The 107,883-nt window shown below is 61.3% G+C and carries 129 protein-coding genes (1 of these 129 only partly in view); 53 read left to right on the forward strand and 76 right to left on the reverse strand.

The features are described 5' to 3' along the window. The 8 genes from ACWJKU_RS18695 to ACWJKU_RS18730 form a co-directional block, all read left to right on the forward strand. Positions 1–1,227, forward strand: a 1,227-nt coding sequence (locus tag ACWJKU_RS18695; RefSeq protein ID WP_454148233.1) for a replication protein RepA, incomplete at its 5' end; no start/stop codon positions are given. A gap of 906 nt (positions 1,228–2,133) precedes the next feature. After that, positions 2,134–2,964 (forward strand): hypothetical protein, encoded by an 831-nt coding sequence (locus ACWJKU_RS18700; protein ID WP_101530090.1) that lies wholly within the window; start codon positions 2,134–2,136, stop codon positions 2,962–2,964. Then, positions 2,961–3,224 (forward strand): GIY-YIG nuclease family protein, encoded by a 264-nt coding sequence (locus ACWJKU_RS18705; RefSeq protein ID WP_454148235.1) that lies wholly within the window; start codon positions 2,961–2,963, stop codon positions 3,222–3,224. The genes ACWJKU_RS18700 and ACWJKU_RS18705 overlap by 4 nt, the downstream gene beginning before the upstream one ends. Next, positions 3,214–4,002 (forward strand): hypothetical protein, encoded by a 789-nt coding sequence (locus ACWJKU_RS18710; RefSeq protein WP_101530088.1) that lies wholly within the window; start codon positions 3,214–3,216, stop codon positions 4,000–4,002. Before ACWJKU_RS18705 ends, ACWJKU_RS18710 begins: the two co-directional genes overlap by 11 nt. Continuing rightward, positions 3,999–4,799 (forward strand): hypothetical protein, encoded by an 801-nt coding sequence (locus ACWJKU_RS18715; RefSeq protein WP_226331899.1) that lies wholly within the window; start codon positions 3,999–4,001, stop codon positions 4,797–4,799. Before ACWJKU_RS18710 ends, ACWJKU_RS18715 begins: the two co-directional genes overlap by 4 nt. A gap of 64 nt (positions 4,800–4,863) precedes the next feature. Beyond that, on the forward strand, positions 4,864–5,487 hold the full coding sequence (locus tag ACWJKU_RS18720) for a DNA-binding protein (protein WP_101530087.1): 624 nt from the start codon (positions 4,864–4,866) through the stop codon (positions 5,485–5,487). Between the two features lie 31 nt (positions 5,488–5,518). Then, the gene (locus ACWJKU_RS18725) at positions 5,519–5,731 is read left to right on the forward strand and encodes a hypothetical protein (protein WP_101530086.1); all 213 of its coding nucleotides are present in this window, start codon (positions 5,519–5,521) and stop codon (positions 5,729–5,731) included. 11 nt (positions 5,732–5,742) lie between these two features. Further along, entirely contained in the window at positions 5,743–6,126 is a 384-nt protein-coding gene (locus ACWJKU_RS18730) for a hypothetical protein (protein WP_101530085.1), read from the forward strand. Here the strand turns inward: ACWJKU_RS18730 and ACWJKU_RS18735 are convergent. The 25 genes from ACWJKU_RS18735 to ACWJKU_RS18855 all read right to left on the reverse strand — a co-directional run bounded on the left by ACWJKU_RS18735 (position 6,102) and on the right by ACWJKU_RS18855 (position 28,367). Beyond that, complete coding sequence (locus ACWJKU_RS18735; RefSeq protein WP_454148239.1) at positions 6,102–6,428, reverse strand: hypothetical protein; 327 nt, start codon at positions 6,426–6,428, stop codon at positions 6,102–6,104. The genes ACWJKU_RS18730 and ACWJKU_RS18735 overlap by 25 nt on opposite strands. A gap of 36 nt (positions 6,429–6,464) precedes the next feature. After that, positions 6,465–7,202, reverse strand: a complete 738-nt coding sequence (locus ACWJKU_RS18740; protein WP_454148241.1) for an EAL domain-containing protein — start codon at positions 7,200–7,202, stop codon at positions 6,465–6,467. A gap of 200 nt (positions 7,203–7,402) precedes the next feature. Next, the gene (locus ACWJKU_RS18745; RefSeq protein WP_101530083.1) at positions 7,403–8,293 is read right to left on the reverse strand and encodes a spermidine synthase; all 891 of its coding nucleotides are present in this window, start codon (positions 8,291–8,293) and stop codon (positions 7,403–7,405) included. Beyond that, entirely contained in the window at positions 8,293–8,928 is a 636-nt protein-coding gene (locus tag ACWJKU_RS18750; protein WP_101530082.1) for a fused MFS/spermidine synthase, read from the reverse strand. The genes ACWJKU_RS18745 and ACWJKU_RS18750 overlap by 1 nt, the downstream gene beginning before the upstream one ends. After that, complete coding sequence (locus ACWJKU_RS18755) at positions 8,925–9,443, reverse strand: DUF2726 domain-containing protein (protein WP_101530081.1); 519 nt, start codon at positions 9,441–9,443, stop codon at positions 8,925–8,927. The genes ACWJKU_RS18750 and ACWJKU_RS18755 overlap by 4 nt, the downstream gene beginning before the upstream one ends. Before the next feature lie 10 nt (positions 9,444–9,453). Beyond that, complete coding sequence (locus ACWJKU_RS18760) at positions 9,454–10,014, reverse strand: hypothetical protein (protein WP_454148244.1); 561 nt, start codon at positions 10,012–10,014, stop codon at positions 9,454–9,456. Next, positions 9,999–11,294, reverse strand: coding sequence for an FtsH/Yme1/Tma family ATP-dependent metallopeptidase (locus ACWJKU_RS18765; protein ID WP_101530079.1), 1,296 nt, complete (start codon positions 11,292–11,294; stop codon positions 9,999–10,001). Before ACWJKU_RS18765 ends, ACWJKU_RS18760 begins: the two co-directional genes overlap by 16 nt. 21 nt (positions 11,295–11,315) lie before the next feature. Continuing rightward, positions 11,316–11,615 (reverse strand): hypothetical protein, encoded by a 300-nt coding sequence (locus ACWJKU_RS18770; RefSeq protein ID WP_101530078.1) that lies wholly within the window; start codon positions 11,613–11,615, stop codon positions 11,316–11,318. Between the two features lie 77 nt (positions 11,616–11,692). After that, the gene (locus tag ACWJKU_RS18775) at positions 11,693–12,148 is read right to left on the reverse strand and encodes a single-stranded DNA-binding protein (RefSeq protein ID WP_101530077.1); all 456 of its coding nucleotides are present in this window, start codon (positions 12,146–12,148) and stop codon (positions 11,693–11,695) included. A gap of 16 nt (positions 12,149–12,164) precedes the next feature. After that, entirely contained in the window at positions 12,165–12,791 is a 627-nt protein-coding gene (locus tag ACWJKU_RS18780; RefSeq protein ID WP_454148247.1) for a transglycosylase SLT domain-containing protein, read from the reverse strand. Next, positions 12,713–13,330, reverse strand: a complete 618-nt coding sequence (locus ACWJKU_RS18785; RefSeq protein WP_101530075.1) for a hypothetical protein — start codon at positions 13,328–13,330, stop codon at positions 12,713–12,715. The genes ACWJKU_RS18780 and ACWJKU_RS18785 overlap by 79 nt, the downstream gene beginning before the upstream one ends. Positions 13,331–13,413: 83 nt before the next feature. Beyond that, entirely contained in the window at positions 13,414–15,975 is a 2,562-nt protein-coding gene (locus ACWJKU_RS18790) for an FtsK/SpoIIIE domain-containing protein (protein ID WP_454148249.1), read from the reverse strand. Between the two features lie 152 nt (positions 15,976–16,127). Beyond that, entirely contained in the window at positions 16,128–17,081 is a 954-nt protein-coding gene (locus ACWJKU_RS18795) for a hypothetical protein (RefSeq protein ID WP_454148251.1), read from the reverse strand. A gap of 244 nt (positions 17,082–17,325) precedes the next feature. After that, a complete protein-coding gene (locus ACWJKU_RS18800) occupies positions 17,326–19,179 on the reverse strand; it encodes a hypothetical protein (RefSeq protein WP_454148253.1) in 1,854 nt (617 codons plus the stop codon). Continuing rightward, positions 19,169–19,378 (reverse strand): hypothetical protein, encoded by a 210-nt coding sequence (locus ACWJKU_RS18805; RefSeq protein ID WP_101530072.1) that lies wholly within the window; start codon positions 19,376–19,378, stop codon positions 19,169–19,171. Before ACWJKU_RS18805 ends, ACWJKU_RS18800 begins: the two co-directional genes overlap by 11 nt. Then, positions 19,375–20,571 (reverse strand): hypothetical protein, encoded by a 1,197-nt coding sequence (locus ACWJKU_RS18810; RefSeq protein WP_101530071.1) that lies wholly within the window; start codon positions 20,569–20,571, stop codon positions 19,375–19,377. The genes ACWJKU_RS18805 and ACWJKU_RS18810 overlap by 4 nt, the downstream gene beginning before the upstream one ends. Positions 20,572–20,581: 10 nt before the next feature. Next, on the reverse strand, positions 20,582–21,319 hold the full coding sequence (icmJ, locus tag ACWJKU_RS18815) for a type IVB secretion system protein IcmJDotN (protein WP_454148255.1): 738 nt from the start codon (positions 21,317–21,319) through the stop codon (positions 20,582–20,584). 92 nt (positions 21,320–21,411) lie between these two features. After that, positions 21,412–21,795, reverse strand: a complete 384-nt coding sequence (locus tag ACWJKU_RS18820; RefSeq protein ID WP_101530069.1) for a hypothetical protein — start codon at positions 21,793–21,795, stop codon at positions 21,412–21,414. Between the two features lie 58 nt (positions 21,796–21,853). Further along, positions 21,854–22,453 carry a type IV secretion protein DotIE gene (locus ACWJKU_RS18825; protein WP_101530068.1) on the reverse strand — a complete coding sequence of 200 codons (600 nt, stop codon included), beginning with the start codon at positions 22,451–22,453 and terminating at the stop codon, positions 21,854–21,856. A 28-nt stretch (positions 22,454–22,481) separates the two neighbouring features. Then, the gene (locus ACWJKU_RS18830; protein ID WP_323004807.1) at positions 22,482–23,099 is read right to left on the reverse strand and encodes a hypothetical protein; all 618 of its coding nucleotides are present in this window, start codon (positions 23,097–23,099) and stop codon (positions 22,482–22,484) included. Positions 23,100–23,109: 10 nt separating this feature from the next. Then, on the reverse strand, positions 23,110–24,627 hold the full coding sequence (locus tag ACWJKU_RS18835; protein WP_454148258.1) for a DotG/IcmE/VirB10 family protein: 1,518 nt from the start codon (positions 24,625–24,627) through the stop codon (positions 23,110–23,112). Between the two features lie 11 nt (positions 24,628–24,638). Further along, a complete protein-coding gene (locus tag ACWJKU_RS18840; protein WP_454148260.1) occupies positions 24,639–25,580 on the reverse strand; it encodes a DotH/IcmK family type IV secretion protein in 942 nt (313 codons plus the stop codon). 6 nt (positions 25,581–25,586) lie between these two features. Further along, positions 25,587–26,351 carry a DotI/IcmL family type IV secretion protein gene (locus ACWJKU_RS18845; protein ID WP_101530064.1) on the reverse strand — a complete coding sequence of 255 codons (765 nt, stop codon included), beginning with the start codon at positions 26,349–26,351 and terminating at the stop codon, positions 25,587–25,589. Next, a complete protein-coding gene (locus ACWJKU_RS18850; RefSeq protein ID WP_101530063.1) occupies positions 26,341–26,604 on the reverse strand; it encodes a hypothetical protein in 264 nt (87 codons plus the stop codon). Before ACWJKU_RS18850 ends, ACWJKU_RS18845 begins: the two co-directional genes overlap by 11 nt. A 596-nt stretch (positions 26,605–27,200) precedes the next feature. Next, the gene (locus tag ACWJKU_RS18855) at positions 27,201–28,367 is read right to left on the reverse strand and encodes a hypothetical protein (protein WP_454148262.1); all 1,167 of its coding nucleotides are present in this window, start codon (positions 28,365–28,367) and stop codon (positions 27,201–27,203) included. Positions 28,368–29,390: 1,023 nt separating this feature from the next. On the opposite strand from ACWJKU_RS18855, the gene ACWJKU_RS18860 reads away from it, so the two are divergent. The 14 genes from ACWJKU_RS18860 (at position 29,391) to ACWJKU_RS18925 (ending at position 40,050) form a co-directional block, all read left to right on the forward strand. Next, positions 29,391–29,888 carry a DotD/TraH family lipoprotein gene (locus tag ACWJKU_RS18860; RefSeq protein WP_226331914.1) on the forward strand — a complete coding sequence of 166 codons (498 nt, stop codon included), beginning with the start codon at positions 29,391–29,393 and terminating at the stop codon, positions 29,886–29,888. Positions 29,889–29,913: 25 nt separating this feature from the next. Next, the gene (locus ACWJKU_RS18865) at positions 29,914–30,828 is read left to right on the forward strand and encodes a type IV secretory system conjugative DNA transfer family protein (RefSeq protein ID WP_454148264.1); all 915 of its coding nucleotides are present in this window, start codon (positions 29,914–29,916) and stop codon (positions 30,826–30,828) included. Next, entirely contained in the window at positions 30,829–32,025 is a 1,197-nt protein-coding gene (locus ACWJKU_RS18870) for an ATPase, T2SS/T4P/T4SS family (protein ID WP_101530060.1), read from the forward strand. 171 nt (positions 32,026–32,196) lie between these two features. Further along, the gene (gene icmT / locus ACWJKU_RS18875) at positions 32,197–32,463 is read left to right on the forward strand and encodes an IcmT/TraK family protein (RefSeq protein WP_101530059.1); all 267 of its coding nucleotides are present in this window, start codon (positions 32,197–32,199) and stop codon (positions 32,461–32,463) included. A gap of 22 nt (positions 32,464–32,485) precedes the next feature. Continuing rightward, entirely contained in the window at positions 32,486–33,496 is a 1,011-nt protein-coding gene (parM, locus tag ACWJKU_RS18880; RefSeq protein WP_454148267.1) for a plasmid segregation protein ParM domain-containing protein, read from the forward strand. A gap of 3 nt (positions 33,497–33,499) precedes the next feature. Further along, positions 33,500–33,745, forward strand: coding sequence for a hypothetical protein (locus tag ACWJKU_RS18885; RefSeq protein ID WP_101530057.1), 246 nt, complete (start codon positions 33,500–33,502; stop codon positions 33,743–33,745). After that, entirely contained in the window at positions 33,726–34,325 is a 600-nt protein-coding gene (locus tag ACWJKU_RS18890; RefSeq protein WP_454148269.1) for a hypothetical protein, read from the forward strand. Before ACWJKU_RS18885 ends, ACWJKU_RS18890 begins: the two co-directional genes overlap by 20 nt. Then, positions 34,322–35,611 carry a secretion/conjugation apparatus DotM-related subunit gene (locus ACWJKU_RS18895; protein WP_454148271.1) on the forward strand — a complete coding sequence of 430 codons (1,290 nt, stop codon included), beginning with the start codon at positions 34,322–34,324 and terminating at the stop codon, positions 35,609–35,611. Before ACWJKU_RS18890 ends, ACWJKU_RS18895 begins: the two co-directional genes overlap by 4 nt. A 91-nt stretch (positions 35,612–35,702) precedes the next feature. Then, a complete protein-coding gene (locus ACWJKU_RS18900) occupies positions 35,703–36,626 on the forward strand; it encodes a hypothetical protein (protein WP_454148273.1) in 924 nt (307 codons plus the stop codon). Positions 36,627–36,636: 10 nt separating this feature from the next. Beyond that, positions 36,637–37,422, forward strand: coding sequence for a hypothetical protein (locus ACWJKU_RS18905; RefSeq protein WP_226331840.1), 786 nt, complete (start codon positions 36,637–36,639; stop codon positions 37,420–37,422). 17 nt (positions 37,423–37,439) lie between these two features. Continuing rightward, positions 37,440–37,694: a hypothetical protein gene (locus ACWJKU_RS18910; RefSeq protein WP_121463617.1), complete on the forward strand. Its 255-nt coding sequence runs from the start codon at positions 37,440–37,442 to the stop codon at positions 37,692–37,694. Then, a complete protein-coding gene (locus tag ACWJKU_RS18915; RefSeq protein ID WP_454148275.1) occupies positions 37,678–38,742 on the forward strand; it encodes a hypothetical protein in 1,065 nt (354 codons plus the stop codon). Before ACWJKU_RS18910 ends, ACWJKU_RS18915 begins: the two co-directional genes overlap by 17 nt. A 1-nt stretch (position 38,743) precedes the next feature. Next, entirely contained in the window at positions 38,744–39,322 is a 579-nt protein-coding gene (locus ACWJKU_RS18920; RefSeq protein WP_226331842.1) for a hypothetical protein, read from the forward strand. Between the two features lie 53 nt (positions 39,323–39,375). After that, positions 39,376–40,050: a hypothetical protein gene (locus ACWJKU_RS18925; protein ID WP_454148277.1), complete on the forward strand. Its 675-nt coding sequence runs from the start codon at positions 39,376–39,378 to the stop codon at positions 40,048–40,050. A 63-nt stretch (positions 40,051–40,113) separates the two neighbouring features. Here the strand turns inward: ACWJKU_RS18925 and ACWJKU_RS18930 are convergent, their stop codons facing one another. The 4 genes from ACWJKU_RS18930 to ACWJKU_RS18945 are packed head-to-tail and all read right to left on the reverse strand — an operon-like array spanning position 40,114 to position 42,344. Beyond that, positions 40,114–40,464: a hypothetical protein gene (locus ACWJKU_RS18930; RefSeq protein WP_226331845.1), complete on the reverse strand. Its 351-nt coding sequence runs from the start codon at positions 40,462–40,464 to the stop codon at positions 40,114–40,116. A gap of 11 nt (positions 40,465–40,475) precedes the next feature. Continuing rightward, on the reverse strand, positions 40,476–41,057 hold the full coding sequence (locus ACWJKU_RS18935; RefSeq protein ID WP_226331846.1) for a hypothetical protein: 582 nt from the start codon (positions 41,055–41,057) through the stop codon (positions 40,476–40,478). 5 nt (positions 41,058–41,062) lie between these two features. After that, the gene (locus ACWJKU_RS18940; protein ID WP_454148279.1) at positions 41,063–41,902 is read right to left on the reverse strand and encodes a hypothetical protein; all 840 of its coding nucleotides are present in this window, start codon (positions 41,900–41,902) and stop codon (positions 41,063–41,065) included. A gap of 13 nt (positions 41,903–41,915) precedes the next feature. Beyond that, a complete protein-coding gene (locus ACWJKU_RS18945) occupies positions 41,916–42,344 on the reverse strand; it encodes a hypothetical protein (RefSeq protein ID WP_454148281.1) in 429 nt (142 codons plus the stop codon). An 82-nt stretch (positions 42,345–42,426) separates the two neighbouring features. Here ACWJKU_RS18945 and ACWJKU_RS18950 point away from each other — a divergent pair, with 82 nt between their 5' ends. Next, positions 42,427–45,678, forward strand: coding sequence for a DotA/TraY family protein (locus ACWJKU_RS18950; RefSeq protein WP_454148283.1), 3,252 nt, complete (start codon positions 42,427–42,429; stop codon positions 45,676–45,678). 54 nt (positions 45,679–45,732) lie between these two features. Here ACWJKU_RS18950 and ACWJKU_RS18955 read toward each other — a convergent pair whose 3' ends face one another. The 5 genes from ACWJKU_RS18955 to ACWJKU_RS18975 all read right to left on the reverse strand — a co-directional run bounded on the left by ACWJKU_RS18955 (position 45,733) and on the right by ACWJKU_RS18975 (position 50,041). Beyond that, positions 45,733–46,737 carry a nucleotidyl transferase AbiEii/AbiGii toxin family protein gene (locus tag ACWJKU_RS18955; RefSeq protein ID WP_454148285.1) on the reverse strand — a complete coding sequence of 335 codons (1,005 nt, stop codon included), beginning with the start codon at positions 46,735–46,737 and terminating at the stop codon, positions 45,733–45,735. Beyond that, positions 46,713–47,195, reverse strand: coding sequence for a hypothetical protein (locus ACWJKU_RS18960; RefSeq protein WP_323004819.1), 483 nt, complete (start codon positions 47,193–47,195; stop codon positions 46,713–46,715). The genes ACWJKU_RS18955 and ACWJKU_RS18960 overlap by 25 nt, the downstream gene beginning before the upstream one ends. Further along, positions 47,195–47,962, reverse strand: a complete 768-nt coding sequence (locus ACWJKU_RS18965) for a FliH/SctL family protein (protein ID WP_323004820.1) — start codon at positions 47,960–47,962, stop codon at positions 47,195–47,197. The genes ACWJKU_RS18960 and ACWJKU_RS18965 overlap by 1 nt, the downstream gene beginning before the upstream one ends. 140 nt (positions 47,963–48,102) lie before the next feature. Beyond that, positions 48,103–48,708 (reverse strand): hypothetical protein, encoded by a 606-nt coding sequence (locus tag ACWJKU_RS18970; RefSeq protein ID WP_454148288.1) that lies wholly within the window; start codon positions 48,706–48,708, stop codon positions 48,103–48,105. A gap of 7 nt (positions 48,709–48,715) precedes the next feature. Then, the gene (locus ACWJKU_RS18975) at positions 48,716–50,041 is read right to left on the reverse strand and encodes a hypothetical protein (protein ID WP_323004822.1); all 1,326 of its coding nucleotides are present in this window, start codon (positions 50,039–50,041) and stop codon (positions 48,716–48,718) included. 250 nt (positions 50,042–50,291) lie between these two features. Between ACWJKU_RS18975 and ACWJKU_RS18980 the strand changes: the two genes are divergently transcribed. Genes ACWJKU_RS18980 through ACWJKU_RS18990 form a run of 3 tightly spaced genes read left to right on the forward strand, consistent with a single transcriptional unit; the run spans position 50,292 to position 54,042 of the window. Continuing rightward, a complete protein-coding gene (locus ACWJKU_RS18980; RefSeq protein ID WP_454148290.1) occupies positions 50,292–51,857 on the forward strand; it encodes a hypothetical protein in 1,566 nt (521 codons plus the stop codon). An 11-nt stretch (positions 51,858–51,868) separates the two neighbouring features. Further along, entirely contained in the window at positions 51,869–53,692 is a 1,824-nt protein-coding gene (locus ACWJKU_RS18985; protein ID WP_454148292.1) for a PcfJ domain-containing protein, read from the forward strand. Continuing rightward, entirely contained in the window at positions 53,689–54,042 is a 354-nt protein-coding gene (locus ACWJKU_RS18990) for a hypothetical protein (RefSeq protein ID WP_323004758.1), read from the forward strand. Before ACWJKU_RS18985 ends, ACWJKU_RS18990 begins: the two co-directional genes overlap by 4 nt. Positions 54,043–54,116: 74 nt before the next feature. Here the strand turns inward: ACWJKU_RS18990 and ACWJKU_RS18995 are convergent, their stop codons facing one another. From ACWJKU_RS18995 to ACWJKU_RS19060, 14 genes are all read right to left on the reverse strand, one after another. Next, a complete protein-coding gene (locus ACWJKU_RS18995; RefSeq protein ID WP_101530144.1) occupies positions 54,117–54,347 on the reverse strand; it encodes a hypothetical protein in 231 nt (76 codons plus the stop codon). A gap of 54 nt (positions 54,348–54,401) precedes the next feature. Then, positions 54,402–55,022, reverse strand: coding sequence for an OmpA family protein (locus ACWJKU_RS19000; RefSeq protein WP_101530143.1), 621 nt, complete (start codon positions 55,020–55,022; stop codon positions 54,402–54,404). After that, complete coding sequence (locus tag ACWJKU_RS19005; protein ID WP_454148295.1) at positions 55,019–55,510, reverse strand: hypothetical protein; 492 nt, start codon at positions 55,508–55,510, stop codon at positions 55,019–55,021. Before ACWJKU_RS19005 ends, ACWJKU_RS19000 begins: the two co-directional genes overlap by 4 nt. Before the next feature lie 31 nt (positions 55,511–55,541). Next, positions 55,542–56,669 (reverse strand): tyrosine-type recombinase/integrase, encoded by a 1,128-nt coding sequence (locus tag ACWJKU_RS19010; RefSeq protein WP_101530141.1) that lies wholly within the window; start codon positions 56,667–56,669, stop codon positions 55,542–55,544. Further along, positions 56,669–57,094, reverse strand: a complete 426-nt coding sequence (locus ACWJKU_RS19015) for a hypothetical protein (RefSeq protein ID WP_226331856.1) — start codon at positions 57,092–57,094, stop codon at positions 56,669–56,671. The genes ACWJKU_RS19010 and ACWJKU_RS19015 overlap by 1 nt, the downstream gene beginning before the upstream one ends. Further along, entirely contained in the window at positions 57,094–57,555 is a 462-nt protein-coding gene (locus tag ACWJKU_RS19020) for a DUF7673 family protein (protein ID WP_101530140.1), read from the reverse strand. The genes ACWJKU_RS19015 and ACWJKU_RS19020 overlap by 1 nt, the downstream gene beginning before the upstream one ends. Next, positions 57,552–58,436 carry a 3'-5' exonuclease gene (locus tag ACWJKU_RS19025; RefSeq protein ID WP_101530139.1) on the reverse strand — a complete coding sequence of 295 codons (885 nt, stop codon included), beginning with the start codon at positions 58,434–58,436 and terminating at the stop codon, positions 57,552–57,554. Before ACWJKU_RS19025 ends, ACWJKU_RS19020 begins: the two co-directional genes overlap by 4 nt. 170 nt (positions 58,437–58,606) lie before the next feature. Further along, positions 58,607–59,005: a hypothetical protein gene (locus tag ACWJKU_RS19030; protein WP_101530138.1), complete on the reverse strand. Its 399-nt coding sequence runs from the start codon at positions 59,003–59,005 to the stop codon at positions 58,607–58,609. Between the two features lie 83 nt (positions 59,006–59,088). Next, positions 59,089–59,727 (reverse strand): hypothetical protein, encoded by a 639-nt coding sequence (locus ACWJKU_RS19035; protein WP_454148298.1) that lies wholly within the window; start codon positions 59,725–59,727, stop codon positions 59,089–59,091. Then, complete coding sequence (locus ACWJKU_RS19040) at positions 59,724–60,050, reverse strand: hypothetical protein (protein WP_101530137.1); 327 nt, start codon at positions 60,048–60,050, stop codon at positions 59,724–59,726. Before ACWJKU_RS19040 ends, ACWJKU_RS19035 begins: the two co-directional genes overlap by 4 nt. Continuing rightward, positions 60,047–60,229: a hypothetical protein gene (locus tag ACWJKU_RS19045; protein WP_101530136.1), complete on the reverse strand. Its 183-nt coding sequence runs from the start codon at positions 60,227–60,229 to the stop codon at positions 60,047–60,049. The genes ACWJKU_RS19040 and ACWJKU_RS19045 overlap by 4 nt, the downstream gene beginning before the upstream one ends. Next, positions 60,226–61,092 carry a hypothetical protein gene (locus tag ACWJKU_RS19050; protein ID WP_101530135.1) on the reverse strand — a complete coding sequence of 289 codons (867 nt, stop codon included), beginning with the start codon at positions 61,090–61,092 and terminating at the stop codon, positions 60,226–60,228. Before ACWJKU_RS19050 ends, ACWJKU_RS19045 begins: the two co-directional genes overlap by 4 nt. A 12-nt stretch (positions 61,093–61,104) precedes the next feature. Continuing rightward, positions 61,105–61,308: a hypothetical protein gene (locus tag ACWJKU_RS19055; protein ID WP_226331862.1), complete on the reverse strand. Its 204-nt coding sequence runs from the start codon at positions 61,306–61,308 to the stop codon at positions 61,105–61,107. Positions 61,309–61,320: 12 nt separating this feature from the next. Further along, positions 61,321–61,575, reverse strand: a complete 255-nt coding sequence (locus ACWJKU_RS19060; RefSeq protein WP_454148301.1) for a hypothetical protein — start codon at positions 61,573–61,575, stop codon at positions 61,321–61,323. A gap of 253 nt (positions 61,576–61,828) precedes the next feature. On the opposite strand from ACWJKU_RS19060, the gene ACWJKU_RS19065 reads away from it, so the two are divergent. From ACWJKU_RS19065 to ACWJKU_RS19135, 15 genes are all read left to right on the forward strand, one after another. Continuing rightward, positions 61,829–62,092 (forward strand): hypothetical protein, encoded by a 264-nt coding sequence (locus ACWJKU_RS19065; protein WP_454148303.1) that lies wholly within the window; start codon positions 61,829–61,831, stop codon positions 62,090–62,092. Then, positions 62,089–62,319 (forward strand): hypothetical protein, encoded by a 231-nt coding sequence (locus ACWJKU_RS19070; protein WP_454148305.1) that lies wholly within the window; start codon positions 62,089–62,091, stop codon positions 62,317–62,319. Before ACWJKU_RS19065 ends, ACWJKU_RS19070 begins: the two co-directional genes overlap by 4 nt. Further along, positions 62,316–62,720 carry a hypothetical protein gene (locus ACWJKU_RS19075; RefSeq protein WP_323004766.1) on the forward strand — a complete coding sequence of 135 codons (405 nt, stop codon included), beginning with the start codon at positions 62,316–62,318 and terminating at the stop codon, positions 62,718–62,720. Before ACWJKU_RS19070 ends, ACWJKU_RS19075 begins: the two co-directional genes overlap by 4 nt. Before the next feature lie 9 nt (positions 62,721–62,729). After that, positions 62,730–66,101 carry a hypothetical protein gene (locus tag ACWJKU_RS19080; RefSeq protein ID WP_454148307.1) on the forward strand — a complete coding sequence of 1,124 codons (3,372 nt, stop codon included), beginning with the start codon at positions 62,730–62,732 and terminating at the stop codon, positions 66,099–66,101. A 10-nt stretch (positions 66,102–66,111) separates the two neighbouring features. Continuing rightward, positions 66,112–67,092 (forward strand): DNA-binding protein, encoded by a 981-nt coding sequence (locus ACWJKU_RS19085; protein WP_454148309.1) that lies wholly within the window; start codon positions 66,112–66,114, stop codon positions 67,090–67,092. A gap of 72 nt (positions 67,093–67,164) precedes the next feature. After that, positions 67,165–67,551, forward strand: a complete 387-nt coding sequence (locus tag ACWJKU_RS19090) for a hypothetical protein (protein ID WP_226331868.1) — start codon at positions 67,165–67,167, stop codon at positions 67,549–67,551. Continuing rightward, positions 67,548–68,021 carry a hypothetical protein gene (locus ACWJKU_RS19095; RefSeq protein ID WP_101530129.1) on the forward strand — a complete coding sequence of 158 codons (474 nt, stop codon included), beginning with the start codon at positions 67,548–67,550 and terminating at the stop codon, positions 68,019–68,021. The genes ACWJKU_RS19090 and ACWJKU_RS19095 overlap by 4 nt, the downstream gene beginning before the upstream one ends. Positions 68,022–68,037: 16 nt before the next feature. After that, positions 68,038–68,577 carry a hypothetical protein gene (locus ACWJKU_RS19100; protein ID WP_454148311.1) on the forward strand — a complete coding sequence of 180 codons (540 nt, stop codon included), beginning with the start codon at positions 68,038–68,040 and terminating at the stop codon, positions 68,575–68,577. A gap of 6 nt (positions 68,578–68,583) precedes the next feature. Next, entirely contained in the window at positions 68,584–68,805 is a 222-nt protein-coding gene (locus ACWJKU_RS19105) for a hypothetical protein (RefSeq protein WP_101530127.1), read from the forward strand. Continuing rightward, positions 68,802–69,071: a hypothetical protein gene (locus tag ACWJKU_RS19110; RefSeq protein WP_101530126.1), complete on the forward strand. Its 270-nt coding sequence runs from the start codon at positions 68,802–68,804 to the stop codon at positions 69,069–69,071. Before ACWJKU_RS19105 ends, ACWJKU_RS19110 begins: the two co-directional genes overlap by 4 nt. 218 nt (positions 69,072–69,289) lie before the next feature. Then, positions 69,290–69,496 carry a hypothetical protein gene (locus tag ACWJKU_RS19115; protein WP_101530163.1) on the forward strand — a complete coding sequence of 69 codons (207 nt, stop codon included), beginning with the start codon at positions 69,290–69,292 and terminating at the stop codon, positions 69,494–69,496. Between the two features lie 12 nt (positions 69,497–69,508). After that, a complete protein-coding gene (locus ACWJKU_RS19120; RefSeq protein WP_454148314.1) occupies positions 69,509–71,287 on the forward strand; it encodes a phosphoribosyltransferase in 1,779 nt (592 codons plus the stop codon). A gap of 11 nt (positions 71,288–71,298) precedes the next feature. After that, the gene (locus ACWJKU_RS19125; RefSeq protein ID WP_454148316.1) at positions 71,299–71,982 is read left to right on the forward strand and encodes a hypothetical protein; all 684 of its coding nucleotides are present in this window, start codon (positions 71,299–71,301) and stop codon (positions 71,980–71,982) included. 28 nt (positions 71,983–72,010) lie between these two features. Then, the gene (locus ACWJKU_RS19130) at positions 72,011–72,931 is read left to right on the forward strand and encodes a DUF6685 family protein (RefSeq protein ID WP_454148318.1); all 921 of its coding nucleotides are present in this window, start codon (positions 72,011–72,013) and stop codon (positions 72,929–72,931) included. Between the two features lie 39 nt (positions 72,932–72,970). After that, positions 72,971–73,657 (forward strand): DUF5710 domain-containing protein, encoded by a 687-nt coding sequence (locus ACWJKU_RS19135; protein WP_454148320.1) that lies wholly within the window; start codon positions 72,971–72,973, stop codon positions 73,655–73,657. A gap of 10 nt (positions 73,658–73,667) precedes the next feature. On the opposite strand, the gene ACWJKU_RS19140 is transcribed toward ACWJKU_RS19135, so the two are convergent. The 17 genes from ACWJKU_RS19140 to ACWJKU_RS19220 form a co-directional block, all read right to left on the reverse strand. Further along, the gene (locus tag ACWJKU_RS19140; RefSeq protein ID WP_454148322.1) at positions 73,668–73,907 is read right to left on the reverse strand and encodes a hypothetical protein; all 240 of its coding nucleotides are present in this window, start codon (positions 73,905–73,907) and stop codon (positions 73,668–73,670) included. A gap of 2 nt (positions 73,908–73,909) precedes the next feature. After that, positions 73,910–74,527, reverse strand: a complete 618-nt coding sequence (locus tag ACWJKU_RS19145; RefSeq protein ID WP_454148324.1) for a hypothetical protein — start codon at positions 74,525–74,527, stop codon at positions 73,910–73,912. A 274-nt stretch (positions 74,528–74,801) separates the two neighbouring features. Then, complete coding sequence (locus tag ACWJKU_RS19150; protein ID WP_454148326.1) at positions 74,802–76,523, reverse strand: ArdC family protein; 1,722 nt, start codon at positions 76,521–76,523, stop codon at positions 74,802–74,804. 2 nt (positions 76,524–76,525) lie between these two features. Next, positions 76,526–76,663, reverse strand: coding sequence for a hypothetical protein (locus ACWJKU_RS19155; protein ID WP_454148328.1), 138 nt, complete (start codon positions 76,661–76,663; stop codon positions 76,526–76,528). 44 nt (positions 76,664–76,707) lie between these two features. Beyond that, positions 76,708–79,191 carry a DNA topoisomerase 3 gene (locus ACWJKU_RS19160; RefSeq protein ID WP_454148330.1) on the reverse strand — a complete coding sequence of 828 codons (2,484 nt, stop codon included), beginning with the start codon at positions 79,189–79,191 and terminating at the stop codon, positions 76,708–76,710. A 12-nt stretch (positions 79,192–79,203) separates the two neighbouring features. Further along, positions 79,204–79,641 carry a hypothetical protein gene (locus ACWJKU_RS19165; protein ID WP_226331880.1) on the reverse strand — a complete coding sequence of 146 codons (438 nt, stop codon included), beginning with the start codon at positions 79,639–79,641 and terminating at the stop codon, positions 79,204–79,206. Then, entirely contained in the window at positions 79,601–81,139 is a 1,539-nt protein-coding gene (locus ACWJKU_RS19170) for a toprim domain-containing protein (protein ID WP_454148332.1), read from the reverse strand. The genes ACWJKU_RS19165 and ACWJKU_RS19170 overlap by 41 nt, the downstream gene beginning before the upstream one ends. A gap of 13 nt (positions 81,140–81,152) precedes the next feature. Next, positions 81,153–82,136: a hypothetical protein gene (locus tag ACWJKU_RS19175; protein ID WP_454148334.1), complete on the reverse strand. Its 984-nt coding sequence runs from the start codon at positions 82,134–82,136 to the stop codon at positions 81,153–81,155. A gap of 10 nt (positions 82,137–82,146) precedes the next feature. Further along, complete coding sequence (locus ACWJKU_RS19180) at positions 82,147–84,753, reverse strand: hypothetical protein (protein WP_454148336.1); 2,607 nt, start codon at positions 84,751–84,753, stop codon at positions 82,147–82,149. Positions 84,754–84,767: 14 nt separating this feature from the next. Then, positions 84,768–85,172 carry a hypothetical protein gene (locus ACWJKU_RS19185; RefSeq protein WP_454148338.1) on the reverse strand — a complete coding sequence of 135 codons (405 nt, stop codon included), beginning with the start codon at positions 85,170–85,172 and terminating at the stop codon, positions 84,768–84,770. A 17-nt stretch (positions 85,173–85,189) separates the two neighbouring features. Further along, the gene (locus ACWJKU_RS19190; RefSeq protein WP_101530115.1) at positions 85,190–85,735 is read right to left on the reverse strand and encodes a hypothetical protein; all 546 of its coding nucleotides are present in this window, start codon (positions 85,733–85,735) and stop codon (positions 85,190–85,192) included. Positions 85,736–85,844: 109 nt separating this feature from the next. Further along, positions 85,845–86,600: a hypothetical protein gene (locus ACWJKU_RS19195; protein WP_101530114.1), complete on the reverse strand. Its 756-nt coding sequence runs from the start codon at positions 86,598–86,600 to the stop codon at positions 85,845–85,847. 6 nt (positions 86,601–86,606) lie between these two features. Continuing rightward, positions 86,607–87,071 (reverse strand): hypothetical protein, encoded by a 465-nt coding sequence (locus ACWJKU_RS19200; protein WP_101530113.1) that lies wholly within the window; start codon positions 87,069–87,071, stop codon positions 86,607–86,609. 16 nt (positions 87,072–87,087) lie between these two features. Further along, positions 87,088–87,996, reverse strand: coding sequence for a hypothetical protein (locus tag ACWJKU_RS19205; protein WP_454148341.1), 909 nt, complete (start codon positions 87,994–87,996; stop codon positions 87,088–87,090). After that, positions 87,993–88,169 carry a hypothetical protein gene (locus ACWJKU_RS19210; RefSeq protein ID WP_226331885.1) on the reverse strand — a complete coding sequence of 59 codons (177 nt, stop codon included), beginning with the start codon at positions 88,167–88,169 and terminating at the stop codon, positions 87,993–87,995. Before ACWJKU_RS19210 ends, ACWJKU_RS19205 begins: the two co-directional genes overlap by 4 nt. A gap of 291 nt (positions 88,170–88,460) precedes the next feature. Continuing rightward, a complete protein-coding gene (locus ACWJKU_RS19215) occupies positions 88,461–89,000 on the reverse strand; it encodes a YfbR-like 5'-deoxynucleotidase (protein WP_226331886.1) in 540 nt (179 codons plus the stop codon). After that, complete coding sequence (locus ACWJKU_RS19220) at positions 88,997–90,169, reverse strand: DNA translocase FtsK (RefSeq protein WP_454148343.1); 1,173 nt, start codon at positions 90,167–90,169, stop codon at positions 88,997–88,999. Before ACWJKU_RS19220 ends, ACWJKU_RS19215 begins: the two co-directional genes overlap by 4 nt. Before the next feature lie 189 nt (positions 90,170–90,358). Here ACWJKU_RS19220 and ACWJKU_RS19225 point away from each other — a divergent pair, with 189 nt between their 5' ends. The 12 genes from ACWJKU_RS19225 (at position 90,359) to ACWJKU_RS19280 (ending at position 95,299) form a co-directional block, all read left to right on the forward strand. After that, positions 90,359–90,574: a hypothetical protein gene (locus ACWJKU_RS19225; RefSeq protein WP_454148345.1), complete on the forward strand. Its 216-nt coding sequence runs from the start codon at positions 90,359–90,361 to the stop codon at positions 90,572–90,574. Further along, positions 90,571–90,780, forward strand: coding sequence for a helix-turn-helix domain-containing protein (locus tag ACWJKU_RS19230; RefSeq protein ID WP_101530110.1), 210 nt, complete (start codon positions 90,571–90,573; stop codon positions 90,778–90,780). The genes ACWJKU_RS19225 and ACWJKU_RS19230 overlap by 4 nt, the downstream gene beginning before the upstream one ends. A 139-nt stretch (positions 90,781–90,919) precedes the next feature. Continuing rightward, positions 90,920–92,401: a DUF5710 domain-containing protein gene (locus ACWJKU_RS19235; protein WP_101530109.1), complete on the forward strand. Its 1,482-nt coding sequence runs from the start codon at positions 90,920–90,922 to the stop codon at positions 92,399–92,401. Positions 92,402–92,409: 8 nt separating this feature from the next. Beyond that, positions 92,410–92,715: a nicotinamide mononucleotide transporter gene (locus ACWJKU_RS19240; protein WP_101530108.1), complete on the forward strand. Its 306-nt coding sequence runs from the start codon at positions 92,410–92,412 to the stop codon at positions 92,713–92,715. A gap of 2 nt (positions 92,716–92,717) precedes the next feature. Next, on the forward strand, positions 92,718–93,005 hold the full coding sequence (locus ACWJKU_RS19245; protein WP_101530107.1) for an HU family DNA-binding protein: 288 nt from the start codon (positions 92,718–92,720) through the stop codon (positions 93,003–93,005). A 72-nt stretch (positions 93,006–93,077) separates the two neighbouring features. Next, on the forward strand, positions 93,078–93,308 hold the full coding sequence (locus ACWJKU_RS19250) for a hypothetical protein (RefSeq protein WP_101530106.1): 231 nt from the start codon (positions 93,078–93,080) through the stop codon (positions 93,306–93,308). A 16-nt stretch (positions 93,309–93,324) separates the two neighbouring features. Then, complete coding sequence (locus tag ACWJKU_RS19255; protein WP_454148349.1) at positions 93,325–93,579, forward strand: hypothetical protein; 255 nt, start codon at positions 93,325–93,327, stop codon at positions 93,577–93,579. Positions 93,580–93,671: 92 nt separating this feature from the next. Next, positions 93,672–93,938 (forward strand): hypothetical protein, encoded by a 267-nt coding sequence (locus ACWJKU_RS19260; RefSeq protein ID WP_101530157.1) that lies wholly within the window; start codon positions 93,672–93,674, stop codon positions 93,936–93,938. Beyond that, a complete protein-coding gene (locus ACWJKU_RS19265; protein WP_454148351.1) occupies positions 93,935–94,225 on the forward strand; it encodes a DUF4326 domain-containing protein in 291 nt (96 codons plus the stop codon). Before ACWJKU_RS19260 ends, ACWJKU_RS19265 begins: the two co-directional genes overlap by 4 nt. Positions 94,226–94,236: 11 nt before the next feature. Then, positions 94,237–94,443 (forward strand): hypothetical protein, encoded by a 207-nt coding sequence (locus tag ACWJKU_RS19270; RefSeq protein ID WP_101530104.1) that lies wholly within the window; start codon positions 94,237–94,239, stop codon positions 94,441–94,443. Positions 94,444–94,458: 15 nt separating this feature from the next. Continuing rightward, entirely contained in the window at positions 94,459–94,809 is a 351-nt protein-coding gene (locus tag ACWJKU_RS19275; RefSeq protein WP_454148353.1) for a hypothetical protein, read from the forward strand. A gap of 19 nt (positions 94,810–94,828) precedes the next feature. Further along, entirely contained in the window at positions 94,829–95,299 is a 471-nt protein-coding gene (locus ACWJKU_RS19280; protein ID WP_454148355.1) for a thermonuclease family protein, read from the forward strand. A 409-nt stretch (positions 95,300–95,708) separates the two neighbouring features. On the opposite strand, the gene ACWJKU_RS19285 is transcribed toward ACWJKU_RS19280, so the two are convergent. From ACWJKU_RS19285 to ACWJKU_RS19335, 11 genes are all read right to left on the reverse strand, one after another. Next, positions 95,709–96,134: a hypothetical protein gene (locus ACWJKU_RS19285; RefSeq protein ID WP_101530101.1), complete on the reverse strand. Its 426-nt coding sequence runs from the start codon at positions 96,132–96,134 to the stop codon at positions 95,709–95,711. Positions 96,135–96,187: 53 nt separating this feature from the next. After that, positions 96,188–99,409, reverse strand: coding sequence for an LPD1 domain-containing protein (locus ACWJKU_RS19290; RefSeq protein WP_454148358.1), 3,222 nt, complete (start codon positions 99,407–99,409; stop codon positions 96,188–96,190). A gap of 11 nt (positions 99,410–99,420) precedes the next feature. Further along, entirely contained in the window at positions 99,421–99,825 is a 405-nt protein-coding gene (locus ACWJKU_RS19295) for a hypothetical protein (protein ID WP_291608299.1), read from the reverse strand. Further along, complete coding sequence (locus tag ACWJKU_RS19300) at positions 99,809–101,179, reverse strand: hypothetical protein (RefSeq protein ID WP_454148360.1); 1,371 nt, start codon at positions 101,177–101,179, stop codon at positions 99,809–99,811. Before ACWJKU_RS19300 ends, ACWJKU_RS19295 begins: the two co-directional genes overlap by 17 nt. Positions 101,180–101,205: 26 nt before the next feature. After that, positions 101,206–102,339, reverse strand: a complete 1,134-nt coding sequence (locus ACWJKU_RS19305) for a M23 family metallopeptidase (protein WP_226331892.1) — start codon at positions 102,337–102,339, stop codon at positions 101,206–101,208. A gap of 9 nt (positions 102,340–102,348) precedes the next feature. Next, positions 102,349–103,521: a hypothetical protein gene (locus tag ACWJKU_RS19310; RefSeq protein ID WP_101530096.1), complete on the reverse strand. Its 1,173-nt coding sequence runs from the start codon at positions 103,519–103,521 to the stop codon at positions 102,349–102,351. A gap of 11 nt (positions 103,522–103,532) precedes the next feature. After that, the gene (locus ACWJKU_RS19315; RefSeq protein WP_101530095.1) at positions 103,533–104,672 is read right to left on the reverse strand and encodes a hypothetical protein; all 1,140 of its coding nucleotides are present in this window, start codon (positions 104,670–104,672) and stop codon (positions 103,533–103,535) included. A gap of 1 nt (position 104,673) precedes the next feature. Then, the gene (locus ACWJKU_RS19320) at positions 104,674–105,429 is read right to left on the reverse strand and encodes a hypothetical protein (protein WP_101530156.1); all 756 of its coding nucleotides are present in this window, start codon (positions 105,427–105,429) and stop codon (positions 104,674–104,676) included. 17 nt (positions 105,430–105,446) lie between these two features. Next, entirely contained in the window at positions 105,447–106,496 is a 1,050-nt protein-coding gene (locus ACWJKU_RS19325; RefSeq protein WP_101530094.1) for a hypothetical protein, read from the reverse strand. Further along, the gene (locus tag ACWJKU_RS19330; RefSeq protein WP_101530093.1) at positions 106,489–107,028 is read right to left on the reverse strand and encodes a type IVB secretion system protein IcmW; all 540 of its coding nucleotides are present in this window, start codon (positions 107,026–107,028) and stop codon (positions 106,489–106,491) included. Before ACWJKU_RS19330 ends, ACWJKU_RS19325 begins: the two co-directional genes overlap by 8 nt. An 80-nt stretch (positions 107,029–107,108) precedes the next feature. After that, a protein-coding gene (locus ACWJKU_RS19335; RefSeq protein WP_454148364.1) for a strawberry notch C-terminal domain-containing protein crosses the window boundary here: on the reverse strand, positions 107,109–107,883 show its final stretch. 6,221 nt of this gene lie beyond the right edge of the window; 775 of the gene's 6,996 nt are visible here — the last part of the coding sequence; the start codon falls outside the window, past its right edge; its stop codon occupies positions 107,109–107,111.

Below are 107,883 nucleotides of genomic sequence, written 5' to 3' on the forward strand. Positions count from 1 at the left end.
ATGGGGCTTGGGCAGACAGCGCAATCAGGAATCGCAGACGAGGCAACATGGGTTGCCAAGTACGTCGCGATGGGCGGTAACGAGCGCGAAGGCCGGGGGATGTACCAGCGCATGAAACAGGCTCAAGAGAACTCCCCCTTCTCTGTTGCCTTGCCTCCAAGAGCCACCGATCAGTTGGATACCCACCTGCGTAATGCGCAGGAACCCCACGCCCCGTCCCCAAAAACCGCTTCCGTCGAAGCAGACCTCTTCGACGATCTTCCGACCCCGCCACAGCCGCCCCAGCAGGCAGCACTGCCTGCCCCGCAAGATGCCCCCCAGAAGAAGAAGCGCGGACGGCCTGCGGTCAACTGGTCGGATCGCCCCAAGCGTCAAGGTGAACTCGACCTGTTCCAGTTGTCCCTTGAGATCGAAGAGAAACCAGCCAAGGATCACAACCAACTCGGGGTCATCGCGACGGCGATGATCTACGCCTCGCTGCCACACAGCGAGATCGAAGGCGCTGTGTTCAAGCGCAGAAACGGCGACCTCTCTCTCACGATCCTGAACGACCCGGACATCGGCCTCCCCTACGGAAAGATGCCACGCCTTATCACGGCGTTCCTCTGCACCGAAGCCAAACGGACGAAGGAACCCGTGATCTCCTTGGGGCGCTCGAAAAACGAGTTCGCCAAGAAGCTCGGGCTGGGCACGGGCGGCGGCCCACGCGGCGACCTGACCCGTCTTACCGAGCAGGCCAAGCGACTGTTCACCTCCCACATCACCCTTATCGGCGCTCCCGACTCCCAGTTCCATTGGCGCAATGTCAACCTGACCGACAGTGGCATGTTGCTGTGGAACCCGCACGACCCGGACGCAAAGTCCCCGTGGGAAAGCCAACTGACGCTCTCGCAGAAGTTCTTTGATGAGTGCATCGCGCACAGCGTCCCCATCGACCTTCGAGTGCTGCACAAGCTGCGCTCACCGCTGGCCATCGACATCTACATCTGGATGACCTACCGCTACAACTCGATCTCTGCACCGACCCCGATCAGTTGGAAGCAACTCAAGTGGCAGTTTGGTGCCAACTACGCCGACGACGAGCAAGGACTCAAGAACTTCATCACCAGCTTCAAGACGTGCCTGCGGATGGTTTCCAGCGTCTATCGCGAGGCTAAGTTCCGAACCACCAAGGACACCCTCACCCTGCTACCGTCACCGCCACACGTCCTCCCAAGTCCAGACTGACTTGCCCTCACACCAACCCGGCTCAGGCCGGGTTTTTTGTGCCCGGACGCCTGCCGCCCGGTCGAACAAGTCTGTGGATTGCCGGAGTTATCCACGATGAAACGCAAACAATTCTGCAACCCGCATCAGCACTGGGTTTCGCCTCTCCAGAGAAAAGTTGTCCACGATGAAACACCAACTATTCCTGCGATGAAACACCAACAAATGCCACGATGAAACACCAACAAATAAACTGCGATGAAACACCAACAACCCCCGCCCAGTGGGGCTTTCAGGGAACCGCCTACCCGCGCCCAAGTAGCTCTTTTTTTCAAGTAGCTCTTCTTTCAAGTAGGTATCTATAACAAGTAGCTGCGCTGACGCGCCCCGTGGACAACCTGCCTGCCCACAGGCGCTTCGCACCTATGGACAGTCGCTCGCAAAGCTCGCGATCCGCAGGTTCCCCACCGGAAGACGCATCAGTCCGTGGACAACGCTTCGCGTTGCCCACCGCCTGCCGCGTGGCTACTCATTTCTACGAAATTTCTTTCTGAAAGGCGAAAAGCAAAACCCGGCACCCAGCCCATGACGCGGAACAGTCGCATAGCGGCCCGCAAATGGCCCCTGAGCCACGATCTCATGCTTGCCAATGGTCAGGGTGCGCCTGTCACGTTTCATCGCTCCAGCGCGTTTCCTGCTGGCTGCTATGGAGCCGGATCACAGGAAGCTGAGCAGATTATGGATTACCGTCCATGCAAAAAACGGTCTTCAAGGGTGTGATCGCATCGTCATCAGAGCGAGCAATGCGCCAGAAAACCACGATGAAACGCCAACTCCAACCATCGCGGAATCAGTTTTCTAACAGCCTTGACAAAAGATGGACTATAATCCATGATTAAGGCTAGACAGTCTCCCGGAGCGTTCCCGATGACCCAGAACACCACCCCGTCAGCAGAAAAACCTCAGTGGTTCTCCCGTGGCGGAGCGCCTGTTGCGGCTGAGCGCGTTCATTCGATTGATCTGCCAAAAGGCACCGCCCGATACAGCTTCACCCCTGTGTGTGGGCGCTGTGGTGGCCGTGGCGGTAGCGAGGCGTGGAGCCATACAGGTTGGACGTGCTACCAGTGCGGTGGCACCGGGAAGGGCGAACCCCGCACGGAACCTGTCTACACCGAGGAACGGCTGGCAAAGCTGGTCGCGGCTCAGGAGAAGCGCCGTGCCACTGCCAAGGCCAAAGCAGAGGCGGCAGAGGCCGAGCGTCGGGCTGCCGAGCACGCCGTCTGGCAGACGTGGTGTGCCGAGCAGTCCGAGGTGATCGCCGAGATGCGGGCACTCGCTGCGGGCAGTGAATTTCTGGCCGACCTTGTGTCGCGCATCGACGCCGTTCACATCCTTACCGAGCGCCAGATCGAGGCGGCTCGCGGTGTCATCGAGAAGGCACACGCCCGTGCCGAGGCGCGGGTGCGCGAACTGCGCTCCGAATGGATTGGCGAGATCGGCCAGCGGCGTGAATTCACCATCACGGTGAAGCGGATCATCGACCTCAGCGAGCCGGATGTCTTCCCGCCGATCTGGAAGTACCTCCACATCTGCGAGGATGACTGCGGCAATCGCATCATCTACATCGGTGCTGGCAGTGCCGTTCCGGGAGAGGGCCAGTCCGCAACGGTCAAGGCCACCGTCAAAAAACACACGGTTCGGGATGATGTAAAGCAAACCGTCATCGCCCGCCCCACTCCCGTGAGGGCCAAGGCATGAGCCAGCCTTGGCACCTCTACCTGATCGAGTGCCGCAACGGGGCTTTCTATGCCGGAATCACCACCGACATAGCGGCCCGCTTCACCGCCCATGCAACCGGGAAAGGTGCCCGCTTCACGCGGGCGAACCCACCCGTTCGCGTACTCGCATCCGCCGAATTCCCGGATCGCTCCAGCGCGTCCCGCGCTGAGTGGTTCATCAAGCAACTGCCGCGAGCGAAAAAGCTCGCCTACTTGAAAGGAATCCATCATGACCAGTGAGCGCAATCCTCTGGCCTTCATGGGGACAGTGCAGTCCTTCGAGGACTGGTACACCACGCTGGAAATGCTCGCCAGCGACCACGGCGTCAGCGTTGCCGATGCCGATGCGTGGCGAGAGTCCTATGAGCAAGGCGCTGACCCGTGGTCGGCCCTGCTCGACGAGTATCCAGACCTTGAGGCTGATGAATCCGATGACGCCTCCCGTTGGGATGTCCAAGCCGTCGCGGCTGCCATCGAGATGCCAATCACAGAATGGCCGGGCAACTGCTACGCAGTCGCCTGCAAGGTGCTGGCAGCGGGTTTGCTGGTCGGTCGGGCCGTGTACGGGCACTATCTCGGCCCGATACGCCCCGGCACCATGTTCCACGGGAAGCCAATCGTTCATCACGGATGGATCGAAACCCCGGACGGTCGAATCGTCGATCCAACCCGCTGGGTTTTCATGGGGGCCGCGCCGTACATCCATGAGGCCGCGTCACCCTGCCCCGACTACGACGAAGGCGGCAACGTGTGGCTGCTGTCGCGGCAACGACCCGCACCTGAACACGATCCCGGCAGCGACTCGGTTGAGATGCCGACAGCGTTCCGTCCGCTTGCTTCCAGCCTCTTGTCGCGGCAGCAGGTGCAGAGTCGTCTCACGACGATGGAGGCACACTGGCTCGCAACCCTCTCGCTGATCGCTCTGGGCGACCGCGCCAAGCCGCTTTACGAGGCTCTGGTGGCATTGGGCTTTGCTGCGCTGATTCCAATCGACAATCGCAGGAAGGTGCTTGGATGACGACAGCGGCGGAGATCAAGGCGCTCATCCGAGCCAAGTATCCAGTCCGGGAATGGGCGCTCGCCTTCGAGGTCAGCAACGGCACGGGCAGCGAGGCCCGCCGCCACGCTGATGCGGTGGCGATGAACCTCTGGCCTTCCCGTGGTCTGGCGATCCACGGATTCGAGTTCAAGGTGTACCGCAACGATTGGTTGCGCGAATTGCAGAACCCGGCCAAGGCCGAGCCGGTGGCCCAGTATTGCGACTACTGGTGGCTTGTTACCGGGCCGGGCATCGTGAAGGACGGTGAGTTGCCTGACACATGGGGGCTGATGGAGGTTCAGGAAGGAAAGCTGGTGACGGTCAAACCAGCGCCCCAGAAAGACGCTGTACCCGCTGGCCGCCCTTTCATGGCCGCCCTATTCCGCAAGATGTCCGAGGTGGATAGCGCCGAGATTGAGCAGATCGCGTCCAAACGGGTTGCCGAACTGGACGCGATCCGCAAGCAATCATTCGAGCGCGAGGTTGAGTCGCGCACCCGCCACTACGAGCGGTTGCGCGAGCGCGTCGATGAATTCGAGCGCGTGTCCGGCCTCGATCTCGAAGACTGGTCGCTGCACCCGGAAGAGTTTGGCAAAGCGGTCAAGTTCGTCCTCAACAACGGCGTCTTCGGCACCTATGGCTCCATCGAACGGCTGCGAGATTCCATGATGGAGGCGGTCGCCCAGATGGGCAAGGTGCTGGAAGCGCATTCGGCGGGCGTTGAGTACGTGAAGGAAGCGCCGACCGTGCGGCGACGCAAGGCGGGCCGTGCTTGACTCAATACGGCGTTACGTTATCATAACGTAACACGTTACGGTGTTACTGTGAAAGGAACCAGTCATGCAACAGGTCGTTACCCAGCAGGCGGTCGATACCGCCGCTGATGCCATCGTCGCCGCAGGCGGCAAGCCCACCTTCCGGCTGATCCAGCAGCGCGTCGGCGGGTCATTCACCACGCTCAAACCGATGCTTGCCGACTGGGAGGCTCGGCGCGAGAAAGGCGAAGAGGCTGCCGTGGAGGTGCCGGATGCCCTGCTCGCTCGCGGGGCTGACCTCGTGCGCACCATATACGCTGAGGTGGCCCTGCAAGCGCGGGTGGAGTCTGAGGCTGTGCGCAAGGATGCTGAGGCCCGTGTGGGTGCGATGAAAAGCGAACTGAGCGAGGCAACTGAGGAAATCGCCCGACTGGAAGCGCAGGATGCCGCCCGTGCTGATGAGCTTGCCGCCTTGCGAGAGGCAAATCGGGCGCTGGAGTTGAAGGTTGGCCGTCTGGAGGAACGTGCCGAGCACGCGACGCGCATGGAGGTTGAGCTTCGCGAGACTCGCTCTGCTCTTGCCAAGGCCGAGCAGCAGGTGATTGACCTTCAGGGCCAGCTTGCCAAGGCTGGCGATGTCCAGCAGCAACTTGCCAGTCTCGAAGAGCGGCTGGCAGCGGCTGGCGTTGCGCCGAAGGCCAAGAAGTAGTGGACGATGAAAGACAAACAGGAGCGATGCAATGAAAGCTGACCACTTCACCGATGAGCGAATCGACGACATCCGCAGTGGGCGTACACCGCTGACCACCGAGGAACGCACCTTTCTGCTCGAAGACACGCCGAGCTTCGAGGAATGCGGTTACACCAGAGCCGAGCTTGCTGCGATGTCCGATGCTGACTTGATGAGCGCGGCCTATGGCGTGTGGGCGGATTACGTGCGCTGCATGTACTGAGGGGGCTGCCGATGGCTGCAATAGACGTACAGGCGCTTTCGCAGTGGCTTTCGCCATTGGATGTGCTGCCGCTCGAATGCGATGGCATGACCCGCGTCATCTCCGCCCTCCTGTTGCGCGAGGGTGTTGAGCACCGTGCCTGCCACGGCGCACTGAGGCTGCCGCATGTTGGAGACATCGGGCTGCACTGCTGGATTCAGTTCCCGGACGGCGTGGTTTGTGACTACCGGGCACGCATGTGGCTCGGGAAGGATGCGCCGCATGGCCTCTTCCACCCGGAACCGGGTGTCGTCTACGAGGCTCACGGCGAGCTAGGACAGCCCATTCCTCCGCTGATCTTCCGCGTCTTGGCTGGCTGTGAAATCGCGGATTACCCGTCACTCGATGGGCGGTGATCCTTCCGCCACAGAGGGGTGTTGCAGTGCTCGCAGTTGCTTACCGTCCATCCCAGAGCGATCCGCTCCCGGTCGTAAACGAAGCGCCTGCATCGCGGGCACCGGCAAAGAATCGCCGAAGCGAGCACGAAGGCGGCCAGCGCCGCGAGGCCAGAAAGTTGCAGCACGAAAACAGGCTCGCCACGGGCGCTGCTCATGATCGACAGCAGTAGGATGACGGCGCTGCAAATCGACACGCCGACCCACAGCCGTCTTCGGCGGCCAAAGGCCGCCACGGTGTCCTGATCGAGTGCTGGTTCCATGCGCGTTGGATGCCTCCCGGCGCGGAAAGTTGTTCCCTACCCATGCAGGGGCTGCGGGGTGCCAAAGTAGTAGCCCTGCATGAAGCCTGCGCCCAGATTGCAGGCCCAGTCTCCCATCACCTTCGATTCGATGTGCTCAGCCACGACCGCCGCTCCGATGGAGCGGGCAAGCCGAATGATCTCTGCCACCGGCTCGACGGATTGCTGCTCAAAACACTGGCACAGCAGTGCGCCGTCGATCTTGATTATGTCCGGCCTCACCCAGCTTACAAGCCACGGTGACGAAAAGACGTGCTGTGGCTTGCAGTCATCCAGAGCGATCCTCACGCCCAGCGCAGAGCACTTCCGGGCGAAGTAGAGCAAAGCGCCGATGTCGTGGATCGGATACGTCTCCGTCACTTCGACGATCACGCCTGACGCCACCTTGGTCAAGTGCTCCAGTTCGCGCAGGTACTGATCCGGGATCAGTGCGACCGTCAGCGCGGAGACGTTCACGCCTACGCGCAGCGGCAGGCCGAGCGTGGATCGCCGCAGCGCGGCAGCGACACGCCGCACCATCAGGATGTCGATCTTCACGACCTCGCCGCTTGCTTCCCACTGCCGAACCAGCGGCTCGCAGCTTGTGGCCATCGCGGGAAGCCGCAGTAGCGCCTCCACCGCGAAAAGCGCGTGGCTGCGACTGGCGACGATGGGCTGGAAGTGCGGGCGGATCGCGGCGAAGGCCGCTGGCTGCTCGCTGGGTGACTCGCAGAGGGGTGAAGTGAGACGGTGCATGGCGGCCTCCATATCTCGTGCTTGTGCATGAAATATGGAGCATAGTCCATGTTAAGTCAAGCTGTTAGAAAGCCTGTTTTTTTATGTGATGGTGACGGCTGATTGTAGAGTAATTGTGGTTTATGTGGCGTTTTCTCTCAATAAATAAACGATGTCGTTATGTGTAGCGAGCATGGATTAGAGTGCGACTGCTCGACCGTCTACTTCGCCTGCTGGAGAAGCAGGTTTGACGGTGAAAACTGGTCGGTGAGGACGCGCACGCCGGTCGCCTGCGCCTGCGGCCTGATCCGGGGCAGCAGATCGGCGGACGAGGCACCCAGAGGCTTAAAGCGTGCGTCCAGACGGGTTGCCGCATCATGGATAGAGGTCAGCGACGGAAGCCTGTCTCGACGCGCCAGAATGATCCGGTTCCCGCCGTCCATATCCACGTTGAAGACGCTCCCGAAGACCGCTTGATAGGTCGCCGCTTCGTGGCGGGCCAGCGCACCCTCGGCAAATGTGTTCGCAGCAATCGCACCGCTTGGACTCAACAGAGACTTCACCTCTTCCAGAAACTCCCGTGTCAGCAAGTGCTCCGGGATGTAGTCCTTGTCGAAGGCGTCGATGACGATGAGGTCGTAGATCGACCCCTGCCTGCGTTGTTTGCGGACAAAGACTCGTGCGTCGTCAACATACGCCCGTGACCGGGCGTCTTCACGGTAGCCAAAGTGCGACTGGGCGACTTGCACCACGGCGGGATCAAGTTCCACCGTGTCGATCTCCATCGCCCCGTCAAGCGTGCGCAGCGCCCTCGGAAGCACGCCTCCGCCCAGTCCGAGCACGAGGACTCGGCGTGGCGATTCCGTGATGTACAGGCCCGTCAGCAAGCCCCGTGTGTAGTTGAGCACGAGGCGCGTCGGATTCGCGATTTCGATGCACGTCTGCCGGGCGTGCAGGCGACCAAACTTCATGCACCTGTACCCATCGCCTTCGGCGACGAGGATGTTCCGGTAAAGCGACTTTTCCTGATAGACGATGCGGGACGCGCTGAACCGCTCGCCATCAGCACTGGCTGCGCCTTGCCCTGCGGCCAAGGCCAAGGCAGCGCCCATCAGCAGGCTTCGCACACGCACGCGCTGGCCCTCCGCCGTTCGGCCCTGTCTGCGATGAGCAGGGTTGCTCCAACCGCGCCGGATGCGCAGATCAGGCTCAGGATGATGGTGTTGATCTCCAGATACAGCACGAAGTAGAACGAGGTCAGGATCGTTCCCGCTGCTGACCCGAGGGTGGAGACAAAATACAGCACGCCCGCCGAGCGGCCTGATTTGTGCAGGTCAGAGATCAGCAGGCGCACCGCATAAGGGGAGATCATCCCGGACATCAAGGTCGGTGCGCCAAACAGCAGCAACGACCCCAGCAGCGACCCGTAGCGCGGGTCTGGCACGAGGTAGGAAAGGTATTCGAGAATCACGTCGCCTGCGGCAATGATGGGCAGGGCCAGTGTCGCTTCTCCAGCGAGCAGCAGGCCGAGCCGGGACATCGAGGGCTTGCGCAGCGATAGCTGGCCGCCAATCAGGTAGCCTATCGACAGGCATGTCATGAAGACGGCAATGATCCCGCCCCAGACGAAGATGCTGCTGCCAAAATACGGTGCAAGCAAGCGGCCCCCGAGCAGTTCCACGCCCATGACGAAGAACCCGCTCCATCCGGCTGCGGCATAGATCAGGAGATTGCGGTAGTTGCTCATGCTGTCGCCATCTCCGCCGTGGCTGGGCGATACAGCCCAAAAATCTTCTGGACTTGCTGCACGCTGGGTACATTGCGCAAGCGCCAGAACTTGATGCCAGCGTCTTTCAGAGCGCGTTCCTTGTCTGCATCGGAGCGTTGCCGGTCGGCACGTTGATGTGACTTGTCATCAAGCTCGATCACCGCGATTACGGTTGTGTCGTAGTCGCACACCACGAAGTCGAGACTCTTCTGTGCGATAACGCCACGCCAGCGCCGCTCGTTGCGGCGATCCTTGATGCGCAGCACCTGTTTCATGTCCACTTGGCTGAGAACGATGTAGTGCGGGTGCAGCGCCTCTTGCAGCGTGCGGAACATTTCGCGTTCGCGCTCGGTGAGCACCGACCGGGCCGCGAAGGGCCACGGTTTGTCGGAGTCCTTGATGCTCTGGCGGGTCGCCATGCCCTGCTGCCGTTTCCACAGAAGTGCGGCGACGGCAGCGACGGCCAGCACGATCAGGAGAAGGCTAGTGTCCATGCGCCCTCCCCTACTTGATGGCGCGAGCGGTGCGCTTGGCGCGGTCGCGGTCGATGTGCTTGCGCCAGTCGGCTGGATTCACCGGCCCATCCTTCACGCGGCGCTCGATGCCCTTGAGGGCGATGACGCCGGGACGGTTCAGGATGTTGGTCGCCGGAGACATCCCGGCGTACCGCAGGAACCCCGTGACGGCCTGCACGGACGCCTTGTCGCCGATCTGCTCGATCACCGGGGCGTGCGCCTGCACGAGCGCGGCGAACGGGATGCGGATCGCTCGCCCCATGCGTTCGGGTTCCATCGGCTCGGCGTCGTGGAAGGCGATGATGTGGCACTTCTCCTGCTGGATGTACCCGATCCAGTGGTCACGGGCGGCCTTGAAGTCCTCCAGAGCCGTATCTTCATCAATGCCACGCTGCGGCATGTAGCAGCCATAGCAGACGTGGTACGGGTGCTGTGTCTCGTCTGGCTTGTCCTGCTCTGCGATGGCGTCATGGTACGTGTCGAGTGACTGCATCTCGTTCGCTGCGACCAGCAGCATTCGTTTCTGGATTTCAATCAGCGCGTATTGCATTCAGTGTCCTCCGGCCATTGCGCACTGAACTGCGCGAACGGCCCAAATGGGAGCGGGAAGCTGTCGGGCAGCTTCACGCGGCTCAGGAAGGGGATCAGGTCGTCGCGGCCCATCGTCCGCGTCTCCAGCAGCGTGTCGGCAAGCTGCTTGAACACTTCGGCGTTCGCGTCGAAGAGCGTGCGCAGCATTGCCAGTTGTTCGGCCTGCAACGCTTCGAGCTTGGCTTCGTTCTGCTCCTGCTCGAACTTGTTTTGCGGCTCGGCGTAGTACATGCCGCGATAGTGGTTGGCAAGATAGCTGCGGGCCACGCCAAGCCAGCGGAGATGGTCATTGCTGCTGCCCAGCGTCGATTCGCCGTGCATGACGGCTTCACCGAGCTTCCCGGCAAGAAAGACCAGCATGTACCACTCCGCAAACGACTTCTCGTCGAGGTGGTGTTTGCTGCTGATGCCGGTGACAAACCCGAGAGTGCCGTTCTCGTCCGGCTGTTCGTTCACGGCCAATTTCACATCGGCTGGAAGGCTCCCGAGCGCCGCATAGACCAGCGCGTGCCCCGCTTCGTGCGCGGCTGTGTAGCGGTTGTCGCGGGGTGTTGGCCTGCGGGGGAACACCGCTACCCCGGCAGCGGCGGCCATGCCGCTCCGAGCGATTGCCGGGGTAGCAGCGGGGCCGGAGCCGACGCGCAGGATTGCCCAGCAAATAGCCAGCGAGGCCGCCATCACGGTTGCCTCATTCGGATTGGCGGCGATCCAGCGGTAGGCGTCATCGCCTGCTGCGCCGATCATCCACAGTGCCACCGTGTAAGCGGTCAAGCCCCAGACAAATCGGCTGACCATGCTGCTGACCGTGTTCCAGCCACCTGACGAGGCCGTCATGAGCACGTCGCGGAGCGGCGGCACCACCATGACCGCCACCAAGCCGAGGATTTCCACCATCGCCAACACCTGCTGCACAAGCGGCTCGGCGGGCGACTGGCGATTACTGTAGGTCAAGCCCATCACGGCCAGCAGCGCACCCATGCGGGCCGCGCTTCCCCAGTTCTCACGAACGAGGTTCCGCGTCTGTTCCCAGCGGGCCTTCCGAGTATTGCTATCGCTCAAGATAAGGTCGGCGAGTGCGACAGATGCCACACCTGTCAGCAGGCCAATGAAAGCGGACTGCTCGTAGCCCAGCCACGAGCGTGCCAGACCCATGCAGGCATTGATCGGCACGGCCAGTCCGATGCGTTTCGTCAGCGGGTGACGCACGATCTGCCTCAGCCGCTCAAGGTACTTTTTCATGCGCCTCCCTCTTCATGCCGCCTAAGCGGAAATGCGGGAATCCTGCCGCCGCCGCGAGCCGCGTCGGTCTTCAAGATTCTCCGTTACGGTTTCTGCGTGGAACTGGAGCAAGGCCGCTTTGGCTTTCTCCGGCAGGCGCGGGTCGGCGAGAGCCGCCTTGCACAGTTGCGCCTGCACGAAGACGAGTTGCCGCTTCGCCTCCTGATTGCTGACTCTCTGTCCCCGGTTGAGGTTGGAGACGATCATCAGTGCGTCGCGTCGCAGCCGATACACGGCTGCCCCTGCGAATGGGTCTTTCTCGGTATGCTTCTCGACAGCCATCCTCTCGGTTCCCCTGAATCGAGAATGGTCAGACGGGCGTAGGTGCTGCGAACACCTGCGCCCGTCGCCTTGGGTCGTTACAGCGGAATGTCGTCGTCGAAGTCCGGGGCCGGATCGACGCCTTCCGGCACGGTGTATGTGCTGCCCGGTTCCGGCGCGGCATCATCCTTCGGACGGCCCAGCAGCATGATCTCGGTTACGACGAATTCAATGCGGCTTTCCTTGATCGGGCGGCCCTCGCCGTCCTTGCGATCCTTCGATTCCCAGACCCGCTTGCGCATGTTGCCGCGCACCTGAATCTGCGACCCCTTGCGGGTGTACTTCTGCACCACATCGACCAGACCCTTGTAGTAGATGGTCAGGTCGAACCAGTCCACCTTCTCGACCTTCTCGCCGGTTTCCCGGTTCTTGTACGAGGCGTCCACCGCAAGCGGGATGCTGGCAATGGGGTCGCCATTGTTCGGGTTGTAGCGAACCTCGGGATCGGTGCCGAGGTTGCCCGTGAAACGGAACGAGTTGTTGATGCGGCTCATGATGAGGCTGCTCCTTTCATTGTTGAGAGACTGATACGTGGGCGTATCGTTGTTGCAGCCAATTGCCCCACTGGATTGCGAAGGGAATCAGCTTGCTGCGGTACACGGCGTTGTACTTCGGGGTCTTGGAGTGGTAGTTCGCCACCCGTGTCCAGAAGTCTTGTCCCGTGGGTTCGTCGATGTGCTGGCGAAGCATCCAAGCGGCAAGCTCTGCGTTGTAGCAGCCGCGCCATGCGACATCCTGTTGAGTGATCGAGGGGTACTGCGCAAACCGACCGTTCTGCTTCCAGTGGATTGTGTTGATCTGGAAGTGGCCGATGTCCTTACTACCGTTCGTGTTGCCGACGAACTGGCCGTTCTTGCCGCCCTCGACGCTGGCCAGCGCGAGCAGCACGTTGGCGGGGACTCCCTGCTTCTGCGCAGCCCGGATAACGCAGTCGATGGTGGCCGGGCGGATTGCGTAGAAGTCATCGGAATTCGGGATTGCCGGGCTGCTGCCGTCCGGCGTCTGTGCGAAAGCGGAAAAAGCGGCTAGTGCCGCCGCCAGTGCGAAGAGAGGTTTCATCAGCCGAGCCATTTTTCGTGCTTGAACCAGAACCAGAACGCCCCGTCCACAAACAGGTGCCCCGTCTTCACCTGCCATGACCTGTAGCTCTTCTTCATACCGAAGACCCACAGGGCGAAGGCAATCGAGAGCCAGTTCAGGGCCAGCAAGAGTGCCGCCCCGGATGCAAGCATGTAGATGAAGCCGATGGCCGCAAGCGTGCTGGCAACGAAGAAGGCGCGTGAGTGCAGGCGGTGCCCGCGAGCGATTTTCTCGCGCTCGGCGTACTCCATGTCTGTGAGGTCGGCCTTGACGCGCTCGTTGCGATAACGCGCCGCACTCTCGCGAACCTTGGCGACATCGCTTTCCTCAAGAAAAGCGAAGCCGCAGCTATTGCATACCCACGGGTGAAGGTGGCGCGTGGTGCCGTCTTGCTGCTGGTCGATGACCTGTCCCTCATCGCCCTGCATGACCAGCACGCCCTTGTCGCATTCGGGGCAGACCGGATTCGAGAGCGACTTCCAGAGGTCGGCGATCTGCCTGTTGCCCATCTTGAGTTGGTTGATCCCAAGGATGGACAGGGGCATGGACACAAACGTGAACTTCGCTGCCTTCTTGCCTGCTTTCCAAATGCCCACAACAACACCTCACCCATCAAAAGTACGATTATTTGATTGTCAGTCAAAACACTGTGGTTGTCAATTTTTGACAAGTGCTCAGACTACATGTCTCGAAGCGAGCTTTTCATTAGCTCCGCGCACGTTGCGGACAGGGCGTCGAGCTTGTCCTTCGCTTCGGGAATGTCGATGCGATCAGGCTCGGGCGGGTCGATGTAAGTCGTCTCCCGAGCAATCGCGCCCCGCGTCTCTTGGATGCGATCCTCGGTGTCCCATTTGTCCTCAAGGCTGGCGAAAGCCTCGCCAGATGCCACCACCTCCATCTCAAGCAGCTTGTCGCGGTCGGCGATGGAAAGCTCTTCCTCCCATTCTTCCTCGGACGGCATGTCGTCGAGCATGAACAGGTGTTGCCGAAGGATCGGCAGAGCCTTGTCACGGAAGGCTTCGCTGTCGGCATCCGTCAGAACGATATTTGTCGTCACCGCCTCGGCGCTGATGATGATTTCGTCATCGTCCTCGGCCATCTTGTACGGTGTCGCGGACGTGTAGGCGGACTCCCCTTCCCCCTTCGGCTGGCTCAGCACGAGGTCGGCCACGTCAAGCAGCGCCTTCGTCGCTGCGGCTTGCTGGAGGCCAAGCGGATCGCCCGGATCGGTGGCGGCAACCGCGCTGGTCGTTGGCGCGGGCTTGGCTGGGGTCAGGTCGGTGCTTTCCACGGGCTGCGTCGCGCTGCTGCCGCCTGCCGCTGCCTTCGGCTGCGTGCTGGCCGGAATCTGCGCTCCACCGGAGATGAACCATCCCATCACCGCGAACGATGCGTCGAGCCGCCCGAGACGCGGACGCTCCGGGTCTTCGTAGTTGCGCTCGAACGCCGTGTGCATGGAGGCGAGAATCGGGTCGCCCTTCACCGCGCTGCGCACGGTTTTCGGGAACGAACCGTCGATCATGCTCTTCATCAACGCTTCGACCGCCTTGCGGTTCTGCGGCAGGTCGGACGGTTCGGGTGCTTCCACCGGCAAGAAATCGTTGATGCGCATTTCCTTGGGTGCTGGGCCTGCGGTATAGAAGCCCATCCCCCGGATCACGCGCACCCCGCCCGTCTGCCCATTGCGCTCCTTCTTGCCGATGAGGAACGTGAATTCACCGTTCTCCTGCATCGCCAGATCGTCGTAGTCGAGGCGAGCGCGACGCTCGATGGAGATGTTGTCCTGCTGACGGAAAACCTCATTGACCCCGCCCGGACGGCGCTCGAACCCCGCCATGCGGGCTTCTTCGCCTTCGCCGGAAGCACCTTGGATGCGCTCCCATGTCTCGGAGCGTTGCCCCGAGGTGATGCGCCCGATTGCCCGGATGTTCGTGTTTTCCCATGTGGCGTCCGCTTCCTCCGCACTCGACTTCTTGAGGGACGAGAAGTCCTGCGCCGCGAAGATCACGGAGAAGCCCAGCGAACGGGCCTGCGCCGGGGCCACGGCGAAGCCGATCACCGCGTAGTAGCCGTATTCGTCGAGGATCGTGTAGAACGGGAACGACGCATTGGTCGGACGGCTGTCGATGATCTCCCGCACCACGCCTTCCACGCGGTTGCCGAGGCAGCCCGCCATCATCTGCTTGATGCTGCCCACGATCATCTTGCCCAGCATTCTCATGCTGTCCGGGGCGCGTTCCAGCGCCGGGAGCAGGACGACAAGCAGGCGTCGGTTGATAACCACGTCGAAGAAGTCCACGTCCCCGACCTTGGTCTTGAATATATGCCCGTAGTTGAAGGTCAGGTCGTTGAAGATGCGGGTAAGCTGCATGACGATGTAGCCGTGCTGCTCCAGCGTCTTCGTCTCCTGCTTCTTCATCTTCGTCTTCTGATAGCCCGGAAGGGTCACGAGGTATGAGCGCAGTGGAGCCACGATCACGTCGAACATGTCCCCATACTTGCCGTTGTGCTCCCAGACCAGTTCCTCGATCACGTTGAGTTCGAAGTATTCGAGGTACTTTTCCGGCGACAGGTTGATATAGCCCTTGTCGCGCAGGTAGATCAGCGGGCGCGTCAGGGCCGCCACGAACGAGATCGCCCGCCCCTTCCACATGTCGCCACCGCCACCGGAGTCGTCCATCAGCGACACGATCAACTCGATCAACATGCCCGATGAGGTGTTCCCCATGATGTTCATGTTGTTCGTCACCTTGTCGGGCTGCTTCTCCACGAAGTCGCGCCCGGAGGTGATGAAGTTGATGATGAGCAGATCGTCCTCCCGCCCCAGATACCGCGACAGGCGGAAGATTTCCTTCTGGAGCTTGGGATCGCCCTTGCCGTCCACGTAGATGAAGCCGGTGTTCTGGACAAGTGCGTTGAAGACGAGGCCCAGCAGGAACTCGGTCTTACCGGAGCCGGTGGTGCCGAGCACGAGCATGTGCGTGCGCAGGTCGCTGTCGCCAGCGTAAATCTGCTCCTTCGTCTCCAGATCGTTGCCGATCATCGTGACGCCCTTGCCGATTTCCTTGCCGCCCCGCGTGGAGCCATCTCTTACCTTCGCCAGCAGCGGCACACGGTACGGGAAGTCAAAGGAGCGTTTGTCGGTGCGAACAAAGCTCCTTCCGTACATCCACGCGATCAGCAGCATCAGCTCGCCGGACAGTGGCACTTTCACGAGCACCAGAGAGATGATGGGCAGCATGAACAGCCCGAGCACCACCCCATCACCGGAGTTGAAGAAGTCCGAAAACTTCTGCCCGAACAGCCGAGTGTCCTTACGACGGCGAGACGCCTTTACTTCGTGCTGCCGGGAAGCTCCCTTTTATTGCGCCATTCGGTATCAACCCCTGTCGATCAGGCCACTTCAAGCTCTGTGCTGTTGTAATACTCGTGGATCAGTTCCTTCGCGAGCCGCTCGATGACGCTCGACTCCATGTCGTTATCCACGAAGTCCGCTCCACGGAAGGTTTCTTCCTTGAGGCGTTCCACGAGCTTCTTGCACGAGCCACCGGGGAACCGCTTGGCGAGCAGGCGGCGAGCTTGTTGGCGTGGCATCGACTCATAGAGCAGGCCGCGCAGCTTCCGGTCTTCTGCGGTCGTCGAGAGCGCCCACAGGCGCATCGCACCGGCTGTCATCGTGAATAGCTGGCTGTAGGTCGCGTTCTTGGTCGAGAAGCGAGCCAAGAACGTCGCGCCGTGGGCGTTTGCGCCATGCACGTAGTTGACCAGCGCCGATTCCTCGACCGGCTTGAGGCCGATGTTGTCGCGCAGCCAGCGCCGGGTTTCTTCGGTGCCGCTGTCGAGGATGAAGAGCGCCGTGGCGATCTTGGTGAGTTCGCCGAAGTCCTCCAACAACTGCGAAGCGAGGATGATTTCGAGGTTCCACTTCCGGGCTTCACGGCCATCGGTCAGTACCTGCAACTTCAAGCCGTCATGGCCGCCCGTCTTGTGGAACTCGTCCATGCACAGCACCTTGTTCTCATCCACGATGTTGTTGATGAGCCGGTCGTAGTAGGGCTTATACAGGTCGTCGAAGTACGGCAGGTCTTCCTTGGAGAAGGCAACCTTCTTCAAGAAGCTCTGCCGAGGGATCATGTACATCAGGGGGGTCTGTTTGTAGGCCGAGTCGGAACCGATGATTGCCAAATCCTGCAAGTCCAGTAAAATAACACGGGGGGTGCCGATGTCGAAACGGGTGTGGGACGAGAAGATGGGGTAGTCGCCCACGGCCTCGGGGATGCCCAGCGAAAACGCCTTGATGAGGGGGCGGTTGCCCTCGGCCAACACGCCGCCGTATTCCGCTTCCACTTTCTTCCTCGAAACAAACCCAAAAAAAAATTTTAGCGTCGGCAGGGCGTAGTGTTGTGGGACCCCGGCCTCGTAAAATAAACAAACCTTAAAAAACAAAAAAAACAATTTCCAGAAGGGGGGGGCCGGAAAAAATTTTTAACCCAACTTCCCGACGGCCTCCTTAAATAAGGGGTTGTGCCCCGGCTTGTAGTTTTCCGGGCTGCCCTTCTCCAGTCGGTCCCCCCTCTTCTGGAAAAAAAAGTCAAAAAAGCCGCCCAAAAAAAAAAAAAATCCCTCGTAGGGCTTCCCCCCCCGTTCGGGGGGCAAAAAAAAAAAAAAAGGGAAGCTCGCGATCCTTCGGCAACGGCTCGCGCTTGCCCAGCGGGGTGTCCATCGGGTTGATGCAGTCACGCTCGGAGTTCTGCAACCGCTTGTAGATTGCGAGGTGGCGCATGTTCTCCGGCAGCGAGTCGCGGATCAGGTCGATGAAGCCGGACGATGAAACGCCAATGTCGATGATGCCGATGTACGGCAGCCGGGTGATGCCCGGCATCAGGCAGCATTCCACGTTGTTGTTGTTCATCAGCACCGACTTACCCGAACCCGGCTTGCCCGAGATCAGCGTGATCCAAGTCGTTTGCTCAGACGAGAATCGCTGGTAGCGCAGAATCTTGCCGTCGAGGCTGCGGTAGATGGTTGAACCCGTCGAGAACGGCGACGCGGGCCGGGTCAGTGGCAAGAGCGCGATTGCATCATCCAGCGGTGCCGGGCACGGCTCGCCGATGTGCTTGGTCGTGAGGCCCAGCGCATTGGTCTGGAACGCGATCATCGGGTTGCCGGTGCGCTCCAGTACCACGGGGTTGCCCCACCCTTCCAGCGTGCGCCACAGCTTCGATTTGCGCAGGGCCAGTTCCTTGATGCCGTCCGGGTCAATCCCCGCCCAAGTCATCGCAGCGATTCGGAGCTTGACGATGCAGCCGCCGTCGCGGCGGTACTCGTTGAGCGCCTTCGTGGCGAGGTTGATGTTGCGGTTCTGCTCGGACGTAATCGACAGCAGGCTGGCGAAGATGGACTTGAATGCCATAACCGACATGCCGTCCGATTCCAGCATGAAGCTGATCGAATACGGCAGGGCGCGGGTCACGCCGTTTTCCCGCGTCTCGGCCCGGTTGAGGCTGTTGAACAGGGTGTTGAAGTATTGCGGCTCGCGGGGCGGCACGGCCACCATGAGCGGCGCATACACCCGGCTGCCTACGCGCACGGTGTTGGAATCCGGCAGGTTCTCGCTGCCGTTCTTCCCGATCTCGGCGGTGGCCGTCATGATCTGGCGCGGTAGCGGCGGATAGAGCAATTCCGACATGTCTTCGATGTCGCCATTGCTCTTCCAGCGGAAAGGAATCTTGGTGCCGGGGATGGCCGCCTTCCAGTCGTCCGTGGTCAGGTCGGGATACACGCTGCGGCGCACGGAGCGCAGGGCTTCATCCACGTCGAGCACATCGACCGAGCAGCCGAACTCGGGGGATGACAGGTCATCGGTGATCTTCGAGACGAAGGAGAGGTGGCGGTCGCGCAGGTAGGAGATCGGGCGCAGCAGGTTCTGTGCGTCCGATGTCGCGGGCCAGTTGCTTTCCTTGCGGAACTCATTGGTCGCTTGAGTGGCGAGCTTGGCTTCCACCGTGTCCAGCAGCGCCGGGCGCGACCAGAAGACCAGATAGCAGTCCTCGTCGTACACGTACTGGCTGTATTTCTCGACCGACTCGTCGATCAGATCGTGAATGCCAAGGCTCAGGCGATCCGCCGTGGAGCGTTGCTGGATTGCGTTCCGCTCCAAAGCGCCTCGCGCATCGAGGTCGCGGCGGAAGACCACCTGCAACTGGTGGCCACGGTTCTTGAAATAGACCGAGAACGAGCCGTCGAGCAGTTGGATCAGGCGCTCGAACTGTTCGCGGCCCAGAACTGACTTGGTGCCATTGAAGCGCACGATGCTCGCCAGCGAGCCATCCTGCGCCACGATTGCGCGACCACCGTCGATGGTTTCGAGGTCGCAATAGTCTTCCACGTCCGTCTTGAGCAAGCCGATGACATGGAGCAAAACCGCTTCGAGTTTACCGCTCATTTTCCGTGACTCCTTCTTGAACCGCTTTTACCGTTTCTGCAATCAACTGATTCACCTGCGCCATTTTTTCGGCGTCGCTGATGTCATCGCGCAGGATCATCTCGTCCAGTTTCAGCACCGCCTTGTAGTTGCTTCGGGTGCGGAAGAAACCTTCGATGTTGAAGAGCTTTTTGCTTTCTTCTTCTGTTTCAGGCGTCATGCCATCGCCCTCTCCATTGCTGCCGCCTCGGCCAACTTGCTGGCCGGAGGCATAAGCCCGATGTCGGTTGCAATGTCCAAGGTGCGGCGCAGCCCGTTCTCCGGGTAGCGCAGCACCACGTTGCCGACGCCGTAGCTCATCACGTTGAGTCCGCGCCCGTAGAGCTTCTGCGCATAGTCGAACATCGCCATGCGATCTGCTGCGCGGAGCCATGCCGCCGCCGCTGTGTAGCGGCTCACATCGCCCTTGTAATGCTGCTTGTTGGTCATCGCCGTCCAGATTTGCTCGGCGATCAAGCCGTAGGTGAAGGACAGTTCGTCCAGTGGGCCTTCCGGCAGCAGCTTGGCCTGCGGCAACGGCGCAGCGGGGTTCTTGCATATCAACGCCGCGCTGACCGCCACATCGCCGTACTGGCGCACCACACGCCACTCGATGTCGGTCAGCCACTCCCGCACATCGCGGGAGCCGCTGCCCCACGACAGCACCTCGGCAATCATCGGCTTGACGTTGCTCACGGTGCATTTCACGAGGAACGGCGTATTGATGCTCTCAAGCCACTTGTCATTGCGATCAGGCGCGACCGCTTTTTCCAGTTCCCAGCCGGTATCCGTGGGAACTGGCGTTGCCAGCACCTCGCGAGCATGGCGCAGGCGGTTGCGGCGCACGGTCACGGTCGGGAGGCCAGCGCCGTAGTTCGTCGCGTGGATCACGCTGACGGACGGGTGGTCGGCCACAGCGTCGAAGTGGCTGTAGAACATGTCCGGCAGGGCGCTGCGCGGAGCACCCATCGCTATCGCGAAATCCTCATTGAGACGCTTGCTCTTCGGATGCACCTCGTACCGCGATTTGGCGACAGCAACTGTGCGCTGCGCGATGGCTGCAATGGTCGAGACAGTGATGTCAGGAGAGACGTTGTTGAGGTCAATCCCCAGTTCGGCGACAAGCTGATTGAACAGCGTGCGCAGCCAGCCCTCGTTGCGGAAGTTCGGATGGCGTTGCAGACCGGCGCGATAGAAGTTGTTGTAGGTCAGGTTGGTGAGCCACAGAACGTCACTCGGCAGATCGTGGATCGACTGCACGCGCCGCGCTTGTCCGCCGCCAATCGACGCCCACGCGCTGTCGAGCGACACCACTGTACGGTCGCTGGCGACGATGTTGTTGTTCGGATCGAAAAGGATGGCTCCAACACGCATACCAGTGCCCTCACATGAGCAACTGGCGCGTCAGGGGCGGCCAGCTTTCCGGGAGAAAGAGAGCGCGGTTGTTGGCCGCGTAGTATTCGAGTTGCCCAGCGTGGAAAGCCTCTTTGGAGGCGACCAGCCGCAGAGGGGCGAACAACTCGGCCCGCTTCGCGTAGATGTCGTCAGGGCATGTCGAGAGGGTTTCTGCCAAGGCGTAGGGGTTGCTGATGTCCACCCCGTAAAGCGCCTTGAGGGTGTCACATCCGCGAAACTGGAAGATCGCGAACAGGCTTTTCAGCTTGTCGCGCACTGCCGCGTCGGCGACATATTCGGCTACGTGAATGGCGCGGACGAGGTTGTTGACCTCGGTCTGGGTCAGTTCCGGGATGGCGGCAATGAAACCGCCGTTGCGCATCGCGCACATCCCAAGGTGATGTACCTGATGGCACAGATTGCAGACCGTCAGGAGATTCTGCGGGTCGTTGTTCTGGTGGTTGTCGTCGAGGTGGTGAACCTCTTGGTACTTGGCTGCCTTGAAGCCGCAGAAGCGGCAGGTGTAATTGTCCCGTTGCAGCACCTCGGTGCGCACCGGGATGAATCCGGCGTCCGCGACATCAGCGTGCTCATCGTCCTTGCGCCAGAGCTTGCGCTTGACGCCGAAGACAGGCTGGTTTGCGGCCCGATTCAGGTGCCCGAGCATCAGCGACGGCGGCACGGCGGCCTGCCCTGTTGCTCCGGTGGTTTGAGGTGTTTGGCGCATCCCCGTTCCGTTCCTGTGCGTTTAAGAAAAAGGGCGGAGTGGAAAACCACCCCGCCCGTTGGTGGTTGCTGCGACGCTTGCCGTTTCGCGGCTTAGGAGCCGATAACGGTGTTGCGCATGATCCACATCACGGTGCCGACACCGGCCATCAGGCCGCCGATGAAAAGACCGACGATGGCGGACATGGGCTTCTCGCGCTCGTCCTTGGAGGCTTTCCAGAGGGTGTAGAGGGAGATCGCCACGACCACGAAGCCGCCGATGCTGACCAGAGAGATCAGCAGCGTCGCGCCTTCCTGCGCGGTGTTGTCGATGTTCTCGGCGATGTTCGAGAAGGTCTTGCCGCCTGCGGTGTCTTGCGTCAGGTCGGTCTTGCTGATTGCGAAGGCCGAGGGAGCCGCGATGACGCCCATCATCAGCATGGTCAGACGCATGACGATGTTGTTGTAAGCGGACTTGAGGGTTTGCAGTGCTTTCATTTGAGATTTCTCCGGTTGAATTGAGAGTGAAGGTTGCGCCAAAACTGGGTGCTGCCGGTCAACTGAACGGCGTGAACAATCCGATGAGGTTGAAGCCAATGGTGTTGTTGAGCAGGTCACTGAACCACTTGAAGTTCCATGCCAACACACCGCCAATGATCCAGCCGAAGGCGTGTCCAAGCCCCGCCTGCCCTTGCTGGTTGTAGTACCGATTTACCGTGAGCCATCCCTTGACCATCGCGATGAACCCGACCACCTGCATGATCCCGAGCAGGGCCAGCGTGGCGACCTGAGCTTTCTCGGCCAGCCCGCCGCTGCTCGTGTACGAGAGCACATCAGCAGTCACGCGGCTGTTCGCGTAATCCCCGGTCAGGGTGCGCGACAGAATGCCGACCAGTTCCAGTGTGCCCATCGCGAGCAGGATGGAACCAACGAACATAGAGATCAGCGCGGAGCCAACGGAAAACCGCTGCCGTCCGGCCACATATTTCATTGCGTTGTCATGTGTAACCCCCCAGATTTCGATCAATGAAGTGGCGACAAGGTAAAGCCCCATGAGAGCCGCGATGCCTTGAAGCATCATGATGATTGGCGGAATGACGCCTCCGACATTCACCAAGACTTCCATGAGGTCTGGAAAACTGCTGCTTGTGGGCATCGCTCGTGCTCCCCTGCTTTTCGACGAATTAGCGCGTTGCGCTCGTAATGACGATGCCCGATTCGTTATCCACGGCGCGGACGACCAGCGGCTTTTTCACCGGAGGCAGCGTCTCGCCCACGGAAACGCTGTCCTCGTGCTCGCCAGCGGCGATCCAAGCACGCTTGCCGACAGTGGCCTGCACCTTGTAGCCGGAGTTGGCCGGAAGCGGCGTAGCCCCTTTCTCAAGCTGCTTTACCGGGGAGGTGCGTGGCTTGCGCTCGGGTTTGATGACCTGCACGCCCGTGGGACGGCGGCTGTTCTCAATCGCAGCAACGCGCTGATCCAGTGCGTTCAGCCCGATGGCGATACCGTCAAGCCGCTGCATGACGGCCTGATTCTGCTGTTGCAGCGCCTGCTGCATTGCCTGAGCCTGCTGCGCAGACATTTCGCGGGCTGCGGCAGAGGCTTCCTGCTCGCGACGAAGCTGCTCGGCCAGAATGTCCGGCTGCTGCGGCTGGAACTGCGTCTGGTGACGCTGAGTGACCACCGTGCTGCCGGGCTTCGGCCCGGAAGTTGCCTTGATGATGACCACGGCGAGGATGATGACGACAACGAGCGAACCGCCGAAGATCGCCATCAGTTTGCCAAAAGACATGTTCTTCATGCTGTTCTCCTTACTTTTGCTCATGCACGTCCTGCATGAAGAACAGGCCAAAGCCCTTCTGCGCAGGGGTTGAGTAGGTAGTCGGACGGTTGAAGCCGCGACGGATTTCCTGCGCCATCGCCTGCCCCATCTCGCCCACTGCCATGCCGATAACTTGCTTGTTCGTCGGCTCGGTAGTGGTGGTGCTCACAGTGCCGCCGGGGCTGATGACGGTGGTTCCAATCGGGGTCGAGTAGGCCCGGCCATAGCCTGAGAGCAGCGACGCCACGGCGAGCGACGTGTAACGCTCGAAGGTGTGATGGTCGATGTCATCCGCCACGCCCTGCTTGGCGTCTTCCTCGCGCAGCGCGACCGCGTTAATGCGCATCGTCGGGCGGCCATCCTGCGGGGCCATCGTCGAGAATTTCAGACGGATGTTGTTCGGGCCTTGCTCGACACGACCGATGATCTTGGCACCGTCCCACTTGCCGCCACGAATGGTCGCGAGCACGTCGCCGCCATCGTCGGTGTTCACCTCGGAGTCGAGTGTGGCGTACATCATGTTGCCGGTCTTGATGAGCAGCTTGGCGCTCGGGTCGCCAAGCGTGTCCGGGGCTGTGCGCGTCATCCCCGGCAAGGGGCCGGTGGCAGTACCGGCTCCGGCACCACCCTGACCGCCGCCGTTGTTGCGGTTCACCGGGTAATAGCTGACGGTCGAGTACGATCCTTGCGCATTCAGGCCGCCCTGCCCTGCCTCGCCAAACAGCGACTGCGCTTGTTTCAGCACTTGCTCTTTCATCGCAGCGACATACTTGTCGCGCTCTGCCTGCGCCTGCTTCAACTCCTGCTCCAGACGCTGCCGTGCCTGCTGCTCGGCTTGAGCGTTCTGCTGGGCGTTCTGGCCTTGGCCTTGATACTGAGTGCCCTGCGGCGCAGCCCCTGCCTGATTGGCAGTGGCCTGCCCGGTCGGCACGGTGATGTTGACCGGCGCAGCAGCGCCACCCTGCGGTGACGGCGGGTTGTTGCTGCCGGTCTGGATCGGCACGTTGAACTGTGCCGTGCCGGACGGCAACGGCTGGCTGGCGTTGTTGACGATGTTCGTGTCGAAGCCCGGCTGGTAGGTCTGGCCGCGAGCGGCGGCCTCCTGAGCCTCCAGAGCCGCACGCTGGGCGCGACGCTCGGCTTCCTGCTTGGATACCGCGCCGACTTCCACGCCCGGCTGCGGAGCATTCGGCACATCGACTTCGGACTGAGCCGCGACTTCCGTGGGCTTGCTGGTCAGGCCGCGATAGCCGAGCGCAACGCCGCCGATCACGACCACGGCGACGACAATCAACGAGACTTTGCCGACGCCGTGGCCGAACACGGCGTTGAAGTTGCGCTTCATCTCGTCCGACTTGCTGCGCTTCGGCGCAGGTTTCGCTTGGGCTTGGGCTTCACCTTGACCGCCCTGCCCCTGCTCTTGGTTTACGCCTTCTGCCTCGAAGCCTGCGCCGCCCACGATTTCATCGCTGGGCTGCGGGTTCTGAGGGGTGTTCTGCTCGCTCATGTGCTGCCCCTTTACTCGATGAACACGGTGACGGCCTGACCGCCCGTGGTGAATGTGACGCTGCTATGCAGTCCCGCATAGCGATACACCGAAACCCCGGACGTGCTGCGAGCGGCAGACATGTAGGCCGGATATTGCGCATCGGCCTTGGCGCGGACATACAGGTTGTCGCGGTACAGCCATGCTTCGGTGCCTTCAAGCCCCGTGACCTTCAAGCGCCGCGCTTCCTTCGGCGGCACGCCGTCAAGGAAGTAACTCAGGGCGCTGTCGATGGACGGGAGAGTGCTCACCGCTACGGTGTCGATGGCGTCGGGATTGCGGCCCGGCACCTTCGCATCGACGCGCATATCCACTTCCTGCTGTGCGCTGGTGAGCACGAAGATCACCGGAGTGGACAGACCGCGCAGTGTCACCGTGACGTTGCCGTAGGCGGCTGGGGCCAACGGCTCGATGGTGAGTACATTCGTGGGCTGCTGCTGCGCAGCACCCTGCTGACCCTGACGACCGTCGCTGAAAAGCTGCCGGTTCATCGACACGTTTTCGATGAACCACGGCTGGCCGGATACATCGGAGAAGACGATGGAGGTCTGCTGGCCTCGGGTCAGTCGCAGAGCCGGAGGGCTGACACCGGGATCGAGACTTACGAACATCGTGCGAGTGATCGGCTTGGCCGGAGAGACATACGGAATCGCCTTCTGGCGTTCGCGTTCGAGGTAAATGCGCTTGAGCCGGTCGAACTGCTCCGGCGTCAGTTGCAGGTCTTCGATGTCTCCAATCACGCCCTCGACCACTTCGGTCGGGCGCGGGTACACAACTTGAGGCGGCGGCTCGGCGACTTGTTGGCCGAGTCCGCTTCGCGGTTGCTGCTGTTCCTGTTGCTGCTCAGCCGCGAAGGCAGAAGATGCGATCACGCCGAGCAGCACAGATGCGATCAATGTTTTTCTTTGGAACATGGGCGATCACTTCCTAGCGACATACGGGGCCAACGAGATCGAATCAACGGCAATGCCCTTGAGGTTCGTGGCCGACGCGGGGGTTTGAACGATGGTGACGCCCGCCAAGAAGTCTTGACGGGTTCTCGGTTGCTGGTCGCCACCGGAATAGAACTCGATGGCGACGGGCACTTGCACGACCCAGTAGCGTTGGAGGCCGCGACGCCCTTCTTCTTCAAGCTGGGGCACCTTGGTCGCCATCGCACGCAGGATCAGTCGGCCCTTGAGCACGCGCTCAAGGTTGCCGGACTCGTCGAGCGACCGCAGGAACGCTTTGCGGCCATCGTCCGTGAACCACTTGGCCGCAGTCGCATTCAGCGCCTCGCGGTAGTTCACATAGTCATAGGAGTAGGCATTCACCACGGCGTCCTTCGCGTAGTCAGCCAGCGTTGCCGGGGTCACGCGGGGGTCGGATTCCGTGGAGACTTCACAGATGGCGCGATTGTCCGTGGTCGGGATGTAACGGTACTTCGGATACCACGCGATCCCGGCGCTGACTGTCACGAAGAAAGTTGCACTCAGGACGCCTACAGCAGTCCAGACCCGCAGGTTGCGGCCCTTGAGCGCCTTGTTCTCTTGTTGCAGGCGAGCGACTTCACGGAGGACGGCTGCGCCCTCCCCCGGACTCATGTCGTTCGCGAGTTGATCCAGCTTCGCTTCATCAAGCTCGGCGGACGGGCTTGCGCTGGGTTGCTTCGCTGAGGGCTTGCCCTGCGCTTCCTTATTGGACATTGATGATCTCTCCAGTTTTGCCGTTGAAAACGCAGGTCATGTCTGTGCCGTCATAGAAAATCACGTTCTCGAAGTTGGTCTGGGTGAAGAGCCAGACCGCCCCGGCGAGGATTCCCACGAGCAGCACAAAAACCAGCACCTCTCCTACAGAGGCGATGCGCGACAGGATGGCTTGGTAGCGGCGCAAGGCCCGCACATCAACCTCCGCATCGTGCTTCCCCCAAGATGATGTTGCCAATTCGTGTGCTTCCATATCGCGCTCCGCGTGCAGTATTTTAATCATAACTCAAAAATGCGCAACACCGCGATTTTGACATTTGCGCAGAGTGAGTGCAACGGGAACGTGGTTTTTATCATGCCTTCCCTGCTGCTGCGAGGTCTGAGTCCGGTGACGCAAGCTGCTTGTGAAATGACCGTCTCAGCGTGCGAGCAGGCCCGGCAAGCAAACATCATGAGTGTGTCAAGAGTATGGTAACACATTGCTGTCACTGTGCTAACAGTGTGTAAGCTGTGTGGTGCAATTTGCGGGAAAAATGTGGTTACACTGTGGCTGTACGGTGTGCGCAATGTGGCTTTATGGTGGTACTAGTGTGGTGAGATGGTGGCGAAATGGTGGTTGTTGCCTTGCTTCGATCCGAGCATGGCGTTCGCTTACCGGGGATCATGCAATGTGTGTGCGAAGACGCACATTTTTCTAACCGTCCGCGATTCAGTTCCGATGCTTCGCTTGACGCACATTTGGCGGAGTGGTAGGCGCGTGGTTTCTGGCGGTCACTATGACGGCGGCGATCCGCGTGATGCGGATCGCCGAATGCACCAATCGCCCTCTGGTTGGGCGGTGTTAGTGTTTCATCGCAGTTCGCTGGGGTTCTGGCCGTTGCTGTTGCGGTTCCACTCGGCTGCCGCATCCAGAAGGCGCTGGCCGGGGGTTGCAAGATCGCGGTTCGCGTTCCTTTCAGGCACTGCTGCAACCGACTCGGGGGATGGGCGAAACGACACCTTCATCCACCCGCTCAGTTTTTTTCCGTAATGACTCTTCGCAGTGGCCGTGCTGCTGTGCCCGAACATGGCGGCGATCTCTCGGTCGGACAGGCCCGAGTGCTTCGCATTGGCGACTGCTTGGTGTCGCGTGCTGTAGGTTGTCGGCAGTTGATTCTTTGGGTGCCCCATCCGTTTCAGTGCGTGGGTCATCGTCTGCTGCAAGGGCTTGAAGAACGCCTTGGCGATGGCGCTGCGTGGCGTGTCAGCCGCGAACTTCGATGCAAAGCTCTGCGCGATCTCGCGGAAGTGCATCAGTGCTGCCAAATCGCTGTCGCTGATCCCATGCAGGAGGATTTCCCGGTGATCGCCGTTGCCGCGTCCGTGGGTTGTCTTTGCGTTCTCGACGCGCAATGCGATGGTTGATTGCACTCTCCCCGCACCCGTTCGGCTGTAGTGCCCCTCCTTCTCGCGGTGCAAGTAGTTCATGAATTCCGCCCCGAACCACTCTGCCGGGCGCAAGCCTACAAGCAGGTTGGCGCGGAGAAAGGCGACCAGTGTCCCGGCGTGCTTGGCCTGCGGGGTGTTTGTCGCGTACTCCGAGAGGCTTTCCAGTGTCGCCTTCGGGAAGAACTTGAGCTTGGTGCTTGATGTTTTCTCGGTTCGCGTTGGTAGCTCTCGGGTCGGCAGTTCCCGGATCGTCTTGTAAGCAGCTTCGTACTCGCTCAGGTTTCCGCCCTGAGCGAGTACGTTCTGCGCTTCCTCTGCGATCCAGAAGATCGCAGCCGCCTTCAAGGAACGGGCGGTTGACTGGGCTACTTGCTTCTTGGCGACAAGCTCTTGCAGGTGAGAAACAAGGCTGGCCGGGGTTAGAGCGCCCCGTCCAGCCTTCTCGATCTGGTTCGCGATCATCCCCATCTTGCGGGCGTAGTCTTCTCGCGTGCGCTGGGCCAATCCTTCGCCGACACCATCTTCGGTGTTGATGCGTTCGATCAGTGAGTCCGAGGCGCGAGCGCCGTCGATTCGTGTTGTTGCCATAACCTTTTCTCCTATGCGGGCAAATGTGCTATCTGCCCACAATCCTTACCACTTTGTTGCCACATTCTTCGCCAACCGCATTCCGTGACCAAGCCCGTCCGGGCGCGGGCCTGTGGCCCCAACTCGCGGCTGTGCCGCCAAGCCGTTATCAGTTCCTGCGGTCTTGCTCGGCTGTGCCGACAAATCCGTTCCCAACTCTGCAAGATGCCCTCAAGCAGCTTTAGATGATCGCAATAGCCGTTGGCTGGTCACATGCCCCGTTACTCCCTACACCGGCTTGCGTGCATCCATGATGTGCGACACGTACATGCCGCACATGTTTTGTTTGGGCGCATGAAAGAACACGCGATGTCAAGTATAAACCTGCGTGCCTTCCGCGTCATCTAAACGTACATTCCAACAAGGCATGACGTTAGCAGACGCTTTGCACTGTACATGTCGCGCCCAAATGTGATGCGGGAGTAACGGGGCATGAGCCTGCGTGTGACCAACGTAGGAACCGGCAAATAGCCTAAACTGCCGCGCCGATTCCGGGGGCTGTGCGATCAGCGATGGGGGGTGTGAGGGCAACCGCCCGGTGCCGGGCGGCTCTAACGCAGCGTGGCGTCAGTGTGGTGATATGGTGGCGACATTGTGATTATTGTGTGGTGGCATGGTGTTAGAAATGATGGCTACATGGTGTTATATTCGGCAGGGAATGTGTAATGTGCTTCGGTGAAGTGTGCTAAGAATGTGGATGGTATTGTGGCGACAGTGTGCTAAGATTGTGGCGCATGGCGAGCGCCCAACCGCCGTGAAGCGGCCAAAGTGCTATGGCATGGAGTGTGGGAACAGTGTGCAACGATTGTGGTAAGATGGTGGCACGCTGCTGCGAATCAGGTATGATCGCATTTGCTCGTGGTAGTGAGCGGGCGAGGCCGCCATGCAGGCGCAAGGTGGCAGAGCGTGGCGGTGCTGTCAAAAACGACTTAACATCGCTGTTCTGTAGTGTTGTGCAGAAACCAGACGTTTGGAGTTCTTAACATGAAAGGTAAAGCAAAGATGGGTTCGATCACGAAGAAAGGTCTTGTGCTGGCTCTGGCTGCGGTAGCTCTTGCGGGCTGCGCGACCTCGCCGGTTCCGACCACCAAGGACACGGAGGCGTTTGCCAGTCGGCTGATCGCGGACAAGGTGGCGGTGGCCGCTGATGCCCAGCGCGAATACGTCGCACTGGTCAACGAAGACAAGTCGGTGCTCTCCCGTAAGCAGGCGGCGATGGAGACGGACGAAGTGGATGTCGATTACATCGGCAAGCCGCAGGAACTGTTGCAGACCTTCGCCTACCGCTACGGCTATCGCTACATCGAGAGCGGCAAGCGGGTCGATCTGCGCACCATCAACGTGCGGGTGCAGAAGACGCCGCCCATCGAGGTGCTGCGCAATATTGGCTATCAGGTGGATGCGGCTGCGGATGTCGTGCTCGACAAGAACGCGAAGACCCTGCGCCTGATCTACAAGAACCTGCCTGCCAACAAGGGGTAAGACTATGGCTATGGACATGCCCCCGATGACGCTCGAAGAGGCGCAGCGCCTCTACGACCGTCCGGCATACGTGCAGTCGGCGGGGTCGCAAGATGCGGCAACGCTCACCGACGCGATGAAAGCCCAGAAGAACGAGGCTGCCAAGGCGCGATCTCAGGCGATTCTCGACACCGCCCTCGGGCTGGGCGTGAAGGCCGGGATGGCGTGGCAACTGCGCAACATCGACGAGGCCGTCAAGCGTCGTCAGCGTGAGTTCGATACCGTTTACGACTTCGGTCATCTGATGATTCAGGATCGCGTCGTTCCCCCCGTCATCACGGAGGCACGCGATCTCTACAACCAAGACGGCGACTACGCTCTGCGCCTGTCGGGTGCTTACTACAAGATCGAGTACCAAGCCCGTTTCTCTTCTGTCGCTCCCAACTGGCGGGAGTATCTGACGTTTCCAAAGCCTGATCTGGATCGAGCCGCCCTGATGGCGGCATTGCTGCCTCGTGACTCCGAGGAAAAGCGCGTCTGGGAACTGGCTGTCGCTGATGGATGGAAACAGGGGGTCGAGCAAGCCAACCTGATGCTCCAGTACGGACTGGACAGGATGAACCGGGATTACACCGGAATGCTGCGCTTCCACTCCTTCGTGATGCAAGGCAAGTTGACCATGCCTGCCATTGCAAGCGAGTCCATCGCCGTGACCCACAACGGACAGACGATGGCGGTAGATGAAACCCTGCTGCGCATCACGACCCTGCCGGAGTTCAACGGGAAGATGGCGAATTGGACGAGTGCCATCAAGTCGTCCTCCTACGCGGCTCCCACGGTGCAGGTTGCTGTCCCGCTGCCGACGCCGAAGGCTGAGCCGGAGAAGGGTGCGATCACGTACCCGGCACCGTCTCCGGCCTCCGAGGTGAAGTCCTTGCTGGACGCCGAGAGGAAAGAGTAGATGCAACAGGATGCTCATGATGCACTCAGCGTCGTGCCGGGTGCTTTGCTGCCACGGGCAAAGCACCTCACGAGCTACAAAGACCCGTTCCGGTTCGACAATCCCGCGATGTTCAAGGCGCTGATGCTGGAATCGCTCATGCACAACGCGAGCGACATCTTCATCCAGCCCGGCCTGCCGATTTGTGCCCGCATCAACGGCACGATGATGGCGCTAACGAACCGTCCCCTTGACGATGGGGAGGTCAAGCACATCCTCAAGTGGGCTGCCGGACGAGACACTGCCGAAACCGACATCGTGTCAGGCAGGGCAGTGAACGCCCGCTACGAGCTTTTCGACCCCGAGCAGAAGGATGCACGCGGGGCGCGAATCCGCTACGGCTACCGGGTGAATGCGTCGCCTATCCAGTGCTGGGGTGGTACTTCGGCCCAGATTGTCATGCGGGCGATCCCGACCGATCCGCCGAAGTACCACGAGCTTGGGCTGAGCGAGGACATTGTGCGAGCGGCCACGCCGCGAGACGGGATTGTCTATGTCGCAGGCGCAACCGGCTCAGGCAAGACCACGACCTTTGCGGCCATCATCAGGTACATCCTTGAGAACGAAACGCCGATCTCGGGCAATCTGATTACGCACGAAGAGCCTATCGAATTCACATTCGAGTCGGTGCAAAGCCGCCACTCGATCATCGTGCAGTCTCAAGTCCCCACGCACTTCGAGAACTTCTACGTCGCGAACCGCGAGGGGATGCGCCGCAAGCCGGGCCTCATCATGATCGGTGAAATGCGCGACGAAGAGACGATTCGCGCCTCTATCGAGGCGTCGCTGACGGGGCACCCGGTCTTCGGCACTGTTCACGCCATCAACGTCGCTGCGGTGATGCGCCGTTTGATCTCCCGTTTCCCCGAAAACGAACGCGCCACCGCGATTTTCGACATCGTGGAAACCGCCCGCTTCATCATGGCTCAGCGGCTGGTCAAGGGCACTAACGGCAAGCTGCTCGCCGCCCGCGAGTACCTCATCTTCGACGAAGAGTCTCGCGAGGCGCTGATCGAGCTTGACCAGATGGGCAAAGTCACCAGCAGGATCAAGGAGCTTGTCGAGGAAAAAGGGCATTCGTTCAGGAAGGAGGCGTTGCGTCTACGCGAGGCCGGGCTGATCGACGATCACGTCGCCCGCGACCTGATGCACACCTGAATGTGGCGACATTGTGCTATAGATTGTGTCATAATTGTGGTTACACTGTGGCGCAATGATGGCAAGAGTGGTAAGATTGTGGCGCCAAGGTGGTAGAGATGGTGCTAACAAGGTGTGCTGCATTGTGGTAACATGGTGGCACTGGTTAAATTCCTTTCTGGAGGTTGATTTATGGCAACGGGTCGATACCACTGGAGCAACTGCGCCCCTCCGGCGCGGTTCTTCAAGATCAATGCGGCGGCGAGCTTGCCGTGGCTGGGCGTCATCCTGCATCCGAGTTGGATGACCTTCTATGTCGCCTTGGTGGTGACGGCCATTCTTCTGTACGTCGAGATCGTCAAGAAGATGTCCGTCACGGCCTTCATGCGAGCGATCAATGTCTGGCTGACGGGTCGCGTGAAGTCCACGAAGAATCTCATCAAAGAACTCGCCAGATAAGAACATGAAAGGGAAAAAAGGTATGAGCAAGCCGATCTACGTGGGCGTCGATGACGGCCACTACGCAATCAAAGTCGTCACCGAGTCCGGTGGCATGTTCACGATCCCGTCGCGTGCTCGCAGCGGACGGCATCTGATCTCGTGGCAGGAGCAGGAAGAGAACGGTGGTTTCTACCAGACCGAGGAAGGCGGTGCCTACACGGTCAATGAGCACCTGCAAAACTACGAGGACACCCGCTTCAAGGAATACCCGAAGTCGGCACTCAACCGGGTTCTGGTGCATCACGCGCTGCGCCAAGCCGGTTTCGGCGGCAAGAATGTCGTGATCGCGACGGGCCTGCCCGTTTCCTACTACTACCTTGCGAATGGCCGCAAGGATGACGCGCTGATCGCCGCCAAGGTGGCGAATCTCACGCGGGCTGTTACGTGCGGCACCAAGCCGGTCGCCAACATCGTGCGCAACATGGTGGCAACCGAGGCAATCGCTGCGTACTTCGATCAACTGATGGATATGGAGGGCAACCCCACGCCCCAGTTCGACTCGCTGGGCGAGGCGGTCGTCGGTGTGATCGACATCGGTGGCAAGACCACCGACTGCGCAGTGGTGTATCCCGGTGGCGAGCAGGTAGATGCGGATCGCTCCGGGTCGAGCGATACCGGCGTCCTGTTGCTCAATGACGCTGTGGAATCGCGCCTGCGCTCGCTGTTCGACCTCGACAACGTGCCCCCTCGCATGGTCGAGGCTGCCATCAGCAAGGGCGTCGTCAAGATCGCGGGTGAAGAAAAGGATGTCCGCGATACCGTGTCCGCCGAGAAGGAGCGCCTTGCCGAGCAGATCATGTCGGGCGTGCGCACCAAGATCGGCACCGGCAAGGATTTGGACTTCGTGCTGTTCGTCGGCGGCGGTGCCATCGTGATGCGCGACCAGCTTTCGCGCCATTTCCCGCATTGCCGCTTCCCGGAGCGTCCCGAGTTCGCCAATGCGCGAGGCATGTTCAAGATCGCCAAGTACGTCTTCGGCGACGAGGAATAAGCCATGCGTGCAAGGCGCTTCATCCTGCTGCTCGATCCCCGGTATTCCGTAGAGCGGGAGGCGCTGAACACCATCAAGGCGGCCCCGGAGGGGGAGGGGGCTGCCTTCCTGCGGGCGCTCATGCTGATCGGGTTTGGCGAGATCAAAAAAGACAAGTCCCGTGAGCAATCCGCCTCGGTGCCCGCCGATGAGGCGGGCCACGGGGCACCTGCACAGGAAAAGACGGACGATGAAACTGGAACGACTTGAAGTCCGGCTGCGCCCCAAGAACCCCGCTGAGCAAGAGCTTATCGAGGCTCTGGAGGCGCAAGACGGCATTTACGGCGGCAAGAACGAGTTGATGCGCGAGTGCCTTCGTCGTGGCTATACCGCGCTCAAGCAGAAGATGGAGAGCCTGTCCGGCACCGGAGACGAGGTGGCAACGCTCGATGCGTTGGCGCAGACCTTCGCGAGCGGTGAGTATGGCTACCGGGTCGTCAAGACCTATCTCGATGCCCGCAACCACGCGAAAGCGGGATCGGACGGTCAGCCATCGGACAAGGTGGTTGCGGCTTCGGTTGCCGCAGACCCTGTGCAGACAGTGGCCGAGCCGCCATCGGCTGTACCCGTTGCGCCGGAGGTGCAGCAACAGGCCGCGCAAGCGGCGCTTGATGCTGTGGTCGCCGATGTGGCTCCCGCGCAGGCTCCCCAGCAGTCGGAGCAAGCCGAGCAACCGGCTGCTCCGGTGCCCGCTGACGGCGCAGGCGAGGGTGCTCCCAAGCGTAAGGTGGACTGGTCGCGGATGCGTGGGCTGGCCGGTTCTGGCGGCGGCGAGGGTGGTGAGTCATGAGCAAGCAGGGCGGAGAAAAGACCTTCACTTGGGATGATCCGGCGATTCTGCTGGGCATCTTCGCGACGATCTACTTCGCCTGCTGGGCGGCATGGTATTTCGCGCATACCGAAATCTCGATGGCTTACACGTATATCCGGTACGTGCAGCTATGGCTGCTCAACGCCTTGGGCAGCGTCGTTGATCTGCCGGGTGTCACCACAGTGCGGAACTGGGTGCAGGAGATGTGCCAGCCGGGCGGGCTGGTCAGTCTCTGCCATCGCGACTTCTCGACGGTGAAGTGGAAGGACATCAGCAACTCGTCCATCGCGATGAACGTGTTTTGCCTGATCCTGATGGTGGTGATGTGCGTGCGGATGTTCCTTCGTGCGAACGCAACCCATCCGAAGCTCAACTTCACCAAAACCCATAACATCAAGAGCTTCGTTAAGGAGAACAAGCGGCTTTACCCGCATCTGCGCCTGTTCTCCGAGATCGACCTGATCTCTCAGCCGCTCGATCACCCGGTATTCGGGATGTCGCTCACTTCCCGGCAGTTCGCCTACCGCCACCGTCTCATCAGTGGCTGGAAGGAAGAGACGGATGGAAGCTGGACGCCCACCCTTGACCGGGAGAAGGCGTTGCAGGTTTTCCGGGTGCAACTCGGCAGGCACTGGACGAAATCGACCGAGTTGTCCACGAGTGAGACGCTATTGGTGGCAATAGCGATGCCGCGTGTCGCTGCAACCGATCCGTCCTTGGATGAGGCCAAGTTCAAGGATGCGATGAAGGACAGCGAAGACCTCTTGAAGTGGTGCTGGGATCAGTTCAAACCCCCGGCCCCTGCGAAGAAGAAGAAAGGCGAGGCCGAGGCCAGCCCGCTGGCTTGGTTGCAGCCGGAAATCGACCTTGAGTATCCGCGTTCGATCATCCTCAAGCACATCGGGCATCCCGCCGTGCAGGTGCTGATCGAGCAGCACGCCTACAACCGAACCATCATCTTCGCGCTCTTCATGCAGGCGCGGCGACTGGGCGTGCTCCAGCCTGCCGAGATGCGTTGGATGCGCTTCTTTGACCGCGAACTGTGGTACGTGCTGGAGACGATTGGCCGTCAGGCTGGCTTCGCCGAAGCCGCCGCCGTGCTTTCACACTACCTGTATGAGTCCAAGTCGGGCGCGGCGCTCGCTGAGCCTCAACTGGACAAGGCCATCAACGGACTCGAACTTGCCATGACCACCTTCAAATTCACCAGTGCCGACAAAGAGCGGTACGAAAAGGAGGGTGCGGTCGCCAAATTACCCTCATGACAGATGCAATCATCACAAGTTTTTGATGCAGGAATGCCGCCATTTGTTAGAATATGGTCGTAACAGATTCCTAACTAGGAAAGAAAAAACGATGACGAAAGGTAAACTTATAGCAGCTTCGGTGGCTGCTGTGCTGGCTTTGATCGGCGGAGTGTTCGCCGTTCAGGCCAGCCAGAGCACCACACAAAAAGCCGTCGAGGCAGGGCAGCAGATGCCATCCGCAGCGCAGGGACTTGATCCTGCTGCGGTTGTTTCCCGGTACGGCAAGATCACGGATCGCCGTCCGGTTGGCGTCGGCGGCCTGACGGCGTGGACGGTTGAGAAGGGGGGCAGGAAGGTCGTCCTCTATACCACGGCGGACACCCAAGCCCTCTTCACGGGCGTGGTCTGGGATGCGGCGACGGGCCGCAACCTGTCCGATCAGTTTATTCCGGGGAATGCCACGGTCGCGGCGCAGCCGATGGCCGTCCCGCCCGTGGTTGCTGAGCAGCCGGGCGTGCGTGCCGCCGCCGCATTTGACGGCAAGTTCACCGGCACCATCCCTGAGTCCATGAAGACCGTGGATTCGCTTGCCGGGGTCAAAGAAGGGAAGGGCGGGATCGCCGATACGCTGTACATCATCGTCGATCCGCGCTGCCCGTACTGCCGCAAGGCGTACAACATCACCCGCGAGTACGTGAAGAAGGGATACACGATCAAGTGGATTCCAACCGTGGCGCTCGGCGATCCCGCCAATGGTCTGCCGCTGGCTGCCACGATCCTCCAGTCCAAGGACAAGGATGTGGTTGAACGTGTGCTGGGCAAGCACGAGCAGATCAGAACTCAGCCCACCAAGGAAACCGAAGAGGCGCTGCGTACCAGCCTTGCCTTCATGTTCGCCGCATTCGAGCAGAACGGCGGACAGCAGGCCGGTGTCCCGGTCGCGTTCTTCATCGACCGTCGCACAGGCAAGCCCCGCATGATGACCGGAGTCTCCGAGATGGTCGTGCTGGAAGACATCTTCGGGAAACTCTGAGGGGAACAACATGAAAGGTGATGCAATGGATAACTTCGCTCCCGAGCTTCGCATCTTCGGGAATGGCGATCAGCTTGTGGTCGCTTTCGATTCGCTGTCCGGGATGGATGTGAAGCGGGCTGCCCGCAGCATCCAGATTCCCGCCGCTTTCAAGCAGCTTTCGTTCGCGCTTGAAGGCTTCGACAAGGATTCCGCCACCGATGTCGGCGACCGCCGCACGGTGCTGGGCAAAATCAATCTTGTCACCACCGACGCAGGCGGGGAAACAGCGTCGCACGAACTCGCGGACTGCCAGTTCGTGCTGCCCGCCATCGGGAAGCCGAAGAATGGCGTGTTTCAGTTCGCTCCGGTGGAGCAGGTGGAATATGCCGTGCGTCAGGGCGTCTCGGACGCCCTCGTCGTCGCCCTCACGGACTTCTATGCCGTGCGTCCAGCAAGCAGCGATGCCGTTGCTGGGCATCAAGTCATCATGGCCCCAACGCGCAGCGGCATGGGCGCTACTCCGGCTGTGGCTGAGGCGTCCCGACGCCGCGCAGCGGCCAACGATGAACCCAAGGCGTTCCGCCGCAAGATGGCACTAGCCATCGTCGGCGCACCGCTGCTGATCTGGTTCTTGGCGTGGGGTGGCTCCAAGGTGCTCACCCCGTCCTCACCGATTGAGGACGCGGTGGCACGAGCGATGGCGCAAGACCCTGCCTCGGTGGCCTCGCAGGTCGAACTGACCAAACAGACCCTACAGCAGATGGGGCTTGACCCCGGTCAGAGCGGTGACATCGGATGTTTGGCTCCGCAGTGAAGAGAGAAGCCCCGGCCTTGACCGGGGATTTCTCGCTTATTCCTGTGGAAGAACGCTTGCAGTGGCGAGACGCACTGTCTCGCCACCTGCTTAACCAAATGCGCTCACCGAGCGGGTTCCCTTTGCCGGGATGGAAGATTGAGGAACAGGTGGTGCCGATGAATTTGGCGGTAGCTGGGCTGCTGGAACAGGGTGTGACCGAGCCGCAAGCAATTGAAGAACGGTTTGGCTCAGAAGGAACCATCAGGAGCGATTATGCGAGCGGCAAGTGAATTAAGAGAAAGCAAAGCAAAAGGCACCCTCGGCAAGCAGATTCTGGTTTTTGCGCAGGGGTTTCGTTCCCTGCTTGTGCCGTCCCCCGAGGTACTGGCGGAGACGGTTGTGATACTGCATCCTCTGGTCGCTTTGTCGGACAAGGTGCTGCCGTTGAAGTCCTACTTCAACATGGTGCAGCAGGTGCAGCGCACGACGCATCTTGCGTGGGCGCTCGCTCAGGCGCTGACCAAAGACCTTCCTGCTGACACCCCGGCAGAGGCCAAGGCCAAGGCCGAGCGTGCCGCTGCGCTTGAGGTGGAGTTGCGGGCCAAGGGCGCGGTGTACCTCGCGGCGACTCTCGCCGAGGAAACCAAGAAGAGCACCCGCGTGACGGCGCAGGCGACCCCTGAGCAGCGGGCCGCCGTAGAGCGCGACCTGCTCCAGAAGCTCGATCAGGACGCGCAGCGCCGCCTCTGTACGGAGGATGTCTTCATGGTTGCGTGCTCGTTCCTTGAGGTCGAGATCGCCAAGCAGGGATCGGTCTACTACCTCAAGGGCGAGTCGCCGGACTTCAAGGAAACGAAGAAGAACCGGAACCCGCTGAACCTCTCCGATGAAGTGGTGCTCAAGACGCTCTCCAGCGGCCTTGCTCGGCCCGACGAAGAGCGTGGTGCGGTTGAGCGCGGGCAGATCGACAGCGGCTTCAATCACCTCGTCAGGCTCAACAAGCTGCATCTCACGATGACTGAGGTGGTGCGGTGGATCAAGGAAGGGGATCAGAAGAACACCCCTCGCCGCAAGATCGACGTGCGCAAGCACTTCGGCCTGTCGCACACCGACTATGAGCGGATCATGTCGATGGCTCGTCGCGAGGGGATGATCTCCTTCCGAAACCGGAAGAAAGACCCCTCCAACAGCTACGTGCTGCGGGCAAAGAATCATCAGCGTGTCGTCGAGTACGCCGAGAAGTTCGGCCACTCGCCGCAGAAGACCCTCAACAAGATTCTGGATGACTTCTTCGACCTGATTGAAAAGCGTCGTGAGAAGTCCACAGTGGGGAGTTGATATGGCAGGAAAGCAACAGAATGGCGGGGATGAAGGCCCGCAAATCAGCCCGGAAGAACGAGCCAGAATTGCGAAGTCGGCGCGGCAGGTTGCTGCCTATGCCAACTTCCTGCGCTGGACGGCCAACTTCCGGCGCGACGAGGTGGTCAAGCACCCCAACCATGACCGCGTGATGCTCCTGTCGCCGATGCAGAGTGGCAGATTCTCTTTCGCCATCGAGGGCGACACTCTTCTGCTCGGCGTGCAGGACTTCGAGGCTGCTTGGATGGCTGCCATGCCGTTCGATTGCGCCTATGTGTCCGACCGCCTGTACCTCTCAGTCGAGGGCGTGGCGTGCATGGACGCCAAGCTCCCGCCGCTCGCGCTGGGGATTTTTGTGGACGATCCGGTTAAGCGGGCAGCCATGTCCGCCGCTCGGTTCGTGCAGCCCACCCGAGTTCATGTTCGCGACGGCAGGATCGCGGAAGTTGGCCGGGCCTTCGGCCTTGGGTTCCCTGTGAAGCAGGGCGATGTCATCAAACAGCTTGTCGTGGCAGCAAAGGAAAAGCTCCGGCAGCAGGATATGGGCAGGTTCTTTTGATGCGCTCGAACCGCCTCGAACAGCAAGATATTCGTCATCAGAAGGAGAGATACATGAAAAAGCACACCTTGCTGGCCGCAGTTGTCGCCAGCGGCAGCATCCTGTTGTCGGGCTGCGCAACAACCGACATGCAGGCCGCGATGGGGCAGATCAACGGCTCGCTCAGCGAGCTTGGAAAGGCGCTTGCCACGCCCGGAGCAGAAGGCTCTGGGCCTGCTGTCAGCAGTATCGGGCGGAGTGGCAGCAGTATGACCAAGACCAAGCTAATGGGGGTTTTCAGCCGTTCGCCTTCCGCCGATGGCCGTGCCCCGGAATGGCCGAAGGTTGCGATTACCAATCTATCTATTCCCGCCGAGCAGGCTTCCGCTTCGCGAGCACGGCTCAAGGCTGGCGATTGCGTCGTCTTTGACGCTGTTTTGTGGTACGACGCGAAGAACAACGAGAAATTCAACGATGTCTCACTCTGCGCCCCGGAGCTTCCCAAGCGCAGCAACGACTTCGTGACCACATGGCGCACGTTCCCTATTAGCGGGAAAACCTCCGGGCAGGTGCGTGGCGAAGGCCCAACCCCGCCGTATTCCAAGCTACCCAGCGACTCGCTGATGGATCGCTGGATGACTGGCCCCGGCATCTACTTCGTCGGTTCAATGTTGACCATGATGGGGTATGACCCGCAGTTCAGCGTCGATGACCGCCGCTTCTGGGTGAAGAATGTGCGGGGAAGCTGATCCCTTCGCGCCAATAGAAAAGCCGCCCGAGGGCGGCTTTTTGCTGTCTGGCAGTCTGCCCTGTTAGGGCGCGGGCGAGTTCCAGTCGTCGTCTGCGCTCAGGCCCACTTCATCCATGCGGCGAGCGTTGGCGCTCTGGAGCCACTGCTGGTCAAGATTGACCTCTTGTGCGGCGTTCTCGATTGCCAGTTCGCGGGTGATGATCGCTTCTTCTAACTGAGCAACGAGCTGCGGCTGCGGCTCGCGGTACTCGGCAAGCAAGTTGCGCGACACGTCCGGGGGCAACTGGTTGATGGCAGAGCGCACCTCGCGACCGTAATCGGCCAGCACGGGCTGTTTCGCGATAACGATCTCGGCGCTCTGGGAAGGGAACACAGAGGCCGTCACGCTTTGGAATTGTTGGGCTGATGCCATGCTGTATCTCCTTACATGTCAAAGTCGTCGCTGCGGTCGAGCGTGTCGTACCGCGACAGGATTGCGTCGGCATCTGCTTCCAGATAGGCCGTCTCGGCGCTCTTGAGTGCCGTTCCGACAAACTCGCTCTCGGTGGTCATGGCAAGTGCCTGATCGCGCAATAGGGACTTGAGTTGCCGTCTGTCCTGTGTAGAACCGGGCGTTTCCTCGATAGATCGGAACGCATCCATGTACTTGCCGTGCAGGGTCTGATGGGCCTGCGTGTTGCCCGCGCTCGCGTCATCAGCCAACTCCACCGTGGCTACCACGGCGGCGCTGATCGCGGTAAAGGTACGCACTTCGGCCTCGCGGCTCTGCAACACGCGCTCGGTCTTGAGGACGTGCGGCGGAGTGCTGCGCATCCAGCCGGACTCCTGATCCGCCAGCGTCTCAATCGACAAGCGCAGCTTCTCGCCGTCTGCGCCTTCACGCAGCGCGGCCAGAGCCACGTTATCGAAGGTGATACCGGCATTGCCGGACGCTTCGATAGCCTTGGCTCGCATCATGGCGGCACCGATCACAAATCGGCTTGCTTCGCGTATTGATAGCTGCATGAGTATCACATCTCGGGAGCCGAGTTATCCTCGGCTCGACTCAATCGGGTTTCTAACAACGTCTTCACGTCCTCCAGTGCTTCGGCACCACCGGGCATCAGCCGGGTAGTGACGGAGCTTGCTATGTCCAACAGCACCCCATTCGGACTGTAGGGGTTGTCGATGAACAGGCGGGCATTGCCCGGCGTCATCGTGGTGTGGTCAAACATCTGCTGGATTTGGTCGGCATCCCGGCAGACTGGAACCAGAAAAGGCGCAAAACGCCCTTCATAGCACTCAACTATAGCATCGAAGACGTTTTGTTTCTCGCTGTTTAGTGCAATTTCCTCGATCTTCATGCGATTTCCGATATGTGCGGCTACGGCCAAGCGCACATCAGAATCCGGGTGTTCGACCAGAGGGGCAAGCACAGCCGGACGGGTGTCCATGTTCGCCGCAAGCGCCCGCATGGCGTAAGCGTGCTGCGAACAATGTTCCACCAGTGCGAATTGGACTGCCTCGGGAATGTGTCGCTGTTGCGCAGCGGCTGTCGCCACTGCGCTAGAGTCCTTTCCCGCGATCAGCATTTCCACCTGCTCTTTGGCTGGAACGCCCCGGCTCTCGGCGTAAAAGAACTGGATGACCCTCTGCTGGTTAGCGTCGCTGAAATCAGCAAACCGGCGCTCCAGCGCCTCTTCCATGCGGTCGAAGGCGCTCTGCACGAGATCGTCCAGTCGCTTGCCTGCGTCTGCCACTGCGTCGATGTTCGCGTGCAGGACAACGCCAACGCGCTTCATGATGGGGCCAAGGCTTGCCCGCGTGGCAAGGAACTCCTGTGCTCTCAGAAACGACGGCTTCCTCTCCATGCGTCGCCTCCGTTCAGCTTGTCAGCAGCGTCGTCCCGGTGGCGTGCAGCACCGTGGAGCGCACATCGGGGATAAAGACAATCACTTCCGCCTCGCCGTCGAGCGAGTAGTGAACCATGTCGGTTCCCGTGTCCTGTAGCTCTTTGGCGATGGCTGTGCCGATGGCTGTCAGGGCCAGCGGCGAGACGGAGCCGGGTCGTGTCATTGTGTCACTTACCCCGGCATCACTAGAATGCTTGCCCACATCATGCACATACAGCGTCTCAAGCGACACGCCGGGGAAGAGATCGGGGATGAGGAAAGTGGCGGAAGCCCTTGCTGGAAGGGCGTTGAGCGCATCGAAGGCACTTGTCAGGTCGTTCGCCGAGACTGCGCGGGCGAGATCGGCGGGGATGCGCTCTTGCACCCAGCTAACGGCCTTGTCAAAATTCTCGCGTAACATATTTTTGATTGTCCGGTAGTTTCTCGGTTAAAATCGCTTTAAGTTTATATCCTTGCCGTTTGATTGAAAAGGGGTGATCCACATGGCTCAAATGCCGTTTTCCCCGTGCGACGACGCCTCGGCCTGCACCGATGCGTCCGTTGACATGTTGCGGCGCATCTTCGGCGGGGTTGTCGATGCGTTAGTAACCGGGGCTGATCCTGACACCGTTGCTGCCAGCAGCAACATCCTTGCCACCATGTTCAGCTTCTTCAATAGTGGGATTCTCATTATTGGCAGCCTGATCGTCAGCTACGTCGCGGTCATGGGGACGCTGAATACAGCCAACGATGGCGAGGCAATGGGGCGCAACTGGTCGTCACTCTGGACGCCCGTGCGGATCGTGGCCGGGGGCGCGGTACTGCTCCCAACCACAAGCGGCTTTAGCTTCATCCAGCTTGTCGTGATGATGTTCGCGCTATGGGGTGTGGGCTTCGCCAACGGCACCTACAAGACCGGGATGGCGATGGGTATCCTCTCGCCGGACGGGGTAGTGCAGGGCGTCAATCAGCCCGGCACCTACTATGGGATGCGTGACTTTGCGCGGCAGTATTTGGCGGCATCCTATTGCGCTAGGTCTGCAAACAGCATCTATGCCGATGGCGGAGTTTCACCGCAAGTGCAGGCCAATCCTACTCAGGACAAGATCAAGACTACGGACGGGCGCACCGAATACACGTTCTACATCAAGGATCGAAACGCCACGACCAACCTTGCCGGTGGCGAGCCGTTCTGCGGAACGGTCAACGTCGCTCGCTACACCGCGCAGGCGATGTCCGATCCTACCGCCGCTGCACTGGAGCAGCTTCGAGCGGCAGTGCAAGACAAGAAGGTGACTGCTGCTGCTGACATGATGCAGGAACTGGAAGCATGGGTGAATACGTGGCCCAGCGACATCAACCAGCCCGGATGGGAGAACGTCGATTCCGACAAGTTCAACACCATCGTGAAGAAGTACGAGGACAAGGTTGCGACCGACCTTTCGTCCTCGGTCACTGGCAATCAGGCAGGGGTCGATTCGGGCCTCACTTCCTTCGCCAACTCGCTCACCTCTGACGGGTGGTCTGCCGCAGGTGGTTGGTTCCAGCGCGTTGGCATGGTGCGTGGTCAGATTGCGAACGTGATGTCTGAGTCAGTCGGCTCGGTCACTGCGCCATCGCTGTCCGCGCTCCCCGCCGATGCGCGTTCCACGTTGCTCTCCAACAGCGTCACCACGGTCACTGAGGCGATCAACAAGAAGTCCGAGGAAAAGGCCAGTTACGCGAGTTCCAATACGGCCAAGCCGGAAGACATTGCCAGCCTGATCCCGAAGGACGCGCAGAGTGACATCAACCCCGGTTCGATCAAGGCCAACATGGACGCCAAGATGTCGTCCTTCGTCAACCGCACGATGCAGGACGTAGTGGAGATCGCAACCGGCGCTAATGGCCCCGGCACCACGCCTCTGTGCGGCACTGCGGGCCAGATGGGGGGGTCGCTCAACCGCATGAAGTGCGTCGGCGACTATCTTGCGGTTGCTCGCGCAGGCATTGCCGTTGCTGACGTTGCGATCAAGACGGCGGCTACCGCCCTGCGCGTCGTCGCGGGCACGCTCTCATCTGTCAAAGGCGTCGGCACCGGCCTCGATCTCGACAAGGTGGTGACGCCGATCTGGGATTGGGTGATCGAGGTGCCCGTCAAGCAGCTTGCCATGATGGCCTCGTACATCGAGCCTCTGGCCTTCTACTTCGGCGTCTTCCTGCCCAGCCTTCCGTACACGATTTTCATGATCGTGGTTGTCGGCTGGATTCTGGCGGTGCTCCAGTCGATCATTGCCGCGCCTCTGTGGGCGGTCATGCACATGACGCCCGACCGCACCTTCGTCGGAAGCCAGACGCAAGGCTACCTGCTCCTGCTGTCGCTATTCGCCCGCCCGGCGCTGGCCGTGGTCGGTCTGTTCGCCGCCGTTCTCGTTTCCGATCCCATCATCGACTACATCGCCAAGGGCTTCTTCGCCATGCGAGGCGCGGTTGTGTCCTCGACGGGGACGGTTGGCGCGATTGCCGAGTTCCTGACCTTCGCGTGGTGGTTCATGGTGTTCGGACTGACGCTCCTGCCCGTGCTCTACATGACATTCGGCCTGCCGCAAATCCTGCCGGATCATGTGCTGCGTTGGATCGGCGCTGGCGTGAGCGACCTCGGCGAAACGAGCGCGGTCGGCCAGATGCGCGGCGGCATGGCCGCAGCCGGTGCTGGCGTCGGCGCTGCCGCAGGCCGCCTCGGTAACACACCCAAGGCGCGTCTGGGCCGTGGTGGCGGCCTTCTGCCGGACGACACGCCACCGGGCGGTGGTTCTCCCGGTGGCGGAGGTGGTGGCGGTCGCAGTGGTGGCGGCGGTCGTTTGGCGCAGACCCTCAACACGAACCCGCAAGGGGTTGCCCCTCAAGCGCCGGAAATGCAGGCTCCGCCGCCTAGTCCGCCAGCAGATAACCGCCGTATGCGAGACAAGGTTGGCGAAGCCGCAGGCGTTGCGATTGGACGTGGAATCACTGGCGGCACGGCTGCCGCCGTCCGCACTGTGGGCCGTGCTGGAACCGTTGCGCTGTCGGCGGGCGCGGCTGGCGTTTCCGCCTATCAGGACTCTGACGGGGCGTCATTCGGCGAGCGGCTCGGTAACGCAAGACTGGCGGCAACCGGCGCTGGCATCATCGCGGGCACCGCCGCTGCGAAGATGACCGGCAGGGACTTTGCCAAGGCGGGGGGAACCGCCCTCAGCGAAGGCAAGGCCGCTTACTCGGAGGGCGCTGACGCCCGCATCGCTGCATTCAAGTCGGAGCTGCGTGGCGAAGCGCCGATCAGTGCGGGATCGCCGGGCGGGAGCGGTGCTGTGGATAGCTCCTACGATTCTCGGTATGCCCCGCCACCGTCTGACACGAATGCCGCTGGCGTAGCTGCGGGGGCCGTGGGTGCGGCTACTGCTGCCGCTTCGTCCTCGGCGGGCGCTGCTGCTGGCCCGAGCGCGACGCTCAGCACCGGAGGGAACGCCCCGTTGGGGGAGGTAGCCGGTGATGATGGATACGGGCAAGGTGAATCGGCAGCCAGCGCCGCAGCAATGGCTGCTGGGGTTTCCCGTGCAGGAGCCGCCGACTCACCTTCCGTCATCGCCGCCATGCCTTCCTATGGCCCATCGGACGACCCTATGGCCCATCCGCGTGACCGCTTCGGGGGTGATCCGGGGGATGCCTATAGTGCAGCCGTGTTGCAACAGGACACCTCTCGACCATCAGAGCCGGAACCGCCGAGTCTTGGCGAGTAACCAGATAGCAAAAAGCCCGCACGCAGCGGGCTTTTTGCTATGGAACGAGAAGCCTCACGGTTCACATCCGTTCTCGCTCTGCGTCTTGGCGAATTGAACTTGCAGTTCGGATGCGTTGCGTTCGATCCCGGACAGAATCTCAGTCTGTCGGGATGCCGTCACTGCACCGGGGCTGTGTTTGAGAATCGCATCACGTACATCTTCCGGCAATTGGCCGTGTTCAGAGATGCTTTCGAGAATGGTGGCTTCCTCGGCTTGATGCCAATCCGCCTCATAAGGGTTGTTCGCGCAAGACACTGCCTCAACTGCATGACCCCAGAAACAATAAGCTGTCCCAGCGGTGTTTTTCAGCGTTGACAGGTGCTCGATCCGCTTGACAACTTCCAAGCGGCTCACCGCGATTTCTTCTGCGATGCAATGCAATCGGAGAGCAAGCTGGTCAAGTTCGACCAGATCGGGGATCAGATCATCTTCGTCGTAATCCGCTTGGTATCTGGATACCAATACATCCGGGTCTTCGGCAAATGCCCGCAGCCTCGACGCGAGTTCATCAGTGAACACGGCAGGCCAGCGCCGAGCCACGAAATCCAGATCGTAGAGATCGCGCACCTTTGAGCGGGGATCATCCCCGTCATGTGCAGCCTTCAGTTTCTGGTCGATGATTCGTGGCAGGGATGCCACGCGGAGGCCGCGAACAGAGCGCACCTCTGATTGTTGGGGCGGTGTCCGGTACGAGACTTCCAGCTTCAACGAGCGTTTCCCGTGCTCAGACTGATACCGCACCCGGTATCGCGTGACAGTGGGCGTGTCTTTCAGTGGGTCGATACCATCAACCGTGATGCCGAATGGCACGCTGCGGCGAATGCGCGACTCCAAGTTGAGCTTATGGGGCGCGTCGAAATCCAAGTCCTCGGAGAAGCGGTCAAGGCCATAAGCAAGCAGCAAAGCCGTTCCACCTTTCAATACCAGCGGTGTATCGCCAATCCCTTTCAGGACTGATCGCATCAATTGCTCATGGATTGCATCCCGAGGATTCAGATCGCGTTTTTGCGTTCCCACTCAAGTACCTTTTCTTGTTGTTCTTGGGTGAGATGTTCGAGTGCCTTTGCCAGCAGGTCGAACACCTGCTGCTTATCGTTGTCGCGAGGCATCCAGTCATCCAGCACGACGAAATCCGGGGATTCGCCTCGCAACACCGCTGCGAGGATGAGATCGGCAGTCGCCCTCGCATGGTTTGCAGCGTAGGCGATTGTGCTCTCATGAGGTATGCCCAGTTCGTCGAGGACTGCCGTGCAGTCATAGACACCAAGATCACCGAGAATTTCGGTCGTGTCGGTCGGGCAACCAACACCAGAGATGAACGAGCGCGAACGCCTCTCCCTCGGTCGGAAGAAAGTTTGTTCCATGTGCCAGTCGCCGGTTCCTGTGGGCGATGGCAGGTTGAGCGCGGCCATGCCGCCGAGGTAGTGCAGCCTTGATGTGGCAGGAATCGTGACCGGGGCAAGCATGGCTTTCATCAGGGCACCCAATCCTCTTCGGGTTCCGGCTCTGTCGTGCGTAACTCGTTCTTTCGTCCGACAGATTGAAGCATGTTCAGAATAAACTGCCTTGTCTGCGGCAGCGATTTGGCGAACTCCGACTCATTTTCCGGGGGGGCTTTAATCCCTCCGGCCTCAAGCGCCTTGCTAACCTGTTGAGCGTACTTCTCCGCGAACAATTCCCGCACACGCTCGGCCTGTGGGGTATCTTCGCTGGTCAGGTCTTCGAGCACCCGGCGTACCGAGTTCATGAAAACGAGGCTACGGTTGTACTGCCACAACTGCTCGGTGTGCTGCCGGGACTTCTCTTGGTATTTCGCATCCAGATCAGCAACCTGTTCCTGCAATCGTTGATTGGCCCCCTTGAGCGCCTCGATCAGTTCCCGGAGGTCTGAGTCCGACTTGCGCAGCTTGGCATTCTCGCCGCGCAGCTTGGTGTTCTCGCGCTCAAGTTCAGCCACCTTGGCTTCGAGCCGGTCGATCAGTTCGCGCTGTTGCACAAGCTCGGCCTTGATGCGCTCCTTCTCGGCGAAGTGCTGATGGGTATAGGCAAGTTGCTCTCGCAGCTTTTCGTTCGCCACCGCCGTGGCTTCGTTCCACCCCGAGACGCGGCCTTCTTCAAAGCCCTGCTGATAGCCTTCTTCCAGCCCTTCCTCGATCCCCTGCTGGCGACCTTGGTGACGGCCAACATGCAGGTTGGCAATCGCATGGTCGATGGAACCGATGTAGCCTCCGTCCAAGCTCATATTGCTTCTCCCTGCGTGGTTAGTGTGTCCGGGCATGGCATGTCCCTCCAAAAAGACGGCATACCGGGCAGGATATGCCATTGGATAAAATAATAGGATTGTGGCGACATTGTGTCAATATGAATGTGGTAACAGTGTGGTTATAGTGTGGTGCCATTGTGGCTTCGTACTGCGCTTGCGGCCTGTTCCTGCGGCAGCGCAAACGCAGTCATCCGCTCCAGCGCCACGCCCACCCAGTCGCCACCGAACCGCTGATCTGCGAGCACAGAGCGCAGCGCCAGAATCGGGATGCAATGGCCCGGCTCGCCGCGCACGTAGAACGCCGCGAACCATTCCGGCAGCAGGTGCTCCACGCTCGCGTGGTTCTCGATAGAGAAGGGCAGGGCCAGCACGCCAGCCATCTGCTTGACCTGATCGCTGCGCACGCTGTCCGTGAGCCAGTACGCGACCGCTGTGAGTTCCCCTGCGCCGATGGGCAGCAACGCGACCAGTCGCGCAGCAGTCGCGTCGTGGAGGATCGCCGGGGACAAGTCGGAGAGCGGGCTGGTCGAATCCAGCGTAACAGGGCGCACCGGCAGCCTACCGAGAAAATGGGAGAGCAGGGTGTATGCCTCGAAGGCTGCGGGAATGTCCTGCCGGATGCTGGGAGAGCTTTTCCCCATGATGGACACGAACCCACCGCCATCGTCGGTGAGGACATCGCCACCGATGGCGGCTTCGATCATGGTGCTGATTTTGTCTTTCATCGTTACCTCACGGTGCTGGGGATTCGTCCGTTGCCTCGACTTCGAGGGCGTCCTCCGCTCCGAACTGGACGAGTTCCTTGAGCACGGGGAAAAGGCGCTCAATCTGTGACGCCTCGTGGCGCTCGAAGGCAGCCTGCTCAGCGTCGCCTTCGAGCAAAGCCTTGCGATGCGAGGCGTGCAGCTCGTGCAGGCGTCCATAGGCATCCGCAAGGCTCGTGCTGCTGGATGACGCCTCGATTTCCCGTGTGTAGGCGGCCTCGATGGCATTCCGCGCATCGGTGGCTTGCTGATGCCACGCGGGCAGTTCCGCGCCGTTTACCTCCGCGTCGCGTTGCGCACGGAAGATCAGACCATCGAGCGCGTCATGCACCTCGACGGGATGCGGTCGCTTCGCCGTTCGGCACCAGTCTGCTGCCTTGCGAGCCGATTCCCACCACGGCCCTTCCGCGCCGTGCTTCTGCACGATGCCTTGCAGGGTTTCGATGGGCGACCGCAAGTCGCCCAGCTTCCAATCCTTGAACCGATCCCATTGCTCGGCAGTGAATGCCTGACTCATCCCTCCCGCATTCGGGGTTTCGTTCAGCAAGTCAGCAAGCGCCTCCCGCGTGAGCGGTTCCGGGCGCGGTTTTCCGCCGTACTCGTACCAGCGGTAAAACTCCGTACTGTCTTCCTGAAAGGAATAGATGTCTGGCCGTACAGCCGCCAGATTGGCACTCTCGAACTCAGCGGCTTCTTCCATTCTGGCGTCAAAGTCCCAGATCACGCCCGCCGCGTACTCGCGCTGGGCGTTGGCCACGGCGAGGGCGTCGTCCTTGCCTTGATGCACGGCGGCTGCCAATTCCGGCTGATTGGGCATCCAGCGGACGCCGCCGTTCAGTCGGTTCGCGATCAGGAAGGCTTCGAGGTCTTCCTGCGAACCGATGGTCAGCGACTGCGCCGTCTTCGGATCGGCTGGCCGGGTGCTCAGGCTGAATGCGATCCCCTCCTGCTGCTGGGCCGGACTCACCGGCTCAAAGTAAAGGCGACCGAACTGCTCATGCTCAAACGCCATGAAGAAGGGCTGGCGAGCGTAGCGGTCATGTTCTTCGGCCAGATGGCGAGCCAGTTCTGCACCCACCGCAGCCGTCAGCTTCCAGCGATCTTCTGAGGTGTTTTCCAGCAGCAGGTCGAATGCCGGGCCTTCCGGCTCGGCGTCGATGGTCTGGACGCGCAGGCGACCGCCATCGACAACGCGACCGATGCTTTCCCGGAATGCGGGCTTCACCGGCTCGATTGATGCCGTGACGTAGTTGTCGTCGTCGCCGAACAGGAACGTCCCTAGTCTTATGTTCATACGCGCCTCAAGGGATAGTCAAAACAAGGTTTCTAACATATCATATTGAGCGCACGCTTAGAATATGTGCGTTACGCAGACCCTTAAAATGGGCACAAAAAAACGGCACGCGCTTTCGCGGGTGCCGTTCAAATGAAAGGTAAAAGCAGCCTCACAGCGCAATCATGGGCCATGAAACAGCAATCTATATCTTATCACGGTGATGCGGGTACGCCCATAAAAACCGCGCACTTCGTCGCGAGGAACGCCAATGTTGAAGCCGATTGAAGCACTGCAAGAGTACGCGCAAGCCAAAGGAATGGAAGCTGCCGATCTCCAGCGCAAGCAGGAAAAGCTGCTTGATGCGCTGCTGCATCCAACTCGCGCCGACCACGGCGAAAACGTGGTAGTCGTATTCGCGCATGGCGCGGAGGCAATGCGCCTTGCCGCAGTGAAGGAAGATGGCGACCGATTCCCGCACTGGGCCGTGCAGTCGTGGAGTGTCACGAAAGAGGACTGGCTGACACAGAAGTCCTACGACATGAAGCCAGAGATGCGCAACATCGCCTACATGGACGCAAAGAACTGGTATCCCGCTCCCACGCAAGCTGCCGCCGAGGCGAAGTGGGCCGCGATCAACAGTGACGAAGACGGCGCTTTGGAGCGCCTGTTCGACAGCCGCGCAAAGCTCGCCGAATTCTGGTACGAAACCAAGGTCATCGACTGGGAAGGACGCTACGGAGGCGATCCGTGGTTCTTCATGAGCGAGGTTGCCGAGACGGCCTTCGAGCGCGAAGGGCAGCCCAATCCGATTCTTGGCGAGAAGTACGGTGAAAAGGTGACAGCCCAGCTTGCCAATTTCGCCGCCGACTGGGGCGAACTGGCAATACCCGTACTGTCCGGCACCCTGCGCCGCGCTGGCACCAACGAGGTTGAAGCGATTGTGCAGTACCGCTCTGCCGTTGAAGCAATCGACGACATCCTCCAGTCTGGGCACGACGCCCACTTGCGTGCCGCGCCGCTCGGAGAAGCAGGCGGGGCCGACCGCTTTACTTACCTGCGTGACCGCGACGCGGGACTATCCCGCGCCGAACTGGTTGCCTCGCTGGAATCATTCATCGAACAGAACAAGGAGCTAACGATGGCTGTGACAGAAGCCCAACCCAAGGAAGACTCGTTCCTGATCTCGATCTACTACGAACGCTGGACGCATGACGACAAGGATGCTGGCGAGCCGGGCGAGCGGGGGGTTGAAGTTGACCGCGAGACAGTGGACGCCGATGATCTGGAGCGGTATGGCCGCGACTACGGCATGTCCGAGCCTTCCGCGAGCGATCCCAGAATGACGCCTCATATCTGGTTCAACTCCACATCCCCGCGTGAAGACCGCGAGCACTTCGAGCAGGGCATCGACAAGTTCTACAGCCTGCACGTTCATGAGGTGAACGGCCACGAGCCGGAGGCCGAGGACTACCAGAAGGTAGCCAACCTGATCGGCGTGAAGTTCGACCGCCCGATTGAGCTTGTCGAGGACAAGCAACGCGATCCGCTCTACGGCTACTACATCAATCTCGACGAGCGCGGCGACTTCTACGCGGACGTGCGCGATGCGGACGGGAGCACTGTGTTCGAGATTCGGGCAGGGGAGAGCCTTGGGGAAGACGAGTCGAGCATCTTCGAGGACGGCTTCATGCGTGACAAGCACGACCTCTCGGGGCTGACCGAGCACCTGCGCAGCCTCGGCGTGATCCCGCAGGACGCCGAGGTGCTGACGGCCTCCGAATTTGAGCAGCGCCTTGAAGCGCCCGAAGATGATGACGAACTGTCCATCGGCTAAGAGGATGCTGCATGTCTCTGGATCGTTGCGGGGCCATCGCTGACGCGCTCCGCTTGTCGCCTCCCCCGTTCGATTCCCCGGCAAGCCGGGAAACCGAGCCGGGGGAGGTCTATGAAACCCCTCATCCGCAGCGGAAACCGCGCCGCAATGCCTTCGGTCGCGCTGATCTGGCCGACGCCTATCGCAAGGCAAAAGACCTTCTCATCGAGCACAAGCTGTTCCGCATCGCCCAGTACGAGGAATTGGGGGACACTCGGCGACTGACCATCTGCAACCTCTGGCGCATCGAGCGCCTGCCGGACGCTTCTCTACGCACACTCGAATTCCGCCTGACCACAGGTGTATGGGAAGAGGTGAGCACGCTAGAGCACTGGCCCGAGGTGCCGTTTTACCCCATCAAGAAAACCCAGTCTCTCGACTGGTGGCGCTCCGTTGCTCGGCAAGCCATTTGGAAGGCGCTCGTTGCAGCCGGATACTTCAATCTGCCTCGCTTTCATACCGAGATCGCTGATTGGGATCACGATCAGGACGGCTATCCAGTACCGGCGAAGAACGCCAAGAAAGAGATGTCCCCGAGCCGCATGGCCTACCTGCTGATCGAGCGGTACATCGGGCGGCAGGGTGCCTACAACAACAAGCGCAAGACCTACGACTGGAAGCCGGGGCTGCTTGATCCCGACTCGATGATGTCGGGCGCTCGCGCCCTCCGGGCGGCCTTCTTTCAGCACTTCCTCGACCGAGAGGTGCTGTCGGCCATGCTCGCCATCGACTACCGGGACTCCGCCTTCCTGCGGTATCTGAGATACGCCCGGCTGCGTCCGGCGCTCGTCAAGGTTGCCACTGAACACCGCAACCTGTTGCCATTGCTTCCCGGCATCAACCCTGAGCAGTGGGGCCGCGACGACCTGTTCTCGCGCAAGCTGTGGGTCAGAGATGGCCGCAAGAGCACCGCGCTCGACCGCCGCCCCATCCGGCTTGCGAAAGGGCAGGGGGTTCAATGGCAGCAACGGGCGCACTACCAGAGCTTCGAGGTTGCCGCTGCGTGGCGCTGGCTCTCGAAAGCGTCCGCCGTGGTTGTCCGGGAGTGGGCCGGGAAGAACAACACCATCATCGCCAATCTCGCGCTCGCCAATGTCAGCGCCAAGGCTCCGGTGTACGCCTATGTCCAGATCGTGCGCGAGGCGCACCGGCTGGATCGCTACGGTGTCTCGCCGCGAATCCAGCAGCTTCTGCGGCTGTTTCTGGCGCACTGCGCGAAACTGTGGAAGGACAAGGGCTACACCGAGGTGCGTCTGTGGCTACGGGATAACAACCAGTCCAGCCTGTCCGTCATGCTGGACTATCTCGATGCCGAGGGTTTCGAGCAGGGGTTCCCCGACAAGCACTCGACATGGGCCGCGCTGCTTCGCCGCTCCGACGACTGGCATCGCCGGATTGCCATCGAGCGCATGGAGCAGGAACTGGATGGCTTGAAGATGCTGGAGTGGGCCTCTCTGGTGTGCGAGACAGTTATCGACGATATTGTGTTCACGCCGCTGAACGATTCCCGCGCCCTCGCCGTCGAAGGCTACGAAATGCACCATTGCGTCGGACAGTACGCCGGGTGGTGTCACCGGGGGAAATACCGCGCCTATTCGGTAAGAGAGCCGGATGGAAGCAGGTCTACCCTTGGGTTTGAGATCAGAGGCCGGAAGGTGATTTGGGATCAGCACATGAGCAAGTACAACGGGCCGGTTTCCCCTGCCGCGCATCATGCGGGCAGGCAGCTTGCTGCGACTTATCAGCAGGCGCTAGAGGCAGCCAAGCCGAAACGACAACAACGAGGACAACAATGACTCATCAATTCCACAGAGCTTTCCATGCAGCGGCCAACAATGAAGGAGGCATTCTCAACATTGGCCCTGCGGCGATCAGCATCGACAACGCGAACCTTCGTGCCTTTGTCGATGCTGTGGAGGCGGTGGAAGCAATCCGACGCGAAGCGGACGACGAGTCAAGCAGCTTTCCAGTGGCAGACGCAGCACTGCTCGACGGCACCGACTGGGGGCCGGTGGCCTACGTGCCGGAGCGAGACTCCTACAGTGTTCGGTATAGAGGGGTTTGCTGGGAGGCGTCGGCGGCGGTTGTCGTGGCTGCCGCAGCCGAGGTGAAGGCGTATCTCGGCGACATCACCAAGACAGAATAGACCTCGGTGTTGAGCGTTCGGCTTGCCCGGACGCTCAACACCGAGGCGACAAGCGAAGCGCGTCAGTATTGCAATCAGGCGAACAACTCACCCTGCGGATTAGACGCTTCCTTGCGGGGCGTAATGATGGGGTGGCCCAGTTGCCGCCGAATTTCCGAGCACCAGACCTTGTATGGGTGCATCCGCCGATCCCCCCACGGATAGGCTTCACGTAGCGCCTTCCGCAAAGCGCACATGTCGCTCCGACCGACGCGCCGGATAACCTCGGCGATGATCGGCGCGGCGCTCTCTCTCCACGTTCCCATCGTGCATCGTCTCCGGCAAAGCTCTGGCCGGTTGCCCGGCCAGAGAGCGTTCCGTCATGGCAGGAAGTCGATCTCGACACGCCGGTTCGCGAGGCGACCCGCCTCGGTGGCGTTGCTCGCCACGTACTCCCCGGTGCGACCGAAGACTTTGACCTTCACCTCTTCCACGCCCCGGCTGACCAGATACTGCTTGGCCGCGATGGCTCGTTGCAGGGCCACGCGCTGATTTGCAGCGGGCGTGCCCACGCTGTCGGTGTAGCCCCGGACATTCACTGTCCCTGCCAGCTTGGCGTAGGTGACGATCTTTTCGGCGACCTCCGGCTGTGGCACGAACTCGGTGTTGCCGAAAGCGAACGACACGACGATCTTCTCGATCTTCGACTGGATCAAGTCCAGCTTCGCGTTCGCGGTGAGCAGCGCCTGCCGCGACTGCGCCGCATCGGTGCGTGCGAACTCCAGATCGGCCTTCACCTGCGCAAGCTCGGCGGACAGTCGATCCAGTTCAGCCCGCAAGCGGGCGTTCTCGTGGGTTTCCGTGACCACCTGCACCGGGGTTAGCGGCTTCGGTGCCGCGCCCTCGTAGACGACCTGAAAACCTGCGAAGGCCACCGGGCTGCTGACAAGCAGCCCGGCCATCGCCACGGCGAGGATTTTCTTCTTCTGCATCATGCTCATACCTTTCTCCAGACACGCAAAATGAAACGAACAACCGCAACCCACAGGTAGCCCACAACCAGACTTGCTCCGGCCAGCAGCAAGAAGACTTGCACCCGGCCCGTCCCGGTCAGTTGCGGGAACAGAACGGCGGGGAACCACACGAAAGCCGCCGCTATCAGCGGCATCCACAGCAGCGGCTTGCCAAGATCGGCATCGCCGCCCTTGGTCTTCCACCAGTACCAGCCGTAGCCAATGGCGTAGGCGGGGAGGCACATCAGACACGCCATCAGGTACGAGTAGGAGAAGGCGGCCAAGTAGAACCGGAGCGTCCCTTGCGCCATCTCACCCATCGCGGTCGTGATGACAGCCAGCAGGAACGCCAGCGCAGCCAGCGCGAAGGGCAGAGACAGGATCGCAAGAGCCGCGCCCCGGTCGGTCAGGCTCCAGCGCGGTGCTGTCGTCGCGCTCCCGAACGGTGGTGCGTGCATTTGTCGGTAGGGTTTCATCGTTTCAGTTTCCTCATGATGTTGAGATTGCTCACCTTTCACCTTCATCCGCACCCAGCTTCGCGAGCTTCTCCGCGTCTTCCTTGCGGCGCGTGTCGCTCGCTTTCGCGTAGATGCGGGTTGTCCTCGGGTCGGCGTGCCCGAGTTCATCCTGCGTCGTTTCCAGCGATGCCCCGGCCATCAGCCGGTGCGTTGCGTTGGTGTGCCGCATCCAGTGCGTCGTCATCTGGGCGATCTGGGCGCGGCAGTGCTCGTCCGCGCACTCCGCCGCTGCACGCTGCCCGATGGTGCCGACCAGAAGCCCAATCGCCCGAGGCGTGAGGGGCTTGCTTCGCCGTGCCGCATTCACCGATGCGACCAGCGGGAAGTCCTCGCCGGGCACCGGGTAATCCGCGAGCTTGAGCGATTTGCGGTAACGCACCAATTCGCGCAGCAGCGTCGAATTCACGGTCACGAATTTCTCCTTGTTGCCCTTGCCCAGCACCCGGAGCGACCATGCTCGATCTTTGCGCACGAAGTCCCCCATGCGTCCGTGCGCCGCTTCCTCCCGTCGAATGCCCGTGTGGTAGAGCAGGGCAAACACCCAGCGAGTCCGGGCGGCGTGCGCAGCATCGGCTGGCTTGCCGCTCGGCAACGCGAGAATCCAGTCCCACAACCAGTTCCAGCTATCCAGATCGAGCAGCCGCGTCGGCGTCGTTTCCACGACCACCGGAGGCTTCACCGAGAGGCGGAATACGTTGCGCTGCAAGTAGCCCGCGTCTTGCAGGTAAGAGCACATCTGCCCGAGCACCGTGCGGGTGTAGTCGATGGACTTGTTCGAGAGCGGCCCGGCCAACGCCTGCGTGGGCAGTAGCGTTTCATCGCGGCGCGGTTTCCGTGGTCTGATCCAGTGCTTCGGCGGATTCGCGAGGTGCGCGTAGTACAGGTGGACGTGCTCCACCTTCAACTCGGCCAGCGCCAGACGCTGTTCACCCAGCCACAGCAAGAGGCGCAGCGCCTCGCGGCGGTAAGAATCGAAGGTATTGGCTGACCGTCCGCCCTTCGCCCGCAGCCAGAGCGCAGCGGCCTCCGCATCGGACTGCGCGTCGATAGCAGCGCCCTGAACGGCGCGGCCAAGCGTCACCCAGCCCTGCGGGAGTTCGATCAACTGCTCGCTCATCACTGCTCGTCCTCGCGCTCGAACACGCTCACGCCCCTAGAGCGCAAGCGAGCAATGCGCTGACGGCTTGCGGCAGCATCCTGACGGCGGCAGGCGTCAATGAACGCCTCGGGTGCCTCGAACACGGGCGCGGCCATGTCCAGTTGGGTGCGGTCGTAACATCGAATCCGCTCTGCGATCCGCATCAACTGGTTCGGCCTGTTCAGCTTCTCCAGCAGGATCAGCGCCCCGGCGCAATGCTGGGTCTTCCGGTTGGTGGAGCCTTCCGACGCCTCGCTGTAGTCAATGGTCTTGTGGCACCAGAAACTCTCGTCGCCCAGCAGCATAGCGTCGCAGATTTCCCGCGCCCGCTCCGGGTGGAGGAACGGGCGAATATCCGTCCGAAACGGGCAATTCGCGCAGGGGCGCTTGAGGTCGAAATTCATCAGCCTGCTTCCCGCGCTCGGGCTTCCAAGGCGTCTCCCGTCGCCTCGGCGCTGTGGCCCGCGTCGAATTCCGATTCCAGCCAGCCGTAGTGGTCTTCAACCGCTTGCGCGATCTCACCCGGACGCATCCGCCCCTGCCGGTTCAGGTGATACCGCAGGTCGCGCTGCCAGTCCGAAAACGCCTGCTCGCGTTCCTCTGCGGCCTGCTCTTCGCCCATCCGCACCCGGATGTCTTCGGCAAGTGTCATGAACTCGCGGTCGTTTTCGCCTTGCTCCCGGTACTGCCGCAGCATGGCCATCGCCGCGTTGAAGTGCGCTTCGTCAATTGAACCCAACTGCGACAGCCCGATCTTGTAGCCACCTCCATTCCACAGTGACATCACAAACGAGCGCAGCCACTTGGCCGTGCTGTAATGGCCCATCACCATGTCGCGATATTGCAGGAACGGGGATGTGTTCATAGAGCCTCCTTGGCGGCCATGTGATTGATGATTTGCAGCGTGGTCATGCAGTCCGCCAAGCCGCGATGTGCTCCGTTGACCGCAATGCCGCACTGCTGCGCCGCCGCACCCAGCTTCTGCCAGTGAAAGCGGCCATCTTCGCGCCGCTCGCCGTACCAACGGGCGTACAAGTGCATCGCGCACCGCCCGTCGATCTCAGGCATGGTCAAGCCATGCTGCGTTGTGGTCTGGCGGATCACGCGAAGGTCGTAGTCGGCGTTGTAGATCACGACAGGACGCCCGGCGACAGCGCGGCAGAAGTCGTCATGCACCTCTGCCCACGATGGGGCGTCGGTGACGTGCTCGTTCTCAATTCCGTGGACGGCGGTTGCCTCAGCCGGGATTGACACAGAGGGCCGGACAAGGGCATTGAAAACGGTCTGTCCAAGCGCGTCGATCACGCTCATCTCGACCACCTCTGCCTGCTCGTCCAAGCCAGTCGTTTCTGCGTCGAGGAACAGGCAGCCATCGTTGATCCAGCACTGCGCTGTCGCGGCACACTCCGCTCGGCGCTCGCGCTGCTCGCACTCAGGGCAGAGCGGCCCGAGCCACCATTCCCTGTCGAACCTCAAGGAGCAGCCATCAGCAGCGCATTCCGCCGTGCCGACCAACTCCCGACCCCGCTCCAGCGCAAGGCTTTGCGCCTGACTCGGGGCGCGGTAAGGGCGCATGGGAAGGCACTGCGCCTTGTCGTAGACCGCGTAAGCGCCGTGCCCCTGCCACACTTCGCCAGCAGCCCACTGCTGCGGTGCTGGCTTGAGCCGGTACAGGCTTTTCAGGTCGGTTCGGCTGAACCAGCCCTTCGCGGTTGCCTCGGCTTTGGAAAGGTACTTCCGGGTCATGCAATACAGCCCCTCTCAACGGCTCTCGCATCGTTCGTGAACGGCACAAGTGCAGGTGCCTCCTAGCGGACAGCGCACAGGCGCTGCCGGGGCCGTGACAGCCATTGGCTGCGCCGCGTCGCCGATGGGGGGCGCGGGCGGCTGCCGGTTGTCGGTGCCGGACATTCCACTCACCTCCATACCAGCAGGGTGTCGGGCGGGAGCATCAGATCGCCGCCCTTGGTCGAGACTTGCACCAGTTCCCGCGTCCGGGACGCTCCGATCCGCTTGCCGGTTCCAACCGTCACGCGGGCGATGCCAACGTCCCAGACCTCGATGAACGGCCACATGCCTGCGGTCAGCGCCTCGCGCATGACCAAATATGGCTCCCTGCCATCATCAATTTGCGCGACTGCGGCCTCCAGCCCCTTTTCGTAGGCTTCCAACGAACTGACCGGCTGTTTATAGCCAGCGGCCCGCACTTCCTGCTCCGCATCCATGCACAGGGGGCACAACGTCGCAGCAAGCCGTCTGGCCGCATTGATGCGTGCCAAAGGCGACGATGCGAAAGCGGCTTGACTGGTCGGCATAACGTCCTCCTGAGATAAATTCAAATAAGGGTGTTAGAAAACTTGTTTTGAGGTTGTCATTCTGGATTATAGTCCATGCCCGGTCAAGTGCTTTCGTCATTGCGCATCCACCGGGCGACCAGCCTCAGACACGCCTTGCACGTCACCTTCGGCTGATAGGGCGTACCGGCCCCGTCATGCGCCCGCTCAACCGTGGTAGACCAACGCTTGCCGTTGTTCCCGCTGGCCGATGTGCAGAGAAAGTCGCCCTTGCGACGCTTGAACCTCCCGGCCTCGAAGTCTTCCAGCAGGTAGATGTGCTCGACAGTCGCCTTGTTGCGACCATCCCCCCATGAACCTTCCGACAGACCGGAAAGCACGTCTTTGATACCGACATCCCACTGCACGGGCAGGGTGATCCCGGCATTAAAGGTGCGGGCCTCGTCACGAAGGGCGTCGAGACGTGCTCGTCTCTGCGCGTCCTCGGCAGCCCGCTTAGCACGGCGCTCTTCGGCGGCCTGCTCGATCTCCGCCTCTGTGGCGCAGACGAAGAAGCCAGCCGCATTCAGCCAAACCTGCACGGCGGCCCCCGTGGGCGGACGGTCGCCACGCAGGCGCAGCGCGACCCCCTCCACCGTAACCGTCGCATCGGCAGATACGATGGCCGGGTGCTGACCATGCCGCACTCGGTTGAACCAGAACGGCTCCAGCAGGTCAGGGCCAGAAAGCTGATATGTCTTCATACGCTCGCCTCCGCGCTTGCATTCACGGCGTCCAGAAGCCGCAGAACTGCGTGCGCGTGCGGCGGATCAGCACGATTCCAGTCCCACGCGACAAGGAACCAGTCGTCCATGTCCGGCGTCCGGTAGCTCTGGCCGCCAAGCCCGGTTTTCACAAAACCGATCACATCGTCACCAGCCCGAACCTCATGCCAGTTGTACGGCTTTGTCCTGTCAGGCCAGCGTGGCATCACCGAGCACATGGCTACGCGAGCCAGAGCCTCCGGGGGCAGGGGAGGCGGCTCGACGTAATCCTGCCTGCCCCAGATGATGTGATTGCCCCTCATGACGCGCCCGCCTTGAGATTGAGGGCCGCACGCGCCCCATCCAGCAATGCCGCATCCAACCAGACATGCACCATCCCTGAATCAGTTACCACCGGGGCTTGCGCCACGATGGCCTCGACAATCGCCCGCAGCGCCTTTTCCACGGCATCCGTGGGTTGTTGCTTCGCTTGATCGCTCATGACGCTTGCACCTCCGGTTTCCAGTCGGTCAGCTTCTTGTCCAGCATCGGCAGTTCGCGCTCAAGGCTCCCCATCTCCGACTCGATCTCAGCGATGTGGCGGGCGAACACTCGCGACCACAGCGGATCGTCGCGGGTGATCTTCTCGGCCTTGCCGCTATGGGTGCGCTTCGCCATCAGGTACTCAGGGAGAGTCGCCTGATTGGTGTGCGCGTATTTGAGGCCCGCCAGACGCTCGCGCAGCGTGGCAATCAGCCACTCCAAGCCCTCGCTCGAAACCTCAAGCGGCTTGAAGCGGATGCCGGGGCAACTGGCGGTCTGCCAGCCTTGACCCGGACGCTGGTAGCCGTGGTGCGCCATCGTCCCGCGCAGCACGGCGATGGGGCGGAAGCACACCGGGCAGGTCTTGACCACCTTGTTCGGGTTCTCCGGCTTGGCCGGGCCTGTGCTCGGGGCGCGACCCTTGACCACCTTGTCCTTGAGCGAGGCAACTGCCTGCGACAGCGGCAGCACCTCGGCGCAGTAAGCACGCATGGCATCAACGGCAGGGCCGGTTGCGGCGCTCTTGGCGACCTTCTTGCTCGCCGCGATGACATCGTGCAGGCCCATGATCGAGATGCTGTCGTAGAGCGCCTGCACGTCCTCGGGCTGCTCCTGCCACTTGCCTGCATAGAAGTGCGGCTCGCTGACGTGCTTCTTCCAAGCCTCATCAACAATGCGCGACAGGGTGAACTTCACGTCCTGCAAGACCACATTGCGAATGGAGCCGGAATCGACCCCTGCAAGCACCTGCTCGACTGCGGCGTCGAATCGCCGTGGCTCACGGACGGAGCCGCGAAGGATGGTGAATTGCTCAGGCTTCATGGTTGCGTCCTTTCAGTACCTGTGAAAACCGCCCATTTCGCCCTCGAACTCTGAGAGCAGGGTGTAGAAGGGGCCGCCGACCGCATCCTTGATGCGCTCCATGTCGGCAATCGAGCAGCAGCTTTTCGCCTGATCCATCAGGCGCTGCGCCTGTTCGTCGGTCATCTCGTCACCCAAGAAGGTCACGATGTTGAGGATGTCGTCAGCGTCCATCATTTGCCTCCAGTCTCAGCTCTTACGGGAAAGCCAGTCCGCACGCAGCGACCGCCATTCCCCAATCCATTGCTCCACGGTCAGGTCATTCAGCCGGGCGACATAGACCATTGTTGCGGGCCAGCAGTGGGCATCGCCCTCCATGAAGTAGAAGTAGCCATCCCCTTTGACCAGCACCTCCGCAGCGCCTGCGGCTGCCAACGCAGCATTCACGGCGCGAAAGGTCAGCCGACCCGGCTTTTTATGTTCCACGGCTTTTTTCTCGACCATTTTTCGCGCTCCCAACTCGTTGATATTGCTGCCGTTACTGCTTCTTTGCCGGGCGTCTAGCCCGTGAAACATCGACCCCGGCGACGGTCGTGACGGAGCATCTCCCCCACTTCTTCCCATAATAGCAGTTATGGGAAAAACTACAAGTGGAAGATTCTGTTTTGTATCATGTACGTTCGTATATGAATTGACACGAACGAGAACCGAGCCTACACTGCGACTGTGGCAACATTGTGTGAGGATGGTGGTAAGCATGAGCGAGGAGCGTGGCACCGCGACCGTCAAGCCGCTTGAGGTCGGCGACCGGGTGAACTGGTTGCGCAGCGCCCGTGGCGGGTACGGGTTCATCACGCCCATTGCGGCTGTCGTCCTCAAGATCGGCCCGAAAAGAATTCAGGTGCGCGTTGCGCAACGCATTGCCGGTGCATGGCAGACCAAGGCGTGCTGGGTTGAGGCCGACAGCCTCAAGCCCCGCGTCGCCCATGTGCCGGAAGTTGATGAGGCTCTTAACCCATGAAAACTGCTTACGACCTACTCATGAGCGCCCCAGACGATCAGGTCACGCGCTGCAAGATCGTCATGCGGGCGATCATTGCCGGGAACTGGGAGGATGCGGCATTCACCCTGAACGCCGCTGCAAATGAAGCCACTGGCGAATGGGCAGCCGACGCTAAGGCGTTGGCCGACCACTGCCGCAACATGCAGCCCAGCGAACATGTTGCACAGGAGGCGAAAGCATCATGAGCACATCCAAGCACATGCTCCCGGAAGTCGTTGAGAAGCACTGCGGTCGCATCAATACCGACATCCTCTCTGGCTGGGAAAAAGGGATCGGCCCAATGCGCAAGGTTGGCGGTCGTCTTCGTGACCACTACGCACCTGAGCATCTGAATGGGCAACGGTACTGGGACTGGAAAACCGGCTACGACGAAGGCAAGCGGTACAAGGCCATATACATGCGCAAGTGCGTTCACTTCTCGGGCTGGAACGCGGATGGCGAGGTTGTGATTCGGCGAACCGGATGGAGTGTTCCTCGCGGGGAAATCGTGACCCAGATGGAGCGGAAAGGCTGCTCCGGCGATGTCACGGTTTACTACTTCAACGAGAACGGCGAGATCGTGCGCACCGTGAAGTGCGGCATTTAGGAAAAAACAATGGACGAAATCATCAAGCACGAACCCGGCACCGAGCGAATCAGCCGCTTCCAGTCCCTTCAAACCGGACAGTATTGGCGGGCCTTGCAGCCGATCCCCGGCGAAGGCATCGACGAAGGCACCGTACTCCTGATCCAGTCGATCCGCTGGGTCGATGACGCCGCGCATACCATCATCCTGTGCCCTCACCCGAGCAAGATCGGCACCGACACCACCCTGAAAATCCCGCAGGAAGACGGCTCTGTGCGCGAACGCTGGTTCCGCTACACGGAGCACCGTTTCCTGCTGAAAGACTTTCTGGCCCAGTTCGAGTACGAGCCAGATCATCAGGCGGTACGCAGCGGCGAAGTTCGCGAAGTACAGGGGCGCATCAACGCCCTGCAATCCGAACTGCTCGAAGCCCAGAGCAACCCGGCGCTGCTCGCCCGCGTGGTCGAAGACAAGCTCCGCGAGCAGCAAGCGACTGAGACGCCCGAAGAAACCGACGAGGGTGCAGAGGTTGTCCCGGCATCCCCCGTGGTGCCGGGGCAGAGCCTCGTCAGCATCGCAACCGGCACCGTTGCCGACGCCATCGGCACCGGCATCACGCCCGAGGCTATCGCATCTCTCAAGCAGGCCGCTGGCCGCGAGCACCAGATCGCGACCATCAAGTCGCAGTGGATTCAGGGCAAGACTGGCGAGATTGCTGCCACGATCAAGGCGCTGACCCCTTACTACGAAGAACAGGCCGCCGCTGCGCTCGCGCAGACGGAGGATGTCCGCACCTACGTGGCGAAGCTGATGGAGGGGATCGAATCGCTCGACCTCTACGTGGGCAAGGATGTGGAAGTCACCACCATCCGCGAAGGCGAACCCGCGCCCAGCGACCAGCCGCTGACCTTCGTCCAGAAGAAACTGATGATGGACGAAGAACTCGCGGTATGGGCGGACATCGACGAGTGGTTCGACTTCTCCAAAGAGCATCTGTTTTTCGAGGCGCTGCGCAAGCACGACTCTTTGGTTCGCCAGATATTCCCGACCGAACGCTGCGTGCTGGTGATGGCGACCACGCGCAGATACATCGACTATGGGGAGAAGTGGACGAACCACGCCCGGAACGATGAGAACCGCAAGGTGTTCCTGCTGGTTCGCAACGGCATGAATATCCACCGGGTCTTTTCGCCCGTGGAAAGCCATCTCGGAAGCGCCCGCCTGTTCCCGTCGCGTGACGAGCAGGACGGCATCTTCCGGGGTATGGATGGTAGCCAGATCAAGTTCGAGGACGTGGCCTACACCGACCGCCTCGCGGCGCACGAGCGGTTCGCGCTGCACTACAAACGCTTCCTGCTGCTGGTCTGCGGCCTCGACCACAGACTCAAGCTGTTTGGCGACTTCTACGACGGCCCGGCCAGCTTGAATTTCGTCTCGCTCGACTTCCAAGAGAAGCACTGCCGATTCCTACACGATGATGACGGCTCGGCCATGCTGCCCGGTGAGAAGCGCACTCCGTTGAATGAGTGGATCGCCGAGAAGAATGCCTACCTGCGCTCCGGCTCGCGGGTGCTGTGCAACTGGTTCGAGGTCATGAACCCGGACACAGCCCCTGCCGCTTGCAAGACCGAGCGCGGTGGCGATCGCTTCGACCGCCGCTACCGCCCTGCCGAGCGCATGAGCGTCGCCATCGCCTACCGTGACGGCCAGTCGCTGTGCGTAGATGTGGCGGTCAGCGGACGCACGTATAACTGGGAAGATCGCAGCTTCAACTGCAAGGTCAATCTCACCAAGTTCAAGAACGGCAACTGGGACTACACCGATCAACCGTTCCTCTGTCTGGATGCCGTGCAGCCCGAGGAACTGCACTGGTACATCCACAACCGCGACACCCGCCGCGACCACCTCTCCTACATCCGCTTTTTCAAGGAAGCCTTGAAGTTCCTGCGGGAAGAACTGGCGAGCGAGCAGGACACCCGTCAGCGTCTTGCTCAGGCGTTGGCTGAGGGAGCCATCGCCACGGGCGACGAAGCGTCCGCGATCATCCATCAGGCGGTGATCGCATGGCGTGCGGCCAACCGTGGCAAGCCCCTGCCCCGGTTCGAGCATGGCGCAGCACCCGCCGCTTGGAAGTCGTTGCTCGACCAGATGTACATGCTGGCCGGTGAGGGGCAGCGGCAGGCCGAGGATGTCGCCGCCTTCGTCTCCGAACTGGGCTACGCGCCGCTGCGCCTCGTTCTGTCAGGCGGGGCAAAGCTGGTGATCTACGCAGCCCCCACGCTGGCCGAGCAAGACAACCGCATCGAGCCTCATGCGTGGGTGCATCGAATCACCGTTGAGCGCGGCAAGACGCGCTACGCCGAGAAGTCTCGGCGCTGGGCCGCGCTGCCCAAAGCAGCCGCGTCCGAGACGACGCTTCATCAGTGGCCGCAAGCCGAGGACTGGGCCGACAAGACCTCCGTATTCCAGAGCTTCGAGCGCAAGCAGGAACTGTTCGCTGCCGCCACCGGGTTCGCAGAACGGCTCAAGCCGTTCTGCGGCCCGATGGATGCGACCACGCACGCACGCGAATTCGCCTTGTGGAGCGACCTGCGCGATGACCTGTTGTCGGACTCGAAGTACGTCCGCAACCCGGACTTCGCCGTGCCGTTCGGCATGGTCTACTACCCGCGCAGCAAGGAACTCCGCTTCCTCTGCGTAGGCTCGTGGAAGCCCCATGCCGTCCTCTATCAACTGGCACCGGATGAGGTGTCCCGCGACCGCATCCGCGCCCGCTACACCAAGCCATACGCCGACAAGGGCCATGCCCAGCGCAGCTTCCAGAGCGATGTGGATGATCGCTATCCGTGGGCATTGCTCGAAACCACCGTCACGCTCGCCGACTCGCGCTTCGAGAACTACATCCACGGCCAAGCTGGGGTCTATGTCAGCAATGCCGATGGCCGCAAGTCCGTCGAGCCGCTGTTGGAGCAATGGTTCGGCAACTGGATGCAGGACGCCGACAAGGCAGGCGCACGCTACTGGATCGCGGATGGGACGCTCAACGACAGCGGGGAACTGATCTTCGACCAGTTGCTCGGCGTCCACCTGCCCGACAACTACGCGCCCGTGGCTGTGATGGAGATCGAGCTTCGTGGCGACACCACCCCGCCCGGCCTCACCCACTGGTTCGACATCTGCCCCATCGGCACCAAGACCGAAGCCTTGGTGGAAGGCATCGCCCACAGTGGCTACAGCAGCCGCCCGCACAGCCTGCTTTCACCCGAGCACGCTCGTGACTTCATCCAGAAGCAAGCCGCAGCCAACGGGGCTATCGCCCGCGCCGCAACCGAAATTGCCAATGCAGCCCCAACGCCGCATGGCATTGAGCGGTGGTTCATTGCCCCCAAAGAATCAGCATAAGAGTACCCAAATGAGCGACCTCGAAGAACTCCGCACCACACTGGCATCAACTCCCGACTGGGACAGTCTCAATGCCTACGAGATGACCAAACGCTGCTGCGCTGAACTCACCAAGCGCGGACAACGGCTACCAAGCTGGATGAACATTCGGGACATCATCGGCAAGGGCAGCGCCAACGACATCAACCGGGGCAAGGAAGACTTCCGCCGCGAGCACGGCGACGCGCTGCGCAAGATGAGCGGATTCGTCAAGGGCGTACCGGAAGCCCTTGCTCCGCACATCCTCGGCTTCTGGACAGCCGCCATCTCTCTGGTGCGCGAAGAGTTCGATGGGCAAGTAGCAGAGTGGCAGGCACAGATCGAGCGGGCCGAGGCCGCCGTTGCCCATGCAGAGGATGAGCGAGATCGGGCCGTCAGCCGTGCCGAAGCCTTGCAGGGACAGATCGCCGGTCTTCAAGAGGCAATGAACACCCTCCAAGGCCGCGTCGATACGGAACGAGCAGCACGGGAGCAGGCAGAGCGGATGTTCGAGTCCAACCGGCAGGAACTGGCCGGACAGCGCGACGAGCTACGTGCCGCACTCGCCCATTCACAGCAGGAACTGAGCGACGCGATCACGCGCCTCGAAGGCGTCGAGAAGCACTCGCTGCTGGAGATCGACCGCGCCCGCACCGAGGCGCAGAACAAGATCGCCAGCATCGAAGCGAAAGCCAAGCGGGAGAGCACCGATTACACGCTGGAGATGGCTCGCGTGAACAATCAGCTTCGCGATCTACGCGCCCAGCTTGCCAGTGCGACTCAGCAAACAGCCTTGCAGGAGCAGGAGAACACCTCGATGCGCGAGCGCCTTCAACGCGCCGAAGGTCAGGCCGACCATCTGGCGTCGGAAAACGCCCGGTTGGTCGCGGCTTTGCAGGAGGCCGTTGCCACCCAGCGCCCGGCGCTGCGTGGCAAGTCTCCAGTCATAAAAAAGCGCCGAACACCTCGCTAGAGGCATTGACGAATGATGGACTATAATCCATACTGACCATCACAAATCTAAACTTTTAACAGGGCAATCGAAATGGACGCCGAAAAAACTGTATGGTGCATCGCCATCACCTTCGCCGACACGGAAAAAAACGGTTTCGTGTCGCTGGGCGGTGCTGGCTGGGAAACGCAAGCCGAGTGGGAGCAAGAGTGGAACCGTATCCCCGCCTCACCGTTGGGCTGGGATGACCCTGCCATGCTGATTCTCGACAAGCTCGACGAGAACGGTGATCGAATCGACGAGCGCCCCATTACCGCCGAGACTGCGGTGGCTCTGCTCGGCAAGCCGCTTGACGTGCTGATCTCCGAAGGCCGAGAGAAAACCTGCTTCACGCTCGGCGAGTTCCTCGACCGCCATCCCGAGATGGCCTCTCGATTCAACGACGCCCGGACACACGGCAACGAAGGAGTATCCCAATGAAGAAGCTCGCCGCGTTCGCTGTCGCAGCACTGGCCTGCGCCTCTGCAATGGCGCAGATGCCCGTCCCGCTGCTCGACAATGATGCTGTAGCCAACCCGACGCAGTGGAAGATCGCCGCGCCCATCGTGCAGGCCGGACTGGAATGCCGTCAGCAGATCAACCCGGATAACCCGGCCCTGCGCCCTCTACTCCCCAGCAACGATGCCGGGCAGTGGGAGCTTGTGCCGCCCAAGGGGTTTGCTGTCTTCGGACTGCCCGTCCAGTCGATCACGATCTATATCGACCCGGACGGCGAAATGGGCGCGAGCTACACCGCATCGGTGGCGGCTCCCAAGGCCGCAGCCGTCAAGGCCGCCAAGCTCAACGGTCAGCGCAAGACGAAGATCGGCAGCCTGATGGCAGAGCAAGGCAGCCGTCCCTCGCTGACCGACATTACCTGCACGGTCAGCGGCTCCCGCGAAACCGAATAACCCAGAAGGACATCACATGAAAATCAAGCAACTTGCCGTCGCCATCGCCGCTCTCGCACTCGCTGCCGCAGCACAGGCGAGCGATTCTCCTGCCGTCGCCAAAGCCAAGCTGGAGAAGGTTCTGACCTGCGAACAGGGGGCCGACCCGGAAGAAGTCGCCACCCTCATCAAGACGCTGGGCGGCCTGTCTATCGTGCAAGCATCCCCTCTGTCTGATGCGGAATACACCGTACCGAACCCGGTTGAGCTTTTCGGTCGCCCGGTCACGAAAATCTCCATTCATCGCGGCATGAATGCCGATGGCGATTTCAACGAGTACGGTGCTCTCTTCTCCGGCGAGTCCATCGACACCGTTGCCAAGATCGCGGGGATCACCCCGGACGCCGCTGGCACCTATCGTAAAGAGGTCGGTGGTCACGATCTGATTCTTCGTCCCGAGGCCGGAGCCACCTACATCACCTGCGCGAACGATGTCCGCACCATCGTGAAGACCATCCAGCGCACCGCGAAGAATGTGGGCAAGGCGATCAACGAAACCACCACCAAGAAGGAGTAAGCGGACATGGACATCACTGCCGCCGAATGGAATCAACGCTTTCCTGTGGGAACACCTGTCCGGTATCACCCGATCATTGGTGACAAGGAGTTCATCACCTCCAAGACCCGCAGCGAGGCTTGGGAACTTGGTCACGGCGCTCCCGTGGTCAAGATCGAAGGCCGGACTGGCGGTGTCGCGCTGGAAGCGATTGATGTCATCACGGTCGAATCGGAGGCCAGCGCATGAACGCCGACAAGAAGCCGGACGGTGCCGTACTGGCCGAGCAGATCGAGCGCGGTGAAGTCAATTTCCTCGACATCCTGCGCACCCGAGGCGAGCTTTGCGTCATGGTGCCGGGCAACAGCCCGGAGGCGGCTCGTGCCATGCTCGACCGCCTCTCAGCCGAGATTCGCGGCACTGAGTTCGAGCAACCCATGCAACCCATCCTCGACAACATCCGCTTCGACATCGAAGCGGCGGAGCGGGGCGCATTCCCGCCCGGCTTCGCGTAGGACGCAAACCATGCGAGAAGTCATGCGCCGCACTGCGAGCACTGTGTATCCGACCCGTACCGGGGCATTCCCTGCCGCAACCTTCTTCACCACTGAGGCAGAGTTGGACTACATCCGCACCGTGCAAGCTGACTACCACGGCACATTCGGCATCTGTGTCTGCCCCGCCGATAGCTTCTGGATACACCAAGCCGATGTCCGGCCTGCCGAGGCTGACGATGGCCGCTAAAGCGCCTCGCAAGCCACTCCGGGAGCGCATCCTTGATGCCGAGACACACGGCAGCCGCTGGCTTGCCGATGGCAACGCTGCACGCGAAGCGGGTGACACAGCGAAGGCGGACGAGTGCTACGCCAAAGCGCAATACTGGCTCGACAGGGCGAATCTGCTGTCGGGCCGTTCGGATCGGCCTGCGCCGAAGCAATAGGACACGCAGACGATGGAGAAGCAACAACATGGCCTCACAGTTGAGGCAGTGCAGAAACTGGTGGATGACTTCCTTGCCGAATACAACGGCAACATCCCTGTCACCCCAGTGATTCAGGAAAAGCAGGAGGACATCTATGGCCCACGAGCATCCCGAGAAGCCATCGGCTTCCGCATCGACGGAGCCTACCACCCCGCCCGGCATCTCTTTGCCCTTGCAGCTTCCAATATGGGTGACGAAGGGGCCGTCCGGCGAGCCTTGCGCCACGAGTTGCTCGGGCACTACGGCCTCAACACCTTCAAGCCTGCTGAAAAGCGTCGTCTCCTGCATGATGTTCTGGAAACGGAAGCAGAACCGTCCCTGAGCCACGTCTGGCACCGGGTCAAGCGCGACTATGCCGACAAGTCACCGCTCCATCAGGCCGAGGAAGTATTCGCCTTCGTCGCGGAGGAAGAACGCTCGTTCTTCGGCAGGTGCTGGGACAAGGTTCGAGCCAGCTTTCAGAAGGCGCTGCGCGTCACCGGGCTGGCCGATGGCCCGCTGACGCTGCACGAACTGCGCGAAGCCGCCCTCGATGTCGCCGAGGGCATCCGCAAGGGCGTGCGCATCCAGCAAACCTTCCCCAAGAGCGACCATGCCCAGTTCAGCAGGGTCAAGGAAGGCCAGCACCGACAGGCGGAGCGAGCCGACTGGGGCGACTTCCCTGCGGTAGTCCGCAATGCCGATCTCAAGTCTTTGGAGAGGGAGCCGGAATACCTCGCGGCGAAGGCAGGGGATCGAGAAGCAGCCCTCGCGATGGTGGATCGAGTGCTGACCGACGAGACAGTCGAGGGAGTGCGCCGCCTGCTCGGCGACCGGCGCGACGTGCGTATCACGCCCGTGCTGGCCGAAGAAGCCAGCGGACGCAACAAGATTCCGCTGATGATGGCCGAAGTCCTCGCTCACCGCCTTGGCGTCGAGGTGGAATACGGCATCTGTCAGGTGGAGCGGGTGCATCGCACGGGTTCTACCGCCGATCACCGGCTCGCGTTCAGCCCAACCTTCGACGGCGAGGTTGAGCCGGGCCGGTTGTATTTCATCGTGGACGACACGCTCGCGATGGGCGGCACTGTGGCGGCACTGCGCGGCTACATCGTCAATCGCGGGGGCCACGTCCCCGGCGCTGCCGTCATGACCGCCCACGAGGGCGCAGTCAACCTCCCCGCGTCCCAAAACATGCTCGACCGCATCCGGGCCAAGCATGGTGACGCGATGAATCACTACTGGAAGGAAGAATTCGGATATGGCATCGACCAACTCACCCAAGCCGAAGCAGGGCACCTCCGGGCAGCCGCCTCGGTTGACGCCATCAGAACTCGCATCGCTGCGGCAAGAGATGCAGCAGGATGGCCTGTGGGCCAAGCAGATGCTGGCCCGCAAGACCCCGCCCTCACACTGACGGGCTTCGACCGTTACCGCGAAGCCCAGATCAGCCGCGCCCAACGGGCATTCGACCACGCTCACGACGCATTCTGGGGCTGCGGGGACACTCTCCCGGCGATCCGCGCCGAGATCGAGCAGAAGGCCCATGCCGAAGGCGTCGATCCGCGTGCATTGCTCGCGACCGTGTTTTCAGACGAGCCGCCTTTGGCCTACGCCCAACGCATCACGGACGCCATCGCGGCATCGCCCGAGGCGCAGACACTCGAAAAGAGCGTGCGCCATGCTCGCCGACACCTTGACAAACAGCTTCGTCGCACGCCCGGCCCGGCACCCGCAGCCGAGGGCGACGAATGCGCCTTGGACTCATAAGGACGCACACCATGCTCTCCGCTGTCACCTCTCGCCTGTCCGTCGAATTCCACTTGAACGAGAACACGCTACAGGCCCGGCATTGCCTGACCGCCAATCCTCTGCGCTACCACGATGGATTCACCCCTTCCGATTCCGAGGCTGGCTGGAAGCAGGTCATGGCCTTCGGCGCAGAGGACACGACCGACGACGAGATCGAGTCCCAAAAACTCACGCTCGTGGAGCGCCACCGCGCCTTCTGGCTTGAGCTTCTGGATCAGTTCTCTGGCAACTCCATCATCTGCGACGGGCACCACTACGTCAGTCACGACTTGGGAACCGGCATGGGCTTCTACGGTGAAGCATTCCGGGTGGATTGGATCGACACAACCCGCCCTCCCCTTGTCTGCAACCTATCGACACAAGGCCCGATCCCCGGCTGGTTGCGACCACAACTCCCGGACAATGCCACCATCACCAACCTCGACTACCTGCTCGACGAGCGCCCGGTGCTGTCACGCCGCCGCATCCGGCGTCACCTGATAGCCGCTGGCCTGCGCCCATCCGAAGCGTCCGCGTTCCTGCGTGAGCATGACGAGCGCCGCCATTACAGCAGGGAGTCACATTACTGGCCCAGCCGAACCCTCCGCGACCTGATGAAGCGCAAACACCGCCATGCGGCTCGCTGGTTCCCGCTGGATGTCGCCATTGCCTGACCCTCAGCAGCCTCAAAGGGAGAACAACATGCCGCCGCTGCTCAAGACCATCATCAACGCCATCCAAGAAGATTTCGGGCGGCCTGCATCGCTCTACGCGCTGCTCGACGCCCACCACGACCTCTCCGCCACGCTCGGCGAGCCGCCCCGCGACATCGCGTCCGAAAGCGTGGCACGGTGGCATGAATGGGGTGAAACGCCGTTCAATCACTGGCCGCGCCGTGCTCGCGGCGAAGTGATGGGCTGGCGTCATGTCGGGGGGACTTACAGCAGCTTCTACGTCAAGCGGGAAGAGTTCGCCAACTTCGGCTCCTGCGAGGTTACGGAAGACTGGGAATGCGACATCCAAGATGTCACGGGCCTCTCGGCCTCGAAGTCCGAACTAAAGGACTTCGACACCCTCGACCGCATGGTGGAAACCAACTCGCGGAACATGATCGAGCCGATCACCGCCGACAAGCTGCGCGAAAACCTCGCATGGAGCGAGATTCGCATCCTGCATCGCGACTACCCGTCCGACTTCTTCGCCCGTTACCTGTGGGATGGCCGGGTGTTCCTCATCAACAGCGGTGGCTCACACCACTTCGCCGCAGCCCGTTACATCGCTTCTCGAATCGGTGCGCCGGTTCCGCTGCGCGGCAAGCTGCGCACCTACGCCATCAACGAGATGGCCGTAGCGAGCCTCCAGCGCGACTACGAGATGTTCGTGATGGCAGACATCCCGAAAGCCACGCTCGGCTTCCACGATGCTATGCAGAGCTTCCGGGCATCCTACCTGTGGCAGTATCTGCCGCGCCCGTACCGGGACAGTCGCGCCATCCTTCTTCCCAGAGCAGACGCACGCTCGATGAAGGTGGCCGCCGCACTGCACGAGGCCGGGTTCTTCGACCTCGGCCTGTACCTGCGCGAACTGGCAGCACGGCAGACCATTAGCGGCATTGTTCAATAATCCAAAGCAACCGCTTGCCATTGGAGGTGAATAAACTTCATGCGCATTGACTTGCAAGTTCCTTTTGACGAAAAGGACGAAGCTAAACGATGTGGTGCTCGCTGGGATACGGCGAGCAAGGTTTGGTATATCCCTGATGGCGTTGACCCAAAATCTTTCCAGAGATGGCTACCCAAATCACTCGAACACCGCAGCAATATTAAATCCGACAATTACTTTGTCGCTGTCAGTAGCAAAGCCTGCTGGAAATGCGGGGGAATAACTAAAGTCTGCGGCATCGCCCTACCTGCTGGCCACGAAACACTAGAGCCAGTTGATGAAGAAGATGCTGGTTTCGGCCAAAACGATGTTTATACAGAAGCTCAGTTCCAAGAATGGCTTGATAGCCCAGCATCAAGCCATTGGGTGACGAGTGACTTCCCAACCATCGTTTATTATGTTTCCGCGCTCCCGGAGCGGGTCATAAACTATATGCAGGTCTATTCCCATCACTACAAACTTGATTTCAGTAAGACTATGCAAACTTCTTACTGGATGAATCACTGCGAACACTGTGGTATGAAACAAGGTGACTTTGAAATGTACGAAGAGCCAGATGGCACATTCTATCCATTAGATGCAGCAGCGGCGGCCCAGATCACCCTGCACTTCATAAATGAACCTTTTTCATGCAGTGGCACCTGTTCGTATGGCGTCGATATGTTCGCTTATATGAAGCGAGCCTAATCCCCTTCGCTCAAATCTCGGTACTACCCACCCAGCGCCCGCCAATGAAGGCGTCAGCGCCACCATCGGTCTTGCCCGCCAGTTCCTGCGCCGTCAGCACGAGGGCCGGATGCGTCCAGCCGCCATCCGGCGCGGCAACCGCCGCAATCTCCGCCCCATCCAGATCGCGCACCGTCAGCATCATGTTGCGCACAGGCCCGAGAATGTCCGGTTCCCGGTCGTGCTGGATGTCAGTGACAAAGCAAATCATCTCTACCCTCCCGCTGGAAACACGTCCCAGCCTCGCGAACTCCGCGCCATCGGTGCTGAGAAAGCATCACTCCGCTTCGAGCGGATCGTCTCGCGGTGATCCTGCACGATAAGCTCCAGCCCCTCCGCAGGGGCCAGAACAAGGCCAGACTCATAGAAGCGAAGGCGCTTCGGTCTGGCTTCGCCCCGCGTGAAAACATAGGCCCGCATGTCCACAAACGGCTTGTGTGCGACCAACTCGCCCTGCGGATTGCGTTGGAACCAATCTTCCAGCTTTCGCTTGTCCTCATCGGAAAAGTTGCCGCACCGCTTCACCAGATCAGACAACTCCGTAAAGCGCCTTGATGCCTTGGCCGGTGCCTTGGCCAAGTTCAGGCGCACCACGCCGAACACCACCTTGGGCACAGCCATCCAGCGCGGCGTTTTCCCGCGACACTCGTCGAAGATATGGTCGGACACGGCGGCCATCACCTCGCCAAGCGACAGCGCGAACGCCGTGACCGACTCGTGATCGCCAATGTAGATCGGAAGCTCGCCGCACTTCTTCATGCCCTTTGGGGGCCAGTGTGCGAGCTTCCAGTTGAGCAGCCGGTCGCCGGGGCTGCCCGCTGATTGCGCCATTGCGGCCTCCTGAAAATGCAGTTTAGGCTATTTGCACAATCATACGACCAAACGAACGCGGCCACCATCTGTAATAACCAGTGGCTATATGCGTTTGCGGCAGGCAAAAAAATCCCCCGGTCGCCGGGGGAGATAGAGGGAGGAACCTATCTGGGCTGGGTGCTGAGGCGACCGGGGGAGCGGCGGTAACGAGGAGGGAAAGACCCGAACTGCCGCCACCCCTCGATAGTCCCACATCAGAAATTTGTCGTCAATGATTTCTGACTATCGCTTGTTACGGGGTGTTAATGTCCTGTATTTCGGCATCATCCATGATGTATCGCTCAGCGCCCTTGATATGCTCATCGGACACCGCTCCCGAATCCTCCGGCATTGCGTCCGAAAGACCCAGTGGCGTGAGCACGAAGTCGTCATCACTATCGGCACTGGCCGCCACCTGTTGCGCTGCCGGGCTGCTTTCGATGAACGCCTTGACGTACTCCCCGGTGATAGGACGCCGCCCCTCTTCGCCGAAGATCATGGAGCGGATTTCGGTATCGGTCTGCTGCTTCGTCCAACCCTCCTGCGTGCTCTTCGCAATCAACTGCTGATAGCGGCCACCCAGTTCCTGCAATGCCAGCTCGATCTGCTCCACCGGGTACAAGTCGGCCCCTGCCTGCCGCACCTGATCGCAGAACCGCTCCCACTGCTGCTGCCGGACATCCGCCGTCCGCATCTCATCGACGATGCTCCGGGCCAGCATGGTATTCATGTCGTCAGCCGTGTAGCCGTTCTTCTTCGCCGCGTTCATCACCTCGGTGAATTGCGGCTCGATCAGGCCCAGCGCCTTGTCCACTACCGCTTCATCCACACCGAACTTGCGTGCCTCACCACGCACGGTCTGGTCGAACGCCGCCCAGCGCGGATCGTCACGACCAGTTCGCACCTGAGCCTTCGCCTCCGGTGGAATGAAGTTCGGCAAGTCCTTGCTGATCCCGCTGTCGAGCTTGCGCTTCGGCGGCTCCTTCGGCAGCAGGTTGTCGGCCATGCGGGCTTCGACAACCTCGCGCAACTCGGGCGCATACTCGAAGATGTGATCCACGATCTTCTCGGCGTCGCGAGCGGCCCGGAAAATTTCATGCTTGTCGCCCTTGAGCACCTCCAGCCAGCTTCCGGTGTACTTCGCGTGATTCTGGATGCGCCCCTCCACGCCGACCATAGAGGTGAGGAACATCGAGGCGATCTCCGCCCGCAGTTCCTCCTGCGCATACTCCGGCGAACCGAACGGGCGCTTCTCGTCGGGCGCACGCCGGGCCAAGCGCGAGTGATGCCCCGTCCAATGGGCAAGCTCATGCAGCACGGTGGCGTAGTAGTCGCCCTCGCTCTTGAAGCTCTCGCGTGGCGGTACGACGATCTTGTCCTGCCCGTGGGTGTAGTAGGCCGCGTTCTCCACCACGCCGAAGCCTGCGCGGCTGACCGCCGTGTGCTCGATCTCCGCACCCGTCGCGGCGATCAGCTTCTCGGCCAATTCGTTCGGCTGCCAGCCGATTTCCCGCTTGATCTCCGGCAGACCAACAATGTCGCTGCCGTTGAATACCGTCGCGAAGAACACTCGGGGCTTGCGGCGCTGCTGCTCCTGCTCTTCCTCCGCAGCCTCGTCCGCCTCGACGCGAGGCAAGGGCTTGCCCTGCTCGTCAACCTCCGCCTTGCGCGATGCTTGCGGCTGGCCCCAGTCCCAGTATTCGACGTAGGCCGCCTTCGCGCCCTTGCGGACGCTGTAGCCTGCATCGTTCGCCTGCTTGAGCGTCATCCAGCGCGGATCATCAGAGCCACGCTTGATCTGCTCCAGCAGCAGGTTAAGGACGTTGCCGCCCTTGTACTTGATTCCCGTGCCGGGGTTGAAGGGCCGGGTCGCCATGTTGTCCCAACCACTCTCCCACGGCAGGCCATCATTCTCTTCGATGCTCTCGATCAGCGCATTGGTCAGGCGCTGACGGAAATCCTCACGCGCAGCCATACTCAATCCCCCTGATCGACGATCTTCTCGCCGTCAAATACCGGCGATTGCATGATGGTGTCCGGCATCCCCGGCTCCCACATCTCCGTGGGCAAACGCTCGCCTGACTCCACCACGGCTTCAATGTCTTCTTCGCGCATACAAGCTCCTATTACCTTTCAATGTCCGCAGCTTCTTCCTGCTGCTATCTCGGTTCAAACACGAAATCGACCTTGGCCTTGTCCGGCGACAGGCGCAGGCCCGCGCCGAACTTGCTCTTTGTCCGGGTGCTCACGAAGCCATGCACAGCAGGAAGCTCCCCCTGCCGGATCAAGGTCGCCGCCTCCGAGTCCGACAGCGGTCGCCCCGCAATCACCTTCCATAGCTTGAAGTCGCCGTTGTCGCACACATACTGGGGATAATCGCCGCCGCGCACGCGCACCGTCCCGCCGCACTTCGGGCACGGCACGCCAAGGTCGGGCGCGGATTGCCCGGACGCCTGACCGGCTCCGCCGCCACTGGCAGGCTTGTCCTCGAAGACGAACTCGGCCTTGTGCTCCGCGTTCATCTTCAAACCCGCAGAGAACTTGCGCTTGGACTTGCTCACGAAGCCGTCAAGCTGCTTGATCTCCCCGTCGCGGAACAGCCGCTCGGCCTCTGCGTCGGACAAGTCACGGCCAGCGATCTCGCGCCAGAACTTGAAGCCGCAGCCGGTCTTGCACTCGAAGGTGCGCTGATTGGACAGCACGTCGCTGCCGCACTTCGGGCACGGCACCGCAAGGATGCGCTCTTGCGGTGCGGGCATCTCGCCTGCCTTCTGGCGGATCACGTCGATGATGTTCCGGGTCATGGCGGCGATCTCTGCCATGAAGGCTTCGCGCCGGTACTGACCCTTCTCGATCTGCCGTAGCTTCTGCTCCCACTCGCCCGTCATCCTCGGGGAAGTCAGCGACTCGATCCCGTTGGAGTCGAGGAACTGGATGAGGCCCATCCCCTTCTGCGTTGGCACCAGATGCTGCGCCTTGCCTTCGCGCACGGCATAAGGCTCCTTGCGTCGCCCCTGCGAATCCTTGTCGCTCAGCAAGCCCTCGATGATGGAGGCCCGCGTGGCGGGCGTACCCAGCCCGCGCTCCTTCATCGCATCACGCAATTCGTCGTCATCGACCAGCTTGCCCGCGCCTTCCATCGCACCCAGCAGCGATTCTTCCGTGAAACGGGCAGGCGGCTTCGTCTGCATTGCCTTGGCTTCCACGCTGTCGGTACGCACGGCCTCGCCGGGCGCAACCGCGCAGAGCGCAGGCGTCTTGTCGTCGCCCGCCTGCTGCCCGTACACCTCAAGCCATCCGATCTTGACGAGCACCTTGCCGCTCGACTTGAACGACTCCCCCGCCACCACGGTGACACGGGTTGTCAGGTTGTATTCGGCTGCCGGATGGAACGCCGCAATGAAGCGGCGCACCACCATGTCGTAAATCTTCGCCTCGGCTTCATCCAGCCCGCTGGGCCGCGTGCCGGTCGGGATGATGGCGAAGTGGTCGCTGATCTTCGAGTTGTCGAAGATGCGCTTCTCCTGACGAACCCAGCCATTGCCGATCACCCGCCCGGCGTGCTCGGCATACGGAGAGCCGCCGAAGGTGCCCAACACCTCCTTCGCCTTTTCCACGTAATCCTCCGGCAGAGCCGTGGAGTCCGTGCGCGGATAGGTTGTGACCTTGTGCTTCTCGTAGAGCGATTGCGCGATGTCCAAGGTCTTCTTCGCGGAGAACTTGAACTTCTTGTTGGCCTCACGCTGCAAGGTGGTGAGATCAAACAGCTTGGGTGGTGCGCTGGTCGTGGTCTTCGATTCATCCTTGACCGAACTGGGCGAAACGCCCCGGCACTTGGCTACAATCGCGTCCGCCTGTGCCCTGTCCCAGAATCGACTGCCAGCGGCTGCCGCGTCCTCGTCGCCATCGGCAACCTCAACGGGGGCCGAGGCACTGAACCATCTGCCGACATAGGTGCCCGCCTGCGCCCCAAAGGTCGCATGGACTTCCCAGTAGTCCTTCGGAACGAAGGTTTTGATCTCCTGCTCACGATGCACGAGGATGGCGAGCGTCGGCGTTTGCACCCGACCCGCCGTCATCATTTCGTAGCTCTGGGTTTGCCGCTCGCGCAGCCGTGTCACACCACGCGAGCCGTTGATGCCCACCAACCAGTCCGCCTCACTGCGACACTTCGCGGCGTCGCTCAGCGCGTCGAACTCGGAGCCTGAGCGCATCGAGCGGTAGGCATCGCGGATCGCGTCCGCAGTCATCGACTGCAACCACATCCGCTTCATCGGCTTGCGGCAGCCCGCGTGCTCGTAGATCAGGCGGAAAATGAGTTCACCTTCTCGCCCGGCGTCGCAGGCATTGACCACCTGATCGACATCCGCCCGGCGCATCAGCTTGTTCAGCATGTTGAACTGCGCCTTCGTCTTCTCAATTGGACGCAACTCGAACCGAGCAGGAATCACCGGCAGCGACGCGAGGTCGCGGCCCGCCGTCGCCGCCTCCGGCGCGTGGATTTCCACCAGATGTCCAATCCCCGAAGAGATCACCGCAGACGGGCTTTCCAACCACCCTTCCACCTTCGAGAACCCGCCCAGTGCGTCCGCGATTTCGCGGGCCACCGAGGGCTTCTCGGCCACGATCAGCATCTTGCCCATGTCACCCTCCTGTTACGCCACGCAGAACTTCTCGGCGTACCCGTGAATGCGGGCGGCAGCCTGCTGCTGGGATTGGGCCTGCTCACACGCCCAATCCAGAACCCCGTCATCCGGCTCGTAGGCATCGCCTGCCCCCTTCTGTGCGGCGAACCAGAGCACCCGCATCACGAAGAGAGGGTCGCTATCCAGCCGCGTATCAAGGCGACGGCGCAGGAAGGCGATCACCTTGCGCGTTGCCCGCTGCAACCCCTTCGCCGCGCTGAACTGAGCGAACGTCCCGATCTCCACCGGATTCATGCTGGGATGAATCACCAGCGGCGTTGCCTCCTTGGCGTCCAGCATGTCCCAAAAGGTCACGCCGTCCTTGCAAACCATCACCACCTTGCGGCCTCCGGCCAAATCATCGACCTCAAGGAAGGTTCCCGGCTGGAATCTCATAGTCTTCATCATGAACAAACCCTTGTTGTTGGACGGCTGAACCCACCGCGTTCAACCCGCAAATTTCAATCATATCGGCAACCATTTGAGACGGCGGCTTTTTGTTGTTGTCGATATAGTTTTCAATCATTTTGGATATATTTTGATGCCCGAAAAGCTCTCCGATCTGGGCACTCCACTCTCGCCCCTTCTTAGTCAATTCAAAGGATTCATCGACCAGATCGCGGCTCAAAAACTTTTCGACGTGGGTAACAACTGTAGATGGCCTTCCAAGCTCATTCCTGCTCATGAAGTGCAGCAGGCTCTGCTCCTTCGTCCATGCTTGGAAGCCCGGTTCGACCGGCCCGGCCTCCCACAGCCGCTCCCCAGTCGGAATGACACGATGCCAGCGCAGCGTCGCCACCTCGGCAGGCAACGCCGCCAAGTCGGCAAGACGGGGCGTCTCGAACTGGCAAGGAATGCCGCAGTCAATCAGATTGCGGGTCAGATGCACCAGAACCTGCTCTTCGAGGGATAGGAGGTCAAAACGCCGGTTCACAGGAACATCAAGCGCCATCGCGTTTGGCGCTTCGTGGGTGTGCTCCCCGCCCGGTTGCCGAATTGCCCGGAATCGGCTGGGGTCAAACCCGGCCCCATTCATCCGGGCAATGGCCTGCAAACGTCTAAAGGCATCTGGCGTGATCGCGCAGTCTTTCGCTCGCGGATAGGTCATTTGCCCGCGCTCGTACAGCGACTGCATCGCCCGAGCCACCGACCCGATACCCTGTCCAGTCGCCATGCTGGCCGAGAGTAGAATTTCATCGTGGTTCATCACCCGGCCAGCGAGCGTCGCCATCTCGCTCCGCCCGGCTTCGGCCACGCCATCCACCACCGCATCGGCGGGGACATCTTGTCCGGCGAACACAGGCACCTTCGCGATCCAGTCGCCCTTGGCGTCCGCCGCTTGCAGGGTATAGGTCATCACCCCGACCACGGGATGCTGCTCTTGCAGCATCAGCAGCATCGACCCCTGCACCCGGCCAACCGCCCCGGTATCGTTCGACATCGAGCCGATCAAGCGGTCGATGATCCTGCGGGCATCGCCTCGGGCTGCCGACAACTCATCGAACGGGGCGGCAGCCGCAAGCGCAGCCTGAATCTCGCCCGGCGCAAGCGCCTTCAAGCGCACTCGCAGGGCGCGGCTGCGATCTTCCTCATCCAGACAGAAGCGCAACACATCGCGGGCGATCACATCGCCCTCTTGGTCATCGTCGGTCGCAATGTAGATGCGTTTTGCTGCCTTGGCGGCCTTGCCGATCTCCGCTGCCAGCCGTTCCTTGTCGGGCTTCAAGCGGTAGGCCGTCTCGCGGTACTCCGAATCGACCGCAAGCGGCTTGAAGCCCTCCGGGTTGGTGCCGATGTGGCCCACGGTAGCCATGACCTCCACATCGCGCACCCCGGCACGCCAGAGCATGTTGGACATGCCCTTGCGCTTGCCGGGCGCTTCGATGATGAAGAGGTTGCTTGCCATGATGCCAGTCTCCCTACATCGCCAGATGGCTGTCATCAGCAGCCGGTGCCCGCTCCGGGGCGTCCGGCAGGCGATTCAAGCACACGCCACCCAGAACATCCCCATCCGGGGCATTGAGCAGGAACCCGCCTTCCGCACCCGCAGCGGCAATCTTCTCAGCCGCCGTGGTGATGCTGGCCGCGATCTGGGCATTCGGCCCGGCCTCGCCCTGAAAGGCGTCGCGACGCAGGTCAAGCTCTACGCGAACGCGGCCATTGGCACCAGACGAGACTTCAACCGGCTCACGCGGCACGCCATCAACGCGCTCTACCCGCCCGACCGCATTGCCGTTGGCATCATGCAGGGCAAAGCCAGCCCCAACGCCATCGACCCACACGCGCTCCGCTGCCTCCAACAGAATGCGCTTGATTTCACTGTTACGACCGATGTCAGCAAACGCTGCCGTCTGCGTGTTCTCCAGCGTGACAAGCACGAACCCCGCAAGCCGGTTTTCGGCTCCCGGCTCGGGAAGGTGCCCCTTCGCCATCCAGCCCCATCCCGAGCAGTTCTTGTCCTCCCATGCGCCCTCCGGGATTTCCGCCAAAAGGCGGGCTTCATCGCCCACCCTGACGGCGCTGACGCCACCGAAGGAAGCGCGCATCAGGGAGATGGCATCCGAGCGAGCGTCCCGGTCGCTCATGCCCTCTTCCAGCTTCACGATGGCCGTGTACTTCCCAAGGGCGGTGTCGGTGTTGAAGCCCATGAAGCGGGCCTGTTCGCGGGTCACGACAGCGGGTTGCTCCTTGCCCTTGGCGGCCTGCTTTTCCGCCGCGAGCCGCGCTTTGATGCGCTCGGCAAGGAACTCGGCAACCGCTGCCGCATCTTCCCCGCTCACCGAGAAATCGCCCCTGTGCGTATTGACGTTGAACCCCGACTCCATCGCCGGAATCAGGGTCTTCAACGCCACCTTGGCATCAGCACTGGAAAAGCTGATCTGGTAGAGCTTCTGCGTCCCCATGCAGAAGCCCTCACGCCAACTCGGGATCGTCGTCGGAGAAGCGGCGCTCGTATTCCTCGAACGGCACGCGCCCCTCCACCACGGCACGAAGATCGCTCTTCTCGTCGCGGTTCAGTTCGCGGAACAGCGTCTCGCGCACCGACTGCGGCGACTCGTAGCCATCCGCGATCTCACCCTTGGCATTCACCAGCCACACATCGCCTTCACCCTGACCGTAGCCCGGCTCAAAATCCGGCGCGGTCACGATGAAACGGTACTCGCCATCCGCGATACCAGACCAGCCATCCTCGGCCAGATACACCCGACCCGAGTTCATCGCCTCGTTCATGTCGATGACGCCATCCTTGGCGAGCGACGGCTCTTCGCGGTACTCGAACTTGCCGACCATGTTGCCGTTGGTGTCGTGCAACGCGAACACATGCTCGCCGTCCCGCACTTTCTCCGCCGCTCCGCGCAGGAGAAGCGACACTTCCAGATTGGCGTCATGCTCGAACGCCGCGTTGCCCGTCTCGATGGCGAGACGCACGGTGCCATCCGGCACGTCTCCGGTCGGCGTGACCGTAGTGACCTCGACGCGGCCAACGCGGTTGCCGTTCACATCCCGCAGCGCGAAATCCGCATCACCGATGCTGGCGTGACTGGCGATATTGTCTGCCGCCTCGTCGATGATGCGGGCCACTTCCTGATCGCGGCCCAGATCAACGAACGCGGCATTGCCCGTCTCTTCAATGGTCAGCACCACGTACTCGGTCTTGGCCGGATACGCATCCCAGAACGGCTCGTCACCAAGCGCCTTCACGCGCTCAGGGTTCAGGGGCACCTTGTAGCTGCCGGTGATGCTGTCGGCACGCCCGGATTCAAACTTCACGCCCACCGTGGTGCCACGCGGGTCATAGACGAAATGCGGCCCTTTCACGTTCGGCACGCCATCCAGCAGTTCGGTGATCTGCTGCTCAATCGCTTCGCGGGCCTGCTCCTGCCGCTTACTCAAGCCGCTTTCACTGACATCCATGTTGGCCAGCTTGAAGTGCTGTGCAGCCAGTTCATGCAGCCGCTCGTTGAGTTCCAGCGCCTGCGGCAGATGCAGGTGCGTTTCGTAGTGGATGACCTCGATCCAGTCGCGTTGCTCGGGAGTCAACTTGGCGAGCTTTTCGCGGTTGATCTTCGACTGCTCTTCGATCTCGCGCTGGTTGTCCTTCATCGCTTGCGCCACATCTGGGTGATTGCCCCAGCGGGCTGGATTGGTCTTCTGGAAGATGCGCAACTGCGGCACCTCATGCACCGGAATGGTGATCCCCATGTGGTGCTTGCCGTCACGCTCTCCGGTATCCCATTCAGGCGAGAAGCCCTCATGCCGCAGCCAACCGTACATGTTCTCCGCTTCACTGCGGAAGCCGTTGGGGAAGTCATAGACCCGCTCACGGATGCTTTTCAGCAGCTTCAACGTCTCGGCGTACTTCTCCTTCGCGTAATCCTGAAAATCACGAGCCACGTAGGGGCCGCTGTCGGGCCACCGTTCGGCAAGGTGGTCACACACCTTCTTCGCCGACTCCGGCGTCATGAAGCTGACCCCATTCAAGTCCGGGCTGGGCAGCTTCAACTGGATCGCTGGCTCGCCGTTGTTGACGGTCTGTGAGAAGGCTCGCTCGTGCTTGTCCAGCACGATGATCCGCTCGCCGAGCAGCGTATTTTCGTGGCGACGCGACGTTTCCCCCCAACCTTCAAGGGACTTCATCAGCGCACCGACCACCTCGGTCTTGGCCTCTTCGGTGACGGTCGCCCGCAGCGAGTTGATGCGAGGCTCCAACGCCTCCATCACCCGCGCCAAGGTCACATTGGTTTCACGCTTCTCCGGGGTGAACGGGTCGCCGGAAACCGACACCACGCCACCGGACGAAGCACCGACAACCAGCTTCTCACGCCCGCCCACCTCGACATCGGCATATTCCCACGGGGCGACGCTGCCAGCGGACGGACGCCAAGTCGGCTCCGGCAGGCCCAGCTTCGCCAGCGCCACACCCGCCAACTCCTTCGCATCGTCGAGCGTCTTGGCTTCGCGCCCAGCCTCCCAAGAGGCGGACGGCTCGGGGAAGTAGTCGCGCTCTGCCAGAGGATCAATGGTTCGCTGCTCCGGGGCTTCCGGCTCCGGGGCGCGGTACTTGGTGAGCCACTCGGGGCCGAGGGTGTTGCGCACCTGCTGCAATGCCGCCGCATGATCGGCGCTCACACCCGGATAACTGGCGCGTTCCCAGTTCGCCCGCAGGGCGGACTTCCAGTTGCGACCCTTGGCTTCGCGGAAGGCGTCCAGAGCCTCCTGCTGAGGCTTGGTCAGGCCAGCATCGTTCACCTGCCCGGCATCTGCCGACACATCGCGCTGCGCTTCGGCCACCCACGCCTCAGACATCTTCTTGGCTGTCGCAAGGGCGTCCTCCGCGTCCGTGGTGTAGTACGCCATCTCTTCCTGCTTTTCCTCGCACCATGCCGTGTTCTTATCGGGATAACGCTCGGACAGGCGGTACAGGTTGATCGTGACACGCCACTCCCCGTCCGCATGAAGTGCGGTCATACCGGGAAGGGCTTTAATTGCATCTCGTGTTTCTTTGATAGAAGCCATCATTTCCTCTCAATCGCTCACGCGGCAGCGCCACGTAACCCTTCCCCGAAAAAGCGCAGGGCGTCCTCAAGACGCCCTTGTTTTTCCGGGGTGATGTATGCGTCGAAGTTCATGTCCATGTTGGACTCGGACATGCTGTTCACTTCGGCCTCGTCGTCATCGAGCACCACGGTCACATGCAGCAGATTCACCGCCGTCTCGCCGTCGCGCTCAAGAAGACCGAACTCGATCACGTCATCGCGGTCGGTGAAACTCGCGAAAACGCCCTGCTGATGATCGCCGCGAACACACCAGTGCTTGCTGAATTCCTCGACACCATCCTCACGGCGAACGACGCCCTCACCGGCAGCCTGCGGCACCGGCAGGCTGTCCATGAAGGCGGCGATGCGCTCGCGTAACTGTTGGCACGCCGGGCTTGTCATGAGCGACCTCCTTCCTTTTATTCGGGGATCAGGCGCGGCCAGTCGAACACGGCTGCGTCGCCAGTCATCGCCTCGATGTTGGCAAAGCGCACCTCAACCGGGTGCGACTCCATCCACGAAGCACGCTTGTGATACAGGTCGATGAACTTCACCAGTTCGTCGATGTTCGGGAACTGGGCGTGGCGCAACGCGCCAAGCGTCACCAGTTCAATCGGCAGGCCGCGCTGGTAAAGCGCCTTGACCACCTCGGCAGGAGCCTTCTCCTGCACTTCGGTGTGCGTCTGGCCCACCACCACCGGATTCATGTCCGCGTAGATCATCTGGCCACGGCTGCTGTTCGCGCCGATGGACATGCCTTCGGCACCGTGCTTGTCGATGTCCTCGAAGTGGTAGCGAACCACTTTCAGCAGCGCACGGCCAAGACCGTTGCGCTCGTATTCCGGCAGATCAACCTCGACCAGCGACAGATTCGGAACATCCACCATCTCGCGATCCGGGTCGATGAAATTGCCAAAGGCAGCCGTTTTCGCCTTCACTGCACCCGTCTTATCTGCATAACTCATGTCAGCACCCTTTCCCCATGAATACACGGCGTAATGGTACGCCTACCCATACCAAAAATCAATTTTTTGATATGTTGTTAGTTTCGTGTCGTTATGGTTTTTTGTCAAGCTAGAAACCGGGGTTGTACCCTCCTTGTCGGTGCATCGGCTCGTAATCCCACGGCCCCCGCTCCGGCATCCCCATCCGGCTCGGGTCACGGAACTCGATGTACGCGCTCGGGTTCTGCCCGATCTTGTCCACCACCTTCAACAACTCCCTGCCGACATTCGTGGGCTGATCGCCAACCGTCGCGAACTTGATCTCCTCGATCCCCTTCCGCATCAGGTTCGCCACCTGCAACGCTGCTGGCTTACCGCTCAACCCCTCAAGGTGCGTCATCGCCCCGGAGAGCTTCGCCATGCTCACGTAGGCATGACGGGCGTGCCGCTCGATGTCCGGCTTCTCGCCGTTCTCCAGCGCCTTCTTGATGTACTCAGCAAGCTCTTGCAGGTGTCCGCCATATCGCGCCGACTCCGCCTCGAAAAAGGTCTTCGCCGCGTCGATGTAGCCTTTCAGGTCTGCCCCACGGCCTGCGGCCTTCTCGGTTGCGTAGCTGGCACGAGTGAACTCGACCAGCGCCTGCGTCTTTTGCCTGCGCATTTCCTCCGGCGACTCGCCAGACTCGACCAGCGACGTGTGCAACTCGCGCAGTTGCGGCAAGTGCTCTTTGATAGCCCGGTTGACGTAGCCGTCCTGCAACCACAGGAGCACGTTCCGGTCATAGCTGCCCGAACGCTCCATTTCTTTGAGGTCAGGGATGACCAGCTCGGGAATGATCGGCTCACGGTAGAGCGATGGCTGTTTGGTTTGTGCGGCGGTACTCATAGGCTGTTATCTCCCGAGGCTGGGTGCAGGTGCGTCATCTGCACTGACGGCAACGGTGGTCGCCGTGTAGTTGGTGTGGGTGTCGAGGTTGAATTCAGGACGGAGCAGCTTGGCAGCCGCCTCGAACAGAAGTGCGAGGTCTTGGCGACAGTCCATCACCTCGCCGTCGAACACCTCCGTGATGAATGGGGCCACCTCGAAGAAGCGAGGCGCTGGCCGCTCCGGGATCGCGTGCAACGGGAAGACTGGATTCGGCTCGCGCATCTCGAAGCGATAGCCGAAATCCCCGACACCCAATCGCCGGGACAAGTCCTGCGCAATACACAGGATCGACGGCAGCGCCACCTCGGCCACATCGTCCGCGTGCATCACGCCGCCATCGTAGGCAAAGCCCCGCCCAGCCTTGATCTCCTGATCCGCCAAGCCCGTCACCAATCGTCGCAATTGCGACTCGAAATCTTCGTTCGCCATAGCCGCTCCCTTCCGGTTATTGCGGCCTTTGCCGCGATTCAAGAATGAGGTTTGCTGTATCCAGCATTCGATCCATCGCCGCACGATGCCCATCGAGCACATGGTCGTATTTCATCCCACCAAGGTGCTCGTACTGGGCAATCACAACCGACCGATCCAGTTCCGGCATCTCACGAAGCCGCAACACGTCACGATAGGCTGCGGCCTTGTAGACCTCGCACATCAGGCCCACGCTGACGCCGTACATGCGCTGCAAGACGGCCTGCTCCGCAAATGCAGGCGCAGCAGCGGACGTGAGCAGGCTTGCGTGCATCTCGGCCTGCTCGACCACCGCACGCAAAAGCCTGCCCACCATTGCGTCGGGATTCGTCTGGTAGTAGTCGAAAAGATTGACCAGCCCGTAGAGCTTGGGGATGGCCTCAAGGACACACAGTCGCCGGGCGGTCGCCATGTCAACCCCCGCCGAATCGCGCTCGAACCGCTCCGGCTGCATCTTGACGGTCGCATCAAGCAGCTTGGCGATCATGCCGGGAGGCAGGAGACGCGACTTGTCAGGATCGACCCGTCGCCACTTCCACTCCTCGGTGACGACATCCAGCATCGCACTGGTGACTGCATTGAACACTGACGGGAAGTCAGGCGAATCCTTGTCCGCACCGACGACCGCAAGCCCCACCTGCCGCAACGACGATAAGCGCCGCATGACCTCCGTCATGCTGCGCAAAAGCTCTTCGTCATCAAGTTCGGCACTCGTCGCTGTCGCAAGTCCAACGATGCGCGAAGCCAACTTCAATCCCGCGCAGCGCCGACGCACTTCCGCACCGGCCACACGCCGAAGCTCATCAGCATCTACCTCGACAATCGCACTGTCATCATCCAGCGACGCATCAAGGCTTTGCAGGGCCGCAGGATCGAATCCGCTCACGGATTGAACCTCGGAGCAGGATCAACATCCTGCCCGTGGTCATGAGAAATGATGCGCTCGCGAACGAGCGTATGAATGGCGACGCGCTCCGTGAGGCGACGCCGACGCCCCATCATGGATTCTTGGATGGCAAGAGACAGGGGCCGCTTGATCGGGGTTTTCTGTTTATCCATAGCCAATCTCCGAGATTACATGAGCAAAATTGTACTCAATTATCCCGGTTTTTGACAACGACGACTAAACAGACATCAGAAAATTGTCGTTATGCCTTATGAAGCCAGCACTGACGCGCTCCGCTTGTCGCCCATCCGAAACCCGGCGCTCACAGAGCGTCAGCTTTCGGATGGGTCTGCACCCGAACTGCTCATTTTTTGGGCGATAGCGAAGAACTCGATCAGCACGGCGAACTACACACCTACCCCCATGCTTTATCCACAGAATCTGGGGATAACCAATAGCCACACTCAAACCGCCGCCTCAACCACCCCGGCAAGCTCGTGATAACGCGCCAAGAACAACGCCTTGGCCTCCTTCGGCGCGAGCGGCACAATGCGCTCCGGCAAAGGGCGCACACCGACGATCAATTCCCACTCGTCATCGTGCTCCGGCATCAGATCGCGCTGCTCGGTCGCCAGCATGACCAAATCGGCCTGCTTCACGCATGGCGGGATACGCTCAATCCCGAACCGGGAAAGAACCGCCGCCTCCACACGCTTCTCGACCGACTGGTAGTCGGGCAGTAGCAGCTTGAGCGGCTTCACCATGTCGCCCACGAACGCCTCGCTGGCATCATGAAGAAGGCCAGCCAGCGCGTGCTCTTCGGGAACCAGCCGACTGACCAGCACCGAATGCTGGGCCACGCTGTAAAACTCCCGCGTGTGCCCGGCGAATCGGCAGATGTTCGACAAGGCGTGCGCCACAGCTTCCACCGTAAAGCGCGAGCCACCGGGACGCACAAAGTCGAAGTATTCCCCCTCGACCGTCAGGATGTCCGGGCGCATCATCCGATCACCTTCCGCTCACCCTTGCCGTCCATCGGCGTGACCACACCTTTTGCTTCGAGGGATTCAAGCAACCGCGCTGCCCGGTTGTAGCCGATTCTCAGCTTCCGCTGCACGAGGGAGATGGAAGCCCGACCCTCGGCCCGCACGATCTCGGCAGCCTCATCCAGAAGCTCGTCATCGCCCTCGCCAGCCGCCACATCAGCAGCCCCGGCCTCGCTCGGCCCATCACCATCCATCGAAAGCTCCTGCTGCGATGCAGCCGCCTTGGCCGCAGCCGCAGCCGCCTCGCGCTTGGTCTTCACTTCATCGACAGCAACGTGCGCCTTCACCAGTTCGAGCAGAGCAGCCGCATCAACCTCGATCTTCTTGCCCTCAAGCTGCCCCGGCTCCAGTCCCTCGAACTCCGCGAGCTTCCGGCGCGTCGCCGGATCAAGGCGCGTGACCATCACCTCCAGCGACCCGACGACCGTGGTCAACACTTTCGGGGGGAGGCTAGGCCCACGCATCACCCCTCGCGTCACCTTGGCCTTGCCCTGCCCCTTCGCCTCTTCGAGCTTGCCAAGCAGAAACGGCCCGGCATTCTCGCGATGCTCTCGAATCGCCTCGATTGCCGCATCGGCGGTGACGGTGCCCGCCCGCACCAACTCATGCACGTCATGATTCGCGGTCGCGAGCAGCAGCATCTGCTCGACCCGCGCCGGAGTCTTGCGCATCACTTCCGCGATCTTGGCGTTCGAGTGCCCCATCCTATTCAGGCGCAGGTAGCCCATCGCTACCTCAAGCGGCTTGAGCTTCAAGCCTTCGGCGCTGCGCAGCATCACCTCGACCCGCTCGGTGTCGCCGCCCTTGAAGGACACGCAATCCACGAAGGCCAGTTCTGCCCCCCGCTCAATGGCGAGCAGCGCCCCACGGCGGCGGCAGTGCCCTTCAACGGGCACGATGCGCCCATCGACGGTCGTTCTGACGACGAGCGGCGGGACGTAGCGTCCGTTCGCGTAGGAGTCCGCAAATCCTTCGATGTGCGCGATTACCTCGGGGTCGTTGTAGTCGCGAAGGTTGAAGCCCTCTTCCTCATCGAGCAGACGCGGATCGACGCGGAAGAGGTCGGTTTTCTTTACACCGGCCACGCTGGGGTCGGCGGCCATGCCTTTCAAAGAGGACGTTGCCATTGCTTTTGCTCCTGCCGGTTAAACGGGTAGATACTGGACATGGACTATACTACTTGCTAGAATATCCTTAGTCAAGACTATACTCCATGTTTTTAGGAGACATTGACAGGACGCAACAGCACACGCCGGGCAGCACCCGGCTCTTGTTGTTGCGCGTTTGAACGATGCACACAGGCGAAGCGAGCACGCATGACGACCCCTGACTTACCAAGGCGTTCGACGGACATCTCCCAACCACCAGAACCACTTGTCTCCAATGAAGATTGGTCGGATTTCTGCGAGTGGGCACGAGATGGCGGCTACGACCAGTCCTACTTCAATCGCTGGGACTCCAAGAGTCTTGCTCTACAGCAGCAATACCTCGACGAGCGGGAAGAGCACAACCAGACGGAGAGCCAGCCATGACTACGCACGCAAAACCGAAGGCAACCACAAAGCGCATGACGCCGGAAGAGTTCAAGGCGGAAATCCAGCGGCGAGGCTGGACGTACCGCGCTCTTGCGGAGCGATGGGACGTATCGGACAACTGGATCAGCAAGATCGCCCGGAACGAAAACCGTCCGCTCCACTGGGATGATGCGGTGCGTGGCCTGCCTATGGTCATGAAATAGGTGCAAACACACATGCACCTGAATCCATCTTTTTATTGACCGTTTATGGACTCTGCTCCATAATTACAAACAGCCCGGCACTGACCCGCAAGGTCAGACCGCCTCGGAAGGAGGCTCGGGAAAGACAAGAGGACTTGATATGCACATCAACTACGGCATCGACGCCGGAGCCAGAAAGCGCGGCGAACACGCTCCGGTGACGTGGAACAGCAAGGTTGCGGTGAACGGTCACTGCCTCATGGTCGGCATGTCCGGGGCAGGCAAGACCTACAACCTGCGCAAGATGATCCGGCAGATGCAGGACAGCAGCGAAGGTAAGCCCCTGCGCTTTCACGTCTTCGACGTGCATGGCGACATCGAGATCGAAGGCGCGAGCAGCGTCATGTTCAGCGAACAGACCACCTACGGCATGAACCCGCTGCGCGTGAACCCCGACCCGCACTTCGGCGGCATCCGCAAGCGGGTTCAGGGCTTCATCACCACGATCAACCGCGTCATGCGTGCGCTCGGCCCCAAGCAGGAGGCCGCGCTTCGCAACATCCTTTACGACATCTACACCCGCCACGGCTTCAAGCAGGACGACCCCTCGACGTGGCACATCGACGAAAGCATGGCACGCCTTGTTTCGGACGGCTCTGATGGCCGCCTCTACATCGACGTGCCGATGGCGGAGAAAGACGACGCCAAGGCGCTCGGCGCACGCTGGGATTCGCTCCAACGGTGCTGGTTCATCCAGACCGAGGACTATCAGGGCGGCATCACTCGCTGGGCACCGAAGACCCTTGCCCGCACCCACCCATCCATCAGCGATGCGCTGCGCATGGCCCGGCACATCTTGCAGATGAGCTTTTTGGGAACTGGTCAGGCCGCAATCACCAATCTTGAAATTGCCAACAAGGCAGCCGCTGCCTACCAACGCAAGCTGCTTGAGGCGCTGCGCCGGGGCGACAAGGCGTTTGCGGACGAGAAGCTGGAGGCCGATCTCGACAAGGCCAAGCAGAAGGCCATCGACACCTTCACCGAGTACGCGAACTCCATCGTAACCGGGCGCGAACTCGGCGACCTCATGAAGTACGACTCGACCGACGTGCTCAAGAGCGTCGTGGATCGCCTCGAAAACCTGAACGCCATCGGCATCTTCAAGGCCGTGCCGCCGCCGTTCGATCCGGCCTCCCAAGTCTGGCGCTACAACATCAAGGCGCTGAGCATGGAGGAACGCAAGCTGTTCGTGCTCTTCCGGCTGGAGGAAATCTTCGCCGACGCGGTGCAGCGTGGCGAGCAGGATGATGTGGTTGAAGTGGTCATTCTGGACGAGGCGCACATCTACGCCGACGACGACCCAGACAACATCATCAACAACATTGCCAAGGAAGCGCGGAAGTTCGGCCTCGCGATGATCTGCGCGAGCCAGTCCCCTACCCACTTCACCGAAGACTTCATCTCTTCGGTGGCGACCAAGGTCATTCTCGGCATCGACGAGATGTACTGGCGCGGCTCTGTCACCAAGATGCGCGTCACCGAAGAGGCGCTGGCGTGGATCAAGCCCCAGAAGACCATGCTCGTGCAACTGAAAACTCGCGGCGAAACCCGCAACGACTGGCGCTGGACGCTGATCGGCTAGGAGCGCCTATGGACAACCTGTACGAACTGATCGGAGCCAGCACCGGCATCGCAGGGGCGATTCTGCTCGCCATCAAGTGCCGCTTCTCCGCATGGGCGTGGCCGCTATGGATCGTCTCGGGCGTCGCGTGGATCGTCTACGCGCAGGCCACGAGCACCTACGGCCTGCTGGCCCAGCAGGTTGTCTTCACCACCATCAACCTGATCGGCACATGGCGCTGGCTCATCCAGCCCATCGCCCAGAAAACCGGGGTGCGGCTGGCCGGGACTCCAGCCGCGAATGCAGCTACTCCAACCACAGACAGGAACCAGTGACTATGAATCGTCAAGAACTGATCGAGCACATCGCCGAGGCCACCGGAGAAACCAAAGCGGCCTCCGGGCGCTTCTTGGATGCCTTCATCAACACCGTTCAAACCGCCGTCGCCTCTGGCGACAAGGTTTCGCTGGTCGGCTTCGGCAGCTTCGAGACGGTATCCACCAAGGCACGTCAGGGCCGCAATCCGGCAACCGGGGACGTGCTCACCATCGACGCCACCGTCCGGCCCAAATTCAGCCCCGGCAGCAACTTCAAGGCGCTGGTGAAGGAAACCTTGGAGAAGTGAAACCCCATGCGACCGGGGCTTCGGTTGAAGCCCCGTTTGCCCAGCCCCACAAGAACAAGGAGTAGAAAGGTTATGAGCAGCTATCTCACCCTCGTGGTTCGGACGCCGGACAACGATCCCGACGCCAAGGCTCGCATCCAAGAGGGCTTGCGGATGCTTGAGCCGTACCGCACAGCCATGTCCCTTGAAGACGAGATGACCGTCCTTGAACTGATCGAGCAGCACGATGACTTCGAGGACTACATCGCCGATGAGGCGCGAGCGAAAGCCAAGGCGCTTCATGCCGCCGCCGAAGCCCATTGAGAAGGGTGCGGATCGAATGAACGACCTGACCCCCGACGAAATCGCGCTGATCCAGCAGCGCCGCGCCGAACAGGCCCAACGCGATGCAGCACAGGCTTTTCAGCGAAAGGCCATTGCAACCGCACATGCCTTCGACGATTGGTCGGCTACGACCGGCGAAGGACTGACCTTCTCCACCTTCGTCAACACCTTCGGCTATCAGGACAAGGACGGCAAGCAGATGTACGAAGCCGTGAAGCGCATCCTTGATGCCGCTTGGCCCCAAGCCTAGACCACTGGCTACAGAAAGGAACTCCAATGGCAACAACCACAGCACGGAAGTATCCCCGCATCGACGACGCAGAGATCGCCCGACTGCGGGCGATGTCAGTGGATGACACGCTCACCCTGCTCGGCCTGTACGCCAAGCTCGACCGGGATTACCAGCCTCACAAGAGCGCCCAGTCGAAGCGCGTCAACGTCTCGGTGGACTCCACGGTGATCGAACTCGTGGTGACAGGAGCCAAATGGTATGACGCCCGCGCTCAGCGCGGCGGAGGCGGTGCCATCGACCTGACGATGCACCTCTACCGCGAACCGTTCGTGAAGGCCGTGCAGCGCCTGCAAGCACGGGAACGGGCACTCCAATGAGCCAACCAGCCCGCATCCAACTCCAGCGCAAAAAGGGCTGGAAGCTACCGCCGAACACCATATCCGTCGCACGGCCCCACAAGTGGGGCAACCCGTACTCGGTCGAGGAATACGGTCGCGACCTCGCCATCGCCAACTTCCGTCGCCGCCTAGACGGCATGAGAGCCATCGGCGCTCTCGATCTGTCCGAGCTACGCGGCAAAAACCTCGCCTGTTGGTGCAGGCCCGGCGAGGCGTGCCACGCGGACGTGCTCTTGGCGCTGGCCAACGATGAAACGCAACCGTGAGGACAGCAGCCATGCCGACCCAGTACCAGATTGAGAAAGCCGCAGGCATCGACGAGGCCATCGCTCAGCACATGATGGCCCGCCGCACACCTGCGGCCAACAACGCGATGGAGCTTCTTCGGATGCAAGTCGCGAGCTACGAACCGGCAGGCTTCGCGCTGTTGCAAGCCGCCGTAGAGGACTGCCGCAAGGAAATCGCGGCACCGACACCAACCTGACCCACGGAGACACCAATGGAACCAAAGGACGACCGCGACGCGCTATTCGCCGTCATACGCGAACTGGAGACGCTGCACACCAACTGCGTCAACAAGGCCAAGTTCATCGACAACGTGATGAGCGGCAAGGAGCAAATCACCTTCGCCACCATCGACCGCTGCCGCGAAGCCCTGATGCAGTTGAATCAAGCCCATCACGTCTTCAAGAGCCTATACGAGAAGCACAGCAGCACCGCCGAGGTGCAAGATCGCATGAAGGCCATCTGTGATACGAACCGCACCACGGCGGACAAGGCCAATGCCGATCTCAAGGCGCTTCTCGCATGGGTTCCGCCCGGCCCGATGTCACGGCGCACGGACAACTGAGGGCTTCACTGTGGCAGCATTGTGTAAGCTATGTGGTATCAGTGTGGCGCTATTCGCGGTGCTTGCGCCCGCACTGGCGGCAGCCAGCGAGCTATCCGGTCGCGTGGTAGGCGTCGCGGACGGCGACACCCTCACGCTTCTCCACGCCCAGACCCCGGTGCGCATCCGGCTCGCAGAGATCGACGCACCGGAGAAGGCCCAACCATTCGGACAACGCTCGAAGCAATCACTGAGCGATCTGTGCTACGGGAAGGAGGCGCTGGTCGCCGTCTCGGCTCAGGACAGATATGGCCGCAGCATAGGCCGGGTCTGGTGCGCAGGCACAGACGCCAACGCGGAGCAGGTGCGACGCGGGATGGCGTGGGTCTATGACCGCTACGCCACGGACAAGACCCTCTACTCGCTACAGGATGCGGCCCGGCAGGCGCGAAACGGCCTCTGGGCCGATCCAGCGCCTGTCCGACCGTGGGAATGGCGCAGGCTTCCCTGATTCCAACCACCCCGCACCTGCGGGGTTCTTTCCATTCGGGCTTCGCTCGCCCATATCGCAGCACTCGCAGCCGCTTCTGGCGGTTCCTGCTGCCACCTTGGACACTCCCGCTCCCAGCTCGGCAGCCACAACCGACATCTCGGCGGCCCCCTTGCCTGCGGCGCGTGCCACCGCTCCAGCGCCGCCGTCCGCGCCCGCATCAGCGCCTCCCGACAGCACTGCAACGACCGCCACCAGTAAAGCCTTCATGACTCCCTCCAAGCCCGCCAAGCGGACTGCGTGACTGAGTTATTTATGTTAAATCCCCATCCCCGCTCACGCGGGGAACACTCCATTTGCTGATTCATCATCCGGGCCTGCTCCGGTTCATCCCCGCTCACGCGGGGAACACTCTTCGCACGATGAAACACTACGGCGACATCCGGGCATCGTAATCGGTGCCGCTCTCCAGAACAGGCTCTTCACTGAAATCCAGCCCGCCCTCGACCTCGACACCTCGCTCTTTCATGTCGCGGATCATCCACTCGAAGGCCACGGTGAAATGCGGGATGTCGTAGCCCGGATCAGCCGCCTTGATCTTCTGGGACAGCGTGGCGATCTCGACCTTGATTGCATCATCGGTATCGTCCAGTTCCCACGCATCGGAATTCCCTTCCAGCGCAGTCAGGTGCCGTGCCTGACTGAATGGCTCCCCTCCGACCTTCACAGCCGCATTCAGCCGCTTGTAAAGATGGCCGTCGCCCTTGCCTTGCTCCAGATGCGAGTCAATGACCCGCAGGAACTCCACATGCGCTTCCGGCGATGCCACCAAGTCTTTGTAACTGCTGTACTCCATTCAGGCTCCCTACCCGCCATGAGGCGGCTTTATTTACGTGATCGACAGGAGCCTCAAGGCTCCACCCCGGTGTCGGCCTCTGCCCTGCTCACGCAGCGCAGGCGGTACTCCGCCATCAGGTTGTTGAAATGCTCGGCCAGCACGCGGCGGTCAGAACCCGTGGGATTCGGGTTCCCGACCGGATGACTGGCGTACCGCTGCTCATCAGCGCCGTACACGAGGTAGTCGCTCCGCGCTCCCTTTGCGTCCAGTTGATCGAGCACATAGGCCGCCCCTGCGCGGGCGAAAAGCTCCCGCGTTGTAGCCCAGTACGGGGCAGAACGGGTTTTATCAAGCTGCTTGGCCTGCTCGTGGAAGGCCGTATCGCGCCCGTTGGCACCGGAGCGGAACGACAGCGGCAGATCGACCTGTAGCTCGCGTGCCGCCTCGACTGTGCAGGCCAGTGCCAGATTGCGCACCATGTAGGCGATGTTGCCCTCCACCTTGTCCTTCACCTTGGTGAAGCCCGGCTTGTTGTCGCAACCCTTGCGCAGCGTCTCGAAGATTTCCTCTTCCATGCCGCTCAGTGCCTCCCACACCACAGCACCCGCTGGGCCGATCCCCGTCTCGCTGAACGAGGGATTGCCCTTGATCGCCTCTATGTGTCGGGCCGCCTTCTCCGTGAAGTCCGTCGCGGCCTTCTGATGCAGCGATTCCATCACGTCCTTGAGATGCCGCCGCGTTTCCTCGCTTTGCAAGTAGAGCCACGACAGCGCGTTGTCTGCGCCGCGCCGGGCGTTGGCCGACGCCCGGCTGTGGATGTCCTCCGCGTCGCCCGGACGACGCTTCATCGCGTGAGACAGCGCACCCATGACGCTGCCACGCGGATCGCCCTCGCGCTGCTCGCTCGCATAGCCCGCCTTTTCTCCCAGATGGAAGTCAAGCGCGTGCATCCACTCGTGCGCGAGCGACCCTGCCCCTTTCATACGGGTCAGGTTGATGACAAACCGCGCAGGCTCGAAATGGGCCAGCGCCGCGTGCTTACCGCCTCGGCCACGGGAGCCGAAGGCCACCGCAAGCTCGCCGTCGAACGACACTCCACTCGGCGGAATGTCGAGCGCGTCAGCGAGGTCGCACAGACTGTCAAAGGCCATGTTCAGCACCTGTTGCCGCTCGTCCTGCGGCAACCAGTTGCCAAACTCCACGGCTCGGAAACCGAAGTGCTCGATCAGGTCGTCGGCAACAATGTCGCGACCAGAGCGCCAATCCTCGCCTGACCGCTCCACCCGGTCGAGATGAGGCCGATGAAGCTCGCGATCCTGATCGGCTTTCTCCGCCTCAGCTTCCTTCTCCGCCTCGGACTTCACGCGCTTGGCCTTGATGAGCGTGCCCCATAGCTGCTCTTCCGTCGCAGTCTGGCCCCAACCGGCCACCCGGCGCTCGCGCTTGCTGATCTCGCTCCTGATCTTCTGAGGCACCACAGCCTCGGTATTCACGTTTTCGCCCCAGCCATAGGAACGCTCGGAGTCGTACAGGAGGTGGCTTGCATCACTGCCAATCGCCACCTGAAAGGCCGACCCACCATAGATGTAGTTGCTGTCGCCGCGCCCGGCCTTGAAGAGCCGAATGCAAGCGTCCTTGAAGTCATCCAGTGTCTTGACCTCAGCCATCGCGTCACGCACCGCGCCGACAGCGCGGATGTACTCGCCCTCGGGATCATCCGCGATCATGCTGTGTCGCCGATCAGGCTCCACGTTGATTGCATCCTTGAGATACTTGATGGCAATGGCCGCCTGCGGCGTCACCCCGTCCTCGCGCATCTGCTGGTAGTTGAGCGACGCCCAGACGTTCTTCTTGAGCACATAGGTCTTGCGCTCCATGTCGTTCATGGAGTCAAGGTCTTCGATAGTCAGCGACCGCCGCGCATAGTCCTTCCGTGCGCCGCCGATCTTTTCACCGGCATCGACGTGCTTGACCTTGCCGTCACCCGGCGCTGCCGCGTCGGTCTGCACCGTCTCGGCAAGCTCGCGCAGCTTCTGCTTCGCAAGCTCCTTCGCGTGGTCGGCCATCAGCTCGTGGCCGCGCTTCAACGCAGCCCCCAAAAGCCCGGCCAACTCGACCTGCTCCGCGTCGGCCATCGGCACGAAACGGCTGGCAGTCAGGGCCAGCAGGCGAACGTCGCCCTCAGTGATGTCTGTCAGCGGCTTGGCACGCACCGAGCCACCACGCTCCGCTTCGTTCCCGTCCGTCAGGTGCTTCACATCGGACGGCAGTCGCGGATGGCGCTGCCGCAGTTCCTCCACCGCAGACACCACCCCGGTGATAGAACCCCAGAGCAAATCCGGCATCTCCAGCTTCTCCGGGGATGCCCCCCACTCTCGCCAGCTTTCCACCGCCTTCGCCACTACCGGAGCAATGCCCTTCGCCTCCCGAATGGCCGAGACGATCAGTCCACCCGGCCCGGCGCTGTAATACTGCTCTGGGCCGATGTCCATGATTTCCGGCGCGAAGCGCACGTCCTTCAAGGCAATGATCTGCCCCGCTCGCGTTACCCACAAAGGTGCGGCATACGGCAAATCCACCTGCTGCAAGTCTTCGCGCTTCCAGCCATCCGCCTGCGCGGACTCCAGATCGGCATAGAACGGCACCAACGCATTCTGCCGATAGTTCGCACGATGGAGCCTGTCCGACATTCCGTAATGGCGGCTCACGGTGTTACCGCCCAGAAGAGGGAATTCCTGCCGCGACAGCCTCGGGTCTGCCTCGGGGATCGCGCCTGACTCGGCAAACGGCTTCTCGAATGGGTTGGCGACAGGTGTCCAGACACCCTTGTTCTCAGCCGCAAGCACCCTGTCCGCAAAGGCCGCCCACTCGCCGTCCATGCCCGCCTCCGGCTCGGCCACGAGGCGGATTTCATCCACGGGCATGTCACGCAAATCCTCTGCGTCCAGCCCCGGACACAGACGACGCAACTCCGACAGCGAAAACTCAGTCTTGGTGGAAAAGAATCGGAGGTACTGCTTGAAGTCGTTGTTTTCGTAGCTGCCGACACTCACCGGCTGCGGCTGCTCGCCAAACCCCAAGTCCTGCTTCGCTTGCGTGAAGCTCTCGTGCAGCGCCCGGCGCTCATCCGCCGTCACCTCACGATCAGTCGGCCAGCCGTACATGCGCTGGTACAGATCGCGGTCGCGAATCTCAAGACACGTCACCGCCACGCCGCGCAGCGGTGACTCCGGCACTACTCGAAGCGCGGCTCCAAACCGCGCCAGATCAAACCACTTGATATGACGTTCCACGAATCCACCCGTCAATCCGCATCCCGAACAGCCGTTTCTAGGACGGTGGCGGGTAGTTCAACATAGGCAGCGAGGCGAGCAGCGAACGGCGAGACATCGCAGGGCTTGCCGTCGATCAGCACGATCTCCAGCCCTTCGATGCACGAACGATCACGCGACCACCGGGCCACAAGGCCGCCCGTCGCGTGCCGCTCCTGCTCATCCTGCACGCCGAATTCAATCTGCACGGTCGGCGCATCGTCACCGGGGCGCGTCGCTCCCGAGATCGACAGATAGTTGCGCTCGTCCTCGAACTCGCGCACCACCTCGGCCCATCCAGTCTCGATCCCAGCCAGCGCGGTCGAGACAACCTCGCCGATGTAGGCCAGATCACGGCGAGCGTCCGGCAACAACTCGTCCTTACGGGCTGGGATCATTGTCGGCCTCCGCATCTGTGCCCTTCTTGCCGCGCACCATGTTCACGAAGTCCTTGGCGATCTCCTTGAGCTTCTCCATGATCCGCTGGATGGTTTCGCGCAGCTTCTCCGCGTGGGACTTGTCTTCGCCCTCGAACAGCGGCGCATTCGCCGTGTTCTTCTGCATCCGCCCGTGCGAATTGTCGAGCCGGTCGCGCAGCGCCTCGAAATGCGGGTTGCCCTCGGTTTCCGGGTTCAGCAGTTCCTCTTGCCCGCGACCGTACTGGCGCACCCAGCCGTCAAGCGCCTTGTCCATCGCCTTCTTGTTGGTCTGGGCATCCGGGGATTCAGCGACTGCGGTACGGAATTTCTCGTGCAGATCGGACATCTCGCCGTTCGGCTTCATCTTGTCCATCACGTCCTCGACGGACAGCCCGGTCTGTCGGGCACGCTCTTCGATTTCCTTGCGGACGTTCGGCAGGTTGCCCGACTCCCACAGCTTCTGCATCGCGTCCTCGTAGGCATTCGCCGCCTTCTCGGCCTGATCGACACGGTATTCCGAAATACGGGGCAGCACCGCCACACCCGCTGCGGGCGCTTCCTGCGCTTCGCTGCCATCGCGCTCGCGCAGTGCTCCCGCGAGCGACGAAGCGACCTTTCCACCCGCCTTCAACGCAGCCCCTGTCAGCGCAGCCGCACCGCCGAGCAGCGACATCCCACCCTCGGCCAGCGCCTGCGCTCCGGTCTTCACCTGCTGCTGCCCCTGAGTCGGGCCAGCACCGGGGATCATGCCGCCCTGTTGGACAGCGGCATTCACCCGCTGCAATTCATCGGGATCAACCAGCATGGCCCCTGCATTCACCTTCTTCGCCACGCCCATGAGGGCTTCGTAGGTGGCCCGGTCAAGCGTCACCTTGTCGCCTTGCGCCGCCGCCTCGGCCTCGGGCACGACATCTTCGTACTCGGCGTCCTCAATGTGCTCGTTGCCGCGCTCCGGCTCCGCGACAACCTCCGGCTCGATTTCCGTCACGACCTCCGCCTCCGCGTCGGGCGCAGCATCGGCCTGCTGTACGGCGGGCGGCAAACCAGCGCCCTCCTCTTTCGGAGTCGCAGGATCGGTCGCACCAACGGCATAGCTCTCATCGGCCACCGCACCTTCTGCGCCGCTCTCGACCGAAGGCTGATTGCCCGCATCTGACGCAGGAGCGTTACCTTCCACTGGAGAGGGAGCGATTCCACTTGACTCAACAGCAGCCGCAGGGGCTGCCGGGGCTTTCTGGGCCTCCGGGGGGATGAAGTTGGGCAGCGGCTTTACATCGCCGCCGTCCTGCTCGTCGTAATCCGAGAACGCCTGATCTTTTTCTTCCAAATCCATGATCGCCACCTTTACCTTGTGTCGCCTTATTTAATGATCCGGCTGACGGCATCCTTCTGCGCACGCTCGTGCGCCGCCTCAGCCTGCTTCCTGATTCGAGCCATCTTCTGCGACGTGTAGATGGCAAGCAGGGCTTCGACCCGCTCCTTCTTGCGAAGGATGGCCTCGGCCATGTAGTTGTTCACGCCAACGGCGCGGTTGTAGTCAACCCAGAGCGCACGACTCGATACCTTGGTGATGTTGTTGTTCCACTCCGCGTCGCTGAACCGACGCCCCGCTTCCGTCAGCATCATTTCCGAGGTGGACATCGTGTCGTAACCGCCAATCGGCGCGGTCGGCAGCGTGCCGTAGCCATCCTTGTCAGACAGCCACTCGGCGGGAGACTTGCCCTCGGCAGCGGCCAGCGCCGCGTCCGCATTCGCCGCCGCGACTTGTGCTGGCTCGAACTTGACGTTCGGAGCCACGCCGCCCGGAGGGACGTTGCCGAACAGGATGGCGTGCTGCTCCTTGGTGTCCTTGCCAAGAATCGGGTAGTGCTGCGGATTGCCGTCTTGGATCGGGAAAGTCGCGCAGAAATACGGGGCCGGATCGGTCTTCCAGCCGATTCCGGCCTGCTGGTTGAAGACATGGGGCAGTTGTCCCGGATTGAACGCCCCTCGCGCCGCGTTCTGCGGGAAGGCGGTCGCACGCGCCGCATCCTTCTGCGCCGTGCCATAGGTGAAGTGCAAGTGCTTCACCATCGCGTCGCTGGGCGTGTTACCGGACAGGCCAAGCTGCTGCCCGGCCTTGACTTCCATGCCCTGCTTCAAGCCGGTCGCGAAGCCGCTCATGTGGTAGTACGCCACCACGTCGCCGTTGCCCCGTTTGATGAGGATCGCGTTACCAGCGGTGCCACGCTTGCCGATGAAGGTAATCACCCCGTCTGTCGTCGCGTACAGCGGCTGCGACGCGCCACTGGTCGAGAAGTCCAGACCATCGTGCATGTGCGGCTTCTGGTTCGCGCTGCCAAAGTTGCCGGAGCCACCGCCCCGGAACTTGCCGAAGCGCCCGGAGACGGTCTGTTTCTCGGTTGGCGACACCATGCAGGTATCGGCGACAGCCAGCGCCGTGGTGCCCGCGAGCGCCACGGCCAGCGCCGCCCTTAGTACCTTGCTTGCCATGCAGCCCCCTTACTTGATCGCATTCGTCACGTTCTGCTTGGCAGCACGTTCAGCGGCAACAGCGGTCTGGTTCTGCGAACCGGACGACTGCACTTCGAGGGCCACAAGCGCCGCAAGCTGTGCTTCCATGCGCTCGTACTGGCGGTACTGCTTCTCCTGAATTGCGAGATCAAGCGCCTTGACCTTCAACAATTCGACGAGAGCACCGCGCTCGTTCTGCGCAGACATCACTCGCGCCCACGCATCGTATTCAGCCGAGTTGCCCGCGTACCGCTTCACCTCGTTGCGGAAATGCACGGCCAGCGGAATATCCTTGCCCGTCTCCGTGCCGGTGACGCCGGAGTAGTCCAACTGGATTTCCTTGAGCGAAGCGATGGCCGGAGAGATCAGCGCATCCTTGCGGGCCTTCGCCAGCGAATAGGCTGCCGTCGCAGGCGTCGATCCGGCAGCCGTGGGCACGGGGCCATCCGGCACGCCGACCATGTTGTTCACGAACGCCACCTTGGCGTCGTACAGCTTCTCGCCTTCCATTGCAGGCTCGAAGAGCGTCGCGACCGTCAGGCTCGCGCCGGGGATCGCGCCCACGGTCTTGCAAAGCCCGGAATCGACCTGATCCTGCGTGCAGAAATCCTTGTTGGCCTCAATCAGCGCACGCTGCCCTTGAATGGGATCAACATAACGCCCCGGCGCTGCCACCACCTCGGACATCACTCGCGCCCGGCGCTCGGTCGCCATGTCCGCATCGCGGTTGGCGATCACCTGCCGCGTCGAATACACCTTGCACGGCGAGTACCCTTGGCCGAACTCCCCGCCATAGTCGAACCGCGCCTGCTTGACCCGCTCGGTCTGCGCGAGCACGTTCAAACTGGTCGCCACCTGCTGCGAGGCGGTGCGGCTGCTGTCCGCGATCTGGTTGGCGGCCATCGCCTTCTGCTTGGTGAGCACAGCAATCGCCGAGGTCAGGCGCTGCGAGTTCATCTCCAGTTGCGCCGAAAGCGCCTTGTCCACCGCTGAGATGGCTTGGTTGAGCACCTTGGTTGCGTTCTGGAACTGCGGAGCCACCCAGTTCTCTTGGTACTGCGGCGGGCAGTACGCCGCATAGGCCCACGTCGAGGACAGGACAAGGGTGATGCCGAATGCAGCCTTCCAGCGGCGTGCTTCCTGCGATTCATTGAATCTCATGCTGCCCCCTTTCACTTCACGGTCACGTTGGCGGTGTCAGCCAGCACCTTCTGGTACTGCGCCTCCAACGGGCCGGACAGCTTGTCGGCAGAAGCCAGCAACAGCGCCGCGAGATTCGCTTCGAGGCGCTGGTTCTGCTCGTATTGCTTGTGGTGAATCCACACTTCAAGGCCAGCCATCTTGGCCGCCTCAACCAGAAGGCCACGCTGGGTCTGGCGGGCCATCGACCCTGACCACTGCTCGGCCTCCTTGCCCCCGAAATACTGATTCACGCGCAACTTGAGCACTTCATTCGGGGACTTGCCCCCAAACTGGGCAGACTGGGTGTTGGCAGCGTCGATCATCGCAAGGCTGTACGCTGGCACGGAGAGCAGCGCATCCTTGCGATTCTTCACGACCATGAAGGCTTCACCTGCGGGCGTGCCGCCAGCGGACTTCTCCAGCTTCTGATCGGGTGCGCCCAGTACATGCTGGATGTAGGCATAACGCGCCTCCGTCTGGAGGCTGCCTGCCGGGGCAGCATCGAACAGCAAGGCGGCGTTCGTGTCGCCACCCGGCAACTGGCTGGCCGAGCAGAGGCCAGCACTCGCCTCTGCGGCGGTGCAGAACTTGCTGCGGTGCGTGTCCAGACGCGCCTGCATCGCCTGCGCCGTCGAGTTCACCAGACGCCCCGGAGCAACATCGGTCATGCCGACAGTGGTCTTCGCCTGCACGGCAGCCGACTCGAAGGCGATGTCCATCGTCTTGTTCTTCGCGTTGGTGCCACACGGGTCGTAACCCTGCCCGGTTGCCGGGTTGTAGTTCAGGTAGGCCGTTGCGACCTGATCGCTCTGCCGTTGCGCACGAACCGCGTTCACAAGCTGCTCGGCAGCCTGCCGCGTGCCATCGCTGACGATGTTGGCCGAAAGCGCCTCCTGCTTGGTCGCAACCGCCACCGACGAGATGATCTGCTCGAACTTGGTCTGCATCTGCGTCGAGAACGCCGTGCCAAAGGCCGCGATGTTCCCGGACACCTCGGCGGTCTGGGCGGCAATCTGCTGGATCGTCCAAGTTTCAGCCGGGCCGAAGCCGTAAAGCGCCGCGTAGGCCACCCCACTACCCAAGGTCGTGGAGAGAACCGCAGCAGCGATGATTTTCTTTTGTGCTTTCATATCACTGCCCTGTCAGCATGGGCATACGACGATCCGTCGCCTGCCCGATAATCGCGTTGGCCGCCATCGCGCTCAGCGCGGCAGTCGCAAGCTGCTGCGACTGCGCAGCAGCGCAAGCCGTGGTCGTGCAATCGCTATTGGCCTCCGCCCGTGCATCCGCGATCATCGCGGCGTAGGCGTAGGCCGCCACTTCACCCTCGGGGGCCAGCGTCTTCTCGCTGAAAGCCCCCGCGTAGTTCACATCCCACCCCTGCATACCGTTGGCCGACAGCGAGCACATGCCTTGCTTGGCCTCAGAGACGGTGCAGTAGGTGTCACGGTGCATGGTCAGCACCTCGGCATTGGCAACCGCCTTCGACCCCACGCGGTTCGACGCGAAGCTCGCCATCAGGCGGGCCGCGTCCTTCTGCCGCTGCGAGTCAGCCTCGACATGCAGCTTGCCGTTCTGCTGCGCCACGCACTTGATCGTCACAGGTTGTCCAAGCTCGGAGTCAAATGAAGTGACCGCCTTCATCACCCGATCCGACATGCTGATCGCGCCCATCGCGGTCGCAAGCTGCTTTTTCGCCGTGACCTCCGCCTGCGACTCCTGATGCGCGGCCACGCTCGTCTGCTTGACGCTCACGGCCCACGCGGACGCCTCATTGCGCAGGGTATTGATGAACGCGATCACCGAATCCCACGACAGCGCATGAGCGGGCACGGAGGCCAAGGCCAGTCCGTACCCCACAAGCGTCCCTGCAATGACTTTCTTCATCCTCATCGCCTACCCCCTTAGTTGAACAGGTTGCCAATGGACTGGATGAAGCTGCTGTTGTCGCTGGTCTTTTGCGGAGCCGTCGCGCTCTTCGCGCTCACGCTCTGCACGCTGTACGCGCTGGGCGAAATGCCCGCCAGTTGGGACTGCAACGCCGAAAGCTGCGAGTTCAGGTTGTTCAGGTTGTTCTGGGCGCTTGCCACGGCCTGCTGCTGCGAAGTGCAGTTGTTGTATTGCCATGCCTGACAATTCGCCAACTGCTGCTGCGCCTGCTGCAACTGGTATTGCGCCGGGCCGACCTGCGCTTGCACGTTGGCAATCTGCTGGTTGAGCGCGTTGATCTGGGCATTGGTGCCACCCATGTCGCTGCCTGTGCCCGACGATCCGCCGAAGTCGGTCTGGGTGCCGTTGAACGGGTTGGTGCCCACGGTGTAGGTGCCGCCACTCGTGCCGCTGTGGTACTGCGAACCGAGGTTCGGGTCGATCTGCGACATGCCCTGCTGCACGAGGCCGTTGGTCAAACCGTTGAGATCACCGAAGGAACTCAGTCCGTTCACCTTGCCGATGGCCTGATTGATCGGCGATGTCACCATGCCGGTGACTTGATTGACCGCCGTGCAAATCTTCTTCTGCGCGTACTTCATCACCGCGTCCTGCGCAGCGGACAGGATGCTGGCGAGACTCGGGATGGAGAAGGAAAGGTCGAAAATCTGGCTCAGGCCCGAGAAGCAGTCGCTGCCAACATCGAACAGCGACTCCACGTTCGGCGTCGCCGAGGCAAGCTCGGTGTGGATGTCGAGCGCCTGCTTGATCGAGTGCCCGATGGTGCCGTCCTTGGTGCCCGTGGCGCAGTCCTCGGCGTCGGCCTTGATGTTATCCGCCACCACAGAGGACTGCTGCGAGATCAACTGGCTGCTCGCGCTCGCCAGCGTGCTGCCCGAGCCGACCGCCGAAACGGCGTACCCGGCGAACATCACCGACACGCCCAGCGCGACGCCGATGGCGATCTTGCGGTCGAAGACACGGCCAACGGCAGCGGCCACCGGATTCATTTTCCCGTTAAACATCTGAATAACTCCCCATGATCTGCAAAATGCGAGTCAGGCGCTTCCCGGAAAAGATTTCCCCCAGTAGTTTCGCCTTGCTGAACGCTTCCAAACGCCGCCTGACGGCTGCGACATTGGGTGATTGTCCGGCCTCTTCTTCCAGCAGGAAGCCCAGCCGTTCCAAAAATTCCTCGTTGTGCTGACCCACGAACCGAATCAGGTACATGCACCGCGTTGTCGTCAGGTGACACAGGATGTCCGCAAATTCGCGAGGAACGCGGTGCAAGACCGGCAAGCTCGCCTCGACGAAGCGTTGCAGGTCTTGCACGAAAAGCTGGATTTCCAGCGCCTTCGGCGACTCCGACTCGTTGTAGTCCACCGCCCACTTATCGACGCGATCCAGCGCCAACAGGAAGTTGAGCAGTTGCACATTCCGCGTCGATTTCGCGAAGTGGGCCAGAACGCTATGCGACGTGAGATCAAGCGTCTCGATCTCAGGGATCGGGACGCCTTTCAAGTCGCTTGTGCTTGCTTGCGCAGTTGAATCCAGCATGGTCAAATTCACGAAACTATACCCAGTTTCTAATTCTCTATCAAAAACCCCGGCGTATCAAGATTCTAACAACGACCCGATCATGGAGCCGGGCCATCATCCGTCGCCACCTCAAGGTTCCTGCCGTGCTCCAGCCGGAACCGTTCCTTCAACGCCTTGATGACATCGTGGTCGGGTTCAGGCACGTAGAACTTGCCGACATGGTGATTGCGCTGCATAAGCTCCATCAGGGAGCGCAGATCGTCCCTGTCCACATCCACCTGCATGTAGGACTTGGTGCCACTCAGCTTTAGCCGCAGACTGCCTTCCGGCGTCTTCTGGCCGATGTCGAAGATCGTTCCATCGGTCATCAGCGCACCCGCCCTCGATTTGGTGCCGGGGATACTCAGACGGAAGGCATCGCCGCCATTGAGCACCTCGAACATGATGCCCTCGCCCTTCTTCATGTCCTTCACCCCGGCGTCGTAGATGCGGAACGACCCGTACATCGAGCGTTGGCGGAACTCGGGGTGCTTCGGATCGAGGTACTCGTCGATGTAGTCGCAGATGTCCCGCGCATCCAAACCGATGGGCAGTGCCTTCACCATGTCCGGCGTAATGCGATCCTTGAGCAAAACCGCCCGCTGCCGGTTGCCATCTTCATCGGTGAACAGGATCGGAGAACCCAGCTTCTGCTTGCTCGCCAGTTCGCACGCCCGGAAGATGTTGCCTTGCAGCACGTATTGGGTGCGGATCACCTTGCCATCGGGTGCGGCATCGAACTCGGCCATCACCTGCTCGGCCTGCCGCTTGATATGAGGCATGGTCGCCATCTTGTCCGGGTCGAGGCTGATCCATGACCCGGAGAACAAGTCC

Source organism: Methylocaldum sp. MU1018 (assembly GCF_053646775.1).

What these genes read in the sequence shown, in the direction of transcription:
- ACWJKU_RS18700 (WP_101530090.1), top strand. Translation starts at nt 2,134, where the DNA reads ATGACCCAGAACACCACCCCGTCAGCAGAAAAACCTCAGTGGTTCTCC.
- ACWJKU_RS18705 (WP_454148235.1), top strand. Translation starts at nt 2,961, where the DNA reads ATGAGCCAGCCTTGGCACCTCTACCTGATCGAGTGCCGCAACGGGGCT.
- ACWJKU_RS18710 (WP_101530088.1), top strand. Translation starts at nt 3,214, where the DNA reads ATGACCAGTGAGCGCAATCCTCTGGCCTTCATGGGGACAGTGCAGTCC.
- ACWJKU_RS18715 (WP_226331899.1), top strand. Translation starts at nt 3,999, where the DNA reads ATGACGACAGCGGCGGAGATCAAGGCGCTCATCCGAGCCAAGTATCCA.
- ACWJKU_RS18720 (WP_101530087.1), top strand. Translation starts at nt 4,864, where the DNA reads ATGCAACAGGTCGTTACCCAGCAGGCGGTCGATACCGCCGCTGATGCC.
- ACWJKU_RS18725 (WP_101530086.1), top strand. Translation starts at nt 5,519, where the DNA reads ATGAAAGCTGACCACTTCACCGATGAGCGAATCGACGACATCCGCAGT.
- ACWJKU_RS18730 (WP_101530085.1), top strand. Translation starts at nt 5,743, where the DNA reads ATGGCTGCAATAGACGTACAGGCGCTTTCGCAGTGGCTTTCGCCATTG.
- ACWJKU_RS18735 (WP_454148239.1), bottom strand. Translation starts at nt 6,428, where the DNA reads ATGGAACCAGCACTCGATCAGGACACCGTGGCGGCCTTTGGCCGCCGA.
- ACWJKU_RS18740 (WP_454148241.1), bottom strand. Translation starts at nt 7,202, where the DNA reads ATGCACCGTCTCACTTCACCCCTCTGCGAGTCACCCAGCGAGCAGCCA.
- ACWJKU_RS18745 (WP_101530083.1), bottom strand. Translation starts at nt 8,293, where the DNA reads ATGGGCGCTGCCTTGGCCTTGGCCGCAGGGCAAGGCGCAGCCAGTGCT.
- ACWJKU_RS18750 (WP_101530082.1), bottom strand. Translation starts at nt 8,928, where the DNA reads ATGAGCAACTACCGCAATCTCCTGATCTATGCCGCAGCCGGATGGAGC.
- ACWJKU_RS18755 (WP_101530081.1), bottom strand. Translation starts at nt 9,443, where the DNA reads ATGGACACTAGCCTTCTCCTGATCGTGCTGGCCGTCGCTGCCGTCGCC.
- ACWJKU_RS18760 (WP_454148244.1), bottom strand. Translation starts at nt 10,014, where the DNA reads ATGCAATACGCGCTGATTGAAATCCAGAAACGAATGCTGCTGGTCGCA.
- ACWJKU_RS18765 (WP_101530079.1), bottom strand. Translation starts at nt 11,294, where the DNA reads ATGAAAAAGTACCTTGAGCGGCTGAGGCAGATCGTGCGTCACCCGCTG.
- ACWJKU_RS18770 (WP_101530078.1), bottom strand. Translation starts at nt 11,615, where the DNA reads ATGGCTGTCGAGAAGCATACCGAGAAAGACCCATTCGCAGGGGCAGCC.
- ACWJKU_RS18775 (WP_101530077.1), bottom strand. Translation starts at nt 12,148, where the DNA reads ATGAGCCGCATCAACAACTCGTTCCGTTTCACGGGCAACCTCGGCACC.
- ACWJKU_RS18780 (WP_454148247.1), bottom strand. Translation starts at nt 12,791, where the DNA reads ATGGCAGGTGAAGACGGGGCACCTGTTTGTGGACGGGGCGTTCTGGTT.
- ACWJKU_RS18790 (WP_454148249.1), bottom strand. Translation starts at nt 15,975, where the DNA reads ATGCTGCCCATCATCTCTCTGGTGCTCGTGAAAGTGCCACTGTCCGGC.
- ACWJKU_RS18800 (WP_454148253.1), bottom strand. Translation starts at nt 19,179, where the DNA reads ATGAGCGGTAAACTCGAAGCGGTTTTGCTCCATGTCATCGGCTTGCTC.
- ACWJKU_RS18805 (WP_101530072.1), bottom strand. Translation starts at nt 19,378, where the DNA reads ATGACGCCTGAAACAGAAGAAGAAAGCAAAAAGCTCTTCAACATCGAA.
- ACWJKU_RS18810 (WP_101530071.1), bottom strand. Translation starts at nt 20,571, where the DNA reads ATGCGTGTTGGAGCCATCCTTTTCGATCCGAACAACAACATCGTCGCC.
- icmJ (WP_454148255.1), bottom strand. Translation starts at nt 21,319, where the DNA reads ATGCGCCAAACACCTCAAACCACCGGAGCAACAGGGCAGGCCGCCGTG.
- ACWJKU_RS18820 (WP_101530069.1), bottom strand. Translation starts at nt 21,795, where the DNA reads ATGAAAGCACTGCAAACCCTCAAGTCCGCTTACAACAACATCGTCATG.
- ACWJKU_RS18825 (WP_101530068.1), bottom strand. Translation starts at nt 22,453, where the DNA reads ATGCCCACAAGCAGCAGTTTTCCAGACCTCATGGAAGTCTTGGTGAAT.
- ACWJKU_RS18830 (WP_323004807.1), bottom strand. Translation starts at nt 23,099, where the DNA reads ATGAAGAACATGTCTTTTGGCAAACTGATGGCGATCTTCGGCGGTTCG.
- ACWJKU_RS18835 (WP_454148258.1), bottom strand. Translation starts at nt 24,627, where the DNA reads ATGAGCGAGCAGAACACCCCTCAGAACCCGCAGCCCAGCGATGAAATC.
- ACWJKU_RS18840 (WP_454148260.1), bottom strand. Translation starts at nt 25,580, where the DNA reads ATGTTCCAAAGAAAAACATTGATCGCATCTGTGCTGCTCGGCGTGATC.
- ACWJKU_RS18845 (WP_101530064.1), bottom strand. Translation starts at nt 26,351, where the DNA reads ATGTCCAATAAGGAAGCGCAGGGCAAGCCCTCAGCGAAGCAACCCAGC.
- ACWJKU_RS18850 (WP_101530063.1), bottom strand. Translation starts at nt 26,604, where the DNA reads ATGGAAGCACACGAATTGGCAACATCATCTTGGGGGAAGCACGATGCG.
- ACWJKU_RS18855 (WP_454148262.1), bottom strand. Translation starts at nt 28,367, where the DNA reads ATGGCAACAACACGAATCGACGGCGCTCGCGCCTCGGACTCACTGATC.
- ACWJKU_RS18860 (WP_226331914.1), top strand. Translation starts at nt 29,391, where the DNA reads ATGAAAGGTAAAGCAAAGATGGGTTCGATCACGAAGAAAGGTCTTGTG.
- ACWJKU_RS18865 (WP_454148264.1), top strand. Translation starts at nt 29,914, where the DNA reads ATGACGCTCGAAGAGGCGCAGCGCCTCTACGACCGTCCGGCATACGTG.
- ACWJKU_RS18870 (WP_101530060.1), top strand. Translation starts at nt 30,829, where the DNA reads ATGCAACAGGATGCTCATGATGCACTCAGCGTCGTGCCGGGTGCTTTG.
- icmT (WP_101530059.1), top strand. Translation starts at nt 32,197, where the DNA reads ATGGCAACGGGTCGATACCACTGGAGCAACTGCGCCCCTCCGGCGCGG.
- parM (WP_454148267.1), top strand. Translation starts at nt 32,486, where the DNA reads ATGAGCAAGCCGATCTACGTGGGCGTCGATGACGGCCACTACGCAATC.
- ACWJKU_RS18885 (WP_101530057.1), top strand. Translation starts at nt 33,500, where the DNA reads ATGCGTGCAAGGCGCTTCATCCTGCTGCTCGATCCCCGGTATTCCGTA.
- ACWJKU_RS18890 (WP_454148269.1), top strand. Translation starts at nt 33,726, where the DNA reads ATGAAACTGGAACGACTTGAAGTCCGGCTGCGCCCCAAGAACCCCGCT.
- ACWJKU_RS18895 (WP_454148271.1), top strand. Translation starts at nt 34,322, where the DNA reads ATGAGCAAGCAGGGCGGAGAAAAGACCTTCACTTGGGATGATCCGGCG.
- ACWJKU_RS18900 (WP_454148273.1), top strand. Translation starts at nt 35,703, where the DNA reads ATGACGAAAGGTAAACTTATAGCAGCTTCGGTGGCTGCTGTGCTGGCT.
- ACWJKU_RS18905 (WP_226331840.1), top strand. Translation starts at nt 36,637, where the DNA reads ATGAAAGGTGATGCAATGGATAACTTCGCTCCCGAGCTTCGCATCTTC.
- ACWJKU_RS18915 (WP_454148275.1), top strand. Translation starts at nt 37,678, where the DNA reads ATGCGAGCGGCAAGTGAATTAAGAGAAAGCAAAGCAAAAGGCACCCTC.
- ACWJKU_RS18920 (WP_226331842.1), top strand. Translation starts at nt 38,744, where the DNA reads ATGGCAGGAAAGCAACAGAATGGCGGGGATGAAGGCCCGCAAATCAGC.
- ACWJKU_RS18925 (WP_454148277.1), top strand. Translation starts at nt 39,376, where the DNA reads ATGAAAAAGCACACCTTGCTGGCCGCAGTTGTCGCCAGCGGCAGCATC.
- ACWJKU_RS18930 (WP_226331845.1), bottom strand. Translation starts at nt 40,464, where the DNA reads ATGGCATCAGCCCAACAATTCCAAAGCGTGACGGCCTCTGTGTTCCCT.
- ACWJKU_RS18935 (WP_226331846.1), bottom strand. Translation starts at nt 41,057, where the DNA reads ATGCAGCTATCAATACGCGAAGCAAGCCGATTTGTGATCGGTGCCGCC.
- ACWJKU_RS18940 (WP_454148279.1), bottom strand. Translation starts at nt 41,902, where the DNA reads ATGGAGAGGAAGCCGTCGTTTCTGAGAGCACAGGAGTTCCTTGCCACG.
- ACWJKU_RS18945 (WP_454148281.1), bottom strand. Translation starts at nt 42,344, where the DNA reads ATGTTACGCGAGAATTTTGACAAGGCCGTTAGCTGGGTGCAAGAGCGC.
- ACWJKU_RS18950 (WP_454148283.1), top strand. Translation starts at nt 42,427, where the DNA reads ATGGCTCAAATGCCGTTTTCCCCGTGCGACGACGCCTCGGCCTGCACC.
- ACWJKU_RS18960 (WP_323004819.1), bottom strand. Translation starts at nt 47,195, where the DNA reads ATGAAAGCCATGCTTGCCCCGGTCACGATTCCTGCCACATCAAGGCTG.
- ACWJKU_RS18965 (WP_323004820.1), bottom strand. Translation starts at nt 47,962, where the DNA reads ATGAGCTTGGACGGAGGCTACATCGGTTCCATCGACCATGCGATTGCC.
- ACWJKU_RS18970 (WP_454148288.1), bottom strand. Translation starts at nt 48,708, where the DNA reads ATGAAAGACAAAATCAGCACCATGATCGAAGCCGCCATCGGTGGCGAT.
- ACWJKU_RS18975 (WP_323004822.1), bottom strand. Translation starts at nt 50,041, where the DNA reads ATGAACATAAGACTAGGGACGTTCCTGTTCGGCGACGACGACAACTAC.
- ACWJKU_RS18980 (WP_454148290.1), top strand. Translation starts at nt 50,292, where the DNA reads ATGTTGAAGCCGATTGAAGCACTGCAAGAGTACGCGCAAGCCAAAGGA.
- ACWJKU_RS18985 (WP_454148292.1), top strand. Translation starts at nt 51,869, where the DNA reads ATGTCTCTGGATCGTTGCGGGGCCATCGCTGACGCGCTCCGCTTGTCG.
- ACWJKU_RS18990 (WP_323004758.1), top strand. Translation starts at nt 53,689, where the DNA reads ATGACTCATCAATTCCACAGAGCTTTCCATGCAGCGGCCAACAATGAA.
- ACWJKU_RS18995 (WP_101530144.1), bottom strand. Translation starts at nt 54,347, where the DNA reads ATGGGAACGTGGAGAGAGAGCGCCGCGCCGATCATCGCCGAGGTTATC.
- ACWJKU_RS19000 (WP_101530143.1), bottom strand. Translation starts at nt 55,022, where the DNA reads ATGAGCATGATGCAGAAGAAGAAAATCCTCGCCGTGGCGATGGCCGGG.
- ACWJKU_RS19005 (WP_454148295.1), bottom strand. Translation starts at nt 55,510, where the DNA reads ATGAAACCCTACCGACAAATGCACGCACCACCGTTCGGGAGCGCGACG.
- ACWJKU_RS19010 (WP_101530141.1), bottom strand. Translation starts at nt 56,669, where the DNA reads ATGAGCGAGCAGTTGATCGAACTCCCGCAGGGCTGGGTGACGCTTGGC.
- ACWJKU_RS19015 (WP_226331856.1), bottom strand. Translation starts at nt 57,094, where the DNA reads ATGAATTTCGACCTCAAGCGCCCCTGCGCGAATTGCCCGTTTCGGACG.
- ACWJKU_RS19020 (WP_101530140.1), bottom strand. Translation starts at nt 57,555, where the DNA reads ATGAACACATCCCCGTTCCTGCAATATCGCGACATGGTGATGGGCCAT.
- ACWJKU_RS19025 (WP_101530139.1), bottom strand. Translation starts at nt 58,436, where the DNA reads ATGACCCGGAAGTACCTTTCCAAAGCCGAGGCAACCGCGAAGGGCTGG.
- ACWJKU_RS19030 (WP_101530138.1), bottom strand. Translation starts at nt 59,005, where the DNA reads ATGCCGACCAGTCAAGCCGCTTTCGCATCGTCGCCTTTGGCACGCATC.
- ACWJKU_RS19035 (WP_454148298.1), bottom strand. Translation starts at nt 59,727, where the DNA reads ATGAAGACATATCAGCTTTCTGGCCCTGACCTGCTGGAGCCGTTCTGG.
- ACWJKU_RS19040 (WP_101530137.1), bottom strand. Translation starts at nt 60,050, where the DNA reads ATGAGGGGCAATCACATCATCTGGGGCAGGCAGGATTACGTCGAGCCG.
- ACWJKU_RS19045 (WP_101530136.1), bottom strand. Translation starts at nt 60,229, where the DNA reads ATGAGCGATCAAGCGAAGCAACAACCCACGGATGCCGTGGAAAAGGCG.
- ACWJKU_RS19050 (WP_101530135.1), bottom strand. Translation starts at nt 61,092, where the DNA reads ATGAAGCCTGAGCAATTCACCATCCTTCGCGGCTCCGTCCGTGAGCCA.
- ACWJKU_RS19055 (WP_226331862.1), bottom strand. Translation starts at nt 61,308, where the DNA reads ATGATGGACGCTGACGACATCCTCAACATCGTGACCTTCTTGGGTGAC.
- ACWJKU_RS19060 (WP_454148301.1), bottom strand. Translation starts at nt 61,575, where the DNA reads ATGGTCGAGAAAAAAGCCGTGGAACATAAAAAGCCGGGTCGGCTGACC.
- ACWJKU_RS19065 (WP_454148303.1), top strand. Translation starts at nt 61,829, where the DNA reads ATGAGCGAGGAGCGTGGCACCGCGACCGTCAAGCCGCTTGAGGTCGGC.
- ACWJKU_RS19070 (WP_454148305.1), top strand. Translation starts at nt 62,089, where the DNA reads ATGAAAACTGCTTACGACCTACTCATGAGCGCCCCAGACGATCAGGTC.
- ACWJKU_RS19075 (WP_323004766.1), top strand. Translation starts at nt 62,316, where the DNA reads ATGAGCACATCCAAGCACATGCTCCCGGAAGTCGTTGAGAAGCACTGC.
- ACWJKU_RS19080 (WP_454148307.1), top strand. Translation starts at nt 62,730, where the DNA reads ATGGACGAAATCATCAAGCACGAACCCGGCACCGAGCGAATCAGCCGC.
- ACWJKU_RS19085 (WP_454148309.1), top strand. Translation starts at nt 66,112, where the DNA reads ATGAGCGACCTCGAAGAACTCCGCACCACACTGGCATCAACTCCCGAC.
- ACWJKU_RS19090 (WP_226331868.1), top strand. Translation starts at nt 67,165, where the DNA reads ATGGACGCCGAAAAAACTGTATGGTGCATCGCCATCACCTTCGCCGAC.
- ACWJKU_RS19095 (WP_101530129.1), top strand. Translation starts at nt 67,548, where the DNA reads ATGAAGAAGCTCGCCGCGTTCGCTGTCGCAGCACTGGCCTGCGCCTCT.
- ACWJKU_RS19100 (WP_454148311.1), top strand. Translation starts at nt 68,038, where the DNA reads ATGAAAATCAAGCAACTTGCCGTCGCCATCGCCGCTCTCGCACTCGCT.
- ACWJKU_RS19105 (WP_101530127.1), top strand. Translation starts at nt 68,584, where the DNA reads ATGGACATCACTGCCGCCGAATGGAATCAACGCTTTCCTGTGGGAACA.
- ACWJKU_RS19110 (WP_101530126.1), top strand. Translation starts at nt 68,802, where the DNA reads ATGAACGCCGACAAGAAGCCGGACGGTGCCGTACTGGCCGAGCAGATC.
- ACWJKU_RS19115 (WP_101530163.1), top strand. Translation starts at nt 69,290, where the DNA reads ATGGCCGCTAAAGCGCCTCGCAAGCCACTCCGGGAGCGCATCCTTGAT.
- ACWJKU_RS19120 (WP_454148314.1), top strand. Translation starts at nt 69,509, where the DNA reads ATGGAGAAGCAACAACATGGCCTCACAGTTGAGGCAGTGCAGAAACTG.
- ACWJKU_RS19125 (WP_454148316.1), top strand. Translation starts at nt 71,299, where the DNA reads ATGCTCTCCGCTGTCACCTCTCGCCTGTCCGTCGAATTCCACTTGAAC.
- ACWJKU_RS19130 (WP_454148318.1), top strand. Translation starts at nt 72,011, where the DNA reads ATGCCGCCGCTGCTCAAGACCATCATCAACGCCATCCAAGAAGATTTC.
- ACWJKU_RS19135 (WP_454148320.1), top strand. Translation starts at nt 72,971, where the DNA reads ATGCGCATTGACTTGCAAGTTCCTTTTGACGAAAAGGACGAAGCTAAA.
- ACWJKU_RS19140 (WP_454148322.1), bottom strand. Translation starts at nt 73,907, where the DNA reads ATGATTTGCTTTGTCACTGACATCCAGCACGACCGGGAACCGGACATT.
- ACWJKU_RS19145 (WP_454148324.1), bottom strand. Translation starts at nt 74,527, where the DNA reads ATGGCGCAATCAGCGGGCAGCCCCGGCGACCGGCTGCTCAACTGGAAG.
- ACWJKU_RS19150 (WP_454148326.1), bottom strand. Translation starts at nt 76,523, where the DNA reads ATGGCTGCGCGTGAGGATTTCCGTCAGCGCCTGACCAATGCGCTGATC.
- ACWJKU_RS19155 (WP_454148328.1), bottom strand. Translation starts at nt 76,663, where the DNA reads ATGCGCGAAGAAGACATTGAAGCCGTGGTGGAGTCAGGCGAGCGTTTG.
- ACWJKU_RS19160 (WP_454148330.1), bottom strand. Translation starts at nt 79,191, where the DNA reads ATGGGCAAGATGCTGATCGTGGCCGAGAAGCCCTCGGTGGCCCGCGAA.
- ACWJKU_RS19165 (WP_226331880.1), bottom strand. Translation starts at nt 79,641, where the DNA reads ATGATGAAGACTATGAGATTCCAGCCGGGAACCTTCCTTGAGGTCGAT.
- ACWJKU_RS19170 (WP_454148332.1), bottom strand. Translation starts at nt 81,139, where the DNA reads ATGGCAAGCAACCTCTTCATCATCGAAGCGCCCGGCAAGCGCAAGGGC.
- ACWJKU_RS19175 (WP_454148334.1), bottom strand. Translation starts at nt 82,136, where the DNA reads ATGGGGACGCAGAAGCTCTACCAGATCAGCTTTTCCAGTGCTGATGCC.
- ACWJKU_RS19180 (WP_454148336.1), bottom strand. Translation starts at nt 84,753, where the DNA reads ATGATGGCTTCTATCAAAGAAACACGAGATGCAATTAAAGCCCTTCCC.
- ACWJKU_RS19185 (WP_454148338.1), bottom strand. Translation starts at nt 85,172, where the DNA reads ATGACAAGCCCGGCGTGCCAACAGTTACGCGAGCGCATCGCCGCCTTC.
- ACWJKU_RS19190 (WP_101530115.1), bottom strand. Translation starts at nt 85,735, where the DNA reads ATGAGTTATGCAGATAAGACGGGTGCAGTGAAGGCGAAAACGGCTGCC.
- ACWJKU_RS19195 (WP_101530114.1), bottom strand. Translation starts at nt 86,600, where the DNA reads ATGAGTACCGCCGCACAAACCAAACAGCCATCGCTCTACCGTGAGCCG.
- ACWJKU_RS19200 (WP_101530113.1), bottom strand. Translation starts at nt 87,071, where the DNA reads ATGGCGAACGAAGATTTCGAGTCGCAATTGCGACGATTGGTGACGGGC.
- ACWJKU_RS19210 (WP_226331885.1), bottom strand. Translation starts at nt 88,169, where the DNA reads ATGGATAAACAGAAAACCCCGATCAAGCGGCCCCTGTCTCTTGCCATC.
- ACWJKU_RS19215 (WP_226331886.1), bottom strand. Translation starts at nt 89,000, where the DNA reads ATGATGCGCCCGGACATCCTGACGGTCGAGGGGGAATACTTCGACTTT.
- ACWJKU_RS19220 (WP_454148343.1), bottom strand. Translation starts at nt 90,169, where the DNA reads ATGGCAACGTCCTCTTTGAAAGGCATGGCCGCCGACCCCAGCGTGGCC.
- ACWJKU_RS19225 (WP_454148345.1), top strand. Translation starts at nt 90,359, where the DNA reads ATGACGACCCCTGACTTACCAAGGCGTTCGACGGACATCTCCCAACCA.
- ACWJKU_RS19230 (WP_101530110.1), top strand. Translation starts at nt 90,571, where the DNA reads ATGACTACGCACGCAAAACCGAAGGCAACCACAAAGCGCATGACGCCG.
- ACWJKU_RS19235 (WP_101530109.1), top strand. Translation starts at nt 90,920, where the DNA reads ATGCACATCAACTACGGCATCGACGCCGGAGCCAGAAAGCGCGGCGAA.
- ACWJKU_RS19240 (WP_101530108.1), top strand. Translation starts at nt 92,410, where the DNA reads ATGGACAACCTGTACGAACTGATCGGAGCCAGCACCGGCATCGCAGGG.
- ACWJKU_RS19245 (WP_101530107.1), top strand. Translation starts at nt 92,718, where the DNA reads ATGAATCGTCAAGAACTGATCGAGCACATCGCCGAGGCCACCGGAGAA.
- ACWJKU_RS19250 (WP_101530106.1), top strand. Translation starts at nt 93,078, where the DNA reads ATGAGCAGCTATCTCACCCTCGTGGTTCGGACGCCGGACAACGATCCC.
- ACWJKU_RS19255 (WP_454148349.1), top strand. Translation starts at nt 93,325, where the DNA reads ATGAACGACCTGACCCCCGACGAAATCGCGCTGATCCAGCAGCGCCGC.
- ACWJKU_RS19260 (WP_101530157.1), top strand. Translation starts at nt 93,672, where the DNA reads ATGTCAGTGGATGACACGCTCACCCTGCTCGGCCTGTACGCCAAGCTC.
- ACWJKU_RS19265 (WP_454148351.1), top strand. Translation starts at nt 93,935, where the DNA reads ATGAGCCAACCAGCCCGCATCCAACTCCAGCGCAAAAAGGGCTGGAAG.
- ACWJKU_RS19270 (WP_101530104.1), top strand. Translation starts at nt 94,237, where the DNA reads ATGCCGACCCAGTACCAGATTGAGAAAGCCGCAGGCATCGACGAGGCC.
- ACWJKU_RS19275 (WP_454148353.1), top strand. Translation starts at nt 94,459, where the DNA reads ATGGAACCAAAGGACGACCGCGACGCGCTATTCGCCGTCATACGCGAA.
- ACWJKU_RS19285 (WP_101530101.1), bottom strand. Translation starts at nt 96,134, where the DNA reads ATGGAGTACAGCAGTTACAAAGACTTGGTGGCATCGCCGGAAGCGCAT.
- ACWJKU_RS19295 (WP_291608299.1), bottom strand. Translation starts at nt 99,825, where the DNA reads ATGATCCCAGCCCGTAAGGACGAGTTGTTGCCGGACGCTCGCCGTGAT.
- ACWJKU_RS19300 (WP_454148360.1), bottom strand. Translation starts at nt 101,179, where the DNA reads ATGGATTTGGAAGAAAAAGATCAGGCGTTCTCGGATTACGACGAGCAG.
- ACWJKU_RS19305 (WP_226331892.1), bottom strand. Translation starts at nt 102,339, where the DNA reads ATGGCAAGCAAGGTACTAAGGGCGGCGCTGGCCGTGGCGCTCGCGGGC.
- ACWJKU_RS19310 (WP_101530096.1), bottom strand. Translation starts at nt 103,521, where the DNA reads ATGAGATTCAATGAATCGCAGGAAGCACGCCGCTGGAAGGCTGCATTC.
- ACWJKU_RS19315 (WP_101530095.1), bottom strand. Translation starts at nt 104,672, where the DNA reads ATGAAAGCACAAAAGAAAATCATCGCTGCTGCGGTTCTCTCCACGACC.
- ACWJKU_RS19320 (WP_101530156.1), bottom strand. Translation starts at nt 105,429, where the DNA reads ATGAAGAAAGTCATTGCAGGGACGCTTGTGGGGTACGGACTGGCCTTG.
- ACWJKU_RS19325 (WP_101530094.1), bottom strand. Translation starts at nt 106,496, where the DNA reads ATGTTTAACGGGAAAATGAATCCGGTGGCCGCTGCCGTTGGCCGTGTC.
- ACWJKU_RS19330 (WP_101530093.1), bottom strand. Translation starts at nt 107,028, where the DNA reads ATGCTGGATTCAACTGCGCAAGCAAGCACAAGCGACTTGAAAGGCGTC.